Origin of the sequence: Niabella aurantiaca DSM 17617, from assembly GCF_000374125.1 — a bacterium.
Lineage (GTDB): Bacteria > Bacteroidota > Bacteroidia > Chitinophagales > Chitinophagaceae > Niabella > Niabella aurantiaca.
This window is the reverse complement of the sequence record NZ_KB893628.1, coordinates 114,569-211,911: the sequence shown is the minus strand read 5'-3', so window position 1 is coordinate 211,911 and position 97,343 is coordinate 114,569. Positions and strand designations below refer to the sequence as shown.

Below are 97,343 nucleotides of genomic sequence, written 5' to 3'. Positions count from 1 at the left end.
ATCGGGAAATCCTGTACACGTACCTCCGGTAAAAATCCTTTGGAATGATAGCGTTGTCCTTTGAACTCTTCTGGAAGCTCGTTGCGCTCTTCTAAAAACAACACCAACCCTTCCTTGTCTTTTAATACCCGAACTAAATCGAAATATTCCAGCGTACCTGCCGGCAAAAAATACCCCGCTAATGCCTTAAATGTCTCTGATTGATCTTCACTCATACCCCAGCAAAAAAATCACTTTTTTACTATTCCCCCAACTTTTTCACTTGATCCATAATTATTCTATGGAAGTTTTGCTGAAGAGATCCTGCATTTTCACCTTCTGAATCGCGCTGTAGAGCAGATAAGAGGCAAATGGATTTCAGGCAAAGAGGCTATGAAAGATCTTCGTATTATCAGTAAACAACTTTGCAGAAGCTAAAAGACAAGTGAAGAATCCGGTTTTCTCAGCCCGAAAAGAAAATCCTTTTGTATGATGCGGATTCAATAAATGAATACTCGGACAAAAATTCAACCGCTGCTTTTTAAATACAAAAGGGTCTGCTCTGAAATGTAATGGCTGGCCGGCGCTAAACTGCGAAAAATGATTGTATTTATTTCTAAAGTCCCAATCACATAAATTCTGGATTTAGCTTAATCTAATCAAGTTCGCGATACTTTATGGTTTAATGTGCAGAATATGTCCGTAAGAAAAACTTCCTTTTTTATTATTCTTAATAAATAACAGATAGATAATTGCTTGTATATATTATATAACTAATTTTACACTTGATTTAAATCCAAATCGGCCCCATAAATTCAATGAGTCAATCTTGCTTTTTATCCCTTATATTTTTGATGAGAAACTGGCTGATTTTTGTGCCCGGGTCTGGAAATTTGCAAATTATGAGAAGAAAGAGCTCTCAGTTTTCGAAACCGCGAGTTCTTTCTTGTTTAAATCAAAAGATTCATTGAGTTTGTACACCCGTATTTATTTCTTCGAAACCAACTTTTAATAGATATTTTAAATTAAAAATGCCCTTCCATAAACACTGCGCCCGGGTTTGGGTTTTTTCTCAATTTTGAAAATGAGACGTTATAAGTATCTGCATTTTACACTATCCCTTCCAACGTAACTTATCAATTAAAACTCCATGCTATCTAAAAGTTAATTAAATCATATATAAACTTAAAACCCTTATGAAACAGATTTCCTCTTTACTGCTTGCTCTTTTCCTTAGCTCGTATGCATTTAGCCAATATGGCCCCAATGATGATCCCGATGGTGATGGCGTTATTAATTCAGTTGATCTTGATGATGACAATGATGGCATTCTTGATGCCAATGAATGTAACCAGTCGCATTTTTTCTGGTCAAATGCACCAACTGTAAGTAACCCTACCGGCGGACCATATACTGCTACCGGAACGATCAATGGTATTGGTTATACCTACACGTCGTCATCATCAATAGCCACGAGCTCATTATTCGGCTATGGAACTTTTCCCGCTAGTTACAGAACGCCTCCAAATCCCTTACCAAGCAGCGGTGCAATTCAGAACACTGCGGCAACTACAAATGTCCTAAGTTTCGCAAGCCCCATGACCAATCCCGTACTTGTTTTTGCTTCTATAGGACGGGCAGGTCAGCGCGTTTCAGTTCAATTCAGTGATGATATCCAGATAGAATGGTCACAAAATGTAACACTGGATAATTCTAAACAAATCACCGGAGCAGAAGGATATGCCATTGTTCGTGTTATGGGAACATTCAGCAACGTGTCCTTTAACTATCTTACCGCCGAGTACTATTGTAACTTTTTGTTTGGCGCCGATTTTCAGGATTGTGGAGATACCGACAATGACGGCATTCTGAATAAATTTGATTTGGACAGCGATGGGGATGGCTGTTTAGATGCCATTGAGGGAGGAGCCAGTTTTATTACCGCAGACCTTAATAGCAATGGTCAGCTGAACAGCGGCATCGATGCAAATGGAGTTCCATCCGTTGTGGGTGCTACCGGCCAACAACCCGGATCTTCGTACAATGCCAGTGTAAGCGCCTGCAATCCGGTTAGCTACCCCATTCTTAAGGAAGTTACCGGCGCGCCCACAACCGTGAACCTGGGCGATAAGCCGCTGCGGGGAAGTAGCGATAGTGAAACCGGTGGTGTAGAAATAGACTGGACAGGGAAAAATGCTACTATTACCCGCTTGCCTACCAATGGCTTTATACTTACATACGACGGGCATCCTATCGACCTGGCGGATATGGATGCCGGTGGATATATCATTACAGGCTATGACCCGGCTAAGCTGTCGATAGCTCCCAGCCCTGAAACACCGGGAGGAACTAAAACAACCAGTTTCTTTTATTCAGTAAATGGAACGACAACCAGAAGTGAAAATGATGAATATACAGTCACATTTACACAGGCATTGCCGGTAGCGTTTGGCACCGTTAATGCTGTTATAAAAGGAGATGCATTGGTAGTAAATTGGACTACCGAAACAGAAACCAATAACGATCATTTTGAAATAGACGCCTCTATTGATGGCGTTCATTTTAAAACGATTGGTACGGTAAAATCGCTGGCAACAAATGGCCTTTCTACAGGAATGCTTCAATATGAGTTTAGCAAGACCGCACCGGCTGGTATGGTAGCATTGGGTATTGGCCTGTTGGCATTAGGAGGTTTAGGACTTCGTATACGGCGCAGGAATGGTGCATGTCAGGTAATAACTGTGGCGTTGGCCGGGTTTGTTTTTTTATACTCAGGCTGTAAAAAAACAAATGATGTCCCCGCCAATGATGGAAGGCTATATATACGTATTGCGCAGGTAGATAAAGATGGAACGAAGCGCTACTCGAAGGTGGTAGCGGCGGTGAAGGAGTGATGGGCTATGCCCATCATTGCAGTTTCTATGGAACCTTCCCGATAAACCCAGATCGCGAAGCAAATTCATCAAAGTATAAAAAAGGTGGCTGTCTTCAAATTGGCAGCCATTTTTTTATTGATATGCAGATAAAAAAGAGATACCGAAGAGTCTCTTTTTTCATACTCTTTCGCTTAGGCCCGCAGACGTTCACAGTAAAGTTTGCATTACTCCGTAGAAAATAAAAAGTCCCTCGCAAATGCCCTAAAGATCTCTGATCCGTCTTCTGTCTATACAGCAGGAGAAGTTTTTTCGCGGACCTGACCTGATCTTTGATTGATTCTGTGTCCCGGACGAATAAAGCATAATAAGCCGTATTTGTACAATTTGGCTTTAACTAATTATACTATTTTGTATAATACAGCCAAAAATGAATACTCCGGTTCCCTGGTTCAAAAGGATCTGAATATGGATGTCCATTCTCATCCGCCCTCTGATCAATGAATCGTTCATCCAATATTTTAAACCGGGTTGTTTTTTATGCTTTCAAAACAAGCGAAGTTGTCGTTTCCCTTTTTGGTTTACCGGTTCGCCTTTAGGTAATGATAGAGCTGGGTTCCCGTCAGTAAAAAAGCGCCGACACCATATACTTCAGTGGTCTCTGCATTTACTTTATCGGGAGCCGCTCCAATTTGTTGCACATACCCCAGTTTACCTGCGGCATTCACAGATGCTGTCATTGCGGCCCACGCATTCTTTGCCGCCGGCCAATACGTATCTTTATTCAGAAGCCCATGATTGAGCCCCCACAGGATCGAATAGCAAAAAAATCCGGTACCGCTCATTTCTTTTACAGGAAAGCTTGTGGGATCCAGTAACGAGGCATGCCAGCTGCCATCCGGCTGCTGAAGGGAGACCACTTTTGCGGTCATCTCTTTATACAGCTTTTCAAATCTTGCCCGGTCCGGATGATCAGCGGGCATGTTTTCCAGCATTCTGACCAGGCCGGCCAGCACCCAGCCATTTCCCCTGGACCAAAAAGTTTTCTGCCCGTTCTTTTCTTTTTTATGAAAATAGTTCTCATCCCGGAAGTAGAGGCTTTCCGTACTGTCGTAAAGAAAATCCGTTGTTTTCCACCATAACTTTGCCGCCATGTTAAAATAACGGGGGTCTTTGGTTGCACTGGTAAGGTAGGCCAGCGATGGAGGGCCCATAAACAGCGCATCGCACCAGGCCCATTCCCTCAGCTGAATACTGTTCTTCCAGTTCAGCGGTTCATCATGTGGTTTTGCCAGGATGCTGTCTGCCAGCAATACAAACGGCGCAATCATTTTTTTATCCTTATACCTTATTGAAAGCTGTGCATAGGTTTGACCCACACAATAATCATCCGCAAAGAACCGGCGACGGCCCGTATTCCAGCCCAGCTCATTGCCAATGTTTACCAGGGCCTTCAGGTATTTTTTTCCACCTTTCAATGTGCCCACACTGTACAAACCCGTATAGCAGGCTCCATTTGTCCAATCCGATTTAGGGTATTTAAATCCTTTTGTTTTCCAGGTTTCAAGCTGCCAGTCTGCTACACGGTGCATAAGATTGAGAACCGATTTTGGTTTGAGCACCCCATCCTGCTTCGCTTGTCCGCTAACAGTCATTATTACCAGGGTTCCTACAAAAACAGGAAGCAAGCGTCTTAATTTAAATATCATCGTTATTGATTTGTATGTGTAAAGAATTTACAACTGGCCGTCAAAGGTACGGATGCAGGCAATGATCCGGGTCCTCCCGTTAATCCGCTACGGGCACATCAATATTCCGGTCGTCACCTTCTTTTCCATCCAATACAAAGTTTACAGCGAGGTATAAAAAATGGAGGTTCCTGTTCCCGTCCGGAGACAGTTCCCGTTGCCACATATACCCGGTGGAGGTTCCTACATTTCTTGTAAACTGGTAGCCAAATCCTGTAAACAACCGGTTACGCTTCATCAGGTCTGCTTTGGGACCAAAAAAAAGTTCTTCAAATCCGTTAATAAAAAAAGTACCGGCCTCTACCTTTTCTTTATTAATCGGTAAGGTGGCACTTAACCGATAGCGGAAACGCTGGTCCGTTTTGTTTTGCTCCGTTTGAGGAAAATGAAAAAACCGCTGCTCGGCGCGCCCCCGGTGATCCAATTTCAGTCTTCCGATATTGTTGGTAAAAGTATATTGCAGCCACAGCCGTAATTCCCTTTGATAAAGATCCTGCTCCCGGAAGGTCGTGTATCGTCCAAAACCAATAAACGGTTGATTTTTTTTGTTAATGTTGTACCCGATCCCACCTTTGGTTTCATAATAATCCAGCGGAGTAAAGTTTTCGATAGACCGTGCCTGCACTTCGGCATATGCCGTCCACTTTGGATTGAATTTATAGGTGAGCGAGGTCATTAGAAAACCGGAAGCATGTTCGCCGCTTTGGCTTTGGGCGGCAACCATGCCGGAGCAATAAAATAAAATCACCGTAAATGTTATGATTCTCTGCAACATAAATAAGGTTTAACCCGGATGAATGTAAGAAAATAAAATAAGATAGTGCCCCCCGGTTTGATTTTTATCGCCCCATATAAACCATGAGGATCTGGATATCGCTTGGTTTGATCCCCGAGATCCTGCTGGCCTGACCCAGGGTCTGCGGCCGGATGCGGTTTAATTTTTCTTTGGCTTCATTTCCGAGGGAGCTTAACCGGGAATAGTCAAAGCTCTGCGGAATGGAAAGATTTTCCATTTCACTCATCCGGCTCACCAGCTCACGTTCTTTTTCAATATAGGTTTCGTACTTGGTAAGAATAGAGGCCTGCTCCAATTCTTCTTTTGTATAATTTTTTACCTGTTCTTTCAGAAAAGGAACAGCATCCACCAGGTGCTCTAATTCTATATCCGGGCGCAGCAGGATCTTTTCTACCCGTTGTTTTTCCTGGATGGGAGAAGAATGATATTCAGAAAGAAATCCGTTGATTTCTTCGGGTCTGAGGGAGATATCCTTTAAAACACTTCTTATATTGGCAATATTTTCATTTTTATGCCTTATTTTATCCATTCTCTCTTGAGAAGCCAGACCCATTTTATAACTGATGGGAGTCAACCGTGCATCGGCATTATCCTGGCGAAGCAGTGTACGGTATTCTGCGCGGGAGGTAAACATGCGGTAAGGTTCCTCTGTTCCTTTATTAATGAGGTCATCAATCAGCACCCCTATATAGGCATCACTTCTCCTAAGTGTAAAGGGTGCTTTATCGTAGATCTTTAAATGTGCATTGATCCCTGCCATGATCCCCTGACAGGCCGCCTCTTCATAGCCCGTGGTTCCATTGATCTGGCCGGCAAAATACAGATTATATATTATTTTTGTTTCTAATGTGTTTTTAAGCTGTGTAGGCGGAAAGTAATCATATTCGATAGCGTATCCCGGGCGGAACAAACGGGCATTTTCAAAACCAGGTACCATCCGCAGTGCGGCGTATTGTACTTCTTCGGGAAGCGAGGTAGAAAAACCGTTTACATAGATCTCCACGGTATTCCAGCCCTCGGGCTCTACAAAAAGCTGATGCCGCTCCTTATCCGCAAAACGGTTAATCTTATCTTCGATGCTTGGACAGTACCGGGGTCCTACCCCATCAATTCTTCCGGCATACATCGGGCTACGGTCAAAACCTGTTTTTAGCATATCATGTACCTTTTGATCGGTATAAGTGATCCAGCAATTCCGCTGTTGCAGCGGATCGATCTTTGGTGTATCTGAAAATGAAAACCCCACTATATCTGTATCCCCTTCCTGGATTTCCATCTTCGAATAATCCAGACTTCGTCCGTCTACCCTGGGTGGTGTCCCGGTCTTTAACCGGTCGCTTTCAAAACCCAGGCTTATCAGTTGTTCTGTAATACCACTGGCCGCTTTTTCTGCTACCCTTCCTCCACCAAATTGTTTTTCGCCGATATGGATGATCCCATTCAAAAAAGTTCCGTTCGTCAATACCACTGCTTTTGCCCGGATCTCATGTCCCAGACCGGTCACAACGCCGGCAGCCCGGCCGTCTTTCACGATCAATCCTTTAACCATATCCTGGTAAAAATCAAGATTTGGGGTCTTTTCCAGCATCTCCCGCCATTTTGCAGCAAAAAGCATACGATCACTCTGAGCTCTGGGGCTCCACATAGCAGGACCTTTTGACCGGTTAAGCATCCGGAACTGGATCATAGAGAGATCGGTAACAATCCCCGAATAACCACCCAGGGCATCAATTTCCCGCACGATCTGCCCCTTTGCAATACCACCCATAGCGGGATTGCAACTCATTTGTGCAATGGTCTGCATATTCATGGTCACCAACAGGGTTTTTGAGCCCATATTGGCAGCAGCAGCGGCGGCTTCACAGCCCGCATGCCCGGCGCCCACAACAATTATATCATATTCTGGAAACATGGCTGCAAAATTAAGTCATTCCCTTTACAAGTGTTTCTTAATCCTTTTCAACACATTCTCAGGGAGCATACTGTTTTCGACCGATTCTGGTGTTCCACGTGAAACAGTTAATCTATTCAATGCTTACAATTGCCATAGAGCGGTGATCGCAAAAAAAAACAAAATGAATACCACATAAAACACCCGGGTCTGGTCTGGGAATACCCGGATATTACCATCGTTTAAACAAGCACCAAGAACATCTTCTATTGCAGGAAAATAAGTCTATCCAAACAGAGCTATTTTATATTCCGGATACACCTTTTAAAAACAAGCATGTATCAACCAACGATCAGCTTTCAGCCGCGATGTCAAATCATCCTAATAAACTTATTGTTCCGTCAGTAGGCACATTGCCCGTGGCACCAGTCATATCCGCAAACCATTTAGGATACCACCCGCCATTAAAATTAATATCGCCTCATTATTACATCCCTCATTACCATTAAATTTTCTGAGCACCGATCAGCAAGATCCTCTACAAAAGATCCATTCCTATTAAAAAAACGTTTCACGTGGAACAAAAAAATAAATCTCTACTATTAAGAGATTTTACATGGAACGACTCGAATAACTTCCTCCAGATACAGATATGATGATCTTGGTTTCACGTGGAACAGCTATTTAAATCCATATTTTTCAAGATGGTGTTCTTCCATTCTTCGCATGATTCCCTGTTCTTCACTTGTTTTGTCGTTATATCCACACAAATGCAGAGCCCCATGAAAGATGACCCGGTGAAGCTCCCTGTAAAAAGGCTCATTCACCAATATAGCGTTTGACCGGACCGTATCTACACTGATAAAGATATCTGCACTCATTGGTTCGGATTCCTTCTCCCGCATATCAAAAGTGATGATATCTGTATAGTAATCATGTTCTAAATATTGCCGGTTAATCTCCAGGATCTCTACATCATCACAAAACACATAATGCAGACGCTCCAGCTCCTGCTTGTTCTCCTGAAACAGGGATATAAGAAACCCTTTCAACCGATTCCGTTTATTAAGCGTTGTTCTTTTATGAAAAGAGAAAGTTACCTGGGGTAAATGCTGCAGATTCATATTTTTCAAAATTCGTAAATAAAACACAACCTACAATAGTTAGATTTGCAAGATGGAACAACAAAAAGAAATCCTCCTTTCCGATTTAAAGCCCGGGCAACGTGCGCGTATACAGAAATTTACAACAGAAGAGATCTTTCTGAAACTGATGGAAATGGGCTGCCTCCCCGGTGAGGAAATCGAGATCATAAAAATAGCCCCTCTTAACGATCCTATCTCCATTTCCGTAGCGGGTTACACCCTGAGCCTCCGCCTTGATGAAGCCCGATTTATTGTTGTTGATTCCATAAACTGATCCTGAACTATGAAAATCGGCTTGTTCTTTGGCTCCTTTAATCCCATACACCATGCACACCTCATCATTGCCAATCATGTACTCAATGAAGAACTGGTAGACCGCATATGGTTTGTAGTATCCCCTCACAATCCGTTGAAAGAAACTGCTTCCCTGCTGAATGAAAACCAACGGCTTCATCTGACCCGGCTGGCCATTGACAATGATATCCGCATGCAGGCAACTGATATAGAGTTCACCCTTCCCCGGCCTTCTTATACCGCTGTTACCCTTACACATTTATCGGAAAAGTATCCGCAGCACGAATTTTCGATCATACTTGGCAGCGATAGCTTTCAAAATATTCAAAAATGGAAAAACTATTCATTTATATTAGAAAACTTTATTATATTAATATACAATCGACCAGGTTTCTCTATAAATGCCAATATTGGAAATAAAACAACTTTATTGCAGGCTCCATTTCTGGAGATTTCAGCCACCGACATCCGCCGGCTGATCAAAGCTAAAAAGTCCATCCGCTATCTGCTTCCGGACACAGTTATCGAAGAAATTGAAAAAGCAGGCTATTATAGAAAATAGCCTAGCATTAAACAAAGAAATACCAGAACAGGAGCAGGGATCTTCGTAAAGATCAATATTGCCGAGGTACCCAGTACCACGGCGAGGTTGGTTAGTTCCAGCGCCTGAAAATTGAATATCGAAAGATCTTTCATAATGTACACCGTAGACCCCATCATGATACCCATTACCGATGCGTTGATCCCTTCCAGCGACCGGTAGATCACCGAATATTTTTTCAACATATTCCAGATGGGAAAGAAAAAAAGCACCAACAAGGCACTCGGCAAAAAAATACCCGCCATCCCAATTACAGCACCGACCACCTGCATAGACGCACCCATATCTTTTAAGGCCAATCCGCCTGTATAAGAAGATATCGAAAAAACCGGACCTGGCATTGCCCGAACCAGACCAATACCCGTAAGCATTTCTTCCTTATCTATTTTTATCGCGTTCGGGTTCTTTACTTTAACTTCTTCCGGCCGCACGCTGTACTGCTCATACATGATCGGCATCAGAACATTGCCCCCTCCAAAAACCAGGCTGCCCATCCGGTACGTATTCTCAAAAAGATTCACCGGTTTCCTATACTCCCACTCGTTTTTCCGGGCCAACTCACTGAAAATACCGGCAAGAATAAAGATGATGGCAAAAAGCCAGATATTCCACCATTGTATTTTACCCGGTCTTACCACCACCTGCGGGATCCTTTTCTTACTCAGGTTGGTAACAACCCCTCCCGCAACGATAAGCACCGGCACAATAAACGGTCTTCCGAAAAACAAAAAAGTGATCAACCCCGCCAAAAAGGCTATCACAAAAGTGATCATATTATTTACAGAATAGGGAAAAGCTGAAACACAGGCATAAATCAAAAACCCCGCAGCCATGGGCACGATGAACCGAAAAATGTTCAGGCTTTCTTCACCGGTCAAATAATTCACTAAAAAAGACAGCCCACCCATAATGCTGCACGCGGGCAGGATCCAGACCAGTAAAGTGAGAATTGCCAGTGGCACGCCCCCTCTTTTAAACCCGATCAGCGTTAATGTTTGAGTAGATGATGCTCCCGGAAGCAACTGGCAGAATGCATTGTATTCCATCAGCTCCTTTTCCGTTATATAAGGAGTCTGCTTCACAAAAGTTTTCATCATCATGGCCAGATGCGCCTGAGGTCCGCCAAAGGCAGTTAAGCCATGCAACAGCACCAGTTTTAAAAAATGTAAATGCCTCAGCAACATTCCGGACAATTCAATGATTCAGTTTTGAAACTCCACTGATAAAAATATGCAAAACCAACTTACCACGAAATTTTCCACAAAAGGTACTACTTTTAAACAGATACTTCGCAAAGGAATTTGCGGGAATCACCAAAACCCAGCTGAAAAAAAACCTGCGCACCGCAAAACTGCGGCCAATACATTAGCTAAAAATAAAATACTTTTTTTGTAACAACCGCAATCCGGTCCTTCAGCAAATCCATGTTGTCCTCAAAATCGCCTGTAAAGAACAGACCTGTTTCAAACTGCACGATCTAATAAATCATAATGAAGTGAAGCAATAACGTTACTAATGAAACGACGGTAAAGGCATCAACCGTCTCTTTTAAATATTCAGCCCTCCGCAAACACTAATCGTTTGACCCGTTATATAGGATCCCATATCTGAAGCCAAAAATAAAGCCGTGTTGGCGATATCCGTCGCCTTTGCAAATTTTCCCAAAGGAATATCTGCAAGGTACTTAGAAGAAGCATCCCCATCATGCAGGTAACTGGTCATATCTGTTTCCACAAACCCCGGGGCAATAGCGTTGCACCGAATATTGCGACTACCCAACTCTTTTGCCACACTTTTTGTAAACCCGATGATCCCTGCCTTACTGGCTGCATAACTGGCTTGGCCTGCATTTCCCATCACTCCGATTACCGAACTCATATTAATGATACTCCCACGCTTTGCCTTCATCATTGGCTTGATTACCTGTTTGGTCATGTAGAATACACTGTTGAGATTTACCTGTAACACCGATTCCCATTGTTCCTGCGTCATACGCAGCAATAAATTATCCTTAGAGATACCCGCATTGTTCACACAGATATCGATCGTTCCAAATTCTTCCAGTACTTCCGCAACAAAGGATTCGCAAGCCTGCATATCCCCCGCATTACTCTGCCACGCTTTGATCCTTACTCCCTTTCCCGCCCATTTATCAACCAACGCATTCGCCTTTTCAGCACTCCGGTCGCTTACATAGGAAAAAGCAACAGCTGCGCCCTGCCCGGCAAATGTATCTACTATTGCTTCACCAATCCCTCGTGCTGCCCCCGTAACTATGGCTATTTTATTCTCCAGTAATTTCATAAAACAAATGGTTTAACAGGTGCAAATAAAGTTAATTATTTTGTTACAATAAAGTTTAATAAAGAATCCGTTTCCTGGTCAGCGCTTTTCTAAAAAATAAATGATCCCATTCTTATCATCGCTGATAAAAAATGAACGATCATCCCATTGTATGATGTCACAAGGACGTCCATATCTCCGGTCTTCGGTCTTTCCCTGAAGAAAGCCACTGATAATCTCTCTGTATGTGCCGTCCGGCATCAGCTGTACAATGGCATTTCCCCGCTGCCGCCACACACTGGTGCTTCCATGCAATGCTACCAGGAAACTGTTGTTCAGGAGCGGATCTTTAAAGTCATGCATCCGTTCAAATCCCAACGGAGCAGCATGCGCCTTAAAAGCATAGGGCGCAACTGCTGGTTTGTGTACAAACGCTGAACGGGCACGTTTTACAAACTGTGTATCGGCAATGATCCTCTTTTTATACTGATAATAATACGGCCATCCATAAAATCCGTTCTCCTCCACTGTATGAAATAATTCTTCCGGCTGATCTGGTCCGCGGTTATCCCTGCCCATATGCGTAACCCAAAGAGCACTATTTACCCATTTTATGCCTACTGCATTCCGGATACCCCGCGCAAAAACCCGCTGATGACCTCCGTCCGGATCCATCTCCAAAACAACCGCCCGCACCTCCTCCTTCTCTACACACGCATCACAGCTGCTGCCAACACTTACATAGACCTTACTTTTATGAAAGGCGATACTGCGTGTAAGATGCCATCCGCCATACTTATAGCTCAGTCCGTAATCCGGAAATGTCGCAATGACCACCGGTTTTCCCACAGCCACTGAGTCCCCGGCAGTATATTCATAATAACTCAACTTCCCCGTTTCTGCAATATAAATATAGGTTTGTTGCCCTATTGTATAAAAAGCTACCTGGTTGGGATTGTGCAGTCCTTCTAAAAAAGTAGTGACGCCATCGAAGGTTTTCGTTTTGGGATTCCATTTATTCAGGATAAGCACCCTGCCCTTTTTGTTATCACCCCTATTGTGCATATCCGTAACAAACAATCTTCCATCCGGGCTTTTAGAAAAAAAACGCGGACGCTCCAGTCCCTGCGCCGCCACGTGGATCTGGTATCCGGCAGGAATCTTCAACGAAAACCGGAGTCCCTTCTTCAATTCAATCCTATGCTGGCTCCATTCAAAAGTTCCCTGTGAAAAAGAGACAAACGGAAAAAATACGAGTATTCCTGTAATGATGGCAAAACACCTGAACATTCCTGTTTTGTAAAACGGTTACAATCCTGCAGCTGCGCTGATCTCAAGCATCCGGTCGATGGGTTTCTTAGCGGCAAGCCGTAATGACTCATCCATAATGATATCCGGTAATTCATATTTCATGCACAGATAGAGTTTCTCCAATGTGTTCCTTTTCATATGCGGACAATCATTGCAGGCGCAGCTGTTGTCCGGGGGAGCCGGGATGAACACCTTACCGGGGCTGGCTTTTTCCATCTGGTGCAGGATGCCCGTTTCTGTTGCTACAATGTATTCTTTTGCGTCATCCTGCTTCGTGTATTTCAGAAGGCCGGTAGTGGATCCGATATAATCCGCCAATCGCAGCAGCGGTTCCTCACACTCGGGATGAGCAATCAGTTTGGCATTGGGATGCTGGTGTTTTAACCGGGTGATTTTCTCCAGGCTAAATATTTCATGCACCATACATGCGCCGTTCCACAGCAACATATTCCTTCCCGTAACCTTATTAATGTAGGCGCCCAGGTTCTTATCCGGCGCAAAAATAATCTTCTGGTCTTTCGGAAAACTTTCCACGATGATCCGGGCGTTGCTACTGGTAACGATCACATCGCTCAAAGCCTTAATGCCCGCACTGCAGTTAATATAGCTCACCACCACATGATCCGGATGCTGCTCTTTAAACTTCTGAAACAAGGGTGGCGGGCAGCTATCGCTCAGGGAGCAACCGGCTTTAAAGTCGGGGATCACCACTTTCTTTGTTGGATTCAGGATCTTGGCGGTTTCTGCCATAAAATGAACCCCGGCAAACACGATCATATCCGCATTCGTCTTTTGCGCCTCCTGTGCCAATCCGAGGCTATCGCCGATATAATCCGCAATATCCTGTATCTCAGGCTCCTGGTAATAATGCGCCAGTACCACCGCATTTTTTTCCTTCTTCAATTTTTCAATTTCTTCAAACAGATCCAGTTTCGGATCAACTGTCACATCCAGAAAACCTTTCTGATCCAAACCATTCTTTGCTGCTTCCAAGCTACCTGCGTCCATAATTGAAAAATTTTATCCCTGCAATGATACAACCAAGCTCAATAAAAAATCAAAGTTTTTTTAAACTCCTTTTTTCTCTTTTTAATAATATTTATATTAATTATTTATTTAAAATAATCTATTATTATTACGGCTGTGGATTAGTGGATAACCGGGTTATTCACGAGTTTTATTTTTTCCGGATTTTTGGTTACCCACATATATTCAACACATATTCACATGATGAAGTTACGAATCTTATAGATTACGGGTATTTATTAACAGAAATGTGGATTCTGAGGTGTTTACAAAAAGGAAAGGACATATTAAATTTACACTATGTTAATATTGCTGGTATAAAATGGCAGCTGTTAACCAAAAATAGAAAGCGGAAGCGCAGAGACGAAAATTTCAGCCAGTAATACATTTCACATACACGTTCCACAAAGGGTTATACACATTATCTATGGATAATACACATAGGTTTGGGGACAAAAAGATGCTTTTTAGGGCTGGAAAACCAAAAAAACTTTTAAAAAACGAATGTATGTAAGTACTATAAATTGCCTTATCTTTCCCGTCTTATAATTTTGGAAATGATGATCTCAATGAAAAAAATTTTCGGCCTGGCGGCCGGATTGATGTGCATGGGCCTGGCAAAAGCCGATGAAGGAATGTGGTTACCGCAGCTGCTGGAAAGCCTTAATGAGCAACGGATGCAGCAGCTGGGTATGAAGATAACCGCAAAAGACATTTATGATATTAATAAAGGCAGCCTGAAAGATGCGATCGTAAACTTCGGTGGATTTTGTACGGGAGAGGTTGTTTCAGAAAAAGGGCTGGTGCTGACCAATCACCATTGTGGTTTTGGATCCATACAAAGACATGCAACACTGGACAAAAACTATATCAGGGACGGCTTCTGGGCGCGGAATCTTGCGGAAGAGCTGCCCAATGAAGATCTGTTTGTGACGTTTATTGTCAGGATCGACGATGTATCGGACCGTGTATTAAAAGGGGTAAATTTAGCAATGGAAGAACGTGACCGCCAAAGCATGATCGACCGGAATATCAATGAACTGAAACGGACCACGGTATTGGGTGATTTTGAAAACGCCTTTGTCAGCCCGTTTTTTGAAGGGAATAAATACTATCTTTTTGTAACGGAGACCTTTAAGGATATACGGCTGGTTGGCGCCCCGCCTTCCAGTATTGGAAATTTCGGGCAGGACTCGGATAACTGGATGTGGCCCAGGCATACCGGAGATTTCAGCGTTTTCAGGATCTATGCCGGAAAAGATAACCGCCCGGCCGCATATTCACCGGATAATGTTCCTTATGTTCCGAAAAGAGCGCTGACCATATCCCTGCAGGGAATGAAGCAGGATGATTTTACCATGATCTTTGGTTTTCCCGGCCGTACGTCTGAGTATCTTCCCAGTGAAGCGGTAAGGCAGATCGTGGAGCTGAATGACCCGGCGAAGATCCTGATCAGGGATAAGGCTCTGGGCGTTATGAAAAACTATATGCGCGCAGATGAAGAGCTGAAAATAAAATATGCCTCTAAATATGCGGGCATTTCCAACGCGTGGAAAAAGTGGCAGGGAGAAATACTGGGGCTTACACGTACGGGGGCTGTGCAAAAGAAGCAATTGTATGAAACAGATTTTCAAAAACGGCTGCAAGCAAGTGAAAGTCTTTATAAAAAATACGGGAATGTCTTGCAGGAATTGAATGATGTATATAAAGAAATAGCGCCCTATGGGCTTACACGAGACTATTATCTGGAAACGATCAGCAAGATCGAATTGTTTGGGATCATAAACCGTTTGCGGGCTTTGCAGGCGGCTACCGGAAAGCCCGGGTATGGTAAAGAGCAAAGTGCACAGCTGGAAAAGCTGACCGAGCTGTATAAGAACTTCAGTACAGAGGTAGATAGGGAAATTTTTGCAGCCCTGCTTCCGGTGTACATGGAAAAACAACAGGCGGCGTATATAGTGCCGGTTGCTAAACGGCAATTTGAGCAGTATGGAAAAGACTATCAACGGTGGGCCGCTGCTTTATATGATCACAGTATTTTTCTCGATCCGGCAAAAGTACTGGATGGGGTGCGGTCCGATCCCCGAGAACTTTACCGGGCATTGGAAACAGATCCGACAGCCCTGCTGGTCTTAGCAATGGCGGACCTGTATAATAACGAAGTTACCCCAAAGCTTAATGAGCTGCAGGCGCGGATCAATGGTTTGCAGCGGAAATACATGCAGGCGCAAACAGAGGTGCTAACCGATAAAAAAATTTACCCCGATGCCAACAGCACTATGCGGGTGGGCTTTGGCAAGGTAGATGGATATCATCCGGCAGACGGAGTAAGCTATGGCTATAGCACATACCTGGATGGGGTTATGGAAAAATACATCCCGGGTGATTACGAGTTTGATGTTCCCGAAAAATTGCGCCGGTTATATATGAAAAAGGACTATGGCCGTTATGGGGTACATGATGCATCCGGTGGCTACCGGATGCCGGTATGTTTTATTGCTTCCAATCATACCACCGGCGGCAATAGCGGCAGCCCGGCGCTGGATGCGAACGGCAACCTGATAGGGATCAATTTTGACCGTGTATGGGAAGGCACGATGAGCGATATCCATTATGACGCTTCTATTTGCCGGAATATTATGGTAGATATCCGCTACGTGTTGTTTATCATTGATAAATATGCCGGTGCGGGACACCTGTTGAAAGAAATGAAGCTGGCGGTTACCGGAACCGGGAATAACCTGTAAATTTTTGTATATTTAAATATCTATTTATTCACTTTTAAAACGATTTCCCATGGTAAACAATAAGCATATCGCCACCTTTATACTGGGTGCCCTGGCGGGCCTGGCTGCCGGAAAATATACCAGCATGACTGATGAGGAAAAAGAAAAGATGATGAATAATTTAAAGGAGAAAGCGAATAAATTAAAAGAAGAAGCTTCAAAATCTGCGGAGCAGGCAAAGGATTATTTCTCCGAGCTAGCCACGAAGGGAATGGATTCTTTAAAGGAACATTTTCCGGGAGCTGAAAAATGGATGAATGACCTTTTTGGAAATAAAGAGTCCGGAGGGGATACAGCAGATGCAACCGCGGCGCCCAATGCGGAAGGCGTGAAACCCTGAGAACAGGGGAACAGGAGTTGGGAAATGCGCAGAAGGACCATTCTTTCCGCGCATTTTATTATAAGTATCTTTACATTTTTTAATTGGGAAAGACCTCCGGGTTTTCACGTTGTATCGTTCTGATATGCAAAGCGGCCTGTTTCGGAAAAGTGTAAAAAAATTATTGCAATGCTATGTGTTCCTGGTTGGAGCGTCTGTAAACACAAACCTGGAAATGCGGATCCTTCATACATTTTGTGTGTTGGGCATAATCATATGTGCTTACAATATCCCTTTTAATTTTTATGTTGGGCTGCATTTTACAGCGTATGTTTTTACGGGCATTACCCTGCTGCTGCTGTTTCTGTATTACCTCTCCCGGTTCCGCGGAATGTACCGGTACACCGTTACGATCGTATCGGTGCTTTCGATCGGGTTATTTATATGGAATTATTTTTACAGCGACGGAGTCCGTGGAGCCAGCCTGCTGTCTTATACCCTGCTGCTTTTCCTGCTAATGATCGTTGCTTCAAAAAAACATTATTTTCTTTGGTTCCTGCTGGTGATGGCTGCTGTGTGGGGCAATATGCTGTATGAGTTATATCATCCGGATGCGGTAAGGCAAACTTACGATGGGCTTCGGAGCATTATTATTGACCAGGGTTCTACGGTGACCATCTGCCTGATCGTAATATTCATCGGGCTGTATTACCTGAAGGAAGCCTATTACCGGGAGAAGCAAAAGGCGACTGAAAAAACAGAGGCCCTGGAAGAGCTGGACCGCGAAAAGAATAAACTCTTTTCCATCCTCTCGCATGATCTCCGGTCTCCGTTGCATTCGATCTCGGCGTATCTGGAGATGATCCAATCAGAGCAGCTTCCTGATGATGAGCGCGGGATTGTGGAGCGAATGCTTTCCACCACTGTTCACAATACCCAGGAAATGCTCTCGAATATCCTAGTATGGTCGAAAGACCAGCTGCACAAAAGAAGGCCGGAAATATGCCGCGAATCTATTGCGGCGGTGATTCAACCAACCATAATTTTATTAGAGCCCGAAGCCTTGCGTAAAAACATCCGCGTTTTTAAAAGTATTGACCCGGCTGTTATGGCAATGGTCAATGCCGCCATGCTGCAGGTAATTGTGCGGAACCTCATTGGCAATGCCATCAAATTTACTGATCCCGGGGGCAGTATTTACATTACCGCTGCGGGCGATGCCACCCATATGATCCTTACTGTAAAAGATAGTGGAAAAGGGATAGAGGCTCATATCAGGGACCGGATCTTTTCCCTCAACATCGGGTCTACTTATGGTACCATGAATGAAAAGGGTGTGGGTCTTGGTTTGTATCTTTGCAAGGAATATACATTGGCGCAGAATGGGGAGATCTGGTTTGAAACCGAAGAGAAGAGAGGAACAACTTTTTTTGTACAGCTGCCGGTGAGGCAAACCATTCCCGAAGGAACAACGGATGCGTTCTGAAAAGATCCGGGGTACAACCGGGTTCTGTGCATTCGGGCAAGGGATCATTTTTTATCCCAGGTTGAAGCCCCGCCCACTTATAAAATACTATTGGGGTTGGGTACCAGCTTTAAGATCTTATGTAAATTTTGCTGATAATTTTTACGGTCCAGCTTATAAAAATAGGCGCCCTTTTTTGACCCTGTTTTATCCTTATCCCGTTGTTTCAGCAACAGGCCGGTAGAAAGCATTTTACGGCTAAAGTTCCCCTTATCAAAGCTGGTCTCATATACGTCTTCAAAGAGGCTTTGCAGCAGCGGAAGCGTAAATTTATCAGGAAGCAATTCAAAGAGAATGGCATGGGATGTGGCTTTGTACTGGAGCCGCTTTTTTGCCATTTTTACCATTGCTTGGTGGTCAAAGATAAGGTTCGGAAAATCCTTTATCGAAAACCATTCGGCCTGGTAGGCATCGCTTATGGATTCCTTATATTTTTTTATATCGATCAGTGAAAAATAAGCAATGGAGATCGTGCGCTCCTGGGTATCTCTGCCAGGGTCGGTAAACGTATAAAACTGCTCCTGGTACACATTGGTTAAACCGGTTAAGGCAGCAAGGATGCGGCTTGCAGCCTGGTCGGCGCTTTCATTCTTTGCAACAAAACCGCCCATCAGGCTCCACCTGCCTTTTAACGGGATAAGCGCGCGCTTAACAAGCAGGATCTTCAGGTTCTTTCCGTCATATCCAAAAACAATACAATCCACCGCTACGGTGTAACGCGATTGATTACTATATTTTGCTGCCATAAAAGTGTCCGGGTTTTCTAAATTAGAATTTTCAAAATGACAATTAATATTGTTATACCGGCAAAAGTAACGGATCTGCGGATGAATAGCAGAGGGTCCGGAACATTTTATTTTTAGATACAGCGCGCATTAAAAATGAAAAATGCGGGATCCCCGAGGGGCCCGCATCGCCTGTTAAAAAAGTATTGAGCGATCCGTTTAAGAATTCATGCTTGCCAGAAACTCTTCATTGCTTTTTGTGCCTTTCATACGGCGAAGCAATTCTGTCATCGCTTCTTCTGTCTTCATATCCGCCAGGTACACACGCAATAAATTCATCCGTTGTAAAACGTCCCTGTCCAGCAACAGATCGTCCCTTCTGGTTGAAGATGCTGTCAGATCAATGGCCGGGTAAACCCGTTTGTTGGAGAGCCTTCTGTCCAGCTGCAGTTCCATATTACCGGTTCCTTTGAATTCCTCAAAGATCACTTCGTCCATTTTACTTCCGGTATCGATCAGCGCTGTTGCGAGGATGGTCAGGGAACCACCGTTCTCAATCTTACGCGCTGCACCAAAAAATTGTTTTGGCTTTTGCATAGCGTTTGCTTCTACCCCACCGCTCAAAACCTTACCAGATGCTGGTGACACGGTATTGTGTGCGCGCGCCAGGCGAGTAATAGAGTCCAGCAGGATCACTACGTCATGACCGCATTCAACAAGACGTTTTGCTTTTTGCAAAGCGACGGTAGAAACCTTAACATGCTTTTCTGCAGGTTCATCAAAGGTAGAAGCAATGACCTCTGCCTTTACGCTGCGCTCCATATCGGTTACCTCTTCCGGGCGTTCATCCACCAGCACCACCATTAAATAGCACTCTGGGTGATTTTCTGCAATGGCGTTGGCTACAGCCTTCAACAGCATGGTTTTACCGGTTTTTGGCTGGGCCACGATCAATCCACGCTGCCCCTTACCGATCGGTGTAAAAAGATCGATGATCCGTGTAGACAGGTCTGAAGGACGTGTGAACAGGTTCAGTTTTTCGTAAGGGAACAGGGGTGTCAGGTAGTCGAACGGTACGCGGTCTCTTACCTCATCGGGCTTTTTACCGTTGATGGTATCCACTTTTAAAAGGGCAAAATATTTTTCACCTTCTTTGGGAGGACGTACAGCACCATGAATGGTGTCACCGGTTTTTAAACCAAATAATTTTATCTGAGACGGAGACACATAAACATCATCCGGACTTGAAAGATAATTGTAATCAGAGGACCGGAGGAAGCCATAACCATCCGGCATCATTTCCAAAACGCCTTCGCTCAGGATCATCCCATCGAACTCTACATTAAAGGAAGGGTTTTGATCTTTCTTGGATGCGTATATTTTATTTTCAACAGGAAAGTCTGTATCTTCTGTTGCGGCCGGAACAACAGGGATATCGTATTTTTCTGTTGCCTTCAAAGCCTGTAGTATAAAGGCTTCTGTGGCGGCATCGGTTTTGAATACGGTTTCTTCTTCCGGATCGCTACCATTTTTTGCAGCAGGAACGGCGGGTTCCTTTGCTACCGGTTCTTCTTCCTTTTTGGGTGCAGCCTTTTTAGCGGCTGCTTTCTTGGCTGGTGCGGCTGCTTTAGATGCAGATTTTTTTGCAGCAGCTTTTTTAGCCGGTGCTTTTACTGTTTTTTCAGCAGGTTCTTCATCCTTTCCTTCTTCTTCTACAAAAGCTTCTTCTGTACCAATGGAAGTAGTGGCTTTCACAATGCGTTTTCTTTTGGGGCGTTCTCCGGCGGAAGCTTTCGATCCTGTTACAGCCTGGCTGTCCAGGATTTTGTAGACTAAATCCTGTTTGTTCAATTTTTTGGCATTAGGAATCTTTAACTGTTCGGCAATGTCTAACAGTTCAGGAACGAGCATATCGTTCAATTGTAAAATATCATACATAAATGTGCGGGATTAATCAAAAGATTAAATCTTAAATGTGGTAATAATTTGGTAAAGAATTCAAGTTTTTTGGATTGACAAATGATAATTGATATTATCATTCAGCAGAGATGATCATATGTTATAGGGTCATTTCTTCAGCAAAATTACTATCTTTTCCCTAAAATCAAAAATTTTTAATCATTATCTCTCCTTTTTGGGTAATTCTTAACGGGCTTTGCGGAAAATCGCTTTTGCTGAGCTGCAGCATCCGGAGCGCTACTGTTTTTGCCGGATCCAGCCGGGGGGTCTGGTCGTTTCCGGGCAGCTGAATGGTGGAGAGGATCTCCCCGTCTGTAAAATTCCCGTTTTTGTTCAGCCGGATCCGGAGTATAGGAGCAACACCCATCGGGCCCCGGAGGCTTATAGAGCCGTAAGTGGCGTAGTTTCCGAGGCTATATGCGATCAGCTTTTGCCGGTATAATTCAATGCCCCGGGCAACATGCGGTCCGCTTCCCAGTACGAGGTCGGCACCGGCATCGATACAGGACCGGGCAAAGGCATGCACATCACCTCTGTCTTCCCCGCGAAAGCGTTCTTTTCGCTTTACTACCCGGTCCATACTGTCGCCTTCTGCGCCTCCGTGAAAATAGACGATCAGCAGGTCTGTACTGTCTTTTATCCTGCCGATCACCTGTGTTACCTGATGTGGCTGACTTACGTGTAAATGCCGCCAGCCAAAACCTGCGGCAATCACGCCATAGCGGACCCCGTTTTTCTTTATGATCCTGTGGGCCTGGTGGTATTTAATACCGGCGTAGCCGATGCCGCTTTTTTTCAGTAAAGACATGGTCTGGACTAGCCCGGAATTTCCGAAATCACCGGAGTGGTTATTGGCAAGACTCAGAAAGTCGAAACCGGCTTCTTTAAAATAGTGTTCCGTTCCTGGGGGCATCCGGAAGGCGTAACAGTTCTTTGGGTTGATGCATTTTTTTTCGGGAACAGCGGCATCCGTGATCACCCCTTCCAGGTTTCCGATGAGAAAATCTCCGGCTTTTAAAGAGTCCGCCAGGGGGAGCAGGATGTTTCTTTGGGGCATTCTCAGATCATTTGGATAATCGGAACCCAGCATCAGGTCGCCAACAGCAGTAATGGTTACCAGCTCTTTTTTTTCAGCGGGCAATCCCTTTTGTATGGCGGTGGGTGCGGTCGGCGTTGGCCGGGGATCATTGCATCCAATTATCAAAAGGTCAGCGGCTATAACAAAAAGCAGTCGCATCATTGGTACAAAGATAATGAGAACAGGCGGTGGGATACGTAAAGCCGGGGATATAACATTTTTCTGATTCGTAGGGACACGAATCAGGCAGGCCGTCTCCACGCGCCACACAAGGGAATGCATTTAAATTTTGAGGGGCGGGGCCGACGGAAAAACCCGTTAAGCGGCTTTTTAACCCGGCTACCGACGGTATTTAGACCCAAAAATAGTCATGTAATACCTGCATTGGTGCCTGTTACAGGAATCGGGAGCGGATGATGAAAGACAAAACCACTGTTGTGATTATCTTTGCCGCTCAAGAAATAGCAATATGTTTAACAAAAGGATCAAAATCAAAGAACTCCTGCAACAGGAGCCGGCAGCACAGCAAGTAACCGTAATGGGATGGGTACGTACTTTCAGGAATAACCAGTTTATCGCTTTGAACGACGGATCTACCAATACCAATTTGCAGGTGGTGGCTACTTTAGGCATGTTTGATGAATCCTTATTAAAGCGGATCACCACATCAGCCTCCCTTAAAGTAACCGGTACCGTTGTTCCTTCTGTAGGAAAAGGCCAGAAGCTAGAGGTGAAGGCCGAAACCATCGAGATACTGGGCGATTCTGATGCAGAAGCCTATCCCCTGCAACCTAAAAAACACTCTCTTGAATTTTTAAGGGAAAAGGCCCACCTGCGCTTCCGCACCAATACGTTTGGGGCTGTTTTTCGTGTGCGGCATGCCCTGGCATTTGCCGTACATAAATTTTTCAATGATAAAGGATTTGTTTACCTGCATACGCCCATCATTACTGCCAGCGATGCTGAAGGGGCCGGGGAAATGTTCCGGGTTACCACCCTCCCGTTTGAAAAGACACCCCGAAATGAGGATGGATCTGTTAACTTTAAAGAAGATTTTTTTGGAAAATCGACTAATTTGACCGTGAGTGGTCAATTGGAAGGGGAATTGGGGGCAACAGCTTTTGGAGAAATCTATACTTTTGGACCCACTTTCCGGGCAGAAAACAGCAATACGGCCCGGCATCTGGCCGAGTTTTGGATGATTGAACCGGAAATGGCCTTTTATGACCTGGAAGACAATGCCAATCTTGCTGAAGAGTTTATTAAGTATATTATCCGTTATGTATTGGAAAACAACCGGGAAGATCTTGATTTCCTGACCCAGCGCCTGACGGATGAAGAAAAGCAGCTGCCCCTGGATAAACGGAGTGAGATGGGGCTGATCGAGAAGCTGGAATTTGTACTGAACAACGATTTTCAGCGCCTGTCCTATACGGAAGCCATCGACATCCTGGAAGAAAGTAATTACAATAAGAAAAAGAAATTCCAGTACCCTGTTACCGGCTGGGGTATGGATCTACAGAGTGAGCATGAACGCTACCTGGTAGAAAAGCATTTCAAAAAGCCGGTCATCCTGATGAATTATCCGGCATCCATCAAAGCCTTTTATATGCGCATCAACGAGGATGGGAAAACGGTAGCAGCGATGGACATCCTGGCCCCCGGCATCGGGGAAATTGTTGGGGGTTCTCAGCGGGAAGAGCGGCTGGATGTGTTACTGGAAAAGATGGAAAAAATGGGCATACCCGAGGAAGAGCTTTGGTGGTATCTGGATACCCGCCGTTTCGGAACTGTTCCGCATTCGGGCTTCGGGCTTGGTTTTGAGCGGATGATCCAGTTTGTAACCGGCATGGGTAATATCCGGGATGTGATCGCCTTTCCGCGTACACCCAAGAGTGCGGAATTCTAAGGGAATTTTTAAAACAAGAACAATGTGATGGAAGAGCTGTATTACGACTGAAATCTTTGAGCTCTGATATAGAAAAGGACAAGGTTGTTTATAACTTGTCCTTTTCTAATGGATTCGGGTGGCCAATTCCGCGTATCAGGAGTGAACAGCCGATAATCTGCAGACGGGCTCTAATTACTGTTTATTTAACCGGTATCGCGGGTTATAAAACGAAGCACTCAGGAGTTGAAACCAGGACCCTCAGCTACCGGGCCTTTGCGGAAGCCAGGGCATGGGGGGCACCTTTGCCGGAATCCGGTAGTAATTATTTCTCAGGGAGTCGTTCCACCCTGCCGGGTTCTTATCAAAGCTTTTGCTGTTAAAATAAACACTGCCCTGGATCTTTGGATTGCTGCGCAGTATCCGTATCTGTTCCGGTATCTGCGAGGGTTTTTTCCAGTTAGCGTTGGTTTCATAGTAGCGGTAGATTCCGTGTCCGATGTACACGTGGCGGCCATAGCTGTGTTTGCCCCACCAGTCTACCATGGTTTCATAAGCGATCAGGCGGTCGCCGATTTCCCGGTACAACTGCGGTGTTACGTAGTCGATCCATCCTTTTTTCAGCCATAATAGGATATCGGCATAGAGGTCATCGTAGTTGGTCATGCCGGCTTTTGTATTGCTTCCTTCCGGATCCTGCGAGGCATTCCTCCATACGGCAAAGGGACTGATCCCGAATTTGCACCAGGGCTTTACTGTTTTTATGGCAATATTCAGATTCCGGATCATAGAGTCCACATTGCTTCTTCTCCAATCAGCCTTGCTGAGCGAAGTACCGGATTTTTTATAGGCATAGTCGTCCGGAAAAGGTTTGGATCCTATGGGATAAGGGTAAAAATAATCGTCCATGTGAATGCCATCCACATCATAGCGGCGCACGATGTCCTTTACCACGTCGATCACAAATTGCTGTACCTGTTTATTGGAAGGATTAAAATAACGCGTGGTACCGTAGGTGACGAACCAGTCGGGTCTTTTGCGGATCATATTGTCCGAAGCAATGGAGGATTTTCCAATGGAAAACTCTGCTCTGTACGGATTTAACCATGCATGAAATTCCATGCCCCGTTTGTGTGTTTCCTGTATCATAAAGGCCAGCGGATCATAGAATGGAACCGGAGCCCTACCCTGCACGCCTGTTAACCATTGGCTCCAGGGTTCATAGGGCGACGGATAAAAGGCGTCTCCACTGGGTCTTACCTGGGCGATGATGGCATTCATGCCATTTCGTTTGTGCAGATCCAGCTGACGGATGAATTCTGCTTTTTGCTGTGCTACGCTGGCATTTTGCGGTGGCCAGTCGATACCCAATACTGTAGCGATCCACACGCCACGGAACTCATACTGCGGTTGCTGCGCAAAGCAGGGAGTATAACTAAAAAGAGTTGTTGCAAGGGCAATAAGAAAAAAACGGATCGATGTCATAGTCTACAAATGTAGCCCAACGGGGGGGATTAAAAAACCCTGTTATCAGCCGTGCAATTTATCCAGGAGAAAGCTGATGTTCTCTGCTTCCTCTGTGCTCACCGCGCTGAAAAATTCCGCAATGCGGTCTTCGGTCTTATCCAGCAGGGCCAGTTTTTTCAGCCCTTCGGGAGTAATGACCACGTCAACCAGGCGGTTGTCGATCGTATTGATGCTTTTTGTGACCAGGCTTTTAGAGACCAGCCGGTCCACAATGCGACTGGTGTCGCTCATCTTGTCCATCATCCGTGCCCTTATCTGCAAGGTAGAAAGAGGTTTGGGAAGGTTCCCTCTCAGGATCCTCAGAATATTGTATTGCTGCAGGGTAAGGTCTTCTTTTTTAAACCCCGCTTTTAAAAAGGCCTGGAGGCTGCCGGTTGTATAGATCAGATTGAGTGCCAGCTTATGGTAGCTGCTTTTGAATTGTCGTTGGTTTATTTTTTCCTCAATGGACATAGATCTCATATTTAGTTTTTTGCTTTTCGGAACAGCTCATGCATATTGATCGGGTTCTGGATTCCTGCTTAACTTTACCGTGGAAATTATAGAAAAAAGAGATACAAACAAACATTTGTGATGCATTTTAAGGGAAACTTTGCTTTTGCCGGTGAGAGGTCCCCGGATGCGTCATTGCAGTTTAAAATTTATTGATATGGAGTATCGTGTTTTAGGGGCCACCGGTTACCGGGTATCTGCCCTCGGTTTTGGCTGTATGTCATTAGCCGGCAATACAAAGGCAGAGAGCATGCAGTTGATACAGGAGGCCGTTGACCGGGGGATCAATTTTTTTGATACCGCGGATCTTTATGAAAAAGGAGAAAATGAAAAGCTGGTGGGCCAGGCATTAAAGCCGGTTCGAAAGAAGATTTTTCTGGCCACCAAAGCGGGCAACCAATGGCGCGCAGATGGCACAGGCTGGGACTGGAACCCGCGCCGCGACTATATCTTGGCCTGTGCAGAAAAAAGTCTTAAACGGCTGCAAACGGATTATATTGACCTGTACCAATTGCATGGCGGCACGATTGAGGATAACATCGCCGATACCATAGAGGCATTTGAAACGCTGAAGCAACAGGGAAAGATCCGGCACTACGGCATCAGCAGCATCCGCCCGAATGTGATCCGGGAGTATGTAAAGCGCTCGTCCATCGAATCGGTAATGATGCAGTACAGCCTGCTGGACCGGCGGCCGGAAGAAACCGTACTCCCCTTATTAAAAGAGCACAATAAAGGCGTTTTGGTGCGTGGCGCCCTGGCGCAGGGCTTGCTGATCGATAAGCCATCAAAGGAGTATTTGGGATATCGCGAAGAAGAGGTAAAACGGCTGCATGAGGCCATCCGGTCATTAACAGACCGTTATACGCCTCAGCAGATTGCCCTGCAATATGTGCTGCGGCACCCGGCAGTTACCAGCGTTGCCGCAGGAGTGCGAACCCTGCAGCAACTGGAGGAACTGCTGGCGGCATTGATCCCGGTGGAAGAAGCAGTTCTTGATCATCTGTCCGGGCGTTTACCACCCTTGCTGTACCAGCAGCACCGGTAGCAAAAAAAGTTATCCAAATAATTCTTTTTCAAATAAAAATATCCTTATTTTTGCAGCCCTCAATCATGTGAAAGAAAGCAGATTGAGCAAAATTCCTCCTTAGCTCAGTTGGTTAGAGCATCTGACTGTTAATCAGAGGGTCGCCCGTTCAAGTCGGGCAGGGGGAGCCTAAGAATCAAAGAGTTACAGAAATGTAGCTCTTTTTAGTTTTAGCACTTGCCATACAATTTGCCATACATTAGGGTGATTGCATAATTATGCTATAATACTTATTAGCAGAACAGACTGAATTTATTGAAATGTAAAAAATGTTACACCGGGGGTGCCAAACGCCTGCAAAACGATCCAGGCGTGGTTCTAACCGGGTTCCCGCAAAAATATACATGGTTGTTTTCAGAAAGCACAGATGTCGCAGGGCCGCATGCCAGCCAGATAATCGTTCTTCGGTCATTGGTTTTTTATAGTTCTGGCTGGCACCCAGCATCATCTCTACACTCCTTCAACACTTCTGCTGGAAGGAATAGGTCTCGCGGCATTTATTCCCAATCGTCTTCCGATGGAAGATCGAACCGGTTCATAATTCAGTTGCTCTCCTTCAATTTCCGATGATTTTACCACGTCAAGTGTAAGCGTAGTGAGTGCTGCTTGCTCCTTTGAAGAGAATCCAAGACCACTCATCTGTCCGGATAGCTTCCCTTGAAAATGGCCCAGAAGCATTGTGTTTCCGGGCTTTTGCTTCAGAGAGGCACCTGGAGTCGCTTGATGATCAAAAACACCCCAGGCACAGCCGGTGACCGGTACTTTTAACCGAACTGCAAAAATTAACCCGGAATTAATTTTATTCTTGGTGCCTGTTATGTTAAATTCACTTAATTAAAATGGTAGTTGTTCAGCGGACCGTACCGAACCAAGATCCTGGTTCTTACTTTATATTGTATTTAATAATGAAGTGTATCGTCCGCTGTTTTTTAAAGTTAAAACCTGGTAATGGAACCTATTGAACAATCAGACAAACCGGTTATTTCGAAGCAGGTCGACGGTTTCTTTATTACTGTTTACGAAATCTTCGGGTTTATCAGCCGGTTTTTCCGGGAAGTGCTGCGCCGCCCTTTTGAAACGCGGGAATTCATCCGCCAGTGTTTTTATATCGGCAACAGATCGCTGCCGCTGATCAGTCTTACCGGCTTTATTACCGGGCTGGTGTTCACGAAACAATCACGTCCTTCCCTGGCGGAGTTCGGGGCCACGTCCTGGTTGCCTTCGCTGATATCGATTGCCATCGTGCGGGCATTGGCCCCCCTGGTAACGGCGCTGATCTGTGCCGGCCGTGTAGGATCGAGCATCGGTGCGGAACTGGCTTCCATGAAAGTTACGGAGCAGATCGATGCGATGGAGGTTTCGGCCATCAACCCGTTCAAGTACCTGGTCATGACGCGGGTGCTGGCCTGCACTATATGCCTGCCGCTGCTGATGTGCTATAACGGGTTGATAGCGCTCGTTGGTGCTTTTGTGGACATTCATCTCAATGAACAGACAAGTATGGACACGTTTATACAGAATGCATTTACCAATATTTCGTTCCTGGATCTTGCCGCCTCACTGGTGAAAGCGCTGGTGTATGGGTTTACGATCGGTATTGTCAGCTGTTATCAGGGCTTTCATGCCTCCCAGGGCACCGAGGGCGTCGGCAAATCTGCCAATGTATCGGTAGTGGTTTCCATGTTCCTGATCTTTATAGAAGAAGTGATTATTGTTCAACTGGTGAATATGATACGTTAGCTATGAAATCTTTTATTCCCGATATCGACAGGCAGCAAACAGTGATCTCTATCAGAGGTCTGTACAAGTCGTTTGGCAGCAATCACGTACTGCGCGGGGTAGACCTGGATTTGCATCGCGGCGAAAACATCGTGGTGCTGGGGCGCTCCGGAACAGGTAAGTCCGTTTTGATAAAAGTGATCGTCGGATTGCTGTATCCTGATGCCGGAACGGTAACTGTACTGGGACAGGAGGTACCGGAACTGGATGCCCACGCACTGCGTGACCTGCGCCTGAAAGTAGGCTTCTGTTTTCAGCACGGGGCATTATATGACAGCATGACGGTAGGCGAGAACCTGGCCTTCCCGCTGAAGCGGAACGAACCGGGCATGAGCCGTAAAGAGCGCGATAAACGTATAGAGATGGTGCTGGAAGCCATCGGGCTTTCCCATACCATCGGCCAGATGCCGGCCGAGCTTTCCGGCGGGCAGCGCAAGCGCATCGGTATTGGCCGCACGCTTATACTCCGTCCGGAGATCATGTTGTATGATGAACCTACGGCCGGATTGGATCCCATTACCTGCACGGAGATCAATGACCTGATCAATGAAGTACAGCACCGGTTCAAGACAAGCTCCATCATTATTACACATGATCTCACCTGCGCCAAATCTACGGGCGACACGATCGCCGTACTGAAAGAAGGACGGTTTATACGACAGGGCAACTTTAACGATGTGTTCGGTTCTGATGAAGCGCTGATCCGCGAATTTTATGAGTATAACTTTATTCAATAATATATGAAAACAGCTGATTCAAGAAGGGCGACTACTGTAGGCATTTTTATTATTTTAGGGCTGATCATTTTTGCTACCGCCATCCTGATTTTGGGCGGACAAAAGAAGGCATTCATACAATCGGTGCAGATAAAAGCCATCTTTCATGATGTGGGTGGTCTTTCCAGGGGTAATAATATCTGGTATTCCGGTGTAAAAGTGGGGACCATCAAAAAGATCACCTTTATGGATCTCAGCCGGATCGAGGTGCTGATGAATATCGATAAGAATGCCCGCCCGTTTATTCACAAAGATGTGAGGGCGCGGATAAGCGCCGACGGACTGGTAGGCAATAAGATCATCGCTCTCGATGGCGGCACCGCTCAAACCGCACCTATCGAAGACGGAGACGTAATCATCGTGGAACCCAGCATCAGTACGGATGAAATCATGAATACGCTCCAGGTAAACAATAAGAACCTGGTGGCCATTACCGGTAATCTCAAAGACATCATGGAAAATCTTGTTGCGGGGAAAGGCTCACTGGGGAAATTGATGAAAGATTCATCCGTTTACGAGCAGCTGGATCGGACACTGGCGATCCTGCATAAAACAGCCGGCAATACCCAACAGTTCACCAGGGACCTTACGGGATACACCGCCAGATTGCAACGTCCGGGTGTACTGGCCAATGACCTTGTAAGTGACACCGTTGTATTCAGCAGACTCAGAAATACCGCCACCCAGTTACAGGAAGTAGCGACGCGGGCAAACCAGGTGGCACACGATCTTCAGTCGGTAACTACGGATGTCAAAGGCCGTCTTAACAGTGACGAATCGCCAGCCGGTGTGCTGCTGAATGATTCTGTTACAGCCCGGCAGTTGCAACAAACGATTCGGAACCTGGAAAGCAGTACCGGCAAACTGGATGAGAATATGGAAGCAGTGCGGCACAATTTCCTGTTCCGGGGCTATTTCAGACGACAGGAAAAACAACGCAAAAAGGAAGAAAAAAAGCAGCAAAAAGAACTGCAACGGCAATAGGGACGTATATAACAACAATATAACTGTTGGTGCCCTTGCCGGCATACGGGGCTACCCAAACAGGGGAGTGCATTATTTAGGCTGGATTGTAGCCGCTCCTTCTATGGGAAGATCAGACGCCGGCATATCAGCGCTTCCGGCAAAAAAGGTGCGATACCCCTAAGCGCATTCTGTCTCATGTGCTAATTGATCGATTGTGGAAGCGGCCGAAATATGCAGATTACATCTTTTTGGCGGAGCAATTTAAATGCTCCCGCGAACTGAAAGGGTACGCAATTAGAGCGTATGCAAGAAGTTGTGGTTGGAAGGACTATTACATGGTTATTGGATTCAGAATCGACGAAAGCCATAGGAGTAAAATAAAAGTGATGCAAAAGGATCGCATTCTTTATCCTTTGGCAATGCTAATGAAAATCACAAAAAGCAATATTAATCTGTACTTTCTTCACAGGTTTTTTTGCTGAACAAGCGGGAAATATTTTGAAATGCAAAGTGCGCGCATTAACTTTGTATTCCAAAGTACTTTTGAACACAAAAATTAATATATGAAAATTTCATTAAAAAAGTTTGTCATTATCTTTCTCGTTTCAGCGTTTGTCTTTCAAGGGATTACTAATTTAATTTTGATGCCCGTAAACGGCGATTGGTTTCCTGGGATGGATTCACCGGTAGCCTGGAAGCGTACTTTAGCCAACATTGTATACCCCGTCAAAATTGTTTTAGTAGGACCCTTGGCGCCAATATTCAACGATCCCGACCCAGCTCCACCCATTCGGGTGCTTGTCTGCGCTGCGTACTGGACTGTCATAGCATTGGTTATCTATTATCTTATCCGTATCATAAAGGTTCGCAAAAAAACATAAATTTTAACGGACGGTGTATTACACTACGCATTTCGGCGGTTGAAGCAACTTCTAGAAAGGATTCGGTACTACACAATTCATATGCAGTTATGAACGGGATTGAAAAAATATACCACGAAGCAAAGTCTGACAAATGGTTTCAGGGGTTCGCACTTTTTTGTCGTATTGGATTGGCTGCGAGTTTCTTTCCGACAGGTTTAGTTAAAATCATGGGCCAGCGTTTCGCTGAAGGATTGCCGGCTAATAACCCGTTAGGGCATTATTTTGATGCACTATATTTGACCGGCTATTATTATACATTTATTGGCATAACTCAAATTATTATTGCAATATTAATTCTGATTCCCAGAACTTCTTTTCTCGGTGTGCTCATGTATTTCCCTATGATAGTAAATATATGTGTGCTCACGTATGCTACACGATTTGCGGGCACCCGGGCCTGTACTATGTTGTTGTTAGCCTGTTTATTTTTATTAATTTGGAATTATGACCGTTTAAAATATCTTTCACCATACAGGCAGCCCAAAGTTGAACCATATGTATTAAAAAAGCCCTTTGGATTTCGTCTTCGGGTTATATTCTTTGGATCTTGTGTAGCACTCCTGGCTTTTGTAATAATCGGTACTTCGTATTTATGGGAGATTGGACCGGGCAACTCTGAAGCGGAGTGTAGAAATCAATGTGATAAAAATCCCGGAGCTTGCGAGTTTTGTGATTGCATTTATAAAGAAGGCAAGCCATTAGATAGCTGCCTGGCAGCTTTTAACAGGGCAAAAGATATTCGTAAATCAAATGGAAGATAGCCAGACGACAACTCCTCTGCTGTTTGAAATAAACATAATACAACATATAAAATAAGCTGCTCTTTGAGACAGAGGGGAATGTTATGGATTGGAAAACGAAAATTCCTCAATAATAGAGCATCTTAACTTCAGGGATGTATCCGCGATTGGCGTACATAGAAAGATCCCGAATGGTTTTATTTGGGTAGCCAGGGACGTAAGGGCCTTTCTCGACAAAGGGATTAGAAAAGGAAATACAGTAGGTGAATAATATTGACGATTTGCTTTCGGAAAAAGATTTTTTGGGACAGTGAACATTTTGAGAATTTCTGCCAGTATTTATTTCACTTTCAGGCCTGGTTTTACCACAACTGATTCGCCGATTGCCTTCTGTCGATAAAGAAGACCTGAATTCTTTTCTACAAATTTTCGGAAAATATCCTTTTGCCTACATGGGAGCCGTCAACCATCCAACCTACTCTACCTGCATTTTGTTGGGTGTCTGGTACTTTGTGGGCGGTTCAAAAAAACTCATCCTGGAATTCCCGGAAAGAAAGGGTACGATCTTTTTAACCAGCTCCGTTGGGGTGGTTTCAATGGCTACAATTTCGTTGAACAAAAATAAAGCTGGAACTTTGTTGTTATGATTGATGATCTTGATCTGACGGAGCTTCGAAAGTCGCGGCGCATTGGGTATTATTTCCGTTATCCATTGCATCGCGATAGTTTTCATGACCTCAAAATTAAGCAGCGTCTTTACGGACATTATACGGCAAAACCACTGTATGGTCATTTTACTCCGGATGGCCTGGTCGACAAATCGGCGGGATTCAATGGTGATGTGGCGGTCCTTTTTGTACCATTAGAGGCCAGGGCTCCGGATGATGTGGAATTGTTCATTTCCCACACAATACCAAAGGATATAATATTGTCTACCGGGAAGCGCAATTGGAGAAAGATTAACGCGATTGCTGTGGAATCGATAACAAAACGATTGGAAGAAAGATGAAATAGTGGAGCTTGCCACCGCCTGGGTCAGAAATTATTGTTCCGGAAAGATTTGTCTTCCAACCCAACCGCTTGACCGGTGACACAATACGGCGCTGTTTTACCAATAAACCGGACAGCAACATACACATTTTAGGATATTCCCTCTTTCTATTGGTGTGCACATGCGTACTATCGAATAGACATTGAAATACTACCGAATGTTGCTTTGATTTTTCTATTCCTTATAGCCCCGGATTCAATGCTGCTAAAATATGGTGCTATATCAAAGACCGGATTAGTATGATCGGCTTCAAGGACATTGAACAATTACAACAGTAACGCTCAACAATCATCCAACATATCGATCCGAGCCGTATAAAATATGTTTCAGGACACGGTGGTCAGTTCAATTATGTTCGATTCGAATTTAAATTGACTGATGTATGCATAAAGTATTAGTAGACCCTTTTTGTGCAGGCGACCGGAATGTATTTTCCCGGGAGAACCTGCAACGAAAATTTAGAACTTAACCGTATTTAGAAAGACGGAAAGCTTTTGTACGGTTTGCTTTGTCAGACCCTGTTTATGTAATAACACTGAAATTCCTTTCATTCTTATATAGGGGATGCTGAGATACAGGTAGCCATGCCTGCCGGCTTTTGGACCCCAGGAGTTTTTACACTTATAATAAATGTTGCCTTGCTGATCCTTTGCCTTTCCTACGATATGTACCAGATGATCATCGGTGGTCTCAAAGTTTTCAAACGCATCCTGGCGCATTTTCTGGGTGATTTTCTTTTCCGGCAATATGTCGTACAGGATGCGTTTATTGTCCCCGGGATCTTCAGGAATCACTCCCAGCTCTGATGTAAAGGTAGGCTCAGTGCCATCCAGATCCAGCGCTAATGAGTACCCCGCGTCAATCGCATGATTGATGTTGTCGATGAATTCGTCTAAAGGCAGATTCTGATATTTCTGATCTGCCCAGTTGGCGGGAATACTCAATACAAACGGTTTGTAAAAAGGAACATGGGTAAATGAAGTGATGGTGATGTAATCGTCAGGGTTTAGCTTCGTATAAGCCAGGAAGCTTTTTGCGGTATAGGTATTACCGTTATATTGGAAAGAGTCCGGTACGCCGCCCATATATTTATCCATTATATGGGGTACTTCCTGCTTCCAGGCGACACCCCGTTTATTCGCAGGGCTTGCATATCTTTTTACCGAATCTTCCAGTTCCGCAAACATTTTAAAATGATTGTGCCGGGTCTGACCGTTGATAAGTCCGGTATAGGCAGATTCCGGAAGGATCCCAAAGAATGCCGCCGTAATAAGGGGATCATGATTAAGCCCACCTTCGGTAAAACGGGCCGTGCCTTGCCGCAGGATGTAATTCCGGGCCTTTAACAGATAGGCGCCCCGGACAAAAAACATTTCAGACAACTTTATTTTTTCGCCCTTGAGACGTATGATTTCGGTCTCCAGAAACGAAGCTGTGGAAAAGCTCCAGCAGGTTCCCGAGCTGTTCTGATCCGTAACCGGTAAGGCCGGCATTTCTTTGATACTCGTAAAGACGTATTTACTTGCCGGTGCCTCCGGCGCTGCCGGCTTTTTTGATTTTTGGTGGCATGCCAGCAGGCAGATGCAGAAAGCGAAGCAGGCTATTTGATTTTTGTTCATAAGATGGGTTATTTTATTCATCCTCTTCGGGGTGGTGAACATTACCTGACACCAAAGGAAAGAGGATGGATCGGCAAAACAAACAAGCCGTCGGTGAACGGCGGTTTCTATTGGATCAAATAACAGTTACCGGGGGCGCAGTGCAAGCAATGTTGTGCTTGTCCGGAAGACCTGCCTTTGGTTCCGATATACCGCCGGTCATAGAGCCGGAAGCATTTTTGTGTCCGGAGATCGGATCGAAAGGATGCACGGGAAGCAGCCTTCTGGTACTGCAGATCCCGTACAAAAAGAAGATCTTGTAACTCTTACGTACAAAGAGGATGATAAAGAATTCAGAAGCACCCATATTAATAATGAACATTTGAGATCCTGCAAGCTGCCACCCGGGGATCCGTGTGATGGTTGCCTCATGATCTGATGGAATGACAATAGAGTTTTTGTGGCATCGCTTAACCATAATTTAACCTGGCATTTTTCGTGGTTTAGTAACTTGCGGCCCGTATTATGGATTATGTTTCAGAGATAAAACGAGGAAACAAACTTATTTTTGAAGAAGTATATCATAAATATCATAATAGATTTTATTTCTATGTGCTAAGAAATACAGCTTCAGACGATCTGGCAGAAGAGGTTGTCCAGATGAGTTTTGTTAAGGTGTGGGAAAAAAGATCGGAACTATCCTCTTCGTTTCCGATAGAAGTGCAGATTGCAAGAATTGCCCGGTCTGTTCTGATAGACATATTGCGCAGAAAAGCGATTGAGCGCAGCGCCCTCGATGCCATAAAACAAAATGCTGATGCTGTTATTGCCCGCGACCCGGCCGCTGATAAACAACTGGTTGAAAAAGTACAGGAAGCGATCGAAAGCCTGCCTCCCCAATGCAAAAAGATCTTCATCCTTAGCCGTGAAGGAGGCCTTACCCACCTGCAAATAGCAGATCATTTATCTGTTTCGCCCAAAACGGTTGAAAACCATATCTCAAAAGCACTAAAAGTAGTAAGAAAAGCGGCCGCGCTCTGCTTTATCATGGGTCTGTGAGCCTTATTGAATTATCAAATTGTTAACGGATAGGGGTAAACGCATTCTTGTTCGAATCTTCTGTGTCATTCCCGGTATAAAGTGCCCTTACCAAGATAAGATGGTGGGCATACAGGGCATAACAAGGTTATGGACCAGCCGGACTTATTAAATTTTGCAGAAGATGAAAATACAAAAAATGTTATTCAGAACACTGTTTACTTTTTTTTCCCTGGCCGTTGCTTTGAACGCTGCAGCGCAGTCTGCCCAAGTAAAGGGTACGGTTCTGGATGAACAGGGAAACCCGCTTGAAATGGTTTCCGTTGTGGCCCGGCAGGGAAGGGCGGATATGGCCTCAACACTCACCAATAAGGAAGGCTCCTTTAGCCTGGACAACCTGAATCAGGACGGGACCTATGACCTTTACTGCAGCTATGTGGGTTATGAAACCTATATTGAAAAAAATGTAGTGCTGAAAAAGACCCAGAGTGCATTATTGGTACGGCTGGTAAACAAAACCGGCGATCTTGAGAAGGTGGAAGTAGTGGCGGTGGGCTACGGCAGCGTAAGGAAACGTGATCTTACCGGCGCCGTTTCCTCCGTTAAAGTACAGGACCTCGAGAACATACCCGTTCCGCGTGTAGACCAGATGCTTGCGGGAAGGATCGCCGGAGCGGAATTCATGTCTACAGATGGAGCCCCCGGCTCTGGTACCACCGTTCGGATACGCGGAACAAGATCTATTTCGGCTGACAATGAGCCTTTATACGTTGTAGACGGAGTGATGGATGGTATCAATAATCTGAACGACCTGAATCCCTCGGATATTGCCAGCATCAGTGTATTGAAGGATGCGTCTTCTACTGCCATCTATGGTTCCCGTGGTGCCAACGGTGTCATTATCATCACCACGAAAAGTGGCATTAGCAAAAACGGCAAAACAGATTTTACGGTAAGAACATCCCAGGGCTTTGCAAAAATGGCGGGGTACCTCGACCTGATGGATGCTACTGAATTTGCGCAGCTGATCAACGACCGTTACTATTATGCCAGTGCGGCCAACCGGACAAAACCACTTGAGGATTACCCCTATCCTGACCCCCTTTCACTTGGCGGGGGCTCCGACTGGCAGCACGCTCTTACCCGCAGTGCGCCTTTTTCCAATTATTCATTAGCCGTTTCGGGCGGCAATAAGAACACCAGGTTCTTTATTTCGGGCGGCTACGACAAAATTGCCGGGGTTATTCTCGGCAGCGAATTCAAACGCTACCAGTTTCGTACGAACCTCGATCAGACATTGAGCAAATACGCTAAAGCCGGTATCCGTATAGCGTACTCCAACAGCACACAGGAGCAGCCAATGCGTTACTTAGGCGCCTATAACAACTGGAGCGTATCTTTTGTATCGGTAGCTCCCGTGGTTCCGATCTATAACCCCGATGGCACGCTGAACAGCTGGAACTCACAAAACTATTCAGGAGGGGTATCCGACCTGCCTTTGTTTGATGCGACACTGCGAAAGAATACAACGCAAACAGGAACGCTTACTTCCATGGTGTATGTTGATATAACACCGATTAAAAACGTCATGGCACATGCCTCAATTTCTTATTCCAAATATGATATCAATAACAATGCGCTGGTTCCGTCTACCATGCCCAGCCGTGCCACCGCAGGGAATGCTACTTCTAAAAGCATCAATCAAAATGACAACCTGCTGAATGAAAATACGGTTACCTACAAGAACACATTCGGAACCGGACATAATTTCGAGGCAATGTATGGGTTCACCGTACAGATGCGGAATTTCTACCGGGTTTCCATAAGTGGCAGTGGTTATTACAGCGATGAGACGGCGCTTTGGGATATCGGTTCCATACCGGATAAACAGAAGCTTAACGTAAGCGGTGCAAAAGAATTACAAACGCGCGTATCGCACCTCGCCCGCCTTAATTATAATTATGCACGGAAATATTACCTGACGGCTACTTTGCGCAGGGATGGAGCCTCCAACTTTGCTGCCAACAACAAATGGGCTTATTTTCCATCAGCAGCTGTCCGGTGGAATGTGTTGAACGAAAACTTTATGAAAAACTCCGGCCTGAGTGATTTTGCGGTTCGCCTCAGCGCGGGTACATCGGGTAACGACGCCATTTCGCGCTACCAGTCGCTCAGCCGCCTGAGTGCTACCACATCCGGGTATTTGTTCGGGGGAGCACAGCCTGTAGCGTTTTATCCTTCGGGTATTGCCAATGCCGGTTTAAAATGGGAAAAGACCACCACCTATAACGCAGGGCTTGACCTTTCCTTATTCCGTAAACGCCTTGAAGTCACACTCGATGCCTATAAGAGCAATACTTCGGATCTCCTGCTGAGTGTGCAGATGCCTACGCAAACGGGTTTTTCTTCCAGATTGATGAACTTTGGTAAAACCTCCAATAAGGGAATTGAGCTGACCATTAATTATGATGTAATACGAAAAAGTGATTTTGGCTGGTCTGCCAGCTTTACTGCTGCACATAACCAACAAATGGTAGACGACATCGGCCTGGTTGGAAGAGTGGTTACCAATACCTATACCTATGGCGCGCAATACATGATCAATGGCTACCAGGCGGGCTACCCGCTAAATGCTATTTACGGTTTTGAGTATGGAGGTGTGTGGAAAAACCAGGATGAGATTATCCAAAATCAGATCGATAAGAAATATGTATCGGCTTCAGCAGCATATTTGGTTCCGGGGCGCCAGCGTTATATTGATCAGAATAACGATGGGTTAATGAATAGTGATGATATGATAATGCTGGGGGATGCTGATCCGGACCTGTATGGCGGTTTGCAAAACACATTCCGGTATAAAAATGCATTTCTTTCGATTTTCTTCAACTATTCTGTGGGAGGCGATATGTATTATCCCGGGGGGATGTTCAATATGACGGGGGTGTACCTCAATAACCAGCAGGAGCTTATGGTAAACCGGTATCACGAGGTGCGCAATCCTGATTCAGACATTCCCAGGACCGATTCTAAAGATGATATCCCCAATGACCGGTTTGTATATGATGCAAGCTTCTTTCGTTTAAAAGCGGCGTCCATCGGATACACGTTTGATCTTACAAAATTAACAGCATCAAAGCTCAGATCATTGGCGCTTTCATTGAACGGAAATAACCTGTTGCTATTGAAGAATTATATCGGGTACGATCCGGAAGTGAATACAAGCGGCACTTCTTCTACACTGCGCCGTGTAGATAACGGATCATTTCCTCCGAACAGAACAATCACTTTTACTGCTGAATTAAAATTCTAATGGACATGAAACAAATAAAAATATATGCACTCGCCGGCCTGGCAATCGTAGGCCTTACCATTGGGAGTTGTACGAAATTTTTGGAAGAAAAACCACAGAGCTTTCTCAATTCGGATAACTTTTATCAAACAGAAGCGCAGGCACTATCTGCTGTAAACGCCTGCTACCTTAAGCTATATAATATATATAGAGGCGATTTGATGATGGCAACGGAATATACCAGCGACCTGTCCTATCTGACGAACGGCGGTGTAGACCAGTCCTTCGGCATGTCTCCCTCCAACCCCGGAGTGGGCGACGGCATCTGGACCTCGGCCTATAACGGCATCATGGTTTGTAATGCTACCATTGCCGGTATTCAGCATTCTGCCTCGATTGCGGAGGAAAAGAAGCCTGCTTTAATTGGAGAAGCCGCAATTATGCGTGCACTGTATTATTATATACTTACCTGTATGTTTGGCGACGTGCCTTACTATACAAGTGATGCAAGCGCCAGTTTCGATGCATTAATGGAAGTAGCGCAAATGGGCCGCATGTCGGCAGTCGTTATCAGGGATAGCCTGATTGCCGACCTTCATAAATGGGCGCCCGTTATGCCGCAAACAAAAAGTTCATCTATTGCCGATAACAGGATCGGAGCGCCACTGGCCTATATGCTGATCGGTAAAATGGCCCTCTGGAATAAAAAATGGGATGTATGTATTGACGCGATGCAAAAGTTGAAAGACATTTATGGAGCGCTCTCCCAATACGCACTGACGGACACCTGGTTTCGCAACAGGAATAAAGCGGAATCTATTTTTGAAGTACAATATTCGGGGACCATAAAAATCAGCAATGTGGCTACCCAGATGACCCCGGCGCGGGCTTCAGGAGCCGTTTATGATGGGGTTACCATTACACAGCTCGGCACGACCACCACTACTTTTACCGCGGCAACACCCACGGATTATCTTATGTCTTTGTATAATGACACCGATCCGAGAAAGAATACTACACTGGCCTATACCTACGAGGGCGTATGGTTCAACAGGCCCAAGTCTAACAATTTTACGGGAAAACCCTGGCCCGGACCCAAGTTCTGGTGCCCGAACATGAGCCTGCAACAGGATAATAATAACCAGAAGGTTTTCCGGTTTGCTGATGCCTTGCTGATGTTAGCAGAGGCGGCCAACGAAATGAACGACCCTGCTACGGCCATGGATGCCATCAACCAGGTAAAGGCAAGGGCGAACACCGGCTTTGTGCTTGCGGCGTATCCGGGTAAGGATGCGTTCCGGGAAGAGCTGAAAAAAGAACGTGCAAGGGAATTGTTTGGAGAATATGGCCGTAAATGGGACCTGGTACGCTGGGGCGATTTCTATACCCGTGTAAGCGCCACTGCTGCGGCCGAGGTAGATGCCATCCAGACGAATCTGAGACCTTACCACGAATATTACCCGGTACCACAAACAGAGGTTGACCGCTCAGGGGGAATATTAACCAATGATGCCTATAATCAATAAAAATTTAAGACTATGAATCGATTCATATTATTCTTCGCTTTTTTGACGCTGCTGTTTGCCGGGTGTGAAAAAGAGGATACCGTCTTTAATACGGACCTGGGTCTTGACTCAAGATTTGTTATCCTCAATGCTCCGGCGGACACGACCAGGATCGTTGTCTATTCAGATCATAAATGGACCATGGAAAATCGGGAAGATGCCCCCTGGATCATGATCCGGAAGGGATCCGGTGATGGAACCGGGTACGCGATCGTTTCAGTATCGGACAATATTTCTGATTATCCGCGCGCCACCACGCTTCTTTTTAAAGCGGGAGGTAAAACGGATACCCTTAAATTGGGACAAAGAGGTGTTATTACGCCCGCGCTGACCATTGCGGCCACATCGGTAGCGGTTCCCGCCGCAGGCGGTCCTGTTGAAACTTCCATCAACACCAAATTTTCCCTGGATGTGATAAACGTAGCCTACACCTATAACGCCGGTAGCAACTGGATCTCCGGTCCTCAGATAGCCGACGGCAAAATATCTTTTGGCGTGGCAGCAAATGAAACGACCGAAGCGCGATCCGGGAAGATTTATCTCAGCTATACGGATATACTGGGAACCAATCTCAGGGACTCGCTGACCGTGAACCAGGCCCGGCCATAGTTTTTTTGCCTGTTGTTTATCCAGGGGCATCGGAATTTCCGGCCTGCAATAGTGTATTAAGGCGGATCAGAAGTTGCTACGGGGGAGGTGCAAAGGCTCTTTACGCAACACCCGGTGGCAATCTTTTAGGTCGGATCTTTAAAGTGCGGCGGGGAGGATCCATCCCTGTGGCATTCAACAGGTATTACCGGTAATAAAACCTGGGATGACTCCCGGTCTCAATTTGGAATAAATGATTATGATAAAGCGATATTGTTTTCTGGTTACAGTTATGGTATGCAGCGGGCTGTTTGGTCTGAAGGCAAAAAGCCAGCTGGCGCCACCACGATTGCATTTGGGGTTTTCCATCGGGATTAATAAGATCACCCCGGAATTATTGTCTAAGGCGAGGGCCAACGGCATCGATTATATTGAAACCAGCTTAAATGCGTATGTAGATTCAGCCCGCAACTTTCGCTTTACGGATACGGAGATTATAAGCAATATAAAAGCAGCCAAAAAAGCGCCAGATGATTCGATCGGCAATTGAACTGAATAAGGCAGTTAAGGCGATGAGCGCCCGTTTAAAAACACTACACGTTGCGGATGGTACCGACAAGGCTGAAAATCATTTTTTCCCATGCAGCGGAGAGGGACATAACGACTGGGTAGCGATACTGATGGCACTGAATGCAGTAGGGCATAACGGCCCGTTCATGTATGAATCCAAGTAGAGGGATGTAAGTGATTTTAAACCTTGTTATGAAAGCTTGTACCAGTCTTTTGTACGGGCACTCGGCGTGGATAGTAAATAATAATGATTTATTTTGTTACAATATTTATTTAAAAGGATATGAGAAAGAAACTGATTTTTACACTGGCTGGGTTGCTATATCTATCGGGCGCGATGGCACAATCCGAAAACGGCCTTCCTGTTAAATTAAGAGTAGGAACCTACAATGTGGGGCATTTTAACCAGGGTATGAAAGGCGGACTTGAAGTGAGAGGGAAAGCTCAATATCCCGCAGATAAAGAGGTGACAGGAAAGTATATAAGACAGGAACTGCTGAGCTGGAGAAACTGGATAGGCGAGCAGAGCCTTGATCTGCTGGCTGTTCAGGAATGGAACAGGTACTTTGACCAGGATAGTACATTCAAAGCGGCAGATGAGCTTTTAAAACCGTACTATAATAATATTTATTTTGGAGATGAACATACCTGGATCTATAACGGCATTGCTACCAATTATCGCTTGTCCAACCTTCGTCAAAAGTATTGGTTTGGGGATTATTATGCCCTGATCGGCGATCTGAAGATCGGGAATAAGACAATCCAGGTTATTTCCACGCATATACCCTGGCAGGTGAAGGGGCATGCTGCAGCACTGGATTCTATTATTGCAACGCTGAAAAAATATAAATATTTCATCTGCTTTGGGGATACCAATTCCTCGGATGCAGAGATATTACGCTTTCCGGCTGCGGGGTTCAATATTGCCAACGGTGGAGCACAGGGCTGGTTTGTAACGGCTTCCGGAGGCGTTAAGCTGGATCGTATGAAAGATGGCCCCAACCGCCATATTGATAATATTATTACCAGCAAGAATATTAAGATCATGAATGTTTCCGCTCCATATACCAAACTAAATGATATGGACCACCTGCCGGTTACAGCGGATATCATTATAACTGAGTAGCAGCAAAAACATTTTATCAAAAGCTCCGTGTTACATGAAGCCCGGTAAAGACTTAATAGAACGGTTTTTTAAAAACCAATGTACAGATGCGGAGGCCGTGGCCGTTGATCGGTTCTTTAGAGAAAATCCCGGCGAGTTGGAGCAGTATCTTCCGGTAAAAGCGTGGCTCACCAGCCCTGAAAAGCAATTGAGCACAACTGTGAGCGACAGGATATTGCAGCACATCAGGGAAAAATACAGGAAAAAAAAACCAGTCTCAATAGCAGAAGTGCTGCGATACACTGCTGCGGCTGCAGTGATCGGCCTGCTAGTTTGGACGGGCTTAAAGCGCCTGATGGATACATCAGCACGGGGAAAAGATGCAATGGCCCATACGAGCGTTGCCGGAGTGCTGAAAATGATAGAGAATAAAACGGGTAACGCGATGCGGATAGACCTGCCGGACCGATCAGTGGTTACCCTTTATCCCAACAGCCGGCTTCAATATCTGCCGTCGTTTGAAAAGAACAGCAGAGCACTCTATTTAAAAGGTAAGGCAGGATTTAAGGTGCATAAAGATAAAACGCGGCCTTTTACAGTATGTGCTTCCGGTATCGCTACAACGGCTTTGGGCACGCAGTTCCTGGTATCGGTTCTGGATGATCGGCGGGTATCGGTAATCCTGAAGGAAGGTATTGTAAAGGTATCGCCGCAGCACAGTAAGGATGAACACATGCATGTAGTGCTGCATCCGGGCGATCAGCTGATTGTAAACAACAGGCAGTTTCGTAATTATTTCCTGACGCATCCGGCAGCCTCGATCCCCGCCGTAAAGAAGAACGAAAAAAAGCCCGTATTACCGGCACCCGGGGATACGCTCACCAAAAAGGGCACAAGACTGGTATTTAAGAACCAGCCTTTAAAGGAAGTGTTCCGGCAAATTGAGGAAAAATTTGGAGTAACGATCGATCATAAAAATGCACCCGGTATCGGGGAAAAATTATTTACCGGTGTGTTTCTGGAAAGCGATGACCTGAAATTTATATGTGATCTTATTTGCAGATTGCATGATCTGCATTACAGCATTGAAGCGCATACCGTGATCGTCAGACCAAATTAACCTGCACATTTTTAATGATGTTTGGTGCTGCAAGAGCAAGTGTAAATATATAGTAAGCCCGGACAACCCGGAGACGGTGTTTCTTATTAATGATTTTACCCACCCAAATTGTTTCCGTTTTGGTTGCACCCTTGGCTCCATTCTGGAGCAGCCTCTTTTGAAATTATTCCCGACGGAATGCTGAAAACTTATTATTTTTGGCAGTCGCTCTGAACATGTAACCTCGTAAGACCGTATCAGGGTCATTTTTGTAAGCCTTCTAAAATTTAGTTTATGAGACGGAAATTTATATTTTTGGTCTTTCTCGTTGTTTTATTTTGTGTTCCCGTTTTTGTTATTGCCCAAACTGTTACCACTATAGAATCAGGCGGGTATTATACAGCGCTGACCAAAGACGCTTCAGGAAATATTTATACAACCCGCTATAATGCAGGATCCGACCGCTATGACCTTATTAAATATACGAATGGGGCCGGCAGCCCGCAGGTGATCCTTGGCGGGCTTCCATATGTATCGAACGGGTACCCCTGGGGAGTGGCGGTGGCTTCCAATGGCGATATATACGTGGCTTCCTATGCTGCTAACAATATCATTAAACTGCCCTATAACAGTTCGGCAGGTAGTTATGGAACGGCCACAACGTTGGTAAGTGGCAATTATTATTCTGCTTTGGTCATTGATGCGGCTGATAACCTTTATACGCTGGAATATGCATCGGCAACCAGCGACTATGCCATCGTAAAATACCCAGCGGGGAGCGCCGCGGGCACGCAGTTATACCACGGACTTGTCGTCGACTCCGGATATCAGGTGCCTACCGGGCTGGCTTTTGCCCCTAATGGGGATATTTATGTAACGGATGGTTTTAATAGCAATGCCGGCGATTTAGGTGCAGTGTATCATTTTACGGAGTCCAGCAATTATACGGCTCACACAACCATTTCTTCAAATAAATATTCCTCATCTGTTGCACTGGATCCTCAGGGTAATCTGTATGTTGCGGAATATAACGGATCCACATATGTCCTCAACCTGTACAGCGGAGGCGGGGGGACTCCTGTAAAAATTACCGACCTGGAGTTGGGGTCTGATTTTTATCCATGGGGCGTTGTAGCGCTAAACAGTAAAAACATTTATTTTGTTACCGGCAGCAGCGGCAGCGGTGGGGCATTAAAGCATCTCCTGACCATACCGGAGGTCCCTGCCAGCAATATCAGCTTCACGGGCACAACCGCAAGCAGTACCACCATCAGCTGGACCAATGGCAGTGGGGTACGCAGATCCGTGTTTATGAGGGCCGGTAGCACAGGAACCGCTTCTCCTGCAAACGGAACGGTCTATACGGCAAATACACTGTTTGGAAGCGGATCCCAGATCGGTTCCAGCGGATGGTTCTGTATCTATAGCGGTACCGGTAATACGGTAAATGTAACGGGACTGTCTGCTACAACGGGCTACCGGGTGATGGTCATTGAGGATAATGGAAGTAGTTATTACCAGGCGGCTACCGCCATCAATAACCCGGTAAATGTAACGACCACGGCGGCACTATCCGTAACCTTCGGACCCATCTCGGCGATCCTGGGCAGAGACGCCCTTAAAGTGCAGTGGACCACCGTTGCCGAAACAAATAATGATTACTTTGAAGTGCAGGCCTCGGTGAATGGCGAGGATTTTCAGACGCTCGGCCGGGTGTCTGCTAAAGCTGTTGACGGCGATGGCGCCGCTACCCGCCGCTATGCCTTTGAACAAAACCGGAATAAGCTTTCTCACGGATGGATGGTCGTACCCTTTATTGTATTGTTATTACTGCTTCCGGGGATGCTTTTGTCCAAACGAAGGAGCGCATTTATCTTTTTGCTGGGCTGCGTGATCGCAACAGGGTCCTGTACCAAAAGTGCGGAGATCGGTTATATGGAAAACCGGAAATTATACATCCGTATCGTATCGGTGGATCAGGAGGGGGTAAAAGAATATTCTAAGGTAGTTATTGCTAAAGAAGAGCTATAAGGCGCTCTTTAGCGCCATGGAAAACAGACAACAGGTCCGGCAGACGGCACCTGCACAGTTCAGGAAACGCTATGCCGGTGTGTGGCGGATTGTTTTTGACCGTTGGATTACCTGCAGCGCATATTATTGAGAATGCCTGATGGGCTGCTCTCATTTGTAACGCGTCCGGCGGGATTTTTATGCTCCGGTATTTACGGTTTGTTACCCCCGGCAACTTTCCTTATAATGATATTTTTCAACGGCGTGCTGTTACAGACCTGAACAACGGTAGCAGTACAATTTGTATGGAACATGCGCAGCGCAAGTAAAAGCAACATCGTTATTAAGGTGTTTTTCACAGGTATGGGCTAACGGCTGTGGCAAAACAGTGTGCCTGTTCCGCCGGTATATAGGATATTGGTTGCTGTTTTATGGAGCCCGCATCCGGCTGGCGTTATCGGGGTTTAAAAATGAACAGGATCGGTAACAGTGAAATACCGGTTAGTGAAAGGAACAGTACGCAACAGCCCGTTGTGGTTTTATGATACACCTTGTTATAAGCGGCCTGTTTGGGATTGGTTAACCATCCCCACCCTTTTGGCGCTTTCAACCCCAGTGAATGCCTGGCATACCGTTTCAAAGAGGCACGGGCGGCAATGCGCTTTTTTTAAGGAGGGCGTTCTGGATCCGAATTTCATTTTCCGCTATTTATTGTTATGGCATGGGCAGCAGCAATGATACGCCCGGTTTCTAATTGCAGGAAGCCACGCACGGACCGGACCTTGTGCTGGGTGATCGCGCTTGTTTTGCGCGGCTGTAAAAACATCGCATCGCTGGCTCATGGTACTGTTTTTTATGATGGATCCAAAAATAGAATGGCGAAACCGACCTTTTTTACGGATTTCCGTAAAAAGACGCGGCCGGTATTTTTTACAGGCAAATGGAGACGGCGGATACCCGCTGCCGGCGGAGCGGGTATCCGAGGCAACGGATCGTGTTACAGGAAGCAGATGCGGCTGGAAAAGATCATATGATCCCTTTGTCCTTGCAAAAGGCGATCAACTGCTCGTTCTTGGAGAAGTTGAATGCGTCTTTCATGATCTTAAGCCGTTTTTCAATACTGCTTAGGCCTGAAGGCCGGAGTTGCTTTCGCTGCAGGTATGCGGGAATGTCCTTTTGATGCATTCCCTTGGCCAGGCAGGAAACCAGGACAATATCCAGCGGGGTGAAATTGTGGGCATTTTTTTGCTTGAGCTGTTGCAGCTGCTGCCGCGGAAAGTGGCGCTGGTGCTGGCTGATCTGCTCTATTGCAAGCTTGAGCTCCTTGGCATCTCCCCTGCCTTTACAAACGTAACCATCGATCTCCTGTTGATCAAAGAGCGTTTTTATGGCTGCGGGCATACCGGTTACCGAAAATACCAGTACTTTCAGGTCGGGCTGTATCTCCCGGGCGGCCGCTATGAGCGCCGCTCCGCCGGAGAGCTTCTGTTTGCGGTGATCTTCTTCAAAATGGAGATCTGTAATGAGCAGATCATAGGACTGGCCCGCCTGTACGGCTTTCTGGATGCGCATCAGGGCATCGTCACAATAATATACGTAGTCGGGATCCGCGATGCCCAGCTCCTCCAGGGTTTTTTGTACAGAAAGGTTATAACTTTCATAGTCTTCGACGATAAGAATTTTTTTGATCATGTTGATTTAAGCAATTGGAATGTATAGTTGAATCTTCACCCCTTTTGATGTTTTCTTATCAAAAATAAGATGGCCGCCAACATGCTGGATACGGTTTTCCGTATTTGTTAATCCATTACCATAGGTTGAACCCGGGGCCATGCCGATGCCGTCGTCGGTATATTGCACGATCAACCGGCCGGCCTGCAGCTCAAATCTGAGGACCACGTTTTCTGCCGAACTGTGCTTTTTCATATTGGTCATCAGCTCCTGCAGGATGTGATCCAGCTCCTTTTTGACCTGCCGGGGCACTTTGTCCCACGTTTCCCGGTCATTGCCCACGATCGATACGCTGGTTGTTTCGGTGGCAAAGGATTCCAGCAGCCCAATGACCGATTTTTGAAAATCCTGGGTGACGGATTCCGGTTGTTCATAAGATATATTGCGCGAATGCTCATACAGGATTTCCATCTTATCAAGTAAGAGCTCTTTTTCGATTGTTTTTTGGTTCTCAATATCTGTCATTATCCGGTAAAGGCCGTTGGCAACAACATCGTGTACTTTCTGGGATGTTTTTAACCGCTGTTCGCGGATGGCCCGCTGTTTTTGCCGCCGGTACCAAAAGAGCGCTACCGCTGCGAGGAGGATGGTGCCCAGGAGGGCTGCCCGCTGAAGGAGGATGCGGAACCTTTTTTCCGCATTTTCTTTTTGCAGACTCAGGATCCGCATTTTGTTCTTTTCTACATCATAACGGATAAGCGCAAACTGGTTTTTGGCATTGTTCCGGCCGGTTTGCAGGCTGTCGTTTAAATACAGGTAACGGGCAAAGTATTTTTTTGCCGCATCTGCCGGACTCAGGGCAATTAATTTTTGCAGCGCTTCCACTTCGTCATCCGGGCTGCCAAGCCGCTGCGCTACCGCATACATATTGCCTGCATAGATCAGTGCGGAATCCGGGTGGAAGCGGGAGTAGTAATCGGACAGGTGGGCGTAACTGGCATTCAACCCCCATTCATTCTTTTCGTTTTTGTGGATCTGCAGGGCGGTCAGTAACTCGGGCGCGGCGTTGTAGCTGGGATCCTGCAGCCATTTGGCATTGGCCATATTGGATAAAATGCGGGCATATCTCTTTTTGTCTTCTTTTGTATCATCAATGATCGACCGGTAAATAGAAATGGCCGCTGCATATTGCTGCTTTTTCTGATAAGTAACTGCTTTATTGCTTAAAGCGATGATCCTGGTGTTATCATCTTTTATGAGCCGCAGGGCCTGGTCGTAGTACCCGATAGCGGCATCGTAATTTTTCAGATTGGAACTGGTACGGCCCAGCTCATTATAATTTGATAAAAGACAATAGCGGTCTTTTTCCTTTTGTTCATTCAGGTATCTTAAGGAGCGTAACAGATTCTCCTGGCTGCCGAAATAATCGCCGGCGTTGGATTGAATGATCGCCATATAAGTATATGCCATGGCAATCTGTATGCTGTCCGGGGAATTGACAGCCGCCCTGTTGAAATAATAAAAAGCTGAATCGCTTTTTGTTTTATAAAAGGACTCCCCTTTTTTATAATCATTGGTTGTAATAATGGGTATCGTTTTGCGTGAACGGTCGCATCTGAGGAAACAGAAGGCTGCAAGCAACAGCGGTAAAAGAAAGGATCGTTTTCCCAAAACAGCTTTTAGCCTAAAAGTAAAAAAAAAATGTACACTTCCCGGGTATTGAAGCCGGGTTAAAAAAATAAGGGCTGCACCATTCCGGACGGCAAAGGCCGGCCGGCTTTGATACAGCCGCTTATCTTCGGTGCCGCTTATGGCTTAGGCGGCGGAGGGGTAGGCGGAATCGGTTCCGTTTCTCCGCCCGTATCGGTTGAGCCGTCCTGGGCGGTTACCTGTACCCCATTGTTATGGTTTGCGTTTGTATGCGCGTGGTTGGGCCACAGCGACAGGAAAAAAGCGAGAATTAACTCTATCATCTTTAATTGTTTTAAATTTTAGGAAATACTGCAGCCGGGCCATAAGGCCGTATGGCGCAGGGATTTAAATGCGGTAAGAAGCGCTTCTTACGCGTTTGGGAAGTAGTGGGGCATTGATCGCGGAAGCCGGTAAACGCTTCCCAAAGCCGGTTATCTGCCGCCGCTTTTTCAATGCCCTGATGAAACCAGCTCTGTACAGGAGTGCTCTTAGCTAATGAGCAGACAACTGATTCCGAGGACGAAGATATATTCGTGTAATGCGTTGATTAATAGTTGGTTCCGGTAATTCCGGACATTCTGTTGGGATTCCGGAAATGCCGGATGAATTCCATAAATTCCGTTAGTTTTACGGGATAATTGTTGAGGATGCTTGCTGATTATACAAAACGGGTCCTGCAGGCTTATGAGAAAAAAAGGGCAGCGGGTGCACTTTCTCCACGCCTGACACACCCTACCCCGGCCAAGCTGAAGGCGGAATGCATGGCTATTTACAATGTGGAATACCAGCGGAAGGACGAACGCATGTTCTCTGTATTTTTTGGACAGGCTGGAGATGAAGGGGCTCGTTTAAAAGCAATAAAGCGATGCGAAACAGACCGTTTTAAACCCCTGGTAAAATTTCTCAGAAAGAAGACCAGGGATACGGACGATAAAAATATTGAGTTGCTGGCCTGGCTGATCGGTTTTGAGCCCAGACCATACGAACTGGGGAAAAATTATGATGCGGAAACAGCAATAACGGAGATGGGGCAAACAGGAAAAGGAGATGCGGAAGGAGCAGCTCAGCCCGAACGACCGGTTTACAACGAAGCAACACCTGTGAGCGCGGGAACAGGAAAAGAGCAGGATGGACCGGATAAGGACAGCATGCCGGTCTTCCAACCGGGAGGGTCTTCCTATCCGGAAAAAAACAATGCTTCCCGGGCGGCCATTTCTCTTAAAATAAGAGACCTGCTCATTGCCGGTGCCCTGTTGGTCTTTGCCGGCATATTTATTTACCGGGCTGGGAAAGACCACGGCGCGGCGGGCTCCCTGGAAAGTGCCTTACCTGCACAGGAAGCCTGTATGTATTGGGCCGGTGATCATTACCAGCAGGTTTCCTGCAGCCGGAAGATGGGCGATGTATTGGTCATTGCCCTGGACACGGTCAGGCTCCGGCACTTCAGGAAAATAACGCGGCCGGACACCATCACCTCCGGTGTTAAGGACGGGATCTGGTATGTGAAAGTGAACGGCGCGATTGAGTTTTATACATCGGATGGACATCATCCTGTTGACCGGCACCTGAGGCTGAAGCCTCTTACGGATTACATCATCAAAAAATATATTCACCCTTAAGGAAATAAGAAAGCGGATCAAAATGTATGCGTTTTTGTATTTTCGGCGCCCTGGGCCGCAATGCAGCAAAGAACAGGGGCAGTTTGAAAAACTTGCTGAAAAGAATATTTTAATTACATTAGGAACGTGACATCAGTACCTGCAAATAATACCGAACTATTAAGGCAATGTTCATTGGGGAACGAAAATGCTTTTAAGGAGCTTTATGAAAGGTATCATTTCCGGATCTACCAGTATATTTTCAAGATCGTAAAATCAAAGGAAGTTGCAGAAGAGCTGGTAATGGATGTTTTTTTAAAGCTGTGGGTCGCCCGGGAATTACTGCCGGGCATTGAGCACTTTGATGGGTTTTTGTTTAAGATAGCCTATAATAAAAGCATCGACTTTTTCAGGGCCGCTGCTAAAGAAAAGCTGTTTGCCGATATCCTTTGGGAAAAAATACAGATCCCGCGCAGACAAAGTGCCCCTGAGCCGGCAATACACTTCCTTTCTGGTAGCAGGTTTGCAGGCGGATAAAATATTGAATCAATTCAGTGCTGAAATCATATCGGCTAATTCCGGGGGACGATACAGGCATTTGATCCTCCGGTTATAGCGGGCATTTAAAGAATCTTTAAATATTGAACATACATGAAGCAACAGCATCCATCGCGCCGGCAGTTTATAAAGCAAACAGGTTTGACCACTACCGGCCTTATTGCATTAAACCTTCCTTCCTGGGCAAAGCTGCTTTCCGCGCCGGCCGGGGCCTTCCCTGTTCATAACATTCCTGCAAAAAAAGGACTGGATGCGCAATGGGTCCGGTCATTATATGAAAGAGGCAGGCCAACCACTTATCTGAAAAGCAGGAATGAGCTGAAGTACATCGGCATGCCCGCCGGTGGCCTGCATACGGGAACGGTGTACCTGGGTGGTGATGGCCGTCTGTGGCTATGGGGGGTTTATAACGACGACCGGGAAGGCATAGATCCCAAAACGGTTTTGTGGAATGACGGCACCAAAGAAGTAAAGGTCCGCAACCGCGACGGGGCCAGCTATGTGGAACCGGCAATTGCGGACAATAAAAGAGTACTGGCGCAGGGCTTTGCCATTATGGTACAAACCGGTAAGGGTATACATATTAAAGAGCTGAAGGAAGAAGACTGGGAAGAGATCCGGTTTGAAGCCACCTACCCCGTGGCAACGATTCATTACAGCGACCCCGGTTTTCCGGTAGAGGTCATTGTAAAGGCCGGGGGCATCTTTATTCCATTGGATGCAGCCAATTCCTCATTGCCCTCCACTATATATTCGATACAGCTAAAGAACAAAACCGGAACGCAGGTAAAGACCGCTGTACTTGGCTGGCTGGAGAATGGTGCGCAGAAAATAACCGCAAAGGAAGGCGACGGCACAAAGCAGAACACGGCCATCAGGAATGAAAAGTTTACCAGCACGTATTCCGTATTCAAACCGGATAAAGCGGAGGCCGGCCGGCAGCGTGATGCCGGCTCTACCTGCCTTACCTATATCGGAAAGGACGCAACGGTAAATACGAACGCCCGCCTTTGGCCGCTTACGCAGGAGGGGTTTACAGAAGCGAATGAGGCCCTTGCAGCCTGCGGTCCGCTGGAAAAACTGATCGGCAGTATTGCCACGTCCAGGACCCTGGACGCCGGTAAAACGGAACGGGTGGATTTTGTGATCAGCTGGCATTTTAACCACCCGTTGCAAAAGCTGAACCGGCTTAAAGAAGTGACCAGCGGCGAGGGCTATTATTTTGGCGTGCAGCATAAAAATGCTGCAGAAGTTGGCGCCTATGTAGCCGGGAAATTTCAAACCCTGCATGCACAAACCCTTTTGTGGCATCAGACCTACTATGATTCCACATTGCCGCACTGGCTCCTGGAGCGGACTTTTTTAAATATCGGCACCCTGGCCACAGCCAATACCTATCGGTTTGCCAATGGCCGCTTTTGGGCCTGGGAAGGGGTAAACGCCTGCGAAGGTACCTGCACGCATGTGTGGCAATATGCCCAGGCCATGGGCCGGATATTTCCATCGCTGGAAAGAGACGCCCGGCAGCGGACGGATCTGGGCATCGCAATGAAAGAAGATGGCGGAATTATTTTCAGGGCAGAGTATGAAAGCCGCCCCGCTATAGACGGGCAGGCCGGTACCATCCTGCGCATTTACCGCGAACACCAGATGAGCCCGGACAACCGGTTCCTGAACGATAATTGGGGCCAGATAAAAAAAGCGACCCGGTTTATGCTGGCACAGGATAAAAACGGAGATGGCATGACGGATACGCCGATGGAGAATACCCTGGATGCCGTATGGGAAGGCGAGATCGCCTGGATCGTGGGCCTCTGCATTGCCGCCGCTAAAGCCGCGGCGCTGATGGCAGCGGAAATGAATGACCCGGCGTTTGCAGCTGTCTGCAATGCCTACGTACAGAAAGGTTGCAGGAATATGGAAGAACATTTATTTAACGGCGAGTATTTTATACACCGGCCGGATCCGGTGCAGGGAAGAAAGAAGCTGGGCTCCTACAATACCTGTCATATAGACCAGGTGTATGGTCAAAGCTGGGCGCATCAGGTGGGCATAGGAAGGCTTTGGAACAGGGAAAAAACACGATCGGCCTTACGGGCGCTCTGGAAATATAATTTTGCTCCGGATGTGGGGCCCTATATTCAAACACATACCGGTGGCCGTCCTTATGCCCTGCCGGGCGAAGGGGGCATGGTGATGAATACCAATCCCAGGAACGAAGAAAAGCCCTATGGGAATAATGTAACCTGGCAGCTGGGCTATTTCCATGAATGCATGAGTGGGTTTGAGCACCAGGTAGCCAGTCATATGATGGCGGAAGGCATGACAGATGAAGCGCTGGTGCTTACAAGGGCCATTCACGACCGGTATCATGCGGCCAAAAGAAACCCCTTCAACGAAATTGAATGCAGCGATCATTACGCCCGCGCCATGGCCAGTTACGGCACTTTCATTGCGGCCTGCGGGTTTGAGTACCATGGCCCCGGGGGATATATCCGGTTCGCACCAAAATGGGGCGAAGCACATTTTAAAGCGCCGTTCACTGCCGCTGAAGGCTGGGGAACCTATGAGCAGCAGACGAAAAACGGAAAACAGACCTGCGCCATCCGGGTAAAATACGGAAGGCTCCGGCTCCGCGCGCTTTCTTTTGTAAACAGAAAAGCACAAACGATTGTGGTGCTGTCGGACGGGAAAAAAATACCGGCGACCTTCCGCCGGAAAGAAGCCGATATCATCATTGAATTAGAAAAAGCTGCAATCCTCAGCGCCGGACAATCGCTGATCATTCACATCAGCTGAAAGCGTACACAAATAAAAAAAGGAAATGAAATATGTTCGATCTTCTATTGCAGCAATAGGGTTCATCCTTTGTGTTGCCGCCTGCCGGCAGCCGGATATTCCGGGCAATAAGACCGCCGGGTGGCAGGAACAGTTCCGGGACCAGCTGCCGCTGCTGGGTCATCGCAACTGGATCATTATTGCAGACAAAGCATACCCGCAGCAGAATGCTTATTGGGATGCAGACCGCGAGCAACAGCTGCGGAAGCATATGAGCGGGAAAGAGGAAGCAGCATCAGAATGAGCGCTCTTCCGTCGAAACATCCATTTGGAGTATGGGGTTTTAGCGAACTGAAGATCTGAGGTTATAGCAAACATCTCTACGGGGCTGTTATGCAGCAGGTATTCGCCATAAGACAAAGGTTCCGATCTTTGGACGCCGGTCCGTTACAACGCCACAAAGCTATACGTTACCGTGGTGGTATAGGTACCGGGCGGCTTGCCAAGCACCTGTTCTACTTTATCCGGTCCGATACTGTATTGAAGGGCTACCTGCCGGTCAATTACCGGCGCCGCCGCGGAGATGATCTTTTGAGATACGGCAGAAAGCGAAATGGTGGATACGGAAGGATCGCCGTTGCCCGGTCCGATAGCAATGCAGCCAACAGGGATCGTATTGCTGCCACTCGCCAGGCTGGGCGAAGAGGAGCGTACATAAACGTCATAGGGCGTGGTCTTGCTGATCGTAAGAGCATTCGCTATGCTGGTGCTGACGCCATTTGTATAGTCGTTTATGTCGCTAAAAGACAGGGAGGCTTCGTTGTTGTGCACGAGCAGTTCACCCATGTCCTCCACGTTAACGGTAAGCGCAGATGGTTGAGCTATGGTGCTTACCTGGGGAACGGTACCTGCATCAAAAGCCTCAAAATAAAGAGGAACGGTATAAGTGCCTTTTTGAATAAACCCGGCTTTCAGGTTGGCAGGGCTTATGGTATAACTGACCGTGTTGTTTTGTGTATTGCCTTCCGGGACAGCAAACCCGCCCGCCGGCGACAGATCCTGGTAGGTGGTGTTCAGGGCAATGGCGGGGCCGGGAACGGGAGCCGGGATCTTTGCAGATACCTGGTCCGTACCGGTATTGGGATTAGTGGCACCAGGATAACCATCGCTGTAAGCAAAATTGGCGGCCCCCGTTTTTACCCGCAGTCCCAGCGGTACGGTATAAACAGATGGCAGGATGGTGCTGCCACTCAGCGTAGCAGTACGAAAATAGTTGAGGTCGTTCACTGTAAGTGTGGGCCCTGAAGGGACCGGAAAGTTTATGAACGGGGTTACCACTACACTAAGACTGGCGGGGTACGTGCTGGTGCCCAGGCAAAGCGTGCCCCCGGGAGTTGTAAAACTAAGATTGGTGGTATAGGTGCCCGCCTTCCAGGCATAGTGGACCATCTCCGTTTGTGGAATGCGGTAACGGATGGTTACCCCACCGCTGCTGAGCAAGGTCAGAAGCGCGGAATACAGGGGCTGGCTGGAGGTGCTCAAGGGCTGTTCCGTGGCCGAACCGCCAAGACTGATATTGGGCCCGATTGCGGTAACAAGCAGTTTGATCTTGGATAATATGGAAGGGTTTAGCGCCGGAGAAAAATCTGCGTTGGCCTGCACCTGTATTTTGGCCCCCAGGGCAAGTAAGCAGCTGTTGGCCGTAAAAGATGCGTTGCTGGTGGATACTTCGCCGGAAATATTGTCGCTGTTAATGATCAGCGTTGGGTTCTGCGCCCTGACCGCCGGCAAAAAAAAACAGCACAGGAGCAGAACGCTGAAACGCTTTCTATTCATACGTTATTTCTTTTTGCGCCACTTTCAGGTCGGTGCCGTCGCCACTGTCTAAAATGGCTGCGGCCTGGTACCTGCCTTTGCTCAGGCGCGCGGGCACATTTATAGGAATTACCTGCACGGAACCCGGCAGCATAGAAATAGCCCTGGACGGCAACCGGATGTTATCGCCGGAACTTTTATTGGTCAGCTCAAAACGGAGCGTTGCGTCCGTAGGCACTTCGCCGTTGTTGCGGATGGTGATGACCAGCTGCCTGATGGAATCAGTTATAAAACCGTTATCGCCAAAGGTTGTAAATTCAAGATCTTTCCGGCCAAGTCCGGGTAGCGTATTATAAAGATGGACCCCAACTTCTACTTTTATGATCACCGCTACTTTTTTACCGGAGGCATCCAGGCCGGTCACGGGTTTCCGTTCATTTACCTGGCTCAGAAAAAGCATGCTGTTGGTTACCGGTACGGGTTGTTCCGGCACCTGTATCGAAACGGTCACTTCTTTGGTTTCACCCGGCTGTAAAACAAGCTGCAGCGGATCCACCCGCATCCAGCGGGCGTTGGAAGCCGGAAGGCTGCCGGCCTCTGCATAGATCTTGTTTCCAAGGCTATCGCGGTACCAATCTTTAAGCCGGGCATTTAATATAAGCACGGCCTTATCGGTATTGGAGATCTTTATCTGCCTGGTGGCGGATTGCCCGGCCGGGGTGCTGAAAAAAATGCGGGATGGGGTAACCGATACCCCCTGCGCATGCATTGTTTTAAAACCCAGAAGCGTTGATAATACAATGAGCGTCAAAATAAAACCGGAACTACGCAGCACGTTCCGGTTTTGTATGAGACTATTTTTTTGAGGAATGAAAAACACGTTTCTTTTGTCGGGCTATTTAAGGATTGGTAATGGAATAAGTGAGCACTGCAGTATAAGTATCCGGCGTTTTTCCCAGGATCTCGGCAACCACTTTCGACTGGGGAATGGAGTAGGTAACATCAGCAGGGGCCGCCAGTGCATAAGAGCCGGTGATGAGATCCTGGGCGGTCATCGAAAGCGCACTGATCGTTTTCAGATCGTTGCCGGGCAGGGCGCTATTGTTGGTAGAGGCCGGTGCTGTAACTGTTACCGCAGATGCATTGATCTCATCGGTGTTTGTGCCTGTACCGCTGAGCGTAGCTGTATTGGCGGCAAGGCTTACCGTGTAAGGCAAAATGCTGGTAATGGTCAGATGACCGGTCATCTCCGCCGATGCCCCGTCCGTCTGGTAATCGGCCAGCGTTGTAAAGGCCAGCGGAACCTCCGCATCGTTTACCGTGATGCTGAGCAGGGGGTTAATGACAACATTAAGTTCTGTTGTACCGGTGGTTTGGGCGTGGGTGGCGGTAACTGTGCACCCGCAGATCAGGGCAACCGAAGCTGCCAGCTTGCAAATTCTTTTCATAAACAACTTAGTTTTAGATGAGCGTTGTAAAATCAAAAATAGAGAAAAAACATTCTGCAGAAAAAAAATTATTCTGCTGCTATTGCCTTTAAATTAAAAGGGGTTTTGTTACTTTGCCCGGGAGTAACCCCCTCTACAACCAAACAATCTTATAACTTGCTGAGCAAATATTCCTTATGTGTTTTCTTTTCTTTATATAGAAAATGGCTGCTGTTGTTTTGCGCCTTTTTGCCCGCTGTTTTTTCTTTCGGCCAGCAGCAAAAAGTATCTTTTTCTTTTGCGGCGGATACCGTTGTTACCCGTTATGGCGAAACGTTTTCCAATAAGCTGCTGATCAGCAACCATACAAAAAACCCGCTGGTCCTGGTGAGCGACGCTCACGATTCCCTTGCCCTGATCGGGTTGCCGGATACCGTGCGGCTGGGTGCCGGCGAAAAGAGACAGTTGTTTGTAAAATACCTGGCGGGCGCTGCCCTGCTCCGAGCGAAAGGCAATAAAATAATAGCAACGTACCTGGTTGCCGGGGAAGCAGGTTTTGTACAGGCGTCCTTTTTCATCAGCACCCCATCCGAACGGCCGCTTTTCCTTTCGTCGGCCAATACCGCTAATTACCTGAGCGCTTCTTCCAACGAAGGAAGGGTGCAGCTACACTGTGTGAATAATGGTTATCAAAGCATTACCTTCCGCCTGCTGCTTCAATCCTATCCCGGGGGGCTAACGGCCGTCGACAATGACCGGATGATTACGTTGCCACCGGGAGGCCAGCAGTGGCTCACGCTTAATTTACGGAACAGGCTTGTTCAAAACTATGCGCCGGATTTTAACCTGGTCATCCGGGCCGTAGACCCATCCTCCGGCGAAGAGCTGGCAACAGCGTATACAAAAGTCCTGACCCTGGGCAGCGAAAAGAGCGCAATGACCATCAGCAATACCGGTGCTTCATTGGCGAACAATATGGCGCAGCTCAGTTACTGGAGCACCAACAACGGGTTCAGCTATCATCAAATAAGCACCAGGGGTACTATACAGCCCTCGGACAACGATACGCTCCGCTATCACCTGAATCTTAATTATTACCGTAAGCCATTTTCCGGTGCAGAAATGTTCGATTCCTGGATCGCTTACAGTAACAAATACTTCGGCATACAGGCGGGCAATATATCGGAAGAGCTTGATTATTCTTTATTTGGTAAAGGAATAAAAGCTTCTGTTTTCCTGGACTCCGGAGATGCAGTAAGCGGGTATTATATTAAAAATAATTACCTGTTGTTTTCGGAAGTGAATGCGCAGCGGGAAGGCGCTGCGGTTTGGGCGGGAAGCTATACACATTCCGGCCGGAACAACAGCAGCAGGATGATATTCCTTACAGAAAAGGACCCGCTGACCGGCGTACAAAAAGGTTTGGCAAGCACAAGGGCCGGCTGGCAACTCAACGGCGATCAAATGCTGCAGGTAGAAGCGGGCTACAGCCATGAAATGCTTTCCGGGGATAAAACAACTGCAAAAAAAGGATATGCCGGCGGCATCCGCTACCGGTACCAGGCCGGCAGGTGGAGCCTGCTTTCCGACAATTATTACAGCTCGCCGTATTATGGAGGCCTCAGGCGGGGGGCGCTGTTACTGCAGGAACATATGGATTACCACCTTAATACGCGCCGGCATATTTTTGTACACTACGAAGTGGTAAGCAACCGTCCCAGTTACCTGGGGTACTATTATCCGGCCGGCTTCACTACAAAAACGACCCAATACCAGGCCGGCTTTATAACAGCAATGGGCCACTGGCTTCTGAATATACACCCCTATTTTTTTACGCAGGAGCTCCATCAGACAGTAGCCGGTGCGGAGCTGGTGCTGCGTTCAGCCTCCTGGCACGGGGCCGCCGATGTTTCCTACAGCAAAAAGGGCCACTCATTGATGCTCACAACAGATTATGGAAAGGTGCGAAGCAATAACGCTTATCTGCAGCATAAGAACTATCCGGTATGGCAGTGGCGGCTCAATTATAATAACCGGCTGGTAGGCTTCAACGCCCTGTTGCAGCACAATCCTTATTACCTGATGCAGGAGCCCATGCCCTGGCAGCGGGGGCAGTTCCGGCAATATGCCCTTGGTCCGTATGTACATTTTTTTGCCCTGAAAAAGAAGCTGGAGGCCGAAGCTGCTCATAACCTCAGCTATTACGGTTACTCCGGGGGCTGGTCGCATGCCCTCCAAAGCAAGCTGGGTTTTCATTTTGGCAATACCTGGGTAGCCGCCGCACAGGTTAGCTACAATACCTACCCGCAGCACCCGCATTATAACTTTTTGCAGGCGCAGCTAAGCATTACAAAATCATTTATGCAGAAAAATGCTCCCGGATATAAGAGCCTTTCCTTTCTGTTTTTTGGCGATGCAAATGCAAATGGCATCTGGGATAAAGACGAGGTACCTGTTGAAAATGTAATTGCCGGGCTGGACAGATCCCTGGCAAGAAGTAACCGGAAAGGAAAAGTATCGTTTACAAATCTGAAGCCGGCTACCTACCAATTACGCATACAGAACGGAAACGGGTGGTGGTTGCCCGAACCACTGCAATTGTCGTTAACACGCAACCAAACGCTCAGGGTGGGACTGATAAAAACAGTGGTCGTATCCGGCAAGGTCCTGGTTGAAAAAAATGCTTATTTACAGGAGGCGCCATCATTAGAGGGCATTACCATTATTGCTGCGGATCAGCAGGGAAACAGGCGCACCACACTTACCGATGCTGCGGGCTGCTTTTCGTTCAATCTGCCTGTAAAACCGTTTACCTTTTCCGTAGATACACACAATGGCCGCCAGCTGGTTACCGGCCAGCAGCAAGCGGTCGATGTAAAAGAGCAGCACAACGCGCTTATTATCTTTAGCCTGGCAGACCATAGCCGGAAAGTAAACATCCGCCAATTTTGAAAAGCCTGTTAGTGGATTGCTGTTCCGGTTCTTTTATTTGTGGTGTAACGTCAGGAAGGCAATGACAGGGCGTTGCCGCCCGGATCTTATTCATGCAAACAAGGCATTTGCAATTTGCAAACGCCTTGTTGCGTGCTTATGGCCGTGGTTTACGAAGATTTTAATATTCCTGTTATTCGTCTACCCAGGAAGCGTTGTAGGCTTCTTTTACAATGGAGTTCGTATTGCGCCATCCTTCACCCACAGAATTGATGCTCAGAGCCAGTTCAACGTTGGCGGGAAGTTTGATGATGAGTGTTTGCAGCCCAATGTCGCCTATCTGTGGGCCTTTTACCCCGTTCCGGTCCACATACAAAGCGCCGCCATGACCATAGGCCGTGCCGCCCGTTACCGCAAATACCCCGTTCCATCCCAGGCGCTCGTTATCCATCATTTGTTTTTGCTGTTTTGAAAGGAGCTCTTCTGTATGCGTTAAAAATACGATGATCCGGGCCAGGTCAGTGGTGGTCAGCACAAAACCGCCGCCGCCGCAGAGCTCGGTCCAGTCGCCGTGCGAACGGCCTTCCAGCCGGGCCGGCGCTTCATTGAGCATCTGGAAGGTTTTATTTTCAACCGGCTTACAATTGCGGATCCCCAGCCCTGCTTTGTCAAAAACGTATTCCTGAACCAGGGCAATGTATTCTTTGCTCATCCAGGAGTCGAAATCTTTTTCAGAAAGGGCCAGCTCCCAGTTCCCGAATGCCACGGGGTTGTTGATCTTGGGCAGCATGGCACGAAACAGCGCAAAGTTGATATTGGAATAGCTTGCCGGTTTTTTAGGGGCGGTTATGGGGCTGCTCACTACTTTTTTCAGCGTGTCCCAGCTGGTGTTGCTTCCCCTTATGCCGGAGCTATGGGTAAGCAGGTCTTTAAAAGTGAGGTTTTTTATATCCTCGTGCTGAGCCCAGGACTTCGGCAGCCACATGCCGATCTTTGTATTGATGCCCAGTTTACGTTTTTCAAGAAGCTTAATGGTGGTTATGGCAGTAAGGGTTTTGGTAACGCTTGCAATGTTTACATAAGCGTCTACGTTTGCTGGCATATCTCCCGCAGCCGGCGTGCTGCCAATGCCGGATTCCGCTTTTTCGGCCACCCGGCCATTTTGCATGATGAGGAACTGGAAGCCCCGGGCACCGGCCAGTTGCTGCTGCAGGTTCATTTTAAAGAGTTCGGTCTTAAAAACTTTGCCACCTGTTTTAATGGGAAAATCGTTTTTATGGCAAGAGGTGATGCCTGCACTTATCACCAGGCCGAGGGCTGCATAAAGCATTTGTTTCAATGCTATCGTTGCGTTTTTTGTTTTCATTTTGTTTTGTGTTAAGAGTTGCAGAATGTTTACAGGTCAAAAGTAGCAGGCCTTCCGGGCGATTGGCGCCGGCAATTGATCAATAAGGTATTTGGTTTAACGAATGCTGTTGGTGGTTTAATCGGACCGGCATCAGGTGGTTCATAGTAGCGGAGCAGGCAATGGTGTGGAAATGGCCGGTAATGTCCTGCATGCATCACCGTCTGCTGATGGCAGGAAAGCAGCAAAGAAGATCCGGCTTCTTAGAAACTGTTTTCGAAATGATTCAGGAGCATCCTTATCGTCACAAAAAGGTACGGGCTTTTTATCGCCGCTACTTTGGGCTTTGTTGTAGCCGCCATCTGTAACAAACGGGGTTCAACGATCATTTTAGCAAAAGAGGCATAGCCTCGAAGATCCGGCAAGAACGGGCTTCTACCCGTTTATAAGTCCAAAAGAACAACGACGCGCCGGATGGCGCTTATAAGGCCACGCGTTTATTTTTTCGCATGCTTTTCTTAATGGTTTCGCGGTGCATGGATCCCCATGCCGCAAGTGCATCCAGTACGTTGCCCAGGGTACCGGCGTATTCGGTCAGCGCGTAACTGATCACTACAGGGCTGCCGGTAAACACCCGCCGGTGTACAAAGCCATTCAGCTCCAGGTCTTTCAGTTCGGCTGCAAGTGCTTTGGCCGAGATGCCGCCGATGGACCGTTGCAGCTCATTAAAGCGTTTGCTGCCCGACTTCAGGGCTATGATGATCCGGAGCTTCCATTTACCGCCGATCGCATACAGCGCATCTCCTACTGCCAGCAGGTTTGCGCTGCATTGCTCAGGCGAAAGATCGGCGGAGCAGCTATTTATTTTTGCCATATCGGTATGCGTTTCTATGGCAAAGATACGGGCACTTACCCGTTGTATAGTACTTACCTTTTGTTAAGTGCTTACCTTTTGTAAGCAGGCTGCAATACCTTTGTATCCGAAACAAAAAAATAAATTATGGAACAAACAAAATGGCTATCGGATCCTACGCACAGTGAATTGGGTTTTAAGATCCGGCATTTAATGATCAGCAATGTAACGGGCTCTTTCCGCGATTTTCAGGTAGAAGTAACTACGCCCGGCGATGATTTCAGCAAAGCACAGGTAAGACTTACGGCCCGCATGGATTCCGTATCAACCAATAATGAACAGCGGGACGCGCACCTGCGCAATGCGGATTTTTTTGAAGCAGAAACCTATCCCGAACTGACTTTTGTTTCTACGGACATCACACAGGAGGATGCGGATACCTTTACATTAAAAGGGAATCTGACCCTCAAAGGGATTTCCCACCCGGTGCAGCTGAAAGTGGAGCACAATGGCACAACAAAAGATCCCTGGGGCGGCGAACGGGCCGGTTTCTTTGTAACGGGTAAAATAGAGCGCAGCCAGTGGGGCATCAATTTCAATTCCGTATTGGAAACGGGCGGCATTGCTTTGGGTGAAGAAGTGAAGATCCAGAGTGAGCTGGAGCTGGTAAAACAGGCTGTAGCTGTTCCTGCATAAAAGACCCTGTGATGAAAACCGAAAGAAAGATCATAAGAACAGAAACCCCGGAGGCCCGCCCGGGGTTTCTGGGCGCGGGACATATGGCCCGACAGCTGGTAGGGGCTGATTTTACAGCTTCCGATCCCTTTATCTTCCTGATGGATGATGTACTGGATAAGAAGGATACCAACCCCTCGGGTGGAGCACATCCGCACGCAGGCTTTGAAACCGTGTCGCTGCTCCTGGAAGGAGAGATCGGTGATGAGGCCTACAAAATGCACAGTGGGGATTTTCAGCTGATGACTGCAGGCAGTGGTGTGGTACACACGGAAACTATTGACCGGCCTCTGCGGCTGCGGCTCCTGCAGCTGTGGCTGAACCTGCCCCGCAAGAACAGGAATGCTGCCCCCAGGGTTCAGGACCTGCCGCTGAACCATGTACCGGTACTCGATAAGAAGGGTGTGCATATCCGGTTGTACAGCGGTTCGCTGAACGGGCTTACAGCGCCGGTGCACAATTATGTGCCGCTGATCGTGGCCGATATTTCGCTGGAAGCAGGTGCCACCGCATTACTGGATATTCCGGCGCAATACAACACATTTGTGTATATGCTGGAAGGTGCGATTATAGCGGGCGCAGATGAGCAGCTGCTGCATAAGAAACAGGTGGGATGGCTGGACCTGTTTGAAGAGGCCGCGCCCAGCACATTAAAGATCGCTGCAAAGGAAGGAAAAGCACGGCTGGTACTTTATGCCGGAGCGCCGTTACATGAGAAGATCGTGGCGCATGGCCCGTTTATTGCAGACAGTGCGGATGCGATCCCCGGACTGTACCGTCAATACCGGGCCGGCCGGATGCCGCATATTGCAACCGTTCCGGCCGCGCAACGGATCTTGCTGTAAGCTGCAGCTATACCTGTGTCTTTACCACATCTCTTAAGCCGCTGTGACGTTTTTCGGCCGGCGCTCTTTTTATAGGATTCTTCCTGTTTTTCGGCTGGTTGCCTTTGTGTTGTGCCGGTTGAATAATTCCTTCAAACAAAGGATTCTCCCCTGAAGTTCCGCCCTGTTCGTATAAAGGATTGCGGGTGCTGTCCGCAGCTGCGGTCCGGTGTTGCTGTTTGGGAACCGTAACATTCATGGAGATCCGGGAAGGCATTCCGGATCCGGCTGCAATCCGCGAGTTATTGCTCTGCGCAAAACCGGTTTGCGCTGCAAATAAGATTAGGCAAAGGGTAAGTTTTGTTTTCATTGTCTTAAATATTGGTTTCTTTTATTATATCCATCCGGGGCAAAAAATGTTACCCCAAAGCAACAGCAAATATATTTAGCAACCACTTACTAAATATATTAGTATTTTGATGTACCTTAGCAGTAGCTGCCCGCAGCTCGGTTATGACAAAGACGCTGTTCAATAAGATCCGGTTTCAGCAACTGCAGGAGGAGCTGCTGCAGTTGCAGGGATTGCGTGCTCCGCTGGATGCAGCGCTCCCGGATCCCGGTCTGGGCATCATCAATCAATCGTTTCCACACGGGGCATTTCCCGTAGGTGCTGTGCATGAATTACTTAGTAGCACAGCGGAAGAAGCTGCGGCCACTGCCGGTTTTATAGCCGGGATATTGGGCACGCTCCTTCGGGGCGGTTCCTGTCTTTGGGTAAGCGGGCACCGGAATATTTTTCCACCGGCGTTGAGCAGCTTTGGCGTAGTGCCGGACCAGGTCATTTTTGTGGAAGCGCCGGATAACCGGAAAGCGCTTTGGACCATTGAGGAGGGGCTCAAATGCGAAAGCCTTGCCGCTGTTGTGGGAGAAGTGCGCGAACTGACCTTTACCGCATCGCGCCGGCTGCAGCTGGCTGTAGAAAAAAGCCGGGTTACCGGTTTTATCCATCACCGGACCAATTGCATAACAGGAAACCTGGCCTGTGTATCCCGCTGGCGGATCAGCCCCCTTACCAGTGACCCTCCGGAGGGTCTGCCGGGCGTGGGCTTTCCGGGCTGGAACGTGGAACTATGTAAAATACGCAACGGAAAACCCGGTGTCTGGCGGGTGCAGTGGACGCACCAGGGATTCTGCGTGCGTACAGACCATGCTCCTGAAATAACCATTCCTGTTAAAAAAGCAGTATAGGATGGGCCGGTATTTATCCATATGGTTGCCTGCGCTTCTTTCAGACAGGTTATTGCGTCTCCGGCCGGAGCTGGGGAAGATCCCTTTTATTGTAGTGGTACCGGAGCGGGGCCGGCTGGTGGTAAAGGCCGCCGGCCCGCTGGCCGTAAAAAAAGGGATCGTACGCGGCATGGTAGCGGCCGATGCAAGCGCCATGCTTCCGGAACTGCGGTTGTTCCATTACAAACCGGCAACCGAAGAGCGGCTGCTGAAAGGGCTGGCTGAGTGGTGTCTCCGTTTTACGCCTGTTGCTTCGGCAGACCCGCCGGAGGGGATCGTGTTGGACATCAGCGGCTGTCCGCATTTATGGGGTGGAGAGCCGCCCTACCTGGATGCCATTACCGGATCATTAAAGAAAAACGGCTACCACTCAAGGGCAGCCATTGCCGATACGGTGGGTGCAGCATGGGCAATGGCCCGTTTTGGAGGAAAGGATCTGATAGTGGCCCCGCAACAGCAACAGGAGGCGTTGCAACTGCTGCCACCTGCAGCGCTGCGCCTGGAACCGCCGGTGCAGGAGCGGCTGCAAAAGCTGGGTTTTAACCATATCGGCAGCTTTATTTCGATGCCCGCGACGGTTTTACGCCGGCGTTTCGGGCAGGAGCTGTTAACACGCATCGCACAGGCGCTGGGCCATTTACAGGAGCGACCCCTACCCCTGCAGCCTGCGCCCGTTTTCAGAGAACAGCTACCCTGTGCAGAGCCGGTGCATACCCGGACGGCCATTGATATTGCATTGGAAACGTTGCTGCAACAGCTTTGCCACGGCCTTCAGCAGGCTGGCAAGGGATTACGCTCTGCTGTTTTTAAGATCGATACCGTGGATGGAGGATCACAGGAAATTTTTATTGGTACCAACCGGCCGGTACGCAATACGGCGCATCTGCTGAAGCTGTTTGAACCGAAGATCACAACAATAGTCCCGGGGATGGGCATAGAAATGTTTACGCTGGAGGCCCCGGCTGTGGAAGCGCTTTCGGGCCGGCAGGAAGCTATCTGGAATACCCTGGGGGGCACAGATACCGGTACGGAGCTGGCGGGTTTGCTGGACCGGATCGCCGGCCGGATGGGAGATGCCGCCATAAAGCGGTACCTGCCGGCCGAACATTACTGGCCCGAACGCTCTTTTATGCCGGCAGGCCTGTTTGAAAAAGCCGTAACCGCCTGGCGCAGCGACCGGCCACGGCCGGTATACCTGTTGCCAAAACCCGAACCGGTCATTGTTGCAGCACCGATACCGGATTATCCGCCCCTCCTCTTCCGCTACCGGGGAAAGGTGCACAACATAGCAAAAGCAGATGGCCCGGAACGTATTGAACAGGAATGGTGGCTGGAGCAGAACCAGGTACGCGATTACTATGTGGTGGAAGATGAGGAAGGCAGCCGGTACTGGCTGTTCCGGGCAGGTCATTACGGAGCGGAAAAACCACAATGGTTTCTTCACGGATTCTTTGCATAAAAAGACATTGATGCACTACACCGAATTACAGGTTACGACCAACTTTAGTTTTCTGCGGGGCGGATCGCATCCCGAGGAGCTGGTAAAACAGGCTATTGAACTGAAGTATACGGCCCTTGCCATCACCGACCGCAATACCCTGGCAGGAGTGGTACGTGCTTATGCTGCGGCAAAGAACACGGCCCTGCGGATCATACCTGCCTGCCGGCTGGACCTTGCGGATGGTCCCAGCCTGTTGACCTATCCAACCGATAAGGAGGCATACAGCCGGCTATCGGCTTTGTTAACGGAAGGGAACCTGCGTACGGAGAAAGGAAAATCTGTGTTGTATAAGGCCGATGTGTACCGGTATGCAAAAGGCATGAAGTTTATTGTGGTGCCTCCGCCGGAATTAAATGCATCCTTTGACCTGGACCAGGGATTTAAAGATGCCGTAAAGGAATACAGGAAAGCGTTGGGACAGCAACTGTACCTGGGGGCGGTATGTACCTACCAGGGCAATGACGCGAAGAAACTGTTCAGGCTGGCGCAACTGGCGGAACGGTACGGTGTTCCGATGGTAGCCACCAATGATGTGCATTATCATGAAGCGGCAGGAAGGGAATTGCAGGATGTGCTGACCTGCATCCGCGAAAAATGTACCATACAAACGGCCGGTTACCGGCTCTGCCAGAACGCAGAGCGGCATTTGAAGGATGAAAAGGAAATGCAGCGCTTGTTCCGGCAGTATCCCGATGCGATCGCCCGTACACAGGAAATAGCGGCAGCCTGTCAGTTCTCCCTGGGGATGCTCAGCTATGTATACCCCGAAGAACTTACGACGGAGGGGCGCACACCGCAGCAGGAGCTGGAATACCTGGTTTGGAAGGGCGCAAAGGAAAAATTTGACAAAGCTGAGATGATGCCGGAGAAACGGGAAGAGATCCACATTGCTATTAAGGAAGAACTGGCATTTATGGCGCGTAAAAATTATGCGCCCTATTTCCTGACTGTTTATGACCTGGTACGTTTTGCACGCAGCAGGGAGATCCTTTGCCAGGGCCGGGGCTCTGCGGCCAACTCGGTGGTTTGCTATTGCCTGGGCATTACGTCGGTGAACCCGGCGGAAATTAAACTGCTCTTTGCCCGCTTTATGTCGGATGAAAGGGATGAACCACCGGATATTGATGTAGATTTTGAGCATGAGCGGCGCGAGGAAGTGATGCAATATATTTATGACAAGTACGGGCGCGACCGGGCGGGCATTGTGGCCACTGTAACGCAGGTGCACTGGAAGGGTGCAGTGCGGGATGTGGCCAAGGTGATGGGATTATCGGCCGATGCGGTGGACCACCTGGCAAAATCGGAGTATGAATTTACACAGGACTGGGCAGAGGGAAAGTGGAAGTCGAGCGGAGGGTTTACCGCACATGACCCGCATCTGTTGAAAACGCTGGAGCTCACCCGGCAATACATCGGTTTCCCCCGGCAGCTGGGGCAGCATACCGGGGGCTTTGTGATCACGCAGGATAAATTATCAGACCTCTGCCCGATCCTGAATGCGCGTATGGAAGGCCGCACCTGTATCGAATGGAATAAAGAAGATATCGAAGCGCTTAAATTCTTAAAAGTAGATGTGCTGGCCCTGGGGATGCTCACCTGCCTCCGCAAAGGATTTGACGGGATCAAAAATCATCATGGGCTTGCGCTGACGCTGGCTACTGTTCCACAAGGTGATCCGGAAGTATACAAGATGATCAGCCGGGCCGATACTATCGGGGTATTCCAGATCGAAAGCCGGGCGCAGATGTCGATGCTGCCCCGGTTGCGACCTAAAGAATTTTACGACCTGGTGATTGAAGTGGCCATTGTACGCCCCGGGCCCATACAGGGCAATATGGTGCATCCCTATCTGCGCCGGCGCAATGGCGAAGAGAAAGAGGTCTATCCTTCTAATGAGTTAAGAGAGATATTAAAGCGGACAAGGGGTGTTCCGCTCTTCCAGGAGCAGGCCATGGAGATCGCTATTGTTGGGGCCGGATTTACACCCGCGGAAGCAGATGGCCTGCGCCGGAGCATGGCTACCTTTAAAGCTTCGGGCCAGGTAACAAGATGGCGTACCAAACTGGTAGACGGCATGGTGAAAAAGGGGTATGAAAAGGACTTTGCTGAGCGGGTATTTAAACAGCTGGAAGGATTTGGAAGCTATGGTTTCCCGGAAAGTCATGCCGCCAGTTTTGCCCTGCTGGTATATATCTCCTCCTGGATCAAGTATCATTACCCGGATGTTTTTTGCTGTGCCTTGCTCAACAGTCAGCCCATGGGTTTTTACCGTCCGGCACAGATCGTGATCGATGCCCGGAAGCACGGTGTGGAAGTACTTCCCGCCGATGTGAACCACTCCTGTTGGGACAATACCCTTGAGGGGAAAAACGGGCGGTATTGCCCGGTACGGCTGGGATTCCGGCAGGTGAAGGGGCTGAAGGAGGAAGAAATGCAGTTGCTGATCGAAAAGAGAACAAATCCCTACTGCAGTATTGTTCAGTTATCGGATGCAGGAATATCGCAAACGGCGCTGGAACATCTTGCAGATGCCGATGCCTTCCGCTCGCTGGGGCTGGACCGCCGGCAGGCCCTTTGGGAAGTAGCGGCCCTGGCAGACAAACCCACCGGGGCATTTGAGGGGCAGCCTTCTGAGAGTGCAACGGAACCCGCCGTGCAGCTGCCGGAGCTGAGCCCGGCGGAGCAGGTGCTGCAGGATTATAGCAGTACCACTTTGTCTTTGAAAGCACATCCGGTAAGCTTTACACGTCCGCAGTTGCAGCAACGGAATGTTGCGCCTGCCCGCATGCTGGAGCAGTGGCCGGCCGGCAGTTTTGTACGTGTGGCCGGATTGGTATTGGTACGGCAGCGGCCACAAACGGCAACGGGGATTTGTTTTATTACAGTGGAGGATGAAACAGGCATTGCCAACCTGGTGGTCTTTCACCGGGTATTTGAGCAATACCGCAGGGAGATCCTGCAGGCAAAGCTGCTGATGGTATCCGGAAAATTACAGAAAGAAGGCGAAGTGATCCATATTGTGGTACAGCGCTGTTATAATATGAATGCACTGTTGAAAGAGGCCGGCACACCGGGCGCGCCCGGGCTCCGGCTTCCGGTAACCTCCTATATGGGCGTAACCCCTCCTTCCGGAAAGGAAAAGGATATCGTGCAAAAAGCAGTACAAGGGGAATTGTTCCCGTCGAGAAATTTTAAATAATGCGGGTCTGGCAACTATATGCAGCGATCTGCGGGTGATTTTTTAGTGATTATGGGGTCGTTTTCGCTGATGCGTGTGTGGGTTTCTGTGTTTGATCTGCAGGAGATCCAATATCCTCAAAAGCACCGATCCATTTTTTACTGTCCGGATCTGCCATAGATCAGCAGACTGTTGCCTGCTGTACATCTTATGAGCCAACCATGGGACTCGAACCCACGACCTGCTATTTACGAAACAGCTGCTCTACCAACTGAGCTAGGATGGCATTCCTAATACAGAATGTAAAATTAAAAGAGAATGCCGGACCGGCAAAACAGAATGACAAATAAATATCATTCCTTCGTACCGTATATCGGAGCAGTATGGGAACACAAGGCGGTTATTTGCGCAAAAAACGGCGACGTTTTTTAAAATACAAAACCAATCTTTTGTTTATTCCGTATATTGTATATCTGATGACTGAAATACTTGAATAGACAACAAACATACTCTGAAGATGAGCTGGTTATACTTTTGAAACAGCGGAGTGAGGAGGCATTCGGCTACCTGTATGACCATTATGCGGATTCACTGAACGGGATCATCCGTAGCTTTGTTTCCGATGAGCAGCATGCCCTGGATGTATTGCAGGAATGTTTTATAAAGATATGGAACCAGGTACACGCATATGATCCGTCGAAGGGGCGTTTGTTTACATGGCTGGTATCGATAGCAAGAAATACGGCGATCGATAAGTTGCGCAGCCGCAGCTGGAAAAATGCTCTTCAGAACAGGGAACTATCTGAGCGGGAGCAAGCCATTCCTGCAACAACGGGCCTGAACATTGATGCAATTGGGTTAAGGGCGGCCGTACACCACCTGAAAGAGGAGCTCCGGCAGGTGCTTGAACTGGCGTATTTCGAAGGGATGAGCCATAGTAATATTGCAGAAGCAACCGGACTGCCGATGGGCACCGTAAAAACAAGGCTCCGTTCCGCACTAATCGAATTAAGAAAATTTATTAAGTAAAGGTGAACATTCAGGAATACATAAAAAGCGGGATTATTGAAAGCTATGTGCTGGGTGTGGCCGGGCCCGAAGAAGCTGCGGAGCTGGAACAGATGCGTGTACTCCATCCGGAAGTGAATGCTGCGATACTGGATTTTGAGCAGGAACTGGAACAGGCTGCGCGGAAGAACGCCATTCCTGTAGCAGGGGATATGAAGGACCAACTGTTTAAACAATTAAAGCTTACACCGCAAATGGTTCCGGTTGCTGCACCCCGCAAAGGCAGCGTGACCGCATTTTCAAAACCGCTTGTGGCCGCGGCTGCGGTGCTGCTCATTGTCAGCATAGCCTATAATATTTATGCGTATCAAAAGGTAAGAACACTGGAAAGAGAAAATAAGGATCTGGCCCTGCAGCGCAGCATGCTGTATGCAAAAGGTGAAATGCTGCAAACACGTGCGGCAGCACTGGATTCCAGTTTACAGTTCTTTTCAGACCCGTCTTCCCTGAAGATCGCGCTAACGGGGATTAAAGAAACCGCCACTACGAAAGCGGTGGTTATCTGGAACAAAAAAAATAAAGAAGTACGATTGACGTTAAAGGCACTTCCTGCTCCCCCTCCGAATAAACAATACCAGCTATGGGCATTGGTGAACGGAACGCCGGTTGACGCGGGGGTTATCGGTGATTGTGCAACCGTATGTGTCCTGAAGAACATAGAAAATGCAGAAGCATTTGCGATCACGCTGGAAAAATCAGGAGGTAGTCCTGCTCCTTCTCTTGACCAGTTGCAGGCCATAGGAAAAATACCCGGATAAAAAACAGGGACTATATAAAACCAGTTTCTTTCCGGATACGTATCTATCCTGTTAGATTCAAGTAATCAATCTTCAGAAACGGGAGCTGTAGCAATACAGCTCCTTTTTGCAATGCCCTCCCCTGCCTGGCAAACCCCGGCCCCCGAAAAATAATTGTAACGAATGCAATCCGGTTTATAAAAGCGTGCGTATATATCAGTATTGAAAGGCCTTTCTGTAACATCTAAAAAAAATACAGATATGAAAAATGATAACTCCATCCGTTTACAGCCGGAGCTTCCTTTTGAAGAAGCGGCACACAAAAAAACAGTCAGCCGGAAAAAATTTCTCTCCGTACTCGGTATTGGCGGTTTAGGGCTTACCGCTATTGCTTCCTGTAACAGGGATGATGACGGCATGACCGGCACGGTACCTCCCGGCGCCATTGACCTTGGGAAAGGCGATACCGGCATCCTGAACTATGCCTATGCGCTGGAGCAACTGGAAGCTGCTTTTTATACCAGGGTTGCACAATCTCCTTTTTCGGGGATCACAGCCACCGAAACAGCATTCCTTACCGACATCCGGGATCATGAAGTAGCGCACCGGGAGTTCTTTAAGAAAGCGCTTGGTGCCGCAGCAATACCCGCATTAAACGTGAATTTTTCTGCGATCGATTTTGGCAAAAGGGATTCGGTCCTGGCAACCGCAAAAGCGTTTGAAGACCTGGGCGTGGCAGCATACAACGGCGCAGGGGCATTGATTGATGATAAAAATTATCTGCTGCTGGCAGGGAAGATCGTTTCGGTAGAGGCCCGGCATGCCGCCTGCATCCGCGATCTTATCAGCAACGGTTCTTTTGCAGACAATACCATTATAGACGCCAATGGTATGGACCAGGCAAAAGCGCCGGCCGACGTATTAATGATTGCACAGTCCTTTCTTGCCTCGAAACTGTGGGGAGGAAATTTACCCAAATCCTGATCATTCATTTTAAAAACGAAACAGTATGAACCTGCATCAACTATTCAGCAGCATTGAAAAAGCGGACCCGGATATTTATGACCGACTCAGCTCCCGCCGTAAAGCCATCCGCAGTTTTTCCGGAATCGGAGGAAAATTAGCGTTGGCGGCAGTACCCCTGGCCCTGGGTGGCCTTTTAAATAAAGCATACGGCCAGTCGGCTCCATCCGACGTCACAGGGGTCTTACAGTATGCCCTTACACTGGAATACCTGGAGGCGGCATTTTATACAAAAGCCGTGGCTTCGGGTATCATACCTGCCGGAGCGCCTGCCGGGGCCCTGACCACGATCCGGGATCATGAGAACCAGCACGTAGCATTTTTAACAGCGGTCATCAAGCAATTGGGTGCAACTCCGGTGTCCAAACCTGCCTTTGATTTTACCGCCGGCGGACATTTTGCAAACGTATTTACGAACTACGATGTATTGCTGGCGGTAGCACAGACCTTTGAGGATACCGGCGTGCGGGCCTACAAGGGACAGGCCGGTGTGCTGATGACCAATAATACCGTACTTACGGCAGCGCTGAACATTCATTCGGTGGAAGCGCGGCATGCATCACATATACGCCAGATGCGGCGCGCACGGACCAATGACGCTGCCATTAAACCCTGGATCACCGGAAAGAATCCCGGGGGGATCAATGATGACGCGGTACAGAAGAGCTACAACGGGGAAGAAGTCACCACCCAGGCAGGAATTGATCTTACCGCCTTTGTAAGCAGCAATGCGGCGTCGGAAAGCTTTGACGAACCCCTGACATACAACGACGTGATCGCCATTGTACAACCCTTTATCAAACAGTGATCCATTTAAAAAAAGAATATGAAAAAAGCAATACTGATCGCTGCCTGTTTTATGATAAACAGTGCATTGTCAAATGACCTGAAAGCAGGAAATGAAATACCTCCGGCATCCTGCTCAAAAAAAACCGAATGGAAAAAAGTAACGAACCAGGCCTGGCCGGGTGTAAAGGATGGTACAACCTACTGGTATAAGATCGATAAGAAAGCCAAACTCTGGTGGAGCACCGATGGTAAGCAATGGGCTGCTGTTGAAGGCGGAGCCTGGATGGATAAAGACGGAAAGTGGTTGAAGATCCATGCCGGTAAACTGGTGTGGTCTGCAACCGGGGAAAAATGGGAAGAAGTTCCGGAATGGAAATGGCAGGGCTCCGATGGTAAATGGTACCGGTTTGACCGGCATTGGGTACTGTGGGTCAACGAATGATCAGGAGCTCTTTCCCGCAGGGGACGCTGCCGATGGTGCGATCTCATGCCGGGATCATAAAGTTTTCCTGCGAAAGGTCATTATTGACCATGGCTCCCGCCAGATTGCCTCCGGCTACGGCACTCGCTACTGAGCGCATCGGAGACACCGCATCGCCGCAGGCAAAGACACCGGGCACCGTCGTTTTTTGAAAGGCGTCTACCTGGATGTATCCCTGCTCGGTAAGCGCACATCCAAGTGTGGCCGGCAGGTTTGAGTGTTGCACAAAAGGCACCCGGGCATACAGGGCATCCAATAACAGGGTGCTGTAATCGTTGAAAATAACGCGATGTATCTGCCCCCCGGTATGCGCTACTTCACGGATGCCGGTTTGTCGTACGGCAATATGATGGGTTTGCAGCTGATGCCATTCTTCATCCGTAAACTCTGGCTCCCCATTGGTCAGCAGGGTCAGATCTTTCGTCAGGTTGTGTACCAGCTTCGCCAGGTGCAGGGCCGCGGAGCCATTTGCCAGGATACCTGTTTTCCGGTTCCGGTACTCGTAGCCGTGGCAATAGGGGCAGTGGATCACGGATTTACCCCAGCAATCCGCCAGGCCTTTGATGTCCGGCAGCAGGTCTTTGATGCCTGTGGCAAAGATCAGTTTCCGGCCTTCAAATACCGCTCCTGAAAGGGTTTCGATGGTAAAATGACTGGAGGAGGCGATCGCCCGGATTGCCGGATCTGTGAGCAGCAATGCGGTATCATAGCATGCCACCTGCTGCCGGGCCAGTGCCGCAATAGCTGCCGGGGGCTTTCCATCCTGGGTGAGAAAGTTGTGAGAATATGGGGTGGTGGCATTGCAGGGCTTTTCACCATCCAGGATCAATACTTTTTTTAAGGACCGGCCCAGCGCCATGGCTGCGGAAAGTCCTGCGTAGCTGCCGCCGATGATGATTGCATCAAAAGATCTGTTTTCTTTCATCGTATGAATTTTATTTCCCGCATCGTCTCCCGCAGGGGACGCCGCGGATGCTGGGTCCGCTTATGAAGCACCGGTGACAAAGCTACCATTTATTTTTATTTTATGCAACTTTGTTGCAAAAGACATTTTTATACGGCTGCTTCTGAATGATACTTCCGGAGAGGGCAATCCCCTCTCCCGGCAACCCTGTTCTTCCTGGGATGAAAATGTTTTCATCCTGAATTTGCATCTTTTTTTACGATGTCTTCCGCAGGGGCGCTGCGGGTGCTGATGTGTTCTGAAACAACAAAAACCCCCGGGGATTTCTCACCGGGGGTTTTTGTTTGCGATCGAAGACCGCGCTTTTATGTTTACCGTATTTTATTCTTTTACGGCCTGTATGACTTTGCTGTCGCTGGTTCCGCCGTTCTTGGTTACTTCTTTTACACGGATGAACAATTTTTGGCTGTTATCGATGGAGGCGGCATCCTGTTTTTTACAGGACGAAATTCCAAAGATGCCGGTACCCAGCATGATGGTGAGCATCAGCATCCATTTGTTCCTGCGATTCACCAGCAGGGCTACAAAGCCCAGCAGGGCAATAGAGATACCCAGCATGCTGGTGGCGCTGCTCTGGCTCAGGCTGAACTCATAGCTGAGCGGTACGTTGGAATAGCCATTTTCTGCCTTGCTTTTTACCTCGCCTATTTTTACAAATTCTTTGCCATCTGCAGACGCTTCTATTTCAAAATGGCTGTTGTTCTGTTCTGTAAGCGTGGTAAAGTTTACGTAAAGCTGGTTGCCCCGTATAGATGCGCTTACCTTGTCGAATGAGGCCGGCAGGAAGATGTCATTGGCGCTGATAACGATCTCGGAAGAAGTGGAACCACAATCGCCGCCACTATAAGTATAGGTCACTTTAATGCCCGTGCTCTTTCCGGTAACGGTCAGCAGGCCGGTCTGGGATATGGTAGCCGGACCGTCTACTGTAAAGGTTCCGCCGGCGGGTGTATAATCCAGCTGTATTTGGTCGCCTACATGCACGGTGCCCTGGGGCGGGAACAGCGTAGCAGCACCGGAGCTGGCGGCGCAGATATCCATTACTGATGTTGCAGAGAAGTTATATGTTGGCTCATCCTCGTTATCATTGGAATCATCCGCCATGCTGCCGTGCACTCTGTGTCCTACATAACCAAACTGGCCACTGCATTTTTTAACCACCATGGAAGTGTGTCCCCCGGTTTCAACCGCTACCACCTCGTAGTTGCCGGTAAGGCCGCCCGGAGGCGTTGAGGGATCATAATTCTCGTCGTCGTCTGAAAATCCAAGCATGTTCCGCTCGTTATTGCCCCAGGCCCATACCTTGCCCAGGCTGGTGATGGCGTTTACCGCGGCGCGTCCGTAGTTATCATGCTCGTTGGGGCTGATCCAGGCGATATCGCTGAGATAATTATTACCGGAGCCCGATTTTACCCGTACCCACTCTTCCCGTTCATTTGTGGTCCGGTCGCCCAATTGCCGCTGGCTGTTAGAACCCAGGCTGTACACATAGCCATCCTGGCCCAGGATATAATAGCTGCTGAAGTTGGTAGCACCGGTCATCCCGATCATCTTCGGCACAATATTACCACCACCCTGGGGTTTGGTCAGGGTCATTTGTGTTGCCCGGCTGCGGTCATTATCATTGCTTCCGTCACCAAGGTATGTCACATCCCCCCAGGTCCATACGGTTCCGTCCTCTTTCAGCGCTATAAGACCACCGGGAGCACCTCTAACCGCTACCACATTGCTGAGCGCCGGGTTTCCGCTGGTCGACTGGGTTACCTGATGCCAGGTGCTGGAACCACCGCCGTTGTCGCCGCGCATGTTTTGATTTTGTGAAAGTACCCATACATTTCCGGTACAGGTCAACAGCGCCAGGGTCTGATATGTACCAAACAGCATTTTCACCTGCTCGGGCGCTACCGGCAGGCTGGGAGAAGTGATCTTCTGAAAAGAATTGCTGCTGGTAATACTGCCGCTGATCAGCACACCTTCATCACCCCAGGCGTAAAGTCCGTCTGTAGTAAGCACAACAAACTGTACATCGTCCTGGCTGTTACTTCCTGCAGCGAATTTTAATATATTTCCGGTAAGGCCCGAGTAATTTGCATTGTTGAGCTCCGCCGGCACCAGGTTATTACCGGATCCATTGCTCTTGCTATGCTCTCCCCAAACCAGTACCCGGCCGTCTGCCTGGCGGGTGATGCTGCTATGGAACGTACTCAGCATATTGTCATACTCAATGCTTTTCCAATCTGTAACCTTCAGGTAAGAATTGCCGCAGTTCGTGCACTGGGCCTGTACTGTGGAGGGGGAGAACCCCAGGAGCATCATGCAGAAGATAGCTGATAATGCTGCTGTAATTTTTCTTTGTGTCATTTTCAAATTCAGTTTTATAATGATTGAAATATTTGAACCGGTTGTTGACGGCAGTACAGGGGTGCGGTAAGGGCATACCTGTACAGGCCAGTCTTTTTTGAACTGTTTTGACCGCTGCGAAGAACATCTCCGAAGCCGTCACTGTATTGCCTGTGACCACAGCCATGAACCGTTGTTACGAATTCCTGCCGGGGCAGACCATACGTCTTTTTAAAGGCTGTAAAAGTTTTCAAGAGAGCCATCGCCTTTAACTGCTCAGGGTACCGGTTTCTCCGGTGTTTGGGATCTGTGATGATCCTGCTCATAGTTGCACACTGATCCGCTCCGGATCCAAATGTTTGTTTGGAGGGTATAAGCCGGGCGGCATTCTATGATCACGAACATCCGGGTAGGATGATCCTCAAGACTGCCATAACAAATCAAAAGGAGAGTAGGAAATCATCAGCGTCCTGATGTTTGGTCCTCGTTTTAGCTGCAAACTATCCCGATCATAAGCATCAACGCTGCCTGGTGTAAACAGTGCTGATTGTTTCATTCCCGGTGGCTGCCGGTATTTCATAAAACAGCCTTCAATAGTTAAACATCCCTGTTTGATGTTAATCTTTCGCAAAAGTAAATGGATTGGAAAAGCAGCATGAGGGAATTCGACGAGTGCCGCTGTTTATTCGATAAGTCCGATCAATTACCGGGCGACTTCATAAGGTGGTCAAAAAAAATTGCGGCGGCATCTTAATGTAAGAACCCCTGAAATGTAGTCCTGCCGGTCGTTTTACCGGTTTTGTGCCGCTGATTGCAGACCCTTTAAAGATATCTGTTATATGAGGACTGCTTTACAACATGCATACCTTGCGGCATCTGTACCCCGGACCGGTAAGGAGTGGATTCATTTTTTGACGGGAGGGCTACATTTCAATTCCCCGCAGCTTCCGGTATAGCTTCAGGGCGTACACATCCGTCATGCCGGAAATAAAATCGAGGATATGCATCACTTTGGTATAGGGGCTGCCCGCTTCATCAAAGACATATTGCCGGGGCAGCAGCTCCAGTATTTTCTGATGTTCTTTTTCGCGCAGATCTGCCGTTGTCAATGCCGCCGTAACAAAATCTTCTACCAGTCCTGACATAATGCGGAAACCGGCGATCTCCAGTTCCACTACCTTACGGGCGTTGTAGATCTTCTGCCGGGAGATATCGGCAATTGTTTTCAGCGGTGCTTCCAATCCGGGGATCGCGTCGATCAGGCTTTTGTCAAAGTTTCCGGCCAGGATGGCCTCCCGGTGGTCCCAAAACACGCCGGTGCATTTATAGATCAGTGTGCCGATCGATTTCGCCCGTAAATAAGCAATGGATTCGTTGGGATCCCCGCTCAGGTCATCCGCAACCCGCTCAACCGAGTCCATCCGGGCAGTAGGGTCTGCGGCAATAATGGATAAGAACTGCTCCCGTACCGTGTCGTAGCTCAGGATACCCAGCCGGTGGGCATCTTCAAAATCGATGATATTATAGCAGATATCATCCGCTGCTTCAACGAGGAACACAAAAGGATGACGTTCGTAAACGGTGTCCGGGCCGGCGTTCTCATTGCGGATCATGTTCAGCTCCCCGGTTATTTCCAGGAATACGTCTTCATCAATCTTAAAGTATCCGTATTTTTTCCGGTGAAGGACACCTTTTAAAGAGGCGAGCGATTCGCAGGGGTACTTGATGATGGAACCCAGTGTGCTGTAGGTAAGCCGGAACCCGCCCTTCATCCGCCCGTTCTGCTTCATGGTAAGAATCCGGAGGGCATTGGCATTCCCTTCAAAGGTGATCAGGTCCTTCCATTCTGCAGGGCTGAACAATTGCTTAAAGGCGGTATCTTCCGGCCGGGCAGACCGGTCTCTTTTTTTGAAGTATTTTGAAATGGCTTCTTCCCCCGAATGTCCAAAAGCGGGATTGCCCATATCATGGGCCAGGCAGGCTGCAGCAATAACGTATTTGAGGTCGCTTGTATAAAAAGTAACGGCCTCGGGGTCCTTTTCCACATCCGGCAGCGTGGCGATCTTTTCACCGATCAGCCCCCCCAAAGAACGGCCCACGCTGGCCACTTCCAGTGAATGCGTCAGCCGGTTATGTACGAAGATCTCCTCCGGCAGGGGAAAGACCTGCGTTTTGTTCTGCAGTCTTCTGAAAGGACTGGAAAAGATGATGCGGTCCCAGTCCCGCTCAAAATCGCTCCGGATGTCTTTGGAAGCCTTATCGATCCCGTATCTTTTTGAAGAAAAACAATTGTTCCACGTCATTGCCATGGCCGCAAATTTAAGTCATGCGCCGCAGATTCACAGATTGCTCTGCTTTACGCGGGTGATGAAAAAACAGCGGGCCAGCAGCGAAAGGCGATTTAGACCCGGGGCAGGCTGTACCCGTTGTGATAAGGGGCCATAAAATATTCGGCATTCAGTTTACTGTCGGTAAACCGGTTACGGGTTTTGTCCCAGGTAACTTTCGACTGGCTGCGATAGGCGATATTGCCCATCTGGCAAACGGTGGCGATATGCGCACCGGTCTGAATGGGGCAGTTCAGATCGCTGAACCTGCGGGAGCGGACCGCGTTGATGAAATTTTCTGTATGCTTGTCGAGGCCGTTATCCGAAGGACCTTTACGGGCCATGCTTACTTTTTTGCTGCTGCGTTTCTCCTCCAGCACTTCCCATCCGCCGCGGTCCAGCTCCAGCGTGGCATTATTACCGATAAAGGCGATGCCATGATCTTTTCCGAAAAGACCGTTATCAATGCCCATAGCATGATCCCAGATCAGGTTAAAATTGTCAAATTCATAAAGAGCGGCCAGGGTATCGGGGGTTTCCTGGTAAAGCTCTGGGTAGGCAAAATCGCCGCCCAGTGCCGATACCGTTTTGGGAACGGGGGCATCCATACCAAAAATAGCGTAATCCATCAGATGCACGCCCCAGTCGGTCATCAGTCCGCCGGCATAGTCCCAGAACCAGCGGAAGTTAAAATGGAACCGGCTGGAATTGAACGGCCTTGTCTTTGCCGGCCCCAGCCATTGTTTGTAATCCACTCCCGCAGGAGGCGCGCTGTCGGCTACTTTTGGACCCGGCTTCATCCAGCCCTGGTAGCACCATACTTTCACCGTTCGGATATTGCCCAGCTGACCGGTGCGGATAAAGTCCACCGCATCCCGGAAATGCTGCTGGCTGCGTTGCCATTGCCCGGCCTGTACAACCGTATTGTATTTTTCCTGGGCCGCAACCATGGCCCGGCATTCGGCAATGGAGTTGCCCACCGGTTTCTCCACGTATACATCTTTACCCGCCTGCACAGCGTGGATCATGATCAGCGCATGCCAGTGGTCCGGTGTGCCGATGATCACCGCATCAATATCTTTTCGGTCCAGCAATGAACGGTAGTCTTTATACGTTTTTATCTCTGCGGTGTTGATGTTCATTTTTGAAAGATCCTTCATCCGCTTGTCCAGCACATTCTGGTCCACATCACAAAGCGCGGCCAGCGTTACACCCGGGTTTTTGAGCATGGACACCGTATCGGCCCAGCCCATGCCGTTAATGCCGATAGCACCGATCCGGATCTGATCGGCTGCTGCGCTGTTAACGCGGGAAAAGTTCTTTGTATTAAAAGATTGCAAGGCCAGCCCTCCCAGTGCCAATACGGAGGAGTGGGCAATAAATTTTCGTCTTGAATGCATGGCAAACGGTTTTGTAAAAAGTTGCCCGAATATACAAAAAAATGTAATCGATTACAAAAAAGTATTCAGATACAGCATGCTTTGGATCAGGGGTACATATTGCCCCGTGCCGTATTCAAAATCAGTGCATCCGTATTCAAAATGCCGCTAAAAAAAGCCGTGAGAGCAGCTTTTCTTTGAAAAATGAAAAGATTATGCCTCATCATCATTTTGCTGATACCGGCTGCTGCTTACAGCCAGGTAACCATAAAAGGAACGGTAATAAATGCCCGCGACAGCGTGATCCTGTTTAAAGAGCCGGGTGGGTTTACCAATAACACCCGGAGCTGGCGCGACAGGAAGTATAAGGCCCGCATTGATGAACACAATCGTTTTAGCATTGTGTTGCCCGAAAACGAGATCAATACCTGGCTCATTGAAACCCCAAAGGGGTACCAGTTTTTTGACCTGATTAGCGGAAACAACATTGACGTGATCGCAGATTTTTCTAAAACCGCCCCACTGACCGCCATAAACGAAAATGCGGATGATTTTAATTATACGGCATATGCTGCAGAAAGTGACCCGCGCGATGCTGTGTATTGGAAAGCCGTAAGTAACAAGCGCGCAGACAGCGCCTTGTTACTGCGGAAGCAAAAGGCAGCAGAAAGGACCGGCCTGCTGGATCAATACCGGGAAACACATAAAATGAGCGATCTCTATTACAAATGGCTGCGCTCAAAATACCGGTATGAACCCTACGAAAGAACCCTTGTAGAGAATGTGGACCGTTCTGACACGCTTCACCCGGCCCTGCCAAAACAATTATTTGAACAGGGGTTTGATGATGAGTTCGCCGCATTACATACCCTGGAGTATAACGATGTTGTTGATGCTTATATAAATGAGGCATTTGCCAGGACCGGCAAGCCCTTCACCCCTCAAACGTACTTCGGGTATATTACCCACACCCTTAAGAACAGCACCCGGGATATTCAGCTAACCCGGCTCATGGCCTGGCTGAAAAAGGCGGATGACAGCGTATACCTGCCGGTATATAAAAAATATATTACAACAGTACAGAACAAAAACCTCATAAAAGAAGTGGATGCACTCCGGCAGGAATTTACCCAACCCCCGGCGGCAATGCCTATGGATACACTAACCTCTTTAACGCAGATTTTTAATAAGTATAAGGGCAAAGTGCTGTATATTGATTTCTGGGCAAGTTGGTGCGTTCCCTGCAGGGGCGATTTTCCTGTGGCAGAACGTTTAAAAGAAAAACTGGCCGGAAAGGATATCGTATTTTTATACCTGGGCGGATATCATGATCTGGAGCGGAACTGGAAAAAGGCCCGGGAAGAATTAGACATCGCAGGGGAGCATTATTTTCTGAATGAACGACTAATGAAGCAAGCGGAGGAGGCATTTCATATAAACAGCGTACCGCATTATGTTATAATGGATAAAAAAGGAAACCTTATCGACAGACATGCAGCACGGCCGGATGATGTTTATGAGCAGTTAAATAAATTACTGAAAGATTAAAGAAAAGGAATTGAACCGATACGCTCTATATACGGTTATTGCATGGCTGTTATCCATTCATTGCTTTTGTCAGCAAATAATGACCGACTCCCAGGACGCTTTATTTAAAGCCCCTCTGAAGGGTGAAAAAATAAGAGAAAACTATGACTATCTTGAAAATACAAGCTCCTTAAACCGGAACCCGGGCCCGGCAGGGGAAATTACCCTGGCTATTTTTCATTCCAAAAATGTATATCCCTTTACAGCGCTGAACCGAAAGGAAAAGTTTAAGGAAGGCGATGCTTTTGTTAAAGCATATGGAGACGGTAGGAAGTATATGCTTTCATTTGGTTTTTTGGGAAACGGGATCGTGCCGCTTTTTGATTCTTCTTCAATTATTGTAACCGCCTATGGAATTACGCCGGAAAATAAAAATGACTTTCGGTTCAGGGTGCTTTCCGGTAAAACAACGGTCCTGGTTCCGTGGCAGCCCATCCGCTTTTTTAGCCCGGTGTATATGTACGGGCATTTTTCAGCTTCAGGTGTGGAATACAAAGAGATGGCCTACCTGGGAGCGTTTAATGCTTCAGTAGGAAATGACATCATCGTAGAAGTAAAAAACGTAAAAGATCCGGAATCCCTCAGTGCCGTTACCGCATTCTGGGCAAAGCGAAGTCCCCAAGTGATCGCCACCTTTACTTCAGGAGCAATGAAATCGTTTTTTGAGGTATATAAATACCAGTGGAAATATGATTTTCAACAGCCCCGGTCTACCTATTATGGCGATATAAAAACAAGACCGCCCGATAGTCTGCTGCATCTGCAGAAGACATTTTCGTCGTTTGACAGGGATCTGTTCTTTTACCTGAAAGACAAAGTAAAATCTGAAACGCTGGTGGAGTACAACCTCGTGCATAACCAAAAAGACAGCAGTGGCTGGAGGAGCAATAATTTTGATCCCAATATCATCTGGCTGCAGCAGCTAAAGCCCGGGGACTACCAGCTGCTATTACGTTATGCCTTTCAACGGCAAACAGTCAGCGCTTATACTTTCATGATCAAACCTGCCTGGTACCAGGCCCTTTGGTTCAAAGTACTCATGGGTACCGCGGTTATGATCGCGCTTGCTTTTCTGATCATCCTTTATATAAACCGGCTGCAGCATAAAAAACTAAGAGCAGCGGCATTACAAAAGCAACGGGTTTCCACGGAATTAAAATCCATCCGCTCGCAGTTTAACCCCCATTTTGTATTCAATGCATTGAGCTCTATACAGGGATTGATCACAAAGAATGATACGGCCGGGGCCCATCAGTACCTGTCGGAGTTCAGTACCCTGATGCGCGAATCGCTGAAGGGGAGCGACCGGGAAATGATTAGTATCACCCATGAAACCGCGATACTCCAAAAGTACCTGAACCTGGAACAACTGCGCTTTGGATTCAGGTATAACATAAGCGTGGATGAGGCGATCGATGGCAATGCGGTTGAAGTACCGGCGCTGTTGCTGCAGCCGCTCGTGGAGAACGCCGTTAAACACGGTATTGGGGCCTTGCAGGAAAAAGGAGTATTGCAAATTAACTTTAAAAAAGAAAACGATGATCTGGTTGTAACGGTGACCGACAACGGGAAGGGGTTTGATGCAGGAGCGCAAACGGGAGGCTTTGGCCTGAAGCTGACCAGAGACCGGATACTGCTGCTGAATAAAACCCTCCCGCTGCAGCAGATAGCGCTCTCTTTTGATAAAGATGAAAAGGGGACCACAGCAAGAATATATTTTAAAAACTGGCTATTATGATCCGGGCGGTAATGATCGATGATGAACGCAATAATATTGATAACCTGGAAGGGTTGCTGCGCCGCTATTGCCCGCAGGTAACCATCGCCGGCATGGCAATGAATGCAGACGACGGGGCCTTATTGATAAAAAAACTGAACCCCGATCTCGTTTTCCTGGACATACAGATGCCGGGAAAGAACGGGTTCCGGATGCTGCAGGAGCTTGCCATCCATTCTTTTGAGATCATACTGATCACGGCCTTTGATCAGTACGGCATCCAGGCCATTAAATTTTCTGCGGTAGATTATCTGCTCAAACCGCTGAATATAGAGGAGCTGAAAACCGCTGTGCACAAGGCGGAACGCCGCATCAGCGAAAAAATGCAAAACCGCGAGCTGGAAAACCTGCTGCAGCTGATCCGCAACCGGGAAGAACGTTCTGCACATAAGCTGGCATTGCCAACGGTTAAGGAAACGCGGTTTGTGCACCCGAAGGAGATCATCCGTTGTGAATCGTCGAATGTTTATACCTTTTTCTTTTTAAACGACGGAACGAAGATCACCGTATCGCATCCCATTTTTGAATATGAAGAGCTGCTGGCGGATTATGGGTTTGTGCGCTGCCACCAGTCGCACCTTGTCAATAAAGCCTATATCAGGAGTTGGGTCAAAGTGGATGGCGGATACCTGGTTTTGGAAAACGGCGATAAGATACCCGTGTCGAGAAGTAAAAAAGAAATTGTGCCAAACACATTGATTCATTTAAAATAAAATTGTTTTATGAAAAAGTTATTCCTGGTAATAATGCTTGCCTTTGCCGCTGGGTATGGTTTTTCCCAACAAAAAATTGTTATTCATGGTCGTATTGATCTACTTGGCAGGAGCAGGCATGTTACAATTTCCGGTCTTCCTGATGCGGTGATAAAACCGGATGGCAGTTTTGAAATAACCGGCGACATTCAGGTGCCCCGGGTGGCATTGATCGCAACGGACAGTTCCGGCGCCAGCACCATCTGGCTGGAAGGCGGGGTGTACACACTGGAATGCAGGGAAATAAAAATGGACGGCGTCGGACCCGTTTTGATGCGTACGCCAAAGCTAACCGGACCGTTGGATGCCATGATCTATAACGATTATGGAAAGGCCGCCTACAAGGGATTTGCTGATCACAGGCCGGAAAATGAACAGAAACAGGTAACCGGGGCATTGACGGATGCGCAGAGAGCCGCCAACAGGAAAGCGCAACGGGAACGGGCATTCCACTACGTGGATAGTATCATCGGCAAATATCCGGATTCAAAAGTATTGCCGGATATGATCCGCGGCGCAAAGCACTATAATGGGGATGAAGGAACAGGAGCGCTGATCGCAAAACTGTCGCCCGCTCAGCAGTCAACCGAAGGAATAAAGCGGCTCTTGAACGGATTGAGACGGAATAAAGCGATTGCAAAAGACGGGGGCTTTGAAAATTTTTCGATGCAGACGGCCGAAGGAAAAGAATTTAAACTGTCTGATGTTAAAAATAAAAAACTGATACTGGTTGATTTCTGGGCAAGTGATTGCGGTCCCTGCAGGATCACGCATCCGCGGTTGATAGCGCTGTATAAAAAATATGTAGATAAGGGATTGGAGATCATAAGCGTTTCGCTGGATAGCGATCGTGAAAAATGGCTGACGGCCATAAAGGAGGATAAAATTGGTCATTGGATCAACGTATCCGATCTGAAAAACTGGGAAAGCCCGCTGGCAAAAAAGTACGCAGTATCGTTTATCCCTTTTCGTTTTTTGCTGGATGGAGACTATAATGTATTGAACCACGATGACGACGGTCAAATATGGGTGACGCCGGGAACGGTGGAGCAGGAAATTAAAAAGAGGGGCTTGTAGCCGCTGATCCAGAACAGCGTTCATGAGGGCCGTACCTATGCATGGTGCTGCGGATGTACCGTATATCAAAACCGCAGTTCTTTGTTCATTTATATTTTGGAGCAGGTCAGGAATAACAGGATTACGCCCGGAGCCCTGTCTTTAATTGGCTACATCATTGTTATTGATACCTCGTTTATTTCGTTTAACGTCCTGTTTCAATCTGCCAAACTTGTAACGGACACTGATGCTGGCTTTGCGGAAATAGGTTTCTGTAAGATCGGTTTGTATAAAGTTGAACCCCGTTATTTCCGTGCGGCTGGAACGGTATTTTGTAAACGGGTTGTTGACAGAAGCAGATACCGCCAGCTTATCGCTCCACAGATCCTTACTCAGGCTGAAACTGGTGGCTATAAAGCCATTCACCGTACCCTGCACCTGCGCCGGGGCAATGTTCTTTCCGATAAAGTCTGCAGAGGCCGTAGCAGTCCAGTTTTTATCGAAGGTATAGGTATTGTTCAGGGATGCGGAATAAATAAAACGGGTCAGTCTTTGAGACTGAGCGTCTGCATCTGTCTCGATCCAGAAATGGGCGAGATTGCCGTTGATCACCGTTTTCAGCGCCTTTGTAACGGCCAGGTTCAGGTTTGCATTCAGCATCAGCGCGGCGATGTCGCCGGAATTGGAATAGGTAATATAAGTGATGCGGGTAGCCGGGTCATACCGGGAGGATCTTAAATCAAAGTTGTGTGCAAAGGCATAGCTGAGCCCCAGGTTTACGGATTGCTTCCGGTTAAAGCCGTAGCCCAGGTCAAAATTGTGCAGCCGCGTGGCTTTCAGACCGGGGTTCCCGCTTTCTTCAAAGTCGGGGTTGGAGCGGTTTACAAAGGGGTTCAGCCGGTTGATGCCGGGCCGCTTCAGCCGCTGGTTATATCCCAGGTTAATATAGCTGCCGCCTGTGCTGTTCCGGTTGATGACAATGGCAGGTACCAGGTTGAAATATTGATTGTTGACCGCTGTATTTGTGGACTGAAAATGGATATGGTTGACGGTTTGCTCGAGCCTTGCACCGGCTTTAATGCTCCATTGTTTTATTGCCAGCAGATACGTGTTATAGGCTGAAAGCACTTTTTGATCGTTAACGAATACATTTTGCTGAGCCGGATCTTCTGAGAAAAAGCTGCCGTCATATTGCAGGGTGTGGAAATCGCTTTTTTGCTGCCGGAAGATGGCTTTTACCCCGGCTTCCAGTTTTATTTTTTTGAGGGTCTGGATATAATCGGCCTGACCGGTCTGCTCCTGTATGGAAGTATTGTTGAATTGATTAAAATCGGAGATATCATAGTTGATCAGATCGGTAAATGCATTTTCAGACCGGCTCCCTGTGCGGTATTGCATAAAGCGGTAGGAGGCGGTGAGCAGTTTGGATTTGTTGTTCTTAAAGCCCAGCTGGTAATTCAGGGATCCGTCAAAACCATTGTTTTTGCCGCGGACCATGTTCTGCTGCCGGAACTGCTGGAGCAGCGTTCCGGCCTGTTCCAGCGCAGAAGATCTTGAAGCGCTCCCTTTTGAATAAAATCCGTTGGCATTGAGCTGCGCGGTCACCAGCTGGAGCGAGTCGATCTCATAGCTGAACTGGGAACCGATGTACCGGCCATCATTGCCGTTTTTGCCTGAACCGGAAACGGTCAGCAATGTTGGCTGATCGCCGCTTGTTGTCCGGGTGGTGCCCGTTTGTACGGGAGGATTGCGGCTGATGTTGGCACCGCCGTATAGCTCTACCCCCAATTTTTTGTGCACGGCCGTAAAGGAAAAGCCGGCGCCGGGCCCGCCGGTTGGAATACTTTCGCTGATATGAATAGTGCCCTTGTAGCCCTGCCCCGGCTTTTTGGTGGTGATGATGTTGATAATGCCCGAAAGGCCTTCCGCATCATATTTTGAAGGCGGGGTTGTATATACTTCAATGCTCTGGATGGTTGCTGCCGGAAGACTTTTCAATACTTCTACCGCATTGTTATCCATCATACCGGACGGCTTTCCGTTAATGAGGATCCGGTAGCTGGAATTGCCTTTTAACAGCAGGTTCCCTTGTGCATCTACAGAAAGGAAGGGCACTTTTTTCATGATCTCAAGCGTGTTGCGGAACTTCGCTTCAGGGTCGGCTTCTATATTATAGACCAGCTTGTCCACTTCGCGCCGGATCAATGGTTTGGCGGCAGAAACCGTTACGCCCTTTAGCTCCTGCTGCTGCGGGTTGAGGTAAATGACCGGTTCGGGCAGGGAACCAAAAGAATCGACCGGAACCACTTTTTGATGATGGCCGGTAGCGGTGAATGCAAGCCGGCCGGCCGGGGGAACGGGGGTATTAAAAAAGCCCTGCTCATTGCAATAAAACACCGTGTCGGGAACAGAAGCCTTTGTAAAAACGGTGACGGTGGCAAATGCCAGCGGCTCTTTTGAAAGACTGTCTTTCACAAAACCAGAGACCGTTTTGCCGGTGTGTTGTCCCTGTGCCTGCAAATGGTTCAGGACGACGGATAGGAACATCAGGATTGCAATGGGGCGCATGGTTGTAATGTATGGGCAATACGATCCCTTGCAGGGATATGCCTGTTTTTTTAGTGAAGAATAAAAATTGCTGGACTGCGCCGGGGATGGCCCCGGCGCTGCCGGTTACTGGTGTACTTTTTTACGTAGTTCTTCGATCTCTTTTTCTTTTTGCTTTAGCAAGCGGTTTAGCTCTTCCTGTGAAAGGTTTTCCGGTTTGTTGCTGCCGCCCCCGTACCGGTATGCCCCTGAGTCTTTTTGAGGAGTTGTGGGAGGATAGCGATATGCTCCGGCGGGCGCTTCTTTTATAGCAGTATCGGCGCTGCCGGCCGGTTCCTGCCACCTGTAAGCGGTGTCGGCGCTGCCGGGCTTGCTGCTTTCCGCAGCTGCATTTTCACTTTTCAGCATACCGCCGGCCGTCATGATATATGCTGTATTTGGCGTGTAAAAACGGTAATTCCTTCTTTCGCGGATGCGGCGGATGCCGGTCCTCCCGGATTCTACATCAATATCGAGTGTATTGAGTTTTTCGTTTACGGATGGGTCCAGCTGTATCTTTTTACCCACAGGCACCTGTACCACTACCTGTACCCGTTGCAACCGGTACTTACTGGTGTTATCGATGGAAAACCCGCTGGCCAGGTCCAGGATACTGTCTGTTGAAGCGACCGTATAGTGTATCTTATTCAGTCGGGCCAGGGCATCTTCGTCCGTATTGCCGAAACTCTGGCGGTCGATGGAAACGTGATACAGCGAGTCCGGGCTTTTTTCAAACCGGATGGAGATGTCCGACAATTTCAGGGTGTCTTTCGTAAGACTGAAACCGGAGATGCGGTCGCCGTCCGTGTCGCGCATCCAGGTGAAATCCCCGTTGAATTCCAGCTCCGGCTGGGAGACGGTGAGGATCAGCTTTCCGTTTTTGGGCTGCGTGATGGCCGTGGGTGTTTCAGTGGTCCGATTCCTCTTAAAATCTTTGGAGATGCTGCCCACGAACAGTACCAGAAAGATCCATCCAAAAGCCCAGAGTCCGCCAAACAACCAGCTCAGGTAATTGCCCGGCGTGGTTACATTCAGGATCATGCGGAGCAGCCAGATCACCGAGCCAACAATGGGAGCGCCGATAAACAGGAGCACTGTTGCCCAGGCAAGGAATTGCTGGTTTTCGCTGGTCCATAAAAAATTATTGAACGGTGCAAATACATAACCGCTGAACACGAGGGCCATTAGCCCGATGAAGAGCGAAAAGATAATGGTTCCGAAAATGATCAGGAAAAATGCTTTGATCACCACGGCGATGCCATGCCCCAGGCCACGGGCTCCTCTTCCGGCGGCAGTGCCGAATTCCCGTCCAAAGTTGTGGCCATAGCTTTTACCGGCTTTGCCAAACCGTTCTGCGGATTGCTGCACCTCCTTTCCCCAGTTCTTGATCCGGTCCGTAACATCACCCATCGAATTCTGGACATTGTGTTTGATGGAATTGAGATCTACCGGCTGGCCATGCATTTCCATTTTTTCGTAAGGGCTGATGGCCTCGGGCAAAACGATCCAGAGAATAATATAGGCGGTCAGGAAAGTACCGCTGAGTGAACTGAAAAATACACCCCGGAAGGGATCAAAGTCCCCGTGACTGAAGATGCCGTTGATGATGCTGAGGATAAGCGGCAGTACAAAGATCAGGCGTACGGTCCTGGCTTCTTTTCCAAAATAAGCGGCAATGCCGCTGGCCACTCCGCCGATCTTTTTATCATCCGGGTTGCGGAACAGGCGTTTGCCCTGGTACCCTTCCAGGTTCCTGGAAGGCAGAAAGATCCACAGCAGGATGTAGATCAGCAGCCCTGTGCCGAAGCTGCCGAAGGCAATGATGGCAAACAGCACCCGCACAATAGAGGGGTCGATGTTGATCCAGTTGGCTATCCCGCTGCATACGCCCCCCAGTACTTTGTTATTGGCATCGCGGTATAATTTACGGCTCCCGCTTGTAAAATGGGTATAGGTACTGCCCTGGCTTTGCGCTTCCGCATCTTCGGCAAAATCTTCGGGGCGGCCCATGGTAGCGATCATTTCGTCCACATCCGCATCGGTGATATGGGGTGCGCCCTTCCTGATCTTTTCAAACATCAGTTCGGAAAAACGGGCTTCAATATCAGAAAGGATCTCATCTTTACCCGGCTCCTTCGAAAAATGCACCCGCAGGCTGTCCAGGTATTGCTGTACCTTCTGGGCTGCGGTATCTTCCATAGCAATGCTGCGGCCGCCTAATTGTATGTTGATGATCTGTTTCATTATCGTTGTTTTGTAGTTATAGGGTTTTCGTACTTAAGGTATTAACGGCATTGGAAAGCTCGTTCCAGGTCTGCTCCAGCTCCTTATAAAATCCTTCTCCCTTTTTTGTCAGGGAAAAATATTTCCGGGGCGGTCCGCTATTGCTTTCTTTCCAGCGGTAGGTAAGCATTTCGGCGTTTTTTAACCGGGTTAGCAGGGGGTAAAGCGTTCCTTCTAGGATCTGCAGTCCCGAGGCCCGCATTTCTTCTATAATGTCGCTGGGGTAGGCTTCCCCCCGTTTGATCACAGAGAGGATGCAAAATTCCAGGATCCCTTTTCGCATCTGGCTCTGTGTATTATCGATGTTCATTTTGCTGATTGTTTCACAAAGATATTGGAGTAATTTAGTATTTGGCAATGCATAGTACCTTGTTTGGTGTATTTTGCCGGGTAAAAGGAAGTAAAATGTCGGTGAATAGCGGTAGCTTCGTTGGCGATGAGCGGATGGGCAATGGAGTGAATGGCGAATGGGATCCTTCATGCACCACACCCTGTTTAATGGCTAAGGCTGGTTGCCGGAGCCTGTCGGAGTTTCCGGATGCCCGGTTCTCGATTCTTAAATCTCAAATCTCGATTCTCATACATGAACGCATTCATTACGAAGCAAATTCCGGAGGCAGGTTTGCAGCTGTTAAAAGAAGCCGGGGTCAATTTTGCCATTGCAGACAAGAAGCTTTCGCAGGAGGAGCTGATCGCGCAGGTACAGTCATACGATGCGCTGCTGAGCGTCGGCTTTGTAAGGGCAGACGCTGCTTTTCTGAAGGCCTGCAGTCATTTAAAAGTACTGTCCCTTTTTTCTGTGGGCTATGATAATGTAGAGATCGCTGCAGCCACCCGGCTAAAGATACCGGTGGGCAATACGCCCGGGGTCCTGAGCGGGGTCACGGCAGATACGGCCTTTCTCCTCATGCTGGCAACATCCCGTAAGGCTTTTTATAATTATCATAAGATCCTGGATGGAAAATGGCAGGAATTTGATCCGGTTGCCGATTTGGGTATTGAACTGAATGGTAAAACACTGGGAATATTCGGCCTGGGAAACATTGGTTATGAGATGGCGAAAAAATGCCGGGCAGCATTTGATATGTCTGTGATTTATCACAACCGGAAGCCCAATCCGGCAGCAGAAAAAGAGCTGGAAGCCCGGTATGTTTCTTTTGAGGAGCTGCTGGTGCAAAGCGATGTGCTTTCCTTACATGCCAATTTTTCGCCGGAAACAAAAGCGCTTTTTAATAAGGATGCTTTTGGAAAAATGAAACGGAATGCCATTTTTGTCAATACTGCAAGAGGGGGACTGCATCATGAAGGGGATCTGAAAGCGGCCCTGGAAAGCGGTATCATTTGGGGAGCCGGGCTGGATGTGACCAGCCCCGAACCGATGGACCCGGCCAATCCCCTGCTCAAAATGCCCAATGTATGCGTGCTGCCGCATATCGGTTCGGCCACAGTAGAAACCCGTAACGCGATGGCCGTGATGGCAGCAAGGAATGTGATCGCCGGGCTGAGGGGTGAGCGGCTGCCGGCAATTGTAAATGCAGAAATATATCAGTAGCGGCCTCAGGCACGGTATCCTTAAAAGGGCTGAATGTAGAGGTAGGTTCTGAAACGAGTTCAGAACGGCAACGTATTATAAAGCGGCTTTTAATGCAAACCCGGATATATCTATGACCAGCACCCAGTCTTTTGGCTCTTTAGCCGGGGGGTCAAAAGTTTGTATTCCTCTGTCATATTGCTGTGGCAGCAGGTGTGACGCTCCGGTTACGGGATCGAACCAGCTTATTTTTTTGTTACCCTGCTGCAGGCGATCGAGGTTCACCCGTATTGTATGGGGCTGCGGAAGATAGATGAGGGCGTAGGTCTTCTTTTGGTTCCGGGTGGCGATGATGCGATCCCGGTAATTGGTTCCCCTGTCCGACGCAATGAGCAGGCTGTCTTCTTCCCGGTGAAAATCCGGATGCGCCAACAGGAGCTTTTTGAGATGCTGCATCTGCCAGGCGCCCGGCGACTGGATCGCTTTTTTCCACCCGATAAGCGTGTCTCCAATAAACAAAGGTTTATTTCTGCTGGTGTCTGTAAACTGCCATACCTGGTGATGCCCGTATACCGCGCCACAACCGCCGGAAAACACGCCCCGGTAGATCCTTGCGCGCACATCGTAGTCGGAGAAATAACCTCTTCCGGCCCTTGTCCATTGACCATCCCAGGGAAAAACAGGATGGTCCTCATAGCAGGGTTCCAGATCCATAAAGGGCCGTTTGGGAACGGCTTTCAGACCGGCGCTTACAAGATCCCATACGCGTATGTCCCGTGCAGCGTGGCCACTTTGAATGGCATTTATACTTAACCATGCATCCTCCTCTTTAAAGTATGCGCTGGTGCGCTGTTGAGGATGATATGCAATAAAGATGTCCCTTCCCATTACTTCCTGTATGGCTTTGGCCATAGCCCGCCAAACAGGGCGGTAATCAGCAGCGCCGGCAACGGCCGGCCGGTCGCCTCCCAGGATCCAGATGATGTTTTTTTGATCTTTATACCGTTCGGCTAATTTTTTTGCGTATGCAAAGGCAATACCCGGATTGGTAAAGATCACAGGACCTGCGGCACCGGGAACCACTTTGTCGCCCCATGCCGGTAACAAACCGATATACATATTTCTTTTGGCGGCCTCCCGGATCACAAAATCCACATGATCCCAATAGTCATATTCCGCCGCGTTTGCCGGGTCATTGCCGGGTGTTGCATCCCATTTTAGCGGAGCCAGGCTTTTGAAAGGCCGGTCGCCATAATCATTCGGCTTGCGGATGCCGTCCAGCTCACCCAACGCAACAGCCATAACAACATTGAAGCCCTGCTGCTGCCGTATATCCAGGTAATGCCTTGCTTCTTCCCGGCTCAGCCGGTGAAAGAGCTCCCAGCCCGTATCTGCCAGCCAGAAAAAGGGCTTTCCCTTTTCCTGTAAAAAGGTTCTTGTGGCATCAACACTTACCTGCGCGTATGCGGAACCGCAAAGCAGGCATAAGAATAAAAAGGCCGTTTTTTTCATCGGAAGGTCCTGTGGTTTTATAACGTCCGGCTCAGGGATCATCGAACCCGGCAACCATATAAAGTTAGCAGAAACCCGGGGGATGCATGTTGCCCGTCCAAAGAGAAGCCCCAACCGGGGCAGCTGTAACGCCTTATTTTATCAAAAACAATTTTTAGTACTGCTGCATCCCGTTTATTTAAATACAGGTTCTTTTTATCATATTTCTGTTAATGAAATCCGCCTTTTTTTAATAACCATCTAAAGACGAGCGGTTATAAACAGCCGTCTGTCAACATCCTATGAAAACTTGCGAACATTTGTTGTATGTTTGGGCGCTTGTTAAGGAGGCTGCCGCCTCATTATTTTAAATTAAAAAAAATCGATAAATCGAATGAAGAGAGGTTTTCTGTTACTGCTGGTGTTGGTTACCGCAGTGTTCCGCTCCTATGCGGATGAGGGAATGTGGCTGCCGCAATTGCTGGGCCGGCAGGTGTATAACGACATGGTAAAAAAGGGCCTGAAGCTGAGCAAGGAACAATTGTACAGTATCAATAAGAACTCGCTGAAGGACGCCATCATCATCTTTGGCGGAGGGTGTACCGGTGAAATTGTAAGTGCTGAAGGATTGATCTTTACCAATCACCACTGCGGCTATGACGCCATTGCCGGTGCCAGTACCGTGGATCATAACTTCCTGAGAGACGGCTTTTATGCCCGTAACCGGGGCGAAGAGATCAAAACCAGCCTGAGCGTTCAGTTCCTGCTGCGGATCGAGGATGTGACCAAAGAGGTAATGGCAGCACTGGGCCCGCTGAGCGGAAAAGAACGAGCCGGCAAACAGACGGAGGTGCTGGCGGCCATTAACAAACGCATGAGCAATGCGGCCAAAAGTATTGAAACCCGGGTAAGTCCTTTGTTTAAAGGCAACCAGTACCTGGCATTTGTGTACGAGCGCTACCATGATATCCGCCTGGTAGGAACCCCGCCGGAGGCCGTGGGAAAATTTGGCGGGGATACGGACAACTGGGAATGGCCCCGCCACACCGGCGATTTTTCCATTTTCCGGGTATATGCCAACAAACAGAACCAGCCCGCGGCTTATGACCCGGCAAATGTGCCGCTGAAACCAAAGTGGTATTTACCGGTGTCATTAAAGGGAGTGAAAGAAGGAGATTTTGCCATGATCTGGGGATATCCCGGCGGTACCAACCGTTATGAATCATCCTATGGGATCAAACTGGCCACAAATGTAAACAATCCTGCCCTCGTAACGCTCCGGGATGTGCGTCTGAAATATATGTTTGAGCAGATGAAAAAAGACCCGGCCATAAAATTAAAGCTGGCATCCAGCTATGCGGGGATTGCCAATTACTGGAAATTTTTCGACGGGGAAACCAGGCAATTGCTGAAGTATGATGTTTACGGGCAGAAAAAGGCTGCCGAAGACCGATTCAATGCCTGGGCAAAAGGGAAATCCGAATACGAGCATGTTTTTGCAGACTGGGCAAAGGCTTATGACGCGTGGAGACCCTATGCAAAGGCCCGCGTATATCTGAACGAGGGTATTATGGGGTCCCCGCTCATTGACTTTGCAGCGTCGCTGATACCGCTGAGAAATGCGCTGGTAACAGAAGCCGCCAAAGAAGAGCTGGCAAAAATAGTAGAGGGTGCCGTTGCTGCCCGCGAAGCGTTCTTAAAGGAAGAAGACAAGCCTTCGGATCAGAACATCCTGGCTGCAGTTGTCCGGATGTTCTATGAAAATGTAGACAAAAGCCAGCAGCCTGCCGCCTTCTACGACGGCCTTCAGTCGAAATACGGAAGTCTTTCTGAAGGCGACACCTATAAAAAATATGCCGCAGATGTATTTGCAAACACCCTGGTCTTTGATGATGCCCGGTGGAAAAGCTTTACGGAAAAGCCGGATTTAAAAGCGCTGGATGCCGACCCGGCTTTTGCGCTGGCAGGGGCGTTTATCCGCAATTACCAGGAGCGTGTTGGCCCTAAATACCAGGAGTTTACGGCAAAGAATAGTGATTATGGCCGTTTATATCTGAAAGGGGTGATGGCAATGGACCCGGATAAAGCAAAAATGATGTACCCGGATGCTACGTTTACTATGCGTGTAAGCTATGGACAGGTAAAAGCCTATAAGCCGCGCGATGCGGTATTTTACGATTATGTAACCACGGCGAAGGGGATCCTGGAAAAATACAAGCCGGGCGATTATGAATACGACCTTCCCAAAAAACAGATAGAATTGCTGAAGAAAAAGGATTTCGGGCAATATGCAGATCCTGTTCGTAAAGACCTGGTCGTGGACTTCATTACCTCCAATGATATTACCGGTGGCAATTCCGGCTCACCGGTGATCAATGGCAGGGGTGAGTTGATCGGCCTGGCCTTTGATGGGAACTACGAGGCGCTGAGCCATAAGCTGGCGTTTGACAAAGACCTTAACCGGACCATCAATGTGGATATCCGCTATGTGCTGTGGTGCATCGATAAACTGGGTGGTGCTACAAATATTATTAACGAGTTGAAGCTGG

At 47.9% G+C, this 97,343-nt stretch carries 78 protein-coding genes and 2 tRNA genes (1 of these 80 cut by a window edge); 44 read left to right on the top strand and 36 right to left on the bottom strand.

Features of this window, described 5'->3' with window-relative positions; genetic code table 11:
• Window positions 1-215: ISAon1 family transposase N-terminal region protein (locus tag B160_RS28850; protein ID WP_018627783.1), on the bottom strand; the 215-nt coding region annotated here is incomplete at its 3' end.
• A gap of 960 nt (window positions 216-1,175) precedes the next feature.
• Here B160_RS28850 and B160_RS0110035 point away from each other — a divergent pair.
• Window positions 1,176-2,873, top strand: coding sequence for a hypothetical protein (locus B160_RS0110035; protein ID WP_083927688.1), 1,698 nt, complete (start codon window positions 1,176-1,178; stop codon window positions 2,871-2,873).
• A 560-nt stretch (window positions 2,874-3,433) separates the two neighbouring features.
• Here the strand turns inward: B160_RS0110035 and B160_RS0110030 are convergent.
• The 4 genes from B160_RS0110030 to ybeY all read right to left on the bottom strand — a co-directional run bounded on the left by B160_RS0110030 (window position 3,434) and on the right by ybeY (window position 8,411).
• Window positions 3,434-4,444, bottom strand: coding sequence for a glycoside hydrolase family 88/105 protein (locus B160_RS0110030; protein ID WP_245562188.1), 1,011 nt, complete (start codon window positions 4,442-4,444; stop codon window positions 3,434-3,436).
• Between the two features lie 196 nt (window positions 4,445-4,640).
• Window positions 4,641-5,375: a DUF2490 domain-containing protein gene (locus tag B160_RS0110025; RefSeq protein WP_018627778.1), complete on the bottom strand. Its 735-nt coding sequence runs from the start codon at window positions 5,373-5,375 to the stop codon at window positions 4,641-4,643.
• A gap of 64 nt (window positions 5,376-5,439) precedes the next feature.
• Complete coding sequence (gene mnmG, locus B160_RS0110020) at window positions 5,440-7,308, bottom strand: tRNA uridine-5-carboxymethylaminomethyl(34) synthesis enzyme MnmG (RefSeq protein ID WP_018627777.1); 1,869 nt, start codon at window positions 7,306-7,308, stop codon at window positions 5,440-5,442.
• Window positions 7,309-7,967: 659 nt separating this feature from the next.
• The gene (gene ybeY / locus B160_RS0110015) at window positions 7,968-8,411 is read right to left on the bottom strand and encodes an rRNA maturation RNase YbeY (protein WP_018627776.1); all 444 of its coding nucleotides are present in this window, start codon (window positions 8,409-8,411) and stop codon (window positions 7,968-7,970) included.
• Between the two features lie 52 nt (window positions 8,412-8,463).
• Between ybeY and B160_RS0110010 the strand changes: the two genes are divergently transcribed.
• Both B160_RS0110010 and nadD read left to right on the top strand, forming a co-directional pair.
• Entirely contained in the window at window positions 8,464-8,706 is a 243-nt protein-coding gene (locus tag B160_RS0110010; protein WP_018627775.1) for a FeoA family protein, read from the top strand.
• Window positions 8,707-8,715: 9 nt separating this feature from the next.
• Entirely contained in the window at window positions 8,716-9,288 is a 573-nt protein-coding gene (gene nadD, locus B160_RS0110005; RefSeq protein WP_018627774.1) for a nicotinate (nicotinamide) nucleotide adenylyltransferase, read from the top strand.
• Here the strand turns inward: nadD and B160_RS0110000 are convergent.
• The 4 genes from B160_RS0110000 to nadA form a co-directional block, all read right to left on the bottom strand.
• Entirely contained in the window at window positions 9,276-10,511 is a 1,236-nt protein-coding gene (locus B160_RS0110000; RefSeq protein ID WP_018627773.1) for a chromate transporter, read from the bottom strand. The two genes, nadD and B160_RS0110000, sit on opposite strands and share 13 nt — an antisense overlap.
• A gap of 364 nt (window positions 10,512-10,875) precedes the next feature.
• Window positions 10,876-11,631, bottom strand: a complete 756-nt coding sequence (gene fabG / locus B160_RS0109985) for a 3-oxoacyl-[acyl-carrier-protein] reductase (RefSeq protein WP_018627770.1) — start codon at window positions 11,629-11,631, stop codon at window positions 10,876-10,878.
• 78 nt (window positions 11,632-11,709) lie between these two features.
• The gene (locus B160_RS0109980) at window positions 11,710-12,900 is read right to left on the bottom strand and encodes a PQQ-dependent sugar dehydrogenase (RefSeq protein WP_018627769.1); all 1,191 of its coding nucleotides are present in this window, start codon (window positions 12,898-12,900) and stop codon (window positions 11,710-11,712) included.
• 18 nt (window positions 12,901-12,918) lie between these two features.
• On the bottom strand, window positions 12,919-13,929 hold the full coding sequence (gene nadA / locus B160_RS0109975) for a quinolinate synthase NadA (protein ID WP_018627768.1): 1,011 nt from the start codon (window positions 13,927-13,929) through the stop codon (window positions 12,919-12,921).
• Window positions 13,930-14,516: 587 nt separating this feature from the next.
• Between nadA and B160_RS0109965 the strand changes: the two genes are divergently transcribed.
• The 3 genes from B160_RS0109965 to B160_RS0109955 all read left to right on the top strand — a co-directional run bounded on the left by B160_RS0109965 (window position 14,517) and on the right by B160_RS0109955 (window position 18,538).
• Complete coding sequence (locus tag B160_RS0109965; protein ID WP_018627766.1) at window positions 14,517-16,694, top strand: S46 family peptidase; 2,178 nt, start codon at window positions 14,517-14,519, stop codon at window positions 16,692-16,694.
• 49 nt (window positions 16,695-16,743) lie between these two features.
• Window positions 16,744-17,073, top strand: a complete 330-nt coding sequence (locus B160_RS0109960) for a hypothetical protein (protein WP_018627765.1) — start codon at window positions 16,744-16,746, stop codon at window positions 17,071-17,073.
• A 241-nt stretch (window positions 17,074-17,314) separates the two neighbouring features.
• Window positions 17,315-18,538, top strand: a complete 1,224-nt coding sequence (locus B160_RS0109955; protein WP_169540031.1) for a sensor histidine kinase — start codon at window positions 17,315-17,317, stop codon at window positions 18,536-18,538.
• Window positions 18,539-18,615: 77 nt separating this feature from the next.
• Here B160_RS0109955 and B160_RS0109950 read toward each other — a convergent pair whose 3' ends face one another.
• The 3 genes from B160_RS0109950 to B160_RS0109935 form a co-directional block, all read right to left on the bottom strand.
• Window positions 18,616-19,323, bottom strand: a complete 708-nt coding sequence (locus B160_RS0109950; RefSeq protein WP_018627763.1) for an NUDIX hydrolase — start codon at window positions 19,321-19,323, stop codon at window positions 18,616-18,618.
• Between the two features lie 198 nt (window positions 19,324-19,521).
• On the bottom strand, window positions 19,522-21,240 hold the full coding sequence (gene rho / locus B160_RS0109940; protein ID WP_018627762.1) for a transcription termination factor Rho: 1,719 nt from the start codon (window positions 21,238-21,240) through the stop codon (window positions 19,522-19,524).
• A 166-nt stretch (window positions 21,241-21,406) separates the two neighbouring features.
• Window positions 21,407-22,501 carry a CapA family protein gene (locus B160_RS0109935; RefSeq protein ID WP_071597016.1) on the bottom strand — a complete coding sequence of 365 codons (1,095 nt, stop codon included), beginning with the start codon at window positions 22,499-22,501 and terminating at the stop codon, window positions 21,407-21,409.
• 307 nt (window positions 22,502-22,808) lie between these two features.
• On the opposite strand from B160_RS0109935, the gene asnS reads away from it, so the two are divergent.
• The gene (gene asnS, locus B160_RS0109930) at window positions 22,809-24,248 is read left to right on the top strand and encodes an asparagine--tRNA ligase (protein ID WP_018627760.1); all 1,440 of its coding nucleotides are present in this window, start codon (window positions 22,809-22,811) and stop codon (window positions 24,246-24,248) included.
• A gap of 240 nt (window positions 24,249-24,488) precedes the next feature.
• Here asnS and B160_RS0109925 read toward each other — a convergent pair whose 3' ends face one another.
• Window positions 24,489-25,712: a glycoside hydrolase family 10-like protein gene (locus B160_RS0109925; protein ID WP_018627759.1), complete on the bottom strand. Its 1,224-nt coding sequence runs from the start codon at window positions 25,710-25,712 to the stop codon at window positions 24,489-24,491.
• A 45-nt stretch (window positions 25,713-25,757) separates the two neighbouring features.
• Entirely contained in the window at window positions 25,758-26,207 is a 450-nt protein-coding gene (locus tag B160_RS0109920; RefSeq protein ID WP_018627758.1) for a MarR family winged helix-turn-helix transcriptional regulator, read from the bottom strand.
• Window positions 26,208-26,403: 196 nt separating this feature from the next.
• Between B160_RS0109920 and B160_RS0109915 the strand changes: the two genes are divergently transcribed.
• Complete coding sequence (locus B160_RS0109915; protein WP_018627757.1) at window positions 26,404-27,294, top strand: aldo/keto reductase; 891 nt, start codon at window positions 26,404-26,406, stop codon at window positions 27,292-27,294.
• Window positions 27,295-27,387: 93 nt separating this feature from the next.
• Window positions 27,388-27,461, top strand: a tRNA-Asn gene (locus tag B160_RS0109910).
• Window positions 27,462-27,783: 322 nt separating this feature from the next.
• Here the strand turns inward: B160_RS0109910 and B160_RS32225 are convergent.
• Window positions 27,784-27,972, bottom strand: coding sequence for a DUF4172 domain-containing protein (locus B160_RS32225; RefSeq protein ID WP_245562186.1), 189 nt, complete (start codon window positions 27,970-27,972; stop codon window positions 27,784-27,786).
• A gap of 309 nt (window positions 27,973-28,281) precedes the next feature.
• On the opposite strand from B160_RS32225, the gene B160_RS0109905 reads away from it, so the two are divergent.
• The 5 genes from B160_RS0109905 (at window position 28,282) to B160_RS0109880 (ending at window position 32,538) form a co-directional block, all read left to right on the top strand.
• Window positions 28,282-29,073 (top strand): MlaE family ABC transporter permease, encoded by a 792-nt coding sequence (locus B160_RS0109905; RefSeq protein ID WP_018627756.1) that lies wholly within the window; start codon window positions 28,282-28,284, stop codon window positions 29,071-29,073.
• 2 nt (window positions 29,074-29,075) lie between these two features.
• Window positions 29,076-29,849: an ABC transporter ATP-binding protein gene (locus B160_RS0109900; RefSeq protein WP_018627755.1), complete on the top strand. Its 774-nt coding sequence runs from the start codon at window positions 29,076-29,078 to the stop codon at window positions 29,847-29,849.
• Window positions 29,850-29,852: 3 nt separating this feature from the next.
• The gene (locus B160_RS0109895; RefSeq protein ID WP_018627754.1) at window positions 29,853-30,872 is read left to right on the top strand and encodes an MlaD family protein; all 1,020 of its coding nucleotides are present in this window, start codon (window positions 29,853-29,855) and stop codon (window positions 30,870-30,872) included.
• Window positions 30,873-31,417: 545 nt separating this feature from the next.
• Window positions 31,418-31,735: a hypothetical protein gene (locus B160_RS0109885; RefSeq protein ID WP_018627752.1), complete on the top strand. Its 318-nt coding sequence runs from the start codon at window positions 31,418-31,420 to the stop codon at window positions 31,733-31,735.
• A gap of 89 nt (window positions 31,736-31,824) precedes the next feature.
• Entirely contained in the window at window positions 31,825-32,538 is a 714-nt protein-coding gene (locus tag B160_RS0109880) for a hypothetical protein (protein ID WP_018627751.1), read from the top strand.
• 454 nt (window positions 32,539-32,992) lie between these two features.
• Here B160_RS0109880 and B160_RS31605 read toward each other — a convergent pair whose 3' ends face one another.
• From B160_RS31605 to B160_RS0109855, 3 genes are all read right to left on the bottom strand, one after another.
• The gene (locus B160_RS31605) at window positions 32,993-33,250 is read right to left on the bottom strand and encodes a hypothetical protein (RefSeq protein WP_157557986.1); all 258 of its coding nucleotides are present in this window, start codon (window positions 33,248-33,250) and stop codon (window positions 32,993-32,995) included.
• A 776-nt stretch (window positions 33,251-34,026) separates the two neighbouring features.
• Window positions 34,027-35,187, bottom strand: coding sequence for a C1 family peptidase (locus tag B160_RS0109865; RefSeq protein ID WP_018627748.1), 1,161 nt, complete (start codon window positions 35,185-35,187; stop codon window positions 34,027-34,029).
• A gap of 115 nt (window positions 35,188-35,302) precedes the next feature.
• Window positions 35,303-35,644, bottom strand: coding sequence for a hypothetical protein (locus B160_RS0109855; protein ID WP_157557985.1), 342 nt, complete (start codon window positions 35,642-35,644; stop codon window positions 35,303-35,305).
• Between the two features lie 47 nt (window positions 35,645-35,691).
• Between B160_RS0109855 and B160_RS0109850 the strand changes: the two genes are divergently transcribed.
• The 9 genes from B160_RS0109850 to B160_RS0109810 all read left to right on the top strand — a co-directional run bounded on the left by B160_RS0109850 (window position 35,692) and on the right by B160_RS0109810 (window position 46,451).
• Complete coding sequence (locus B160_RS0109850; protein ID WP_018627745.1) at window positions 35,692-36,225, top strand: sigma-70 family RNA polymerase sigma factor; 534 nt, start codon at window positions 35,692-35,694, stop codon at window positions 36,223-36,225.
• Between the two features lie 163 nt (window positions 36,226-36,388).
• Window positions 36,389-39,514, top strand: a complete 3,126-nt coding sequence (locus B160_RS0109845; RefSeq protein WP_018627744.1) for a SusC/RagA family TonB-linked outer membrane protein — start codon at window positions 36,389-36,391, stop codon at window positions 39,512-39,514.
• A 5-nt stretch (window positions 39,515-39,519) separates the two neighbouring features.
• On the top strand, window positions 39,520-41,019 hold the full coding sequence (locus B160_RS0109840) for a RagB/SusD family nutrient uptake outer membrane protein (protein WP_026309669.1): 1,500 nt from the start codon (window positions 39,520-39,522) through the stop codon (window positions 41,017-41,019).
• A 12-nt stretch (window positions 41,020-41,031) separates the two neighbouring features.
• Window positions 41,032-41,667: a BACON domain-containing protein gene (locus B160_RS0109835; RefSeq protein ID WP_018627742.1), complete on the top strand. Its 636-nt coding sequence runs from the start codon at window positions 41,032-41,034 to the stop codon at window positions 41,665-41,667.
• Window positions 41,668-41,905: 238 nt separating this feature from the next.
• Window positions 41,906-42,196, top strand: coding sequence for a hypothetical protein (locus tag B160_RS0109830; protein ID WP_157557984.1), 291 nt, complete (start codon window positions 41,906-41,908; stop codon window positions 42,194-42,196).
• A complete protein-coding gene (locus B160_RS0109825; protein ID WP_018627740.1) occupies window positions 42,177-42,380 on the top strand; it encodes a hypothetical protein in 204 nt (67 codons plus the stop codon). The genes B160_RS0109830 and B160_RS0109825 overlap by 20 nt, the downstream gene beginning before the upstream one ends.
• Window positions 42,381-42,499: 119 nt before the next feature.
• The gene (locus B160_RS0109820) at window positions 42,500-43,342 is read left to right on the top strand and encodes an exonuclease/endonuclease/phosphatase family protein (RefSeq protein ID WP_018627739.1); all 843 of its coding nucleotides are present in this window, start codon (window positions 42,500-42,502) and stop codon (window positions 43,340-43,342) included.
• A gap of 34 nt (window positions 43,343-43,376) precedes the next feature.
• A complete protein-coding gene (locus B160_RS0109815) occupies window positions 43,377-44,441 on the top strand; it encodes a FecR family protein (protein ID WP_018627738.1) in 1,065 nt (354 codons plus the stop codon).
• Between the two features lie 273 nt (window positions 44,442-44,714).
• Window positions 44,715-46,451 (top strand): NHL repeat-containing protein, encoded by a 1,737-nt coding sequence (locus tag B160_RS0109810; protein ID WP_018627737.1) that lies wholly within the window; start codon window positions 44,715-44,717, stop codon window positions 46,449-46,451.
• 1,005 nt (window positions 46,452-47,456) lie between these two features.
• Here B160_RS0109810 and B160_RS0109785 read toward each other — a convergent pair.
• The 3 genes from B160_RS0109785 to B160_RS31600 form a co-directional block, all read right to left on the bottom strand.
• Entirely contained in the window at window positions 47,457-48,122 is a 666-nt protein-coding gene (locus tag B160_RS0109785; protein ID WP_018627733.1) for a DNA-binding transcriptional response regulator, read from the bottom strand.
• 6 nt (window positions 48,123-48,128) lie between these two features.
• Complete coding sequence (locus tag B160_RS0109780) at window positions 48,129-49,772, bottom strand: tetratricopeptide repeat-containing sensor histidine kinase (RefSeq protein ID WP_018627732.1); 1,644 nt, start codon at window positions 49,770-49,772, stop codon at window positions 48,129-48,131.
• Window positions 49,773-49,909: 137 nt separating this feature from the next.
• Window positions 49,910-50,074: a hypothetical protein gene (locus B160_RS31600; protein WP_018627731.1), complete on the bottom strand. Its 165-nt coding sequence runs from the start codon at window positions 50,072-50,074 to the stop codon at window positions 49,910-49,912.
• Window positions 50,075-50,440: 366 nt separating this feature from the next.
• Between B160_RS31600 and B160_RS0109770 the strand changes: the two genes are divergently transcribed.
• The 4 genes from B160_RS0109770 to B160_RS0109750 all read left to right on the top strand — a co-directional run bounded on the left by B160_RS0109770 (window position 50,441) and on the right by B160_RS0109750 (window position 55,031).
• Window positions 50,441-51,412 carry a hypothetical protein gene (locus tag B160_RS0109770; protein ID WP_018627730.1) on the top strand — a complete coding sequence of 324 codons (972 nt, stop codon included), beginning with the start codon at window positions 50,441-50,443 and terminating at the stop codon, window positions 51,410-51,412.
• A 126-nt stretch (window positions 51,413-51,538) separates the two neighbouring features.
• Window positions 51,539-51,928 carry an RNA polymerase sigma factor gene (locus tag B160_RS28830; protein ID WP_169540029.1) on the top strand — a complete coding sequence of 130 codons (390 nt, stop codon included), beginning with the start codon at window positions 51,539-51,541 and terminating at the stop codon, window positions 51,926-51,928.
• Window positions 51,929-52,042: 114 nt separating this feature from the next.
• Window positions 52,043-54,748 (top strand): GH116 family glycosyl hydrolase, encoded by a 2,706-nt coding sequence (locus B160_RS30555; RefSeq protein WP_018627728.1) that lies wholly within the window; start codon window positions 52,043-52,045, stop codon window positions 54,746-54,748.
• 25 nt (window positions 54,749-54,773) lie between these two features.
• A complete protein-coding gene (locus B160_RS0109750; protein ID WP_018627727.1) occupies window positions 54,774-55,031 on the top strand; it encodes a hypothetical protein in 258 nt (85 codons plus the stop codon).
• Window positions 55,032-55,174: 143 nt separating this feature from the next.
• On the opposite strand, the gene B160_RS0109745 is transcribed toward B160_RS0109750, so the two are convergent.
• The 3 genes from B160_RS0109745 to B160_RS0109735 form a co-directional block, all read right to left on the bottom strand.
• Window positions 55,175-56,563, bottom strand: a complete 1,389-nt coding sequence (locus tag B160_RS0109745; protein WP_018627726.1) for a hypothetical protein — start codon at window positions 56,561-56,563, stop codon at window positions 55,175-55,177.
• Window positions 56,556-57,311, bottom strand: coding sequence for a fimbrial biogenesis chaperone (locus B160_RS0109740; RefSeq protein WP_018627725.1), 756 nt, complete (start codon window positions 57,309-57,311; stop codon window positions 56,556-56,558). Before B160_RS0109740 ends, B160_RS0109745 begins: the two co-directional genes overlap by 8 nt.
• A gap of 130 nt (window positions 57,312-57,441) precedes the next feature.
• A complete protein-coding gene (locus B160_RS0109735; RefSeq protein ID WP_018627724.1) occupies window positions 57,442-57,990 on the bottom strand; it encodes a hypothetical protein in 549 nt (182 codons plus the stop codon).
• A gap of 213 nt (window positions 57,991-58,203) precedes the next feature.
• Between B160_RS0109735 and B160_RS0109730 the strand changes: the two genes are divergently transcribed.
• A complete protein-coding gene (locus tag B160_RS0109730; protein ID WP_157557982.1) occupies window positions 58,204-60,921 on the top strand; it encodes an MSCRAMM family protein in 2,718 nt (905 codons plus the stop codon).
• Window positions 60,922-61,093: 172 nt separating this feature from the next.
• Here B160_RS0109730 and B160_RS0109725 read toward each other — a convergent pair whose 3' ends face one another.
• Window positions 61,094-62,266, bottom strand: a complete 1,173-nt coding sequence (locus B160_RS0109725; RefSeq protein WP_018627722.1) for a serine hydrolase domain-containing protein — start codon at window positions 62,264-62,266, stop codon at window positions 61,094-61,096.
• Between the two features lie 460 nt (window positions 62,267-62,726).
• Window positions 62,727-63,119 carry a winged helix-turn-helix transcriptional regulator gene (locus B160_RS0109715; RefSeq protein WP_018627720.1) on the bottom strand — a complete coding sequence of 131 codons (393 nt, stop codon included), beginning with the start codon at window positions 63,117-63,119 and terminating at the stop codon, window positions 62,727-62,729.
• Between the two features lie 126 nt (window positions 63,120-63,245).
• On the opposite strand from B160_RS0109715, the gene B160_RS0109710 reads away from it, so the two are divergent.
• Window positions 63,246-63,794, top strand: a complete 549-nt coding sequence (locus B160_RS0109710; RefSeq protein WP_018627719.1) for a YceI family protein — start codon at window positions 63,246-63,248, stop codon at window positions 63,792-63,794.
• Between the two features lie 11 nt (window positions 63,795-63,805).
• Window positions 63,806-64,678, top strand: coding sequence for a pirin family protein (locus B160_RS0109705; RefSeq protein ID WP_018627718.1), 873 nt, complete (start codon window positions 63,806-63,808; stop codon window positions 64,676-64,678).
• 7 nt (window positions 64,679-64,685) lie between these two features.
• On the opposite strand, the gene B160_RS0109700 is transcribed toward B160_RS0109705, so the two are convergent.
• Entirely contained in the window at window positions 64,686-65,027 is a 342-nt protein-coding gene (locus tag B160_RS0109700) for a hypothetical protein (protein WP_018627717.1), read from the bottom strand.
• Window positions 65,028-65,170: 143 nt separating this feature from the next.
• Between B160_RS0109700 and B160_RS0109695 the strand changes: the two genes are divergently transcribed.
• Genes B160_RS0109695 through B160_RS0109685 form a run of 3 tightly spaced genes read left to right on the top strand, consistent with a single transcriptional unit; the run spans window position 65,171 to window position 70,644 of the window.
• Window positions 65,171-65,905 carry an ImuA family protein gene (locus tag B160_RS0109695; protein WP_018627716.1) on the top strand — a complete coding sequence of 245 codons (735 nt, stop codon included), beginning with the start codon at window positions 65,171-65,173 and terminating at the stop codon, window positions 65,903-65,905.
• Window position 65,906: 1 nt separating this feature from the next.
• Window positions 65,907-67,403: a Y-family DNA polymerase gene (locus B160_RS0109690; protein ID WP_018627715.1), complete on the top strand. Its 1,497-nt coding sequence runs from the start codon at window positions 65,907-65,909 to the stop codon at window positions 67,401-67,403.
• Between the two features lie 10 nt (window positions 67,404-67,413).
• On the top strand, window positions 67,414-70,644 hold the full coding sequence (locus tag B160_RS0109685; protein WP_018627714.1) for an error-prone DNA polymerase: 3,231 nt from the start codon (window positions 67,414-67,416) through the stop codon (window positions 70,642-70,644).
• A gap of 192 nt (window positions 70,645-70,836) precedes the next feature.
• Here the strand turns inward: B160_RS0109685 and B160_RS0109680 are convergent.
• Window positions 70,837-70,909 (bottom strand) — tRNA-Thr (locus B160_RS0109680).
• 203 nt (window positions 70,910-71,112) lie between these two features.
• On the opposite strand from B160_RS0109680, the gene B160_RS0109670 reads away from it, so the two are divergent.
• The 5 genes from B160_RS0109670 (at window position 71,113) to B160_RS32100 (ending at window position 74,682) form a co-directional block, all read left to right on the top strand.
• Window positions 71,113-71,652, top strand: coding sequence for an RNA polymerase sigma factor (locus tag B160_RS0109670; protein ID WP_040679686.1), 540 nt, complete (start codon window positions 71,113-71,115; stop codon window positions 71,650-71,652).
• Window positions 71,653-71,654: 2 nt separating this feature from the next.
• Complete coding sequence (locus tag B160_RS0109665) at window positions 71,655-72,449, top strand: anti-sigma factor (protein WP_018627711.1); 795 nt, start codon at window positions 71,655-71,657, stop codon at window positions 72,447-72,449.
• 240 nt (window positions 72,450-72,689) lie between these two features.
• A complete protein-coding gene (locus B160_RS0109660; RefSeq protein ID WP_040679684.1) occupies window positions 72,690-73,412 on the top strand; it encodes a ferritin-like domain-containing protein in 723 nt (240 codons plus the stop codon).
• Window positions 73,413-73,437: 25 nt separating this feature from the next.
• Window positions 73,438-74,259 carry a ferritin-like domain-containing protein gene (locus B160_RS0109655; RefSeq protein ID WP_018627709.1) on the top strand — a complete coding sequence of 274 codons (822 nt, stop codon included), beginning with the start codon at window positions 73,438-73,440 and terminating at the stop codon, window positions 74,257-74,259.
• Between the two features lie 18 nt (window positions 74,260-74,277).
• The gene (locus B160_RS32100; protein WP_018627708.1) at window positions 74,278-74,682 is read left to right on the top strand and encodes a hypothetical protein; all 405 of its coding nucleotides are present in this window, start codon (window positions 74,278-74,280) and stop codon (window positions 74,680-74,682) included.
• 43 nt (window positions 74,683-74,725) lie between these two features.
• Here the strand turns inward: B160_RS32100 and B160_RS0109645 are convergent, their stop codons facing one another.
• From B160_RS0109645 to B160_RS0109620, 4 genes are all read right to left on the bottom strand, one after another.
• Window positions 74,726-75,646, bottom strand: coding sequence for an NAD(P)/FAD-dependent oxidoreductase (locus B160_RS0109645; RefSeq protein ID WP_018627707.1), 921 nt, complete (start codon window positions 75,644-75,646; stop codon window positions 74,726-74,728).
• A gap of 360 nt (window positions 75,647-76,006) precedes the next feature.
• Window positions 76,007-78,046 (bottom strand): RCC1 domain-containing protein, encoded by a 2,040-nt coding sequence (locus B160_RS0109635; protein WP_018627705.1) that lies wholly within the window; start codon window positions 78,044-78,046, stop codon window positions 76,007-76,009.
• A 902-nt stretch (window positions 78,047-78,948) separates the two neighbouring features.
• Window positions 78,949-80,334: a dGTP triphosphohydrolase gene (gene dgt, locus B160_RS0109625; RefSeq protein WP_018627703.1), complete on the bottom strand. Its 1,386-nt coding sequence runs from the start codon at window positions 80,332-80,334 to the stop codon at window positions 78,949-78,951.
• Window positions 80,335-80,426: 92 nt separating this feature from the next.
• Window positions 80,427-81,752, bottom strand: coding sequence for a Gfo/Idh/MocA family protein (locus B160_RS0109620; RefSeq protein ID WP_018627702.1), 1,326 nt, complete (start codon window positions 81,750-81,752; stop codon window positions 80,427-80,429).
• Window positions 81,753-81,935: 183 nt separating this feature from the next.
• Here B160_RS0109620 and B160_RS30550 point away from each other — a divergent pair, with 183 nt between their 5' ends.
• The 4 genes from B160_RS30550 to B160_RS30540 all read left to right on the top strand — a co-directional run bounded on the left by B160_RS30550 (window position 81,936) and on the right by B160_RS30540 (window position 86,924).
• Window positions 81,936-83,279: a TlpA family protein disulfide reductase gene (locus B160_RS30550; RefSeq protein ID WP_018627700.1), complete on the top strand. Its 1,344-nt coding sequence runs from the start codon at window positions 81,936-81,938 to the stop codon at window positions 83,277-83,279.
• 79 nt (window positions 83,280-83,358) lie between these two features.
• The gene (locus B160_RS30545) at window positions 83,359-85,056 is read left to right on the top strand and encodes a sensor histidine kinase (RefSeq protein WP_018627699.1); all 1,698 of its coding nucleotides are present in this window, start codon (window positions 83,359-83,361) and stop codon (window positions 85,054-85,056) included.
• Window positions 85,053-85,808 carry a LytR/AlgR family response regulator transcription factor gene (locus B160_RS0109600; protein WP_018627698.1) on the top strand — a complete coding sequence of 252 codons (756 nt, stop codon included), beginning with the start codon at window positions 85,053-85,055 and terminating at the stop codon, window positions 85,806-85,808. Before B160_RS30545 ends, B160_RS0109600 begins: the two co-directional genes overlap by 4 nt.
• Window positions 85,809-85,817: 9 nt before the next feature.
• A complete protein-coding gene (locus B160_RS30540; protein WP_018627697.1) occupies window positions 85,818-86,924 on the top strand; it encodes a TlpA family protein disulfide reductase in 1,107 nt (368 codons plus the stop codon).
• 141 nt (window positions 86,925-87,065) lie between these two features.
• Here B160_RS30540 and B160_RS0109590 read toward each other — a convergent pair whose 3' ends face one another.
• The 3 genes from B160_RS0109590 to B160_RS0109580 form a co-directional block, all read right to left on the bottom strand.
• Window positions 87,066-89,471, bottom strand: coding sequence for an outer membrane beta-barrel family protein (locus B160_RS0109590; RefSeq protein WP_018627696.1), 2,406 nt, complete (start codon window positions 89,469-89,471; stop codon window positions 87,066-87,068).
• Between the two features lie 105 nt (window positions 89,472-89,576).
• Window positions 89,577-91,733 (bottom strand): PspC domain-containing protein, encoded by a 2,157-nt coding sequence (locus B160_RS0109585; RefSeq protein ID WP_018627695.1) that lies wholly within the window; start codon window positions 91,731-91,733, stop codon window positions 89,577-89,579.
• Between the two features lie 16 nt (window positions 91,734-91,749).
• Window positions 91,750-92,082, bottom strand: coding sequence for a PadR family transcriptional regulator (locus B160_RS0109580; RefSeq protein WP_018627694.1), 333 nt, complete (start codon window positions 92,080-92,082; stop codon window positions 91,750-91,752).
• Between the two features lie 273 nt (window positions 92,083-92,355).
• On the opposite strand from B160_RS0109580, the gene B160_RS0109575 reads away from it, so the two are divergent.
• The gene (locus B160_RS0109575) at window positions 92,356-93,324 is read left to right on the top strand and encodes a 2-hydroxyacid dehydrogenase (protein ID WP_018627693.1); all 969 of its coding nucleotides are present in this window, start codon (window positions 92,356-92,358) and stop codon (window positions 93,322-93,324) included.
• Between the two features lie 75 nt (window positions 93,325-93,399).
• Here the strand turns inward: B160_RS0109575 and B160_RS0109570 are convergent, their stop codons facing one another.
• On the bottom strand, window positions 93,400-94,815 hold the full coding sequence (locus tag B160_RS0109570) for a glycoside hydrolase family 140 protein (RefSeq protein ID WP_018627692.1): 1,416 nt from the start codon (window positions 94,813-94,815) through the stop codon (window positions 93,400-93,402).
• A 373-nt stretch (window positions 94,816-95,188) separates the two neighbouring features.
• Between B160_RS0109570 and B160_RS0109560 the strand changes: the two genes are divergently transcribed.
• A protein-coding gene (locus tag B160_RS0109560) for a S46 family peptidase (protein WP_018627690.1) crosses the window boundary here: on the top strand, window positions 95,189-97,343 show its 5' portion. 8 nt of this gene lie beyond the right edge of the window; 2,155 of the gene's 2,163 nt are visible here — the first part of the coding sequence; the start codon lies at window positions 95,189-95,191; its stop codon lies beyond the right edge, outside the window.

Coding starts and splice junctions, on each gene's coding strand:
- B160_RS0110035 (WP_083927688.1), top strand. CDS start 1,176: ATGAAACAGATTTCCTCTTTACTGCTTGCTCTTTTCCTTAGCTCGTAT.
- B160_RS0110030 (WP_245562188.1), bottom strand. CDS start 4,444: ATGCACCGTGTAGCAGACTGGCAGCTTGAAACCTGGAAAACAAAAGGA.
- B160_RS0110025 (WP_018627778.1), bottom strand. CDS start 5,375: ATGTTGCAGAGAATCATAACATTTACGGTGATTTTATTTTATTGCTCC.
- mnmG (WP_018627777.1), bottom strand. CDS start 7,308: ATGTTTCCAGAATATGATATAATTGTTGTGGGCGCCGGGCATGCGGGC.
- ybeY (WP_018627776.1), bottom strand. CDS start 8,411: ATGAATCTGCAGCATTTACCCCAGGTAACTTTCTCTTTTCATAAAAGA.
- B160_RS0110010 (WP_018627775.1), top strand. CDS start 8,464: ATGGAACAACAAAAAGAAATCCTCCTTTCCGATTTAAAGCCCGGGCAA.
- nadD (WP_018627774.1), top strand. CDS start 8,716: ATGAAAATCGGCTTGTTCTTTGGCTCCTTTAATCCCATACACCATGCA.
- B160_RS0110000 (WP_018627773.1), bottom strand. CDS start 10,511: ATGTTGCTGAGGCATTTACATTTTTTAAAACTGGTGCTGTTGCATGGC.
- fabG (WP_018627770.1), bottom strand. CDS start 11,631: ATGAAATTACTGGAGAATAAAATAGCCATAGTTACGGGGGCAGCACGA.
- B160_RS0109980 (WP_018627769.1), bottom strand. CDS start 12,900: ATGTTCAGGTGTTTTGCCATCATTACAGGAATACTCGTATTTTTTCCG.
- nadA (WP_018627768.1), bottom strand. CDS start 13,929: ATGGACGCAGGTAGCTTGGAAGCAGCAAAGAATGGTTTGGATCAGAAA.
- B160_RS0109965 (WP_018627766.1), top strand. CDS start 14,517: ATGAAAAAAATTTTCGGCCTGGCGGCCGGATTGATGTGCATGGGCCTG.
- B160_RS0109960 (WP_018627765.1), top strand. CDS start 16,744: ATGGTAAACAATAAGCATATCGCCACCTTTATACTGGGTGCCCTGGCG.
- B160_RS0109950 (WP_018627763.1), bottom strand. CDS start 19,323: ATGGCAGCAAAATATAGTAATCAATCGCGTTACACCGTAGCGGTGGAT.
- rho (WP_018627762.1), bottom strand. CDS start 21,240: ATGTATGATATTTTACAATTGAACGATATGCTCGTTCCTGAACTGTTA.
- B160_RS0109935 (WP_071597016.1), bottom strand. CDS start 22,501: ATGATGCGACTGCTTTTTGTTATAGCCGCTGACCTTTTGATAATTGGA.
- asnS (WP_018627760.1), top strand. CDS start 22,809: ATGTTTAACAAAAGGATCAAAATCAAAGAACTCCTGCAACAGGAGCCG.
- B160_RS0109925 (WP_018627759.1), bottom strand. CDS start 25,712: ATGACATCGATCCGTTTTTTTCTTATTGCCCTTGCAACAACTCTTTTT.
- B160_RS0109920 (WP_018627758.1), bottom strand. CDS start 26,207: ATGTCCATTGAGGAAAAAATAAACCAACGACAATTCAAAAGCAGCTAC.
- B160_RS0109915 (WP_018627757.1), top strand. CDS start 26,404: ATGGAGTATCGTGTTTTAGGGGCCACCGGTTACCGGGTATCTGCCCTC.
- B160_RS32225 (WP_245562186.1), bottom strand. CDS start 27,972: ATGAGTGGTCTTGGATTCTCTTCAAAGGAGCAAGCAGCACTCACTACG.
- B160_RS0109905 (WP_018627756.1), top strand. CDS start 28,282: ATGGAACCTATTGAACAATCAGACAAACCGGTTATTTCGAAGCAGGTC.
- B160_RS0109900 (WP_018627755.1), top strand. CDS start 29,076: ATGAAATCTTTTATTCCCGATATCGACAGGCAGCAAACAGTGATCTCT.
- B160_RS0109895 (WP_018627754.1), top strand. CDS start 29,853: ATGAAAACAGCTGATTCAAGAAGGGCGACTACTGTAGGCATTTTTATT.
- B160_RS0109885 (WP_018627752.1), top strand. CDS start 31,418: ATGAAAATTTCATTAAAAAAGTTTGTCATTATCTTTCTCGTTTCAGCG.
- B160_RS0109880 (WP_018627751.1), top strand. CDS start 31,825: ATGAACGGGATTGAAAAAATATACCACGAAGCAAAGTCTGACAAATGG.
- B160_RS31605 (WP_157557986.1), bottom strand. CDS start 33,250: ATGAAAACTATCGCGATGCAATGGATAACGGAAATAATACCCAATGCG.
- B160_RS0109865 (WP_018627748.1), bottom strand. CDS start 35,187: ATGAACAAAAATCAAATAGCCTGCTTCGCTTTCTGCATCTGCCTGCTG.
- B160_RS0109855 (WP_157557985.1), bottom strand. CDS start 35,644: ATGGTTAAGCGATGCCACAAAAACTCTATTGTCATTCCATCAGATCAT.
- B160_RS0109850 (WP_018627745.1), top strand. CDS start 35,692: ATGGATTATGTTTCAGAGATAAAACGAGGAAACAAACTTATTTTTGAA.
- B160_RS0109845 (WP_018627744.1), top strand. CDS start 36,389: ATGAAAATACAAAAAATGTTATTCAGAACACTGTTTACTTTTTTTTCC.
- B160_RS0109840 (WP_026309669.1), top strand. CDS start 39,520: ATGAAACAAATAAAAATATATGCACTCGCCGGCCTGGCAATCGTAGGC.
- B160_RS0109835 (WP_018627742.1), top strand. CDS start 41,032: ATGAATCGATTCATATTATTCTTCGCTTTTTTGACGCTGCTGTTTGCC.
- B160_RS0109830 (WP_157557984.1), top strand. CDS start 41,906: ATGATAAAGCGATATTGTTTTCTGGTTACAGTTATGGTATGCAGCGGG.
- B160_RS0109825 (WP_018627740.1), top strand. CDS start 42,177: ATGATTCGATCGGCAATTGAACTGAATAAGGCAGTTAAGGCGATGAGC.
- B160_RS0109820 (WP_018627739.1), top strand. CDS start 42,500: ATGAGAAAGAAACTGATTTTTACACTGGCTGGGTTGCTATATCTATCG.
- B160_RS0109815 (WP_018627738.1), top strand. CDS start 43,377: ATGAAGCCCGGTAAAGACTTAATAGAACGGTTTTTTAAAAACCAATGT.
- B160_RS0109810 (WP_018627737.1), top strand. CDS start 44,715: ATGAGACGGAAATTTATATTTTTGGTCTTTCTCGTTGTTTTATTTTGT.
- B160_RS0109785 (WP_018627733.1), bottom strand. CDS start 48,122: ATGATCAAAAAAATTCTTATCGTCGAAGACTATGAAAGTTATAACCTT.
- B160_RS31600 (WP_018627731.1), bottom strand. CDS start 50,074: ATGATAGAGTTAATTCTCGCTTTTTTCCTGTCGCTGTGGCCCAACCAC.
- B160_RS0109770 (WP_018627730.1), top strand. CDS start 50,441: ATGCTTGCTGATTATACAAAACGGGTCCTGCAGGCTTATGAGAAAAAA.
- B160_RS30555 (WP_018627728.1), top strand. CDS start 52,043: ATGAAGCAACAGCATCCATCGCGCCGGCAGTTTATAAAGCAAACAGGT.
- B160_RS0109750 (WP_018627727.1), top strand. CDS start 54,774: ATGAAATATGTTCGATCTTCTATTGCAGCAATAGGGTTCATCCTTTGT.
- B160_RS0109745 (WP_018627726.1), bottom strand. CDS start 56,563: ATGAATAGAAAGCGTTTCAGCGTTCTGCTCCTGTGCTGTTTTTTTTTG.
- B160_RS0109740 (WP_018627725.1), bottom strand. CDS start 57,311: ATGCATGCGCAGGGGGTATCGGTTACCCCATCCCGCATTTTTTTCAGC.
- B160_RS0109735 (WP_018627724.1), bottom strand. CDS start 57,990: ATGAAAAGAATTTGCAAGCTGGCAGCTTCGGTTGCCCTGATCTGCGGG.
- B160_RS0109725 (WP_018627722.1), bottom strand. CDS start 62,266: ATGAAAACAAAAAACGCAACGATAGCATTGAAACAAATGCTTTATGCA.
- B160_RS0109715 (WP_018627720.1), bottom strand. CDS start 63,119: ATGGCAAAAATAAATAGCTGCTCCGCCGATCTTTCGCCTGAGCAATGC.
- B160_RS0109710 (WP_018627719.1), top strand. CDS start 63,246: ATGGAACAAACAAAATGGCTATCGGATCCTACGCACAGTGAATTGGGT.
- B160_RS0109705 (WP_018627718.1), top strand. CDS start 63,806: ATGAAAACCGAAAGAAAGATCATAAGAACAGAAACCCCGGAGGCCCGC.
- B160_RS0109700 (WP_018627717.1), bottom strand. CDS start 65,027: ATGAAAACAAAACTTACCCTTTGCCTAATCTTATTTGCAGCGCAAACC.
- B160_RS0109695 (WP_018627716.1), top strand. CDS start 65,171: ATGACAAAGACGCTGTTCAATAAGATCCGGTTTCAGCAACTGCAGGAG.
- B160_RS0109690 (WP_018627715.1), top strand. CDS start 65,907: ATGGGCCGGTATTTATCCATATGGTTGCCTGCGCTTCTTTCAGACAGG.
- B160_RS0109685 (WP_018627714.1), top strand. CDS start 67,414: ATGCACTACACCGAATTACAGGTTACGACCAACTTTAGTTTTCTGCGG.
- B160_RS0109660 (WP_040679684.1), top strand. CDS start 72,690: ATGAAAAATGATAACTCCATCCGTTTACAGCCGGAGCTTCCTTTTGAA.
- B160_RS0109655 (WP_018627709.1), top strand. CDS start 73,438: ATGAACCTGCATCAACTATTCAGCAGCATTGAAAAAGCGGACCCGGAT.
- B160_RS32100 (WP_018627708.1), top strand. CDS start 74,278: ATGAAAAAAGCAATACTGATCGCTGCCTGTTTTATGATAAACAGTGCA.
- B160_RS0109645 (WP_018627707.1), bottom strand. CDS start 75,646: ATGAAAGAAAACAGATCTTTTGATGCAATCATCATCGGCGGCAGCTAC.
- B160_RS0109635 (WP_018627705.1), bottom strand. CDS start 78,046: ATGACACAAAGAAAAATTACAGCAGCATTATCAGCTATCTTCTGCATG.
- dgt (WP_018627703.1), bottom strand. CDS start 80,334: ATGGCAATGACGTGGAACAATTGTTTTTCTTCAAAAAGATACGGGATC.
- B160_RS0109620 (WP_018627702.1), bottom strand. CDS start 81,752: ATGCATTCAAGACGAAAATTTATTGCCCACTCCTCCGTATTGGCACTG.
- B160_RS30550 (WP_018627700.1), top strand. CDS start 81,936: ATGAAAAGATTATGCCTCATCATCATTTTGCTGATACCGGCTGCTGCT.
- B160_RS30545 (WP_018627699.1), top strand. CDS start 83,359: ATGACCGACTCCCAGGACGCTTTATTTAAAGCCCCTCTGAAGGGTGAA.
- B160_RS0109600 (WP_018627698.1), top strand. CDS start 85,053: ATGATCCGGGCGGTAATGATCGATGATGAACGCAATAATATTGATAAC.
- B160_RS30540 (WP_018627697.1), top strand. CDS start 85,818: ATGAAAAAGTTATTCCTGGTAATAATGCTTGCCTTTGCCGCTGGGTAT.
- B160_RS0109590 (WP_018627696.1), bottom strand. CDS start 89,471: ATGCGCCCCATTGCAATCCTGATGTTCCTATCCGTCGTCCTGAACCAT.
- B160_RS0109585 (WP_018627695.1), bottom strand. CDS start 91,733: ATGAAACAGATCATCAACATACAATTAGGCGGCCGCAGCATTGCTATG.
- B160_RS0109580 (WP_018627694.1), bottom strand. CDS start 92,082: ATGAACATCGATAATACACAGAGCCAGATGCGAAAAGGGATCCTGGAA.
- B160_RS0109575 (WP_018627693.1), top strand. CDS start 92,356: ATGAACGCATTCATTACGAAGCAAATTCCGGAGGCAGGTTTGCAGCTG.
- B160_RS0109570 (WP_018627692.1), bottom strand. CDS start 94,815: ATGAAAAAAACGGCCTTTTTATTCTTATGCCTGCTTTGCGGTTCCGCA.